The 115,343-nt window shown below is 62.1% G+C and carries 79 protein-coding genes, 1 tRNA gene and 1 pseudogene (2 of these 81 running past the window's edge); 46 read left to right on the top strand and 35 right to left on the bottom strand.

The window, feature by feature from the left end; translation table 11 throughout:
* Positions 1-15,728: the 5' portion of a retention module-containing protein gene (locus Q1W70_RS09445; RefSeq protein WP_302098794.1), read on the bottom strand. It extends 10,195 nt beyond the left edge of the window; 15,728 of the gene's 25,923 nt are visible here — the first part of the coding sequence; it begins with the start codon at positions 15,726-15,728; its stop codon lies beyond the left edge, outside the window.
* A 354-nt stretch (positions 15,729-16,082) separates the two neighbouring features.
* On the opposite strand from Q1W70_RS09445, the gene Q1W70_RS09440 reads away from it, so the two are divergent.
* Genes Q1W70_RS09440 through Q1W70_RS09430 form a run of 3 tightly spaced genes read left to right on the top strand, consistent with a single transcriptional unit; the run spans position 16,083 to position 20,989 of the window.
* Positions 16,083-17,435, top strand: a complete 1,353-nt coding sequence (locus tag Q1W70_RS09440; protein ID WP_166592251.1) for a TolC family outer membrane protein — start codon at positions 16,083-16,085, stop codon at positions 17,433-17,435.
* A 40-nt stretch (positions 17,436-17,475) separates the two neighbouring features.
* Entirely contained in the window at positions 17,476-19,632 is a 2,157-nt protein-coding gene (locus Q1W70_RS09435) for a type I secretion system permease/ATPase (RefSeq protein WP_166592250.1), read from the top strand.
* Positions 19,622-20,989: an HlyD family type I secretion periplasmic adaptor subunit gene (locus Q1W70_RS09430; RefSeq protein ID WP_166592249.1), complete on the top strand. Its 1,368-nt coding sequence runs from the start codon at positions 19,622-19,624 to the stop codon at positions 20,987-20,989. Before Q1W70_RS09435 ends, Q1W70_RS09430 begins: the two co-directional genes overlap by 11 nt.
* Here the strand turns inward: Q1W70_RS09430 and Q1W70_RS09425 are convergent.
* Both Q1W70_RS09425 and Q1W70_RS09420 read right to left on the bottom strand, forming a co-directional pair.
* On the bottom strand, positions 20,955-21,977 hold the full coding sequence (locus tag Q1W70_RS09425; protein ID WP_302098793.1) for an RHS repeat-associated core domain-containing protein: 1,023 nt from the start codon (positions 21,975-21,977) through the stop codon (positions 20,955-20,957). The two genes, Q1W70_RS09430 and Q1W70_RS09425, sit on opposite strands and share 35 nt — an antisense overlap.
* 298 nt (positions 21,978-22,275) lie before the next feature.
* Positions 22,276-23,172, bottom strand: a complete 897-nt coding sequence (locus Q1W70_RS09420) for an RHS repeat-associated core domain-containing protein (protein ID WP_302098792.1) — start codon at positions 23,170-23,172, stop codon at positions 22,276-22,278.
* Between the two features lie 175 nt (positions 23,173-23,347).
* Here Q1W70_RS09420 and Q1W70_RS09415 point away from each other — a divergent pair, with 175 nt between their 5' ends.
* The 5 genes from Q1W70_RS09415 (at position 23,348) to Q1W70_RS09395 (ending at position 29,195) form a co-directional block, all read left to right on the top strand.
* Positions 23,348-23,998 (top strand): TonB family protein, encoded by a 651-nt coding sequence (locus tag Q1W70_RS09415; RefSeq protein WP_166592247.1) that lies wholly within the window; start codon positions 23,348-23,350, stop codon positions 23,996-23,998.
* 55 nt (positions 23,999-24,053) lie between these two features.
* Entirely contained in the window at positions 24,054-24,983 is a 930-nt protein-coding gene (locus Q1W70_RS09410) for a LysR family transcriptional regulator (RefSeq protein ID WP_166592246.1), read from the top strand.
* A 105-nt stretch (positions 24,984-25,088) separates the two neighbouring features.
* Entirely contained in the window at positions 25,089-26,627 is a 1,539-nt protein-coding gene (locus tag Q1W70_RS09405) for an MFS transporter (RefSeq protein ID WP_166592245.1), read from the top strand.
* A 25-nt stretch (positions 26,628-26,652) separates the two neighbouring features.
* Positions 26,653-27,723 carry an HlyD family secretion protein gene (locus tag Q1W70_RS09400; RefSeq protein ID WP_166592244.1) on the top strand — a complete coding sequence of 357 codons (1,071 nt, stop codon included), beginning with the start codon at positions 26,653-26,655 and terminating at the stop codon, positions 27,721-27,723.
* Positions 27,720-29,195 (top strand): efflux transporter outer membrane subunit, encoded by a 1,476-nt coding sequence (locus Q1W70_RS09395; protein WP_166592243.1) that lies wholly within the window; start codon positions 27,720-27,722, stop codon positions 29,193-29,195. The genes Q1W70_RS09400 and Q1W70_RS09395 overlap by 4 nt, the downstream gene beginning before the upstream one ends.
* 17 nt (positions 29,196-29,212) lie before the next feature.
* On the opposite strand, the gene Q1W70_RS09390 is transcribed toward Q1W70_RS09395, so the two are convergent.
* On the bottom strand, positions 29,213-29,971 hold the full coding sequence (locus Q1W70_RS09390; protein ID WP_159993048.1) for a slipin family protein: 759 nt from the start codon (positions 29,969-29,971) through the stop codon (positions 29,213-29,215).
* 2 nt (positions 29,972-29,973) lie between these two features.
* Positions 29,974-30,510 (bottom strand): NfeD family protein, encoded by a 537-nt coding sequence (locus Q1W70_RS09385; RefSeq protein WP_232534573.1) that lies wholly within the window; start codon positions 30,508-30,510, stop codon positions 29,974-29,976.
* A 216-nt stretch (positions 30,511-30,726) separates the two neighbouring features.
* On the opposite strand from Q1W70_RS09385, the gene Q1W70_RS09380 reads away from it, so the two are divergent.
* The 10 genes from Q1W70_RS09380 to Q1W70_RS09335 all read left to right on the top strand — a co-directional run bounded on the left by Q1W70_RS09380 (position 30,727) and on the right by Q1W70_RS09335 (position 39,559).
* Positions 30,727-31,188 (top strand): aminoacyl-tRNA deacylase, encoded by a 462-nt coding sequence (locus Q1W70_RS09380; protein ID WP_166592242.1) that lies wholly within the window; start codon positions 30,727-30,729, stop codon positions 31,186-31,188.
* A 23-nt stretch (positions 31,189-31,211) separates the two neighbouring features.
* Complete coding sequence (locus Q1W70_RS09375; protein ID WP_166592241.1) at positions 31,212-31,457, top strand: DUF2789 domain-containing protein; 246 nt, start codon at positions 31,212-31,214, stop codon at positions 31,455-31,457.
* A gap of 300 nt (positions 31,458-31,757) precedes the next feature.
* Entirely contained in the window at positions 31,758-32,186 is a 429-nt protein-coding gene (locus Q1W70_RS09370) for a MarR family winged helix-turn-helix transcriptional regulator (protein WP_166592253.1), read from the top strand.
* The gene (locus Q1W70_RS09365) at positions 32,183-34,264 is read left to right on the top strand and encodes an FUSC family protein (RefSeq protein WP_182343009.1); all 2,082 of its coding nucleotides are present in this window, start codon (positions 32,183-32,185) and stop codon (positions 34,262-34,264) included. Before Q1W70_RS09370 ends, Q1W70_RS09365 begins: the two co-directional genes overlap by 4 nt.
* Entirely contained in the window at positions 34,261-34,470 is a 210-nt protein-coding gene (locus tag Q1W70_RS09360) for a DUF1656 domain-containing protein (RefSeq protein ID WP_093426042.1), read from the top strand. Before Q1W70_RS09365 ends, Q1W70_RS09360 begins: the two co-directional genes overlap by 4 nt.
* Positions 34,467-35,357 (top strand): efflux RND transporter periplasmic adaptor subunit, encoded by an 891-nt coding sequence (locus tag Q1W70_RS09355; RefSeq protein WP_166592238.1) that lies wholly within the window; start codon positions 34,467-34,469, stop codon positions 35,355-35,357. Before Q1W70_RS09360 ends, Q1W70_RS09355 begins: the two co-directional genes overlap by 4 nt.
* Positions 35,354-36,802, top strand: coding sequence for an efflux transporter outer membrane subunit (locus Q1W70_RS09350; protein ID WP_166592237.1), 1,449 nt, complete (start codon positions 35,354-35,356; stop codon positions 36,800-36,802). Before Q1W70_RS09355 ends, Q1W70_RS09350 begins: the two co-directional genes overlap by 4 nt.
* A gap of 83 nt (positions 36,803-36,885) precedes the next feature.
* Entirely contained in the window at positions 36,886-37,521 is a 636-nt protein-coding gene (locus tag Q1W70_RS09345; RefSeq protein ID WP_166592236.1) for an NADH:ubiquinone oxidoreductase subunit N, read from the top strand.
* 197 nt (positions 37,522-37,718) lie between these two features.
* Positions 37,719-39,230: a YdgA family protein gene (locus tag Q1W70_RS09340; protein WP_166592235.1), complete on the top strand. Its 1,512-nt coding sequence runs from the start codon at positions 37,719-37,721 to the stop codon at positions 39,228-39,230.
* Between the two features lie 152 nt (positions 39,231-39,382).
* Entirely contained in the window at positions 39,383-39,559 is a 177-nt protein-coding gene (locus Q1W70_RS09335; RefSeq protein WP_182343013.1) for a hypothetical protein, read from the top strand.
* 3 nt (positions 39,560-39,562) lie between these two features.
* Here Q1W70_RS09335 and Q1W70_RS09330 read toward each other — a convergent pair whose 3' ends face one another.
* Positions 39,563-40,135, bottom strand: coding sequence for a transglycosylase SLT domain-containing protein (locus tag Q1W70_RS09330; RefSeq protein WP_166592233.1), 573 nt, complete (start codon positions 40,133-40,135; stop codon positions 39,563-39,565).
* Between the two features lie 222 nt (positions 40,136-40,357).
* Here Q1W70_RS09330 and Q1W70_RS09325 point away from each other — a divergent pair, with 222 nt between their 5' ends.
* Positions 40,358-41,362: a DUF4434 domain-containing protein gene (locus Q1W70_RS09325; RefSeq protein ID WP_182343015.1), complete on the top strand. Its 1,005-nt coding sequence runs from the start codon at positions 40,358-40,360 to the stop codon at positions 41,360-41,362.
* A gap of 18 nt (positions 41,363-41,380) precedes the next feature.
* Here the strand turns inward: Q1W70_RS09325 and Q1W70_RS09320 are convergent, their stop codons facing one another.
* From Q1W70_RS09320 to wecB, 11 genes and pseudogenes are all read right to left on the bottom strand, one after another.
* Positions 41,381-42,508, bottom strand: coding sequence for an acyl-CoA dehydrogenase family protein (locus tag Q1W70_RS09320; RefSeq protein ID WP_302098791.1), 1,128 nt, complete (start codon positions 42,506-42,508; stop codon positions 41,381-41,383).
* Positions 42,509-42,516: 8 nt separating this feature from the next.
* Complete coding sequence (locus tag Q1W70_RS09315) at positions 42,517-43,182, bottom strand: alginate O-acetyltransferase AlgF (RefSeq protein WP_182343020.1); 666 nt, start codon at positions 43,180-43,182, stop codon at positions 42,517-42,519.
* Entirely contained in the window at positions 43,179-44,651 is a 1,473-nt protein-coding gene (locus Q1W70_RS09310; protein ID WP_166592229.1) for an AMP-binding protein, read from the bottom strand. The genes Q1W70_RS09315 and Q1W70_RS09310 overlap by 4 nt, the downstream gene beginning before the upstream one ends.
* 35 nt (positions 44,652-44,686) lie before the next feature.
* Entirely contained in the window at positions 44,687-44,932 is a 246-nt protein-coding gene (locus Q1W70_RS09305; protein ID WP_166592228.1) for an acyl carrier protein, read from the bottom strand.
* A 25-nt stretch (positions 44,933-44,957) separates the two neighbouring features.
* Positions 44,958-46,538, bottom strand: a complete 1,581-nt coding sequence (locus Q1W70_RS09300) for an MBOAT family O-acyltransferase (protein ID WP_166592227.1) — start codon at positions 46,536-46,538, stop codon at positions 44,958-44,960.
* Positions 46,528-47,643: an alginate O-acetyltransferase AlgX-related protein gene (locus Q1W70_RS09295; protein ID WP_166592226.1), complete on the bottom strand. Its 1,116-nt coding sequence runs from the start codon at positions 47,641-47,643 to the stop codon at positions 46,528-46,530. The genes Q1W70_RS09300 and Q1W70_RS09295 overlap by 11 nt, the downstream gene beginning before the upstream one ends.
* Before the next feature lie 3 nt (positions 47,644-47,646).
* Positions 47,647-48,642: an alginate O-acetyltransferase AlgX-related protein gene (locus Q1W70_RS09290; protein ID WP_265537037.1), complete on the bottom strand. Its 996-nt coding sequence runs from the start codon at positions 48,640-48,642 to the stop codon at positions 47,647-47,649.
* 26 nt (positions 48,643-48,668) lie between these two features.
* The gene (locus tag Q1W70_RS09285) at positions 48,669-51,488 is read right to left on the bottom strand and encodes an NfrA family protein (RefSeq protein WP_302098790.1); all 2,820 of its coding nucleotides are present in this window, start codon (positions 51,486-51,488) and stop codon (positions 48,669-48,671) included.
* A 53-nt stretch (positions 51,489-51,541) separates the two neighbouring features.
* Positions 51,542-53,185: pseudogene (locus Q1W70_RS09280) on the bottom strand (glycosyl transferase family protein); the annotation flags it as partial.
* Positions 53,186-53,203: 18 nt separating this feature from the next.
* The gene (locus Q1W70_RS09275) at positions 53,204-55,411 is read right to left on the bottom strand and encodes a hypothetical protein (protein ID WP_166592222.1); all 2,208 of its coding nucleotides are present in this window, start codon (positions 55,409-55,411) and stop codon (positions 53,204-53,206) included.
* 353 nt (positions 55,412-55,764) lie between these two features.
* Positions 55,765-56,928, bottom strand: coding sequence for a non-hydrolyzing UDP-N-acetylglucosamine 2-epimerase (gene wecB, locus Q1W70_RS09270; RefSeq protein ID WP_302098789.1), 1,164 nt, complete (start codon positions 56,926-56,928; stop codon positions 55,765-55,767).
* A 931-nt stretch (positions 56,929-57,859) separates the two neighbouring features.
* On the opposite strand from wecB, the gene Q1W70_RS09265 reads away from it, so the two are divergent.
* The 5 genes from Q1W70_RS09265 to Q1W70_RS09245 all read left to right on the top strand — a co-directional run bounded on the left by Q1W70_RS09265 (position 57,860) and on the right by Q1W70_RS09245 (position 71,489).
* A complete protein-coding gene (locus Q1W70_RS09265; RefSeq protein WP_302098788.1) occupies positions 57,860-65,449 on the top strand; it encodes a BapA/Bap/LapF family large adhesin in 7,590 nt (2,529 codons plus the stop codon).
* A gap of 245 nt (positions 65,450-65,694) precedes the next feature.
* A complete protein-coding gene (locus tag Q1W70_RS09260; protein ID WP_166590321.1) occupies positions 65,695-67,113 on the top strand; it encodes a TolC family outer membrane protein in 1,419 nt (472 codons plus the stop codon).
* The gene (locus Q1W70_RS09255; RefSeq protein WP_166590236.1) at positions 67,110-69,293 is read left to right on the top strand and encodes a type I secretion system permease/ATPase; all 2,184 of its coding nucleotides are present in this window, start codon (positions 67,110-67,112) and stop codon (positions 69,291-69,293) included. Before Q1W70_RS09260 ends, Q1W70_RS09255 begins: the two co-directional genes overlap by 4 nt.
* Positions 69,294-69,336: 43 nt before the next feature.
* Positions 69,337-70,587, top strand: a complete 1,251-nt coding sequence (locus Q1W70_RS09250) for an HlyD family type I secretion periplasmic adaptor subunit (protein ID WP_371927833.1) — start codon at positions 69,337-69,339, stop codon at positions 70,585-70,587.
* 11 nt (positions 70,588-70,598) lie between these two features.
* Positions 70,599-71,489, top strand: coding sequence for an alpha/beta hydrolase family protein (locus Q1W70_RS09245; RefSeq protein WP_166590323.1), 891 nt, complete (start codon positions 70,599-70,601; stop codon positions 71,487-71,489).
* Between the two features lie 43 nt (positions 71,490-71,532).
* Here the strand turns inward: Q1W70_RS09245 and Q1W70_RS09240 are convergent, their stop codons facing one another.
* The gene (locus Q1W70_RS09240) at positions 71,533-74,703 is read right to left on the bottom strand and encodes a UDP-N-acetylmuramoyl-tripeptide--D-alanyl-D-alanine ligase (protein ID WP_302098787.1); all 3,171 of its coding nucleotides are present in this window, start codon (positions 74,701-74,703) and stop codon (positions 71,533-71,535) included.
* Between the two features lie 170 nt (positions 74,704-74,873).
* Positions 74,874-75,074 carry a hypothetical protein gene (locus Q1W70_RS09235; RefSeq protein WP_166590238.1) on the bottom strand — a complete coding sequence of 67 codons (201 nt, stop codon included), beginning with the start codon at positions 75,072-75,074 and terminating at the stop codon, positions 74,874-74,876.
* A gap of 756 nt (positions 75,075-75,830) precedes the next feature.
* Here Q1W70_RS09235 and Q1W70_RS09230 point away from each other — a divergent pair.
* Positions 75,831-76,685 (top strand): MinD/ParA family ATP-binding protein, encoded by an 855-nt coding sequence (locus Q1W70_RS09230; RefSeq protein ID WP_166590239.1) that lies wholly within the window; start codon positions 75,831-75,833, stop codon positions 76,683-76,685.
* Positions 76,686-76,729: 44 nt separating this feature from the next.
* Here the strand turns inward: Q1W70_RS09230 and Q1W70_RS09225 are convergent.
* A tRNA-Arg gene (locus tag Q1W70_RS09225) sits at positions 76,730-76,806 on the bottom strand.
* A 350-nt stretch (positions 76,807-77,156) separates the two neighbouring features.
* On the opposite strand from Q1W70_RS09225, the gene gabD reads away from it, so the two are divergent.
* The 3 genes from gabD (at position 77,157) to Q1W70_RS09210 (ending at position 81,411) form a co-directional block, all read left to right on the top strand.
* Positions 77,157-78,599: an NADP-dependent succinate-semialdehyde dehydrogenase gene (gabD, locus tag Q1W70_RS09220; RefSeq protein WP_095170691.1), complete on the top strand. Its 1,443-nt coding sequence runs from the start codon at positions 77,157-77,159 to the stop codon at positions 78,597-78,599.
* Positions 78,600-78,781: 182 nt separating this feature from the next.
* On the top strand, positions 78,782-80,059 hold the full coding sequence (gene gabT / locus Q1W70_RS09215) for a 4-aminobutyrate--2-oxoglutarate transaminase (RefSeq protein WP_166590250.1): 1,278 nt from the start codon (positions 78,782-78,784) through the stop codon (positions 80,057-80,059).
* Between the two features lie 137 nt (positions 80,060-80,196).
* A complete protein-coding gene (locus Q1W70_RS09210) occupies positions 80,197-81,411 on the top strand; it encodes a response regulator (protein WP_166590251.1) in 1,215 nt (404 codons plus the stop codon).
* A gap of 59 nt (positions 81,412-81,470) precedes the next feature.
* On the opposite strand, the gene desA is transcribed toward Q1W70_RS09210, so the two are convergent.
* A complete protein-coding gene (gene desA, locus Q1W70_RS09205) occupies positions 81,471-82,649 on the bottom strand; it encodes a delta-9 fatty acid desaturase DesA (RefSeq protein WP_166590252.1) in 1,179 nt (392 codons plus the stop codon).
* 146 nt (positions 82,650-82,795) lie between these two features.
* Between desA and dibA the strand changes: the two genes are divergently transcribed.
* The 6 genes from dibA to Q1W70_RS09175 all read left to right on the top strand — a co-directional run bounded on the left by dibA (position 82,796) and on the right by Q1W70_RS09175 (position 89,002).
* Positions 82,796-84,715: a phosphodiesterase DibA gene (gene dibA / locus Q1W70_RS09200; protein WP_166590253.1), complete on the top strand. Its 1,920-nt coding sequence runs from the start codon at positions 82,796-82,798 to the stop codon at positions 84,713-84,715.
* A gap of 247 nt (positions 84,716-84,962) precedes the next feature.
* A complete protein-coding gene (oscA, locus tag Q1W70_RS09195) occupies positions 84,963-85,145 on the top strand; it encodes a sulfur starvation response protein OscA (protein ID WP_182343040.1) in 183 nt (60 codons plus the stop codon).
* A gap of 75 nt (positions 85,146-85,220) precedes the next feature.
* Complete coding sequence (locus tag Q1W70_RS09190) at positions 85,221-86,234, top strand: sulfate ABC transporter substrate-binding protein (protein WP_182343042.1); 1,014 nt, start codon at positions 85,221-85,223, stop codon at positions 86,232-86,234.
* Positions 86,235-86,304: 70 nt separating this feature from the next.
* Positions 86,305-87,123: a sulfate ABC transporter permease subunit CysT gene (gene cysT, locus Q1W70_RS09185; protein ID WP_166590256.1), complete on the top strand. Its 819-nt coding sequence runs from the start codon at positions 86,305-86,307 to the stop codon at positions 87,121-87,123.
* Positions 87,124-87,136: 13 nt separating this feature from the next.
* Complete coding sequence (cysW, locus tag Q1W70_RS09180; protein ID WP_159993088.1) at positions 87,137-88,009, top strand: sulfate ABC transporter permease subunit CysW; 873 nt, start codon at positions 87,137-87,139, stop codon at positions 88,007-88,009.
* A 3-nt stretch (positions 88,010-88,012) separates the two neighbouring features.
* Positions 88,013-89,002: a sulfate/molybdate ABC transporter ATP-binding protein gene (locus Q1W70_RS09175; protein ID WP_182343044.1), complete on the top strand. Its 990-nt coding sequence runs from the start codon at positions 88,013-88,015 to the stop codon at positions 89,000-89,002.
* A gap of 48 nt (positions 89,003-89,050) precedes the next feature.
* On the opposite strand, the gene Q1W70_RS09170 is transcribed toward Q1W70_RS09175, so the two are convergent.
* Positions 89,051-89,572 (bottom strand): Mpo1 family 2-hydroxy fatty acid dioxygenase, encoded by a 522-nt coding sequence (locus tag Q1W70_RS09170; RefSeq protein WP_302098786.1) that lies wholly within the window; start codon positions 89,570-89,572, stop codon positions 89,051-89,053.
* 86 nt (positions 89,573-89,658) lie between these two features.
* Here Q1W70_RS09170 and Q1W70_RS09165 point away from each other — a divergent pair, with 86 nt between their 5' ends.
* The 4 genes from Q1W70_RS09165 to Q1W70_RS09150 all read left to right on the top strand — a co-directional run bounded on the left by Q1W70_RS09165 (position 89,659) and on the right by Q1W70_RS09150 (position 92,400).
* Positions 89,659-90,345: a Crp/Fnr family transcriptional regulator gene (locus Q1W70_RS09165; RefSeq protein WP_166590259.1), complete on the top strand. Its 687-nt coding sequence runs from the start codon at positions 89,659-89,661 to the stop codon at positions 90,343-90,345.
* A gap of 88 nt (positions 90,346-90,433) precedes the next feature.
* Positions 90,434-90,799, top strand: coding sequence for a response regulator (locus Q1W70_RS09160; protein WP_166590260.1), 366 nt, complete (start codon positions 90,434-90,436; stop codon positions 90,797-90,799).
* Between the two features lie 127 nt (positions 90,800-90,926).
* Complete coding sequence (locus tag Q1W70_RS09155) at positions 90,927-91,175, top strand: helix-turn-helix domain-containing protein (protein ID WP_166590261.1); 249 nt, start codon at positions 90,927-90,929, stop codon at positions 91,173-91,175.
* Positions 91,168-92,400: a type II toxin-antitoxin system HipA family toxin gene (locus Q1W70_RS09150; protein WP_166590262.1), complete on the top strand. Its 1,233-nt coding sequence runs from the start codon at positions 91,168-91,170 to the stop codon at positions 92,398-92,400. The genes Q1W70_RS09155 and Q1W70_RS09150 overlap by 8 nt, the downstream gene beginning before the upstream one ends.
* On the opposite strand, the gene Q1W70_RS09145 is transcribed toward Q1W70_RS09150, so the two are convergent.
* Positions 92,401-93,405 carry an AraC family transcriptional regulator gene (locus Q1W70_RS09145; protein ID WP_182343050.1) on the bottom strand — a complete coding sequence of 335 codons (1,005 nt, stop codon included), beginning with the start codon at positions 93,403-93,405 and terminating at the stop codon, positions 92,401-92,403. It lies immediately after the preceding gene.
* 100 nt (positions 93,406-93,505) lie between these two features.
* Between Q1W70_RS09145 and Q1W70_RS09140 the strand changes: the two genes are divergently transcribed.
* The 7 genes from Q1W70_RS09140 to Q1W70_RS09110 all read left to right on the top strand — a co-directional run bounded on the left by Q1W70_RS09140 (position 93,506) and on the right by Q1W70_RS09110 (position 102,855).
* Positions 93,506-94,579, top strand: coding sequence for a fatty acid desaturase (locus Q1W70_RS09140; RefSeq protein WP_185818212.1), 1,074 nt, complete (start codon positions 93,506-93,508; stop codon positions 94,577-94,579).
* 174 nt (positions 94,580-94,753) lie between these two features.
* The gene (locus Q1W70_RS09135) at positions 94,754-95,335 is read left to right on the top strand and encodes an alpha/beta hydrolase (protein ID WP_182343054.1); all 582 of its coding nucleotides are present in this window, start codon (positions 94,754-94,756) and stop codon (positions 95,333-95,335) included.
* Positions 95,336-95,391: 56 nt separating this feature from the next.
* Positions 95,392-96,315 carry a sigma 54-interacting transcriptional regulator gene (locus tag Q1W70_RS09130; protein WP_182343056.1) on the top strand — a complete coding sequence of 308 codons (924 nt, stop codon included), beginning with the start codon at positions 95,392-95,394 and terminating at the stop codon, positions 96,313-96,315.
* 195 nt (positions 96,316-96,510) lie between these two features.
* Positions 96,511-97,293, top strand: coding sequence for a MetQ/NlpA family ABC transporter substrate-binding protein (locus Q1W70_RS09125; RefSeq protein ID WP_166590267.1), 783 nt, complete (start codon positions 96,511-96,513; stop codon positions 97,291-97,293).
* Positions 97,294-97,631: 338 nt separating this feature from the next.
* Entirely contained in the window at positions 97,632-98,738 is a 1,107-nt protein-coding gene (locus tag Q1W70_RS09120; protein WP_182343057.1) for an efflux RND transporter periplasmic adaptor subunit, read from the top strand.
* Positions 98,735-99,805, top strand: a complete 1,071-nt coding sequence (locus Q1W70_RS09115) for an efflux RND transporter periplasmic adaptor subunit (RefSeq protein WP_166590269.1) — start codon at positions 98,735-98,737, stop codon at positions 99,803-99,805. The genes Q1W70_RS09120 and Q1W70_RS09115 overlap by 4 nt, the downstream gene beginning before the upstream one ends.
* Positions 99,802-102,855 (top strand): efflux RND transporter permease subunit, encoded by a 3,054-nt coding sequence (locus Q1W70_RS09110; RefSeq protein ID WP_302098785.1) that lies wholly within the window; start codon positions 99,802-99,804, stop codon positions 102,853-102,855. Before Q1W70_RS09115 ends, Q1W70_RS09110 begins: the two co-directional genes overlap by 4 nt.
* A gap of 58 nt (positions 102,856-102,913) precedes the next feature.
* Here the strand turns inward: Q1W70_RS09110 and Q1W70_RS09105 are convergent, their stop codons facing one another.
* The 12 genes from Q1W70_RS09105 to Q1W70_RS09050 form a co-directional block, all read right to left on the bottom strand.
* Entirely contained in the window at positions 102,914-103,543 is a 630-nt protein-coding gene (locus Q1W70_RS09105) for a class I SAM-dependent methyltransferase (protein WP_166590271.1), read from the bottom strand.
* 55 nt (positions 103,544-103,598) lie between these two features.
* Positions 103,599-104,243 (bottom strand): methionine ABC transporter permease, encoded by a 645-nt coding sequence (locus Q1W70_RS09100; RefSeq protein ID WP_182343061.1) that lies wholly within the window; start codon positions 104,241-104,243, stop codon positions 103,599-103,601.
* The gene (locus Q1W70_RS09095) at positions 104,233-105,354 is read right to left on the bottom strand and encodes a methionine ABC transporter ATP-binding protein (protein WP_185818214.1); all 1,122 of its coding nucleotides are present in this window, start codon (positions 105,352-105,354) and stop codon (positions 104,233-104,235) included. The genes Q1W70_RS09100 and Q1W70_RS09095 overlap by 11 nt, the downstream gene beginning before the upstream one ends.
* Before the next feature lie 2 nt (positions 105,355-105,356).
* Positions 105,357-106,166, bottom strand: a complete 810-nt coding sequence (locus tag Q1W70_RS09090; RefSeq protein ID WP_185818215.1) for a MetQ/NlpA family ABC transporter substrate-binding protein — start codon at positions 106,164-106,166, stop codon at positions 105,357-105,359.
* 55 nt (positions 106,167-106,221) lie between these two features.
* Entirely contained in the window at positions 106,222-107,589 is a 1,368-nt protein-coding gene (locus Q1W70_RS09085) for an LLM class flavin-dependent oxidoreductase (protein ID WP_302098784.1), read from the bottom strand.
* Positions 107,589-108,782, bottom strand: coding sequence for an SfnB family sulfur acquisition oxidoreductase (locus tag Q1W70_RS09080; RefSeq protein ID WP_302098783.1), 1,194 nt, complete (start codon positions 108,780-108,782; stop codon positions 107,589-107,591). Before Q1W70_RS09080 ends, Q1W70_RS09085 begins: the two co-directional genes overlap by 1 nt.
* Positions 108,783-108,806: 24 nt before the next feature.
* Positions 108,807-110,048: an SfnB family sulfur acquisition oxidoreductase gene (locus Q1W70_RS09075; protein ID WP_166590277.1), complete on the bottom strand. Its 1,242-nt coding sequence runs from the start codon at positions 110,046-110,048 to the stop codon at positions 108,807-108,809.
* Positions 110,049-110,223: 175 nt separating this feature from the next.
* Positions 110,224-111,000 carry a hypothetical protein gene (locus tag Q1W70_RS09070; protein WP_302098782.1) on the bottom strand — a complete coding sequence of 259 codons (777 nt, stop codon included), beginning with the start codon at positions 110,998-111,000 and terminating at the stop codon, positions 110,224-110,226.
* 473 nt (positions 111,001-111,473) lie between these two features.
* Positions 111,474-112,220, bottom strand: a complete 747-nt coding sequence (gene tcyN, locus Q1W70_RS09065) for an L-cystine ABC transporter ATP-binding protein TcyN (protein WP_182343073.1) — start codon at positions 112,218-112,220, stop codon at positions 111,474-111,476.
* Positions 112,221-112,224: 4 nt separating this feature from the next.
* Entirely contained in the window at positions 112,225-112,890 is a 666-nt protein-coding gene (tcyL, locus tag Q1W70_RS09060) for a cystine ABC transporter permease (RefSeq protein ID WP_166590279.1), read from the bottom strand.
* The gene (gene tcyJ, locus Q1W70_RS09055) at positions 112,890-113,690 is read right to left on the bottom strand and encodes a cystine ABC transporter substrate-binding protein (protein ID WP_166590280.1); all 801 of its coding nucleotides are present in this window, start codon (positions 113,688-113,690) and stop codon (positions 112,890-112,892) included. Before tcyJ ends, tcyL begins: the two co-directional genes overlap by 1 nt.
* Positions 113,691-113,944: 254 nt before the next feature.
* Positions 113,945-114,940 carry a D-cysteine desulfhydrase gene (locus tag Q1W70_RS09050; RefSeq protein WP_166590281.1) on the bottom strand — a complete coding sequence of 332 codons (996 nt, stop codon included), beginning with the start codon at positions 114,938-114,940 and terminating at the stop codon, positions 113,945-113,947.
* A gap of 192 nt (positions 114,941-115,132) precedes the next feature.
* Here Q1W70_RS09050 and epsC point away from each other — a divergent pair, with 192 nt between their 5' ends.
* Positions 115,133-115,343 carry the 5' portion of a serine O-acetyltransferase EpsC gene (epsC, locus tag Q1W70_RS09045; protein WP_166590282.1) on the top strand. Its footprint extends 716 nt past the window's final position, so only the first 211 of its 927 coding nucleotides appear in the window; the start codon lies at positions 115,133-115,135; the stop codon falls past the right edge of the window.

The following is a 115,343-nucleotide window of genomic DNA, read 5'->3' as shown; positions in this document are numbered from 1 at the left end:
TCGTCGCCTTGGGCTTTCAGCTCGTACGGTGTGCTGGTGGTGCCAGCCTTGATCACCACGGTGTCGCCGTTGCTCAAGGTCACGGTCAGGTCTTGTTTGAGAACCTGATCGACCTTGACGGTGAACTTCGGCGCAGCGTTTTCCAGTACGTCGCCTTCGCTTTTGATGGTGACGGTGATCTTGTCGCCGTCAGTACCCGGTTCATCGGTGACGGTGGTAGTCAGCGAAGTATCGCCCAGGGTCAACTTCTCGAAGTTGTTCGAGGAGACCGACTCCAGCTTGTTGACGATCGCGTCCTGACCGCCGGTGAAGATGTCGTCCTTGGCGGTGACTTCGGCAGTACCACTGGTGCCGTTAGCCGGGATCTTGATCTCGGTGCCGTCGGTGAGTTTGAAGGTCAACTCGCCATGACTCGCCATTGGCATGCCGGCGGCGTTGGTCAGGGTCACGGTGTAGGTGACAGTGCCGCCTTCGGCGACCGTGGTTTTATCCACAGTCAGGGTGGCTTTCACCTCAGTGAGGGTGTCGCCGATGGTGACTTGGGCTTTGTCACCCAGCACCAGGTTCTCGAAGGACTTGCCGTCAACGGCAGCCTTGTCGATACCCACTTCGATGATCTGGCCATCTTTGTAGACGTCGTCGCCCTGGGCTTTCAGCTCATACGGCGTGCTGGTGGTGCCAGCCTTGATCACCACGGTGTCGCCGTTGCTCAGGGTCACGGTCAGGTCTTGCTTGAGAACCTGATCGACCTTGACGGTGAACTTCGGTGCCGCGTTCTCCAGTACGTCGCCTTCGCTTTTGATGGTGACGGTGATCTTGTCGCCGTCAGTACCCGGTTCATCGGTGACGGTGGTAGTCAGCGAAGTGTCGCCCAGGGTCAACTTCTCGAAGTTGTTCGAGGAGACCGACTCCAGCTTGTTGACGATCGCATCCTGACCGCCGGTGAAGATGTCGTCCTTGGCGGTGACCACAGCAGTGCCGCTGGTGCCGTTAGCCGGGATCTTGATCTCGGTGCCGTCGGTGAGTTTGAAGGTCAACTCGCCGTGGCTCGCCATCGGCATGCCAGCAGCGTTGGTCAGGGTCACGGTGTAGGTGACCGTGCCGCCTTCGGTGACGGTGGTTTTATCCACAGTCAAGGTAGCTTTCACCTCAGTGAGGGTGTCGCCAATGGTCACTTGAGCTTTGTCACCCAGCACCAGGTTCTCGAAGGACTTGCCGTCAACGGCAGCCTTGTCGATACCCACTTCGATGATCTGGCCATCTTTGTAGACGTCGTCGCCCTGGGCTTTCAGCTCATACGGCGTGCTGGTGGTGCCAGCCTTGATCACCACGGTGTCGCCGTTGCTCAGGGTCACGGTCAGGTCTTGCTTGAGAACCTGATCGACCTTGACGGTGAACTTCGGTGCCGCGTTCTCCAGTACGTCGCCTTCGCTTTTGATGGTGACGGTGATCTTGTCGCCGTCAGTACCCGGTTCATCGGTGACGGTGGTAGTCAGCGAAGTGTCGCCCAGGGTCAACTTCTCGAAGTTGTTCGAGGAGACCGACTCCAGCTTGTTGACGATCGCATCCTGACCGCCGGTGAAGATGTCGTCCTTGGCGGTGACCACAGCAGTGCCGCTGGTGCCGTTAGCCGGGATCTTGATCTCGGTGCCGTCGGTGAGTTTGAAGGTCAACTCGCCGTGGCTCGCCATCGGCATGCCAGCAGCGTTGGTCAGGGTCACGGTGTAGGTGACCGTGCCGCCTTCGGTGACGGTGGTTTTATCCACAGTCAAGGTAGCTTTCACCTCAGTGAGGGTGTCGCCAATGGTCACTTGAGCTTTGTCGCCCAGCACCAGGTTCTCGAACGACTTGCCGTCAACGGCAGCCTTGTCGATACCCACTTCGATGATCTGGCCGTCTTTGTAGACGTCGTCGCCTTGGGCTTTCAGCTCGTAAGGCGTGCTGGTGGTGCCAGCCTTGATCACCACGGTGTCGCCGTTGCTCAGGGTCACGGTCAGATCCTGCTTGAGGACCTGGTCAACCTTGACGGTGAACTTCGGTGCCGCGTTCTCCAGTACGTCGCCTTCGCTTTTGATGGTGACAGTGATCTTGTCGCCGTCAGTACCCGGTTCATCGGTGACGGTGGTAGTCAGCGAAGTGTCGCCCAGGGTCAACTTCTCGAAGTTGTTCGAGGAGACCGACTCCAGCTTGTTGACGATCGCATCCTGACCGCCGGTGAAGATGTCGTCCTTGGCGGTGACCACAGCAGTGCCGCTGGTGCCGTTAGCCGGGATCTTGATCTCGGTGCCGTCGGTGAGTTTGAAGGTCAACTCGCCGTGGCTCGCCATCGGCATGCCAGCAGCGTTGGTCAGGGTCACGGTGTAAGTGACCGTGCCGCCTTCGGCGACGGTGGTTTTATCCACAGTCAGGGTGGCTTTCACCTCAGTGAGGGTGTCGCCGATGGTGACTTGGGCTTTATCGCCCAGCACCAGGTTCTCGAAGGACTTGCCGTCGACGGTGGCGTTGTCGACACCCACTTCGATGATCTGACCGTCTTTGTAGACGTCATCGCCTTGGGCTTTCAGCTCGTACGGTGTGCTGGTGGTGCCAGCCTTGATCACCACGGTGTCACCGTTGCTCAAGGTCACGGTCAGGTCTTGCTTGAGGACCTGATCCACTTTCACCGTGAACTTCGGTGCCGCGTTCTCCAGCACGTCGCCTTCGCTTTTGATGGTGACGGTGATCTTGTCGCCTTCGTTGGCTGGGTCTTTCGGATCGCCCGAGCCTGGTTCGTCGGTGACCTTGGTGGTCAGCGACGTGTCGCCCAGGGTCAGTTTCTCGAAGTTGTTAGCCGAAACCGATTCCAGCTTGTTGACGATCGCGTCCTGACCGCCAGTGAAGATGTCGTCCTTGGCGGTGACTTCGGCAGTGCCACTGGTGCCGTTGGCCGGGATTTTCACCACGGTGCCATCGGTCAGCGTGAACTCCAGAGGACCATGGCTCGCCATCGGCATGCCAGCAGCGTTGGTCAGGGTCACGGTGTAAGTGACCGTGCCGCCTTCGGCGACGGTGGTTTTATCCACAGTCAGGGTGGCTTTCACCTCAGTGAGGGTGTCGCCGATGGTGACTTGGGCTTTATCGCCCAGCACCAGGTTCTCGAAGGACTTGCCGTCGACGGTGGCGTTGTCGACACCCACTTCGATGATCTGACCGTCTTTGTAGACGTCATCGCCTTGGGCTTTCAGCTCGTACGGTGTGCTGGTGGTGCCAGCCTTGATCACCACGGTGTCACCGTTGCTCAAGGTCACGGTCAGGTCTTGCTTGAGGACCTGATCCACTTTCACCGTGAACTTCGGTGCCGCGTTCTCCAGCACGTCGCCTTCGCTTTTGATGGTGACGGTGATCTTGTCGCCTTCGTTGGCTGGGTCTTTCGGATCGCCCGAGCCTGGTTCGTCGGTGACCTTGGTGGTCAGCGACGTGTCGCCCAGGGTCAGTTTCTCGAAGTTGTTAGCCGAAACCGATTCGAGTTTGTTGACGATCGCATCCTGACCGCCAGTGAAGATGTCGTCTTTGGCGGTGACCACAGCAGTACCACTGGTGCCGTTAGCCGGGATCTTGATCTCGGTGCCGTCGGTGAGTTTGAAGGTCAACTCGCCATGACTCGCCATTGGCATGCCGGCGGCGTTGGTCAGGGTCACGGTGTAGGTGACAGTGCCGCCTTCGGCGACCGTGGTTTTATCCACAGTCAGGGTGGCTTTCACCTCAGTGAGGGTGTCGCCGATGGTCACTTGAGCTTTATCGCCCAGCACCAGGTTCTCGAACGACTTGCCGTCGACGGTGGCGTTGTCGACACCCACTTCGATGATCTGACCGTCTTTGTAGACGTCATCGCCTTGGGCTTTCAGCTCGTACGGTGTGCTGGTGGTGCCAGCCTTGATCACCACGGTGTCACCGTTGCTCAAGGTCACGGTCAGGTCTTGCTTGAGGACCTGATCCACTTTCACCGTGAACTTCGGTGCAGCGTTTTCCAGCACGTCGCCTTCGCTTTTGATGGTGACGGTGATCTTGTCGCCTTCGTTGGCAGGGTCTTTTGGATCGCCCGAGCCTGGTTCGTCGGTGACCTTGGTGGTCAGCGAAGTTTCGCCCAGGGTCAGTTTCTCGAAGTTGTTCGAGGAAACGGATTCCAGCTTGTTGACGATCGCGTCCTGACCGCCAGTGAAGATGTCGTCCTTGGCGGTGACTTCGGCAGTACCACTGGTGCCATTGGCCGGGATTTTCACCACGGTGCCATCGGTCAGCGTGAACTCCAGAGGACCATGGCTCGCCATCGGCATACCGGCGGCGTTGGTCAGGGTCACGGTGTAAGTGACAGTGCCGCCTTCGGCGACCGTGGTTTTATCCACAGTCAGGGTGGCTTTCACCTCAGTGAGGGTGTCGCCGATGGTGACTTGGGCTTTATCGCCCAGCACCAGGTTCTCGAAGGACTTGCCGTCAACGGTGGCGTTGTCGACACCCACTTCGATGATTTGACCGTCTTTGTAGACGTCGTCGCCCTGAGCTTTCAGCTCGTACGGCACGCTGGTGGTGCCAGCCTTGATCACCACGGTGTCGCCGTTGCTCAGGGTGACGGTCAGATCCTGCTTGAGGACCTGGTCAACCTTGACGGTGAACTTCGGTGCAGCGTTTTCCAGCACGTCGCCTTCGCTTTTGATGGTGACGGTGATCTTGTCGCCTTCGTTGGCAGGGTCTTTTGGATCGCCCGAGCCTGGTTCGTCGGTGACCTTGGTAGTCAGCGAAGTGTCGCCTAGGGTCAACTTCTCGAAGTTGTTCGAGGAGACCGACTCCAGCTTGTTGACGATCGCGTCCTGACCGCCAGTGAAGATGTCGTCTTTGGCGGTGACCACAGCAGTGCCGCTGGTGCCGTTAGCCGGGATCTTGATCTCGGTGCCGTCGGTGAGTTTGAAGGTCAACTCGCCATGGCTCGCCATCGGCATGCCGGCGGCGTTGGTCAGGGTCACGGTGTAAGTGACCGTGCCGCCTTCGGCGACCGTGGTTTTATCCACCGTCAGGGTAGCTTTCACCTCGGTGAGGGTGTCGCCGATGGTGACTTGGGCTTTATCGCCCAGCACCAGGTTCTCGAAGGACTTGCCGTCGACGGTGGCGTTGTCGACACCCACTTCGATGATTTGACCGTCTTTGTAGACGTCATCACCCTGAGCTTTCAGCTCGTACGGAACGCTGTTGGTGCCGGCCTTGATGACGACGGTGTCGCCGTTGCTCAGGGTAACGGTCAGGTCTTGTTTGAGGACCTGGTCAACCTTGACGGTGAACTTCGGTGCAGCGTTTTCCAGCACGTCGCCTTCGCTTTTGATGGTGACGGTGATCTTGTCGCCTTCGTTGGCTGGGTCTTTCGGATCGCCCGAGCCTGGTTCGTCGGTGACCTTGGTGGTCAGCGAAGTGTCGCCCAGGGTCAGTTTCTCGAAGTTGTTAGTCGAAACCGACTCGAGTTTGTTGACGATCGCGTCCTGACCGCCAGTGAAGATGTCGTCCTTGGCGGTGACTTCGGCAGTGCCACTGGTGCCGTTGGCCGGGATTTTCACCACGGTGCCATCGGTCAGCGTGAACTCCAGAGGACCATGGCTCGCCATCGGCATGCCGGCAGCGTTGGTCAAGGTCACGGTGTAGGTGACAGTGCCGCCCTCGGCGACCGTGGTTTTATCCACAGTCAGGGTAGCTTTCACCTCGGTGAGGGTGTCGCCGATGGTGACCTGGGCTTTATCGCCCAGCACCAGGTTCTCGAACGATTTGCCGTCAACGGTGGCGTTGTCGACACCCACTTCGATGATCTGACCGTCTTTGTAGACGTCATCGCCTTGGGCTTTCAGCTCGTAAGGCGTGCTGGTGGTGCCCGCCTTGATCACCACGGTGTCACCGTTGCTCAAGGTGACGGTCAGGTCTTGCTTAAGAACCTGATCGACTTTGACGGTGAACTTCGGTGCCGCGTTTTCCAGCACGTCGCCTTCGCTTTTGATGGTGACGGTGATCTTGTCGCCTTCGTTGGCAGGGTCTTTTGGATCGCCCGAGCCTGGTTCGTCGGTGACCTTGGTGGTCAGCGAAGTTTCGCCCAGGGTCAGTTTCTCGAAGTTGTTCGAGGAAACGGATTCCAGCTTGTTGACGATCGCGTCCTGACCGCCAGTGAAGATGTCGTCTTTGGCGGTGACTTCGGCAGTGCCACTGGTGCCGTTGGCCGGGATTTTCACCACGGTGCCATCGGTCAGCGTGAATTCCAGAGGACCATGGCTCGCCATCGGCATGCCGGCAGCGTTGGTCAAGGTCACGGTGTAGGTGACAGTGCCGCCCTCGGCGACCGTGGTTTTATCCACAGTCAGGGTGGCTTTCACCTCGGTGAGGGTGTCGCCGATGGTGACCTGGGCTTTATCGCCCAGCACCAGGTTCTCGAAGGACTTGCCGTCAACGGCAGCCTTGTCGATACCCACTTCGATGATCTGGCCATCTTTGTAGACGTCGTCGCCCTGGGCTTTCAGCTCATACGGCGTGCTGGTGGTGCCAGCCTTGATCACCACGGTGTCGCCGTTGCTCAGGGTCACGGTCAGGTCTTGCTTGAGAACCTGATCGACCTTGACGGTGAACTTCGGTGCCGCGTTCTCCAGTACGTCGCCTTCGCTTTTGATGGTGACGGTGATCTTGTCGCCGTCAGTACCTGGCTCGTCGGTGACGGTGGTGGTGAACTGGTCTTTACCGAGGGTCAACTTCTCGAAGTTGTTGGTCGAAACCGACTCGAGTTTGTTGACGATCGCATCCTGACCGCCGGTGAAGATGTCGTCCTTGGCGGTGACCACAGCAGAACCGGTGGTGCCATTGGCCGGGATCTTGATCTCGGTGCCGTCGGTGAGTTTGAAGGTCAACTCGCCGTGGCTGGCCATTGGCATGCCGGCGGCGTTGGTCAGGGTCACGGTGTAAGTGACCGTGCCGCCCTCGGTGACGGTGGTTTTATCCACAGACAGGGTGGCAACCACTTCAGAAGTGGTATCGCCGATGGTGACTTGAGCTTTATCGCCCAGCACCAGGTTCTCGAACGACTTGCCGTCGACGGCAGCCTTGTCGATACCCACTTCGATGATCTGGCCATCTTTGTAGACGTCATCGCCTTGGGCTTTCAGCTCGTAAGGCGTGCTGGTGGTGCCAGCCTTGATCACCACGGTGTCGCCGTTGCTCAGGGTGACGGTCAGGTCTTGCTTGAGGGCTTGATCCACTTTCACCGTGAACTTCGGTGCTGCGTTCTCCAGCACGTCGCCTTCGCTTTTGATGGTGACGGTGATCTTGTCGCCTTCGTTGGCAGGATCTTTTGGATCGCCCGAGCCTGGTTCGTCGGTGACCTTGGTGGTCAGCGACGTGTCGCCCAGGGTCAGTTTCTCGAAGTTGTTAGCCGAAACCGATTCGAGTTTGTTGACGATCGCATCCTGACCGCCAGTGAAGATGTCGTCTTTGGCGGTGACCACAGCAGTACCACTGGTGCCGTTAGCCGGGATCTTGATCTCGGTGCCGTCGGTGAGTTTGAAGGTCAACTCGCCGTGGCTGGCCATTGGCATGCCGGCGGCGTTGGTCAGGGTCACGGTGTAAGTGACCGTGCCGCCTTCGGCGACCGTGGTTTTATCCACAGTCAGGGTGGCTTTCACCTCAGTGAGGGTGTCGCCGATGGTGACTTGGGCTTTGTCGCCCAGCACCAGGTTCTCGAACGACTTGCCGTCAACGGCAGCCTTGTCGATACCCACTTCGATGATTTGACCGTCTTTGTAGACGTCGTCGCCCTGGGCTTTCAGCTCATACGGTGTGCTGGTGGTGCCAGCCTTGATCACCACGGTATCGCCGTTGCTGAGGGTGACGGTCAGGTCTTGCTTGAGGACCTGATCCACTTTCACCGTGAACTTCGGTGCAGCGTTTTCCAGCACGTCGCCTTCGCTTTTGATGGTGACAGTGATCTTGTCGCCGTCAGTACCTGGCTCGTCGGTGACGGTGGTGGTGAACTGGTCTTTACCGAGGGTCAACTTCTCGAAGTTGTTGGTCGAAACCGACTCGAGTTTGTTGACGATCGCATCCTGACCGCCGGTGAAGATGTCGTCTTTGGCGGTGACCACAGCAGTACCACTGGTGCCGTTAGCCGGGATCTTGATCTCGGTGCCGTCGGTGAGTTTGAAGGTCAACTCGCCGTGGCTCGCCATTGGCATGCCAGCAGCGTTGGTCAGGGTCACGGTGTAAGTGACCGTGCCGCCTTCGGCGACCGTGGTTTTATCCACAGTCAGGGTGGCTTTCACCTCAGTGAGGGTGTCGCCGATGGTGACTTGGGCTTTGTCGCCCAGCACCAGGTTCTCGAAGGACTTGCCGTCGACGGTGGCGTTGTCGACACCGACTTCGATGATCTGACCGTCTTTGTAGACGTCGTCGCCTTGGGCTTTCAGCTCGTAAGGCGTGCTGGTGGTGCCAGCCTTGATCACCACGGTGTCGCCGTTGCTCAGGGTGACGGTCAGGTCTTGCTTGAGGGCTTGATCCACTTTCACCGTGAACTTCGGTGCAGCGTTTTCCAGTACGTCGCCTTCGCTTTTGATGGTGACGGTGATCTTGTCGCCTTCGTTGGCTGGGTCTTTTGGATCGCCCGAGCCTGGTTCATCGGTGACCTTGGTGGTCAGCGAGGTTTCGCCCAGAGTCAGTTTCTCGAAGTTGTTCGAGGAGACGGACTCCAGCTTGTTGACGATCGCATCCTGACCGCCAGTGAAGATGTCGTCCTTGGCGGTGACCACAGCAGAACCGGTGGTGCCATTGGCCGGGATCTTGATCTCGGTGCCGTCGGTGAGTTTGAAGGTCAACTCGCCATGACTCGCCATCGGCATGCCGGCAGCGTTGGTCAGGGTCACGGTGTAGGTGACAGTGCCGCCTTCGGTGACCGTGGTTTTATCCACAGTCAGGGTGGCTTTCACCTCGGTGAGGGTGTCGCCGATGGTGACCTGGGCTTTATCGCCCAGCACCAGGTTCTCGAAGGACTTGCCGTCAACGGCAGCCTTGTCGATACCCACTTCGATGATTTGACCGTCTTTGTAGACGTCATCACCCTGAGCTTTCAGCTCATACGGCGTGCTGGTGGTGCCAGCCTTGATCACCACGGTGTCGCCGTTGCTCAGGGTCACGGTCAGGTCTTGCTTGAGAACCTGATCGACCTTGACGGTGAACTTCGGTGCCGCGTTCTCCAGTACGTCGCCTTCGCTTTTGATGGTGACGGTGATCTTGTCGCCGTCAGTACCCGGTTCATCGGTGACGGTGGTAGTCAGCGAAGTGTCGCCCAGGGTCAACTTCTCGAAGTTGTTCGAGGAGACCGACTCCAGCTTGTTGACGATCGCATCCTGACCGCCGGTGAAGATGTCGTCCTTGGCGGTGACCACAGCAGTGCCGCTGGTGCCGTTAGCCGGGATCTTGATCTCGGTGCCGTCGGTGAGTTTGAAGGTCAACTCGCCGTGGCTCGCCATCGGCATGCCAGCAGCGTTGGTCAGGGTCACGGTGTAAGTGACCGTGCCGCCCTCGGTGACGGTGGTTTTATCCACAGACAGGGTGGCAACCACTTCAGAAGTGGTATCGCCGATGGTGACTTGAGCTTTATCGCCCAGCACCAGGTTCTCGAACGACTTGCCGTCGACGGCAGCCTTGTCGATACCCACTTCGATGATCTGGCCATCTTTGTAGACGTCATCGCCTTGGGCTTTCAGCTCGTAAGGCGTGCTGGTGGTGCCAGCCTTGATCACCACGGTGTCGCCGTTGCTCAGGGTGACGGTCAGGTCCTGTTTGAGGACCTGGTCAACCTTTACGGTGAACTTCGGCGCAGCGTTTTCCAGCACGTCGCCATTGCTTTCGATGGTGACGGTGATCTTGTCGCCTTCGCCCGACGGTTGGTCGGTGACGGTGGTGGTGAACTGGTCTTTGCCCAGGGTCAGCTTCTCGAACTGATCGCCACCGGAGACGCTTTCCAGTTTGTTGACCAGCGCCGGCTGACCGCCAGTGAAGATGTCATTGCTGGTGACCACGGTTGCCGTGCCGGTGGTGCTGTTGGCCGGAACGGTGATGGTGGTGCCATCGGAAAGCTTGAAGGTCAGCTCGCCGTGGTTGGCCATCGGCATGCCAGCAGCGTTGGTCAGGGTCACGGTGTAAGTGACCGTGCCGCCTTCGGCGACCGTGGTTTTATCCACAGTCAGGGTAGCTTTCACCTCGGTGAGGGTGTCGCCGATGGTGACTTGAGCTTTATCGCCCAGCACCAGGTTCTCGAAGGACTTGCCGTCAACGGTGGCGTTGTCGACACCCACTTCGATGATTTGACCGTCTTTGTAGACGTCATCGCCTTGGGCTTTCAGCTCGTAAGGCGTGCTGGTGGTGCCAGCCTTGATCACCACGGTGTCGCCGTTGCTCAGGGTGACGGTCAGGTCCTGTTTGAGGACCTGGTCAACCTTTACGGTGAACTTCGGCGCAGCGTTTTCCAGCACGTCGCCATAGCTTTCGATGGTGACGGTGATCTTGTCGCCTTCGCCCGACGGTTGGTCGGTGACGGTGGTGGTGAACTGGTCTTTGCCCAGGGTCAGCTTCTCGAACTGATCGCCACCGGAGACGCTTTCCAGTTTGTTGACCAGCGCCGGCTGACCGCCAGTGAAGATGTCATTGCTGGTGACCACGGTTGCCGTGCCAGTGGTGCTGTTGGCCGGAACGGTGATGGTGGTGCCATCGGAAAGCTTGAAGGTCAGCTCGCCGTGGTTGGCCATCGGCAAGCCAGCGGCGTTGGTCAGGGTCACGGTGTAAGTGACGGTACCGCCTTCGGTGACGGTGGTTTTATCCACAGACAGGGTGGCAACCACTTCAGAAGTGGTATCGCCGATGGTGACTTGAGCTTTATCGCCCAGCACCAGGTTCTCGAACGACTTGCCGTCGACGGTGGCGTTGTCGACACCGACTTCGATGATTTGACCGTCTTTGTAGACGTCATCACCCTGAGCTTTCAGCTCGTACGGAACGCTGGTGGTGCCAGCCTTGATCACCGCGGTGTCGCCGTTGCTCAGGGTGACGGTCAGATCCTGCTTGAGAACCTGGTCAACCTTGACGGTGAACTTCGGCGCAGCGTTTTCCAGCACGTCGCCATTGCTTTCGATGGTGACGGTGATCTTGTCGCCTTCGCCCGACGGTTGGTCGGTGACGGTGGTGGTGAACTGGTCTTTGCCCAGGGTCAGCTTCTCGAACTGATCGCCACCGGAGACGCTTTCCAGTTTGTTGACCAGCGCCGGCTGACCGCCAGTGAAGATGTCGTTGCTGGTGACCACGGTTGCCGTGCCAGTGGTGCTGTTGGCCGGAACGGTGATGGTGGTGCCATCGGAAAGCTTGAAGGTCAGCTCGCCGTGGTTGGCCATCGGCAAGCCAGCGGCGTTGGTCAGGGTCACGGTGTAAGTGACGGTACCGCCTTCGGTGACGGTGGTTTTATCCACAGTCAGGGTGGCTTTCACCTCGGTGAGGGTGTCGCCGATGGTGACTTGGGCTTTGTCGCCCAGCACCAGGTTCTCGAACGACTTGCCGTCAACGGTGGCGTTGTCGACACCCACTTCGATGATCTGGCCGTCTTTGTAGACGTCGTCGCCTTGGGCTTTCAGCTCGTACGGAACGCTGTTGGTGCCGGCCTTGATGACGACGGTGTCGCCGTTGCTCAGGGTGACGGTCAGGTCTTGTTTGAGGACCTGGTCAACCTTGACGGTGAACTTCGGCGCAGCGTTTTCCAGCACGTCGCCATTGCTTTCGATGGTGACGGTGATCTTGTCGCCTTCGCCCGACGGTTGGTCGGTGACGGTGGTGGTGAACTGGTCTTTGCCCAGGGTCAGCTTCTCGAACTGATCGCCACCGGAGACGCTTTCCAGTTTGTTGACCAGCGCCGGCTGACCGCCAGTGAAGATGTCATTGCTGGTGACCACGGTTGCCGTGCCGGTGGTGCTGTTGGCCGGAACGGTGATGGTGGTGCCATCGGAAAGCTTGAAGGTCAGCTCGCCGTGGTTGGCCATCGGCATGCCAGCAGCGTTGGTCAGGGTCACGGTGTAAGTGACGGTACCGCCTTCGGTGACGGTGGTTTTATCCACAGACAGGGTGGCAACCACTTCAGAAGTGGTGTCGCCGATGGTCACTTGGGCTTTGTCGCCCAGTACCAGGTTCTCGAACGACTTGCCGTCAACGGTGGCGTTGTCGACACCGACTTCGATGATTTGACCGTCTTTGTAGACGTCATCGCCTTGGGCTTTCAGCTCGTAAGGCGTGCTGGTGGTGCCAGCCTTGATCACCACGGTGTCGCCGTTGCTCAGGGTGACGGTCAGGTCCTGTTTGAGGACCTGGTCAACCTTGACGGTGAACTTCGGCGCAGCGTTTTCCAGCACGTCGCCATTGCTTTCGATGGTGACGGTGATCTTGTCGCCTTCGCCCGACGGTTGGTCGGTGACGGTGGTGGTGAACTGGTCTTTGCCCAGGGTCAGCTTCTCGAACTGATCGCCACCGGAGACGCTTTCCAGTTTGTTGACCAGCGCCGGCTGACCGCCAGTGAAGATGTCATTGCTGGTGACCACGGTTGCCGTGCCGGTGGTGCTGTTGGCCGGAACGGTGATGGTGGTGCCATCGGAAAGCTTGAAGGTCAGCTCGCCGTGGTTGGCCATCGGCATGCCAGCAGCGTTGGTCAGGGTCACGGTGTAAGTGACGGTACCGCCTTCGGTGACGGTGGTTTTATCCACAGACAGGGTGGCAACCACTTCAGAAGTGGTGTCGCCGATGGTCACTTGGGCTTTGTCGCCCAGTACCAGGTTCTCGAACGACTTGCCGTCGACGGTGGCGTTGTCGACACCCACTTCGATGATTTGACCGTCTTTGTAGACGTCGTCGCCCTGAGCTTTCAGCTCGTACGGAACGCTGTTGGTGCCGGCCTTGATGACGACGGTGTCGCCGTTGCTCAGGGTGACGGTCAGGTCTTGTTTGAGGACCTGATCCACCTTGACGGTGAACTTCGGTGCCGCGTTCTCCAGCACGTTGCCATTGCTTTCGATCGTGACGGTTACGGTGTCGATGCTATCGGAGATGGTGGTAACGGCCGGAGTAGGGCTAGGCACCAGGTTCTCGAAGTTACCGCCAGTGGTGCCGGTAATGGTGGTGCTAACGGTGCTGCCGTTGACATACACATCGTTGGCCGGGGTCTCGACCAGCACAGTACCGGTAGTTTTACCCGCTTCGATGACAATGACCGAGCCGTTGCTCAAGGTCACAGTCATCGGCGTGCCCGCCGGATTGGTCAAGGTCGCGGTGTAGGTGATCTGGCCGCCTTCGGTGATACCGCCGGTAGCGGTGAGGGTCAGGCCAGTGGCGTCAGGCGAATCGCTGATAGTAGTGACAGCAGGCGTGGTGTCTGGCACCAGGTTCTCAAAGTTGCCGCCAGTGGTACCCGTGATCGTCGTGCTAACAGTGCTGCCATTGACATACACATCGTTAGCCGGGGTATCGACCAGCACAGTGCCGGTAGTTTTGCCCGCTTCGATGACAATGACCGAGCCATTGCTCAAGGTCACAGTCATCGGCGTGCCCGCCGGATTGGTCAGGGTCGCGGTGTAAGTGATCTGGCCGCCTTCGGTGATGCCGCCGGTAGCGGTGAGGGTCAGGCCAGTGGCGTCAGGCGAATCACTGATAGTAGTGACAGCAGGCGTGGTGTCTGGCACCAGGTTTTCGAAGTTACCGCCAGTGGTGCCGGTAATGGTGGTGCTAACGGTGCTGCCGTTGACGTACACGTCGTTGGCCGGCGTATCGACCAGCACGGTACCGCTGGTTTTACCCGCTTCGATGACGATGACCGAGCCGTTGCTCAAGGTCACGGTCATCGGCGTACCCGCCGGATTGGTCAGGGTCGCGGTGTAAGTGATCTGGCCGCCTTCGGTAATGCCGCCAGTGGCGGTGAGGGTCAGGCCAGTGGCGTCAGGCGAATCGCTGATAGTAGTGACAGCAGGCGTGGTGTCTGGCACCAGGTTCTCAAAGTTGCCGCCAGTGGTACCCGTGATCGTCGTGCTAACAGTGCTGCCATTGACATACACATCGTTAGCCGGGGTATCGACCAGCACAGTGCCGGTAGTTTTGCCCGCTTCGATGACAATGACCGAGCCATTGCTCAAGGTCACAGTCATCGGCGTGCCCGCCGGATTGGTCAGGGTCGCGGTGTAAGTGATCTGCCCGCCTTCGGTGATGCCGCCAGTGGCGGTGAGGGTCAGGCCAGTGGCGTCAGTCGAATCGCTGATGGTGGTGACAGCAGGCGTGGTGTCTGGCACCAGGTTCTCAAAGTTGCCGCCAGTGGTACCCGTGATCGCCGTGCTCACGGTGCTGCCATTGACATACACATCGTTAGCCGGGGTATCGACCAGCACAGTACCGCTGGTTTTACCCGCTTCGATGACAATGACCGAGCCATTGCTCAAGGTCACGGTCATCGGCGTGCCCGCCGGATTGGTCAGGGTCGCGGTGTAAGTGATCTGGCCGCCTTCGGTAATGCCGCCGGTAGCGGTCAAGGTCAGACCGGTAGTGTCAGGCGAATCGGTAATGGTGGTGACCGCCGGAGTAGGGCTAGGCACCAGGTTTTCGAAGTTGCCACCGGTAGCACCGGTAATGGTGGTAGTGACAGTACTGCCATTGTTGTAAACGTCATTGACCGGAGTATCGATTACCACGGTGCCGGTGGATTTACCGGCTTCGATAGTGATGACCGAGCCGTTGCTCAAGGTTACGGTCACCGGCGTCTGCGCCGGGTTGGTCAAGGTGGCGGTGTAGGTGATCTGGCCGCCTTCGCTGATCGTCGGTTGCGCGGTCAGTGTGACCGTGGTGGTGTCGATGGTGTCGGTGATCTGGGTGACGGCAGGCGTCGGGTCGACGGTCAATACCAGGCCGCCACCACCGGTGGTGCCAGTGACGGTGACGGTAATTTGCGACGGGTCGGTGTAGACGCTGTCGTTCGGGGCCAGGGGAACGTTGACGCTGCCAGTGACCTGGCCGGCAGGGATGACAATGATCGCGCCATTGGACAGGGTAATGGTCAGGTCGCTCAGCGGCGCCTGGGTCACGTTCGCGGTGTAGACCAGTACGCCGCCCGCTTCGGTGATGGTCGGCGTGGCGCTCAGGGTCAGGCTCGAGCCGCGCAGCAGGTTGTCGTTATTGCGGTTGTCCTGGCCGCCGGTGGTGTCTTCCACGGCGGTGACGGCTGAATCGATGCCCGCCGTCGGGAAACCAATGGTCGGGTCAACCCGGCCAGCAGTCGCGTCCAGCATCACAAAGCTGTGACCACCTCCGGCGGCGCCCCCGGTACCTGCGGCGCTTTGGCCGGCGGCAGTGGCTTCCAGTTCGGTGGTCGGGTCGGCGCCCGCGACAATGGCTTGCTGCAGTTCTTCTACCGACGGTGCGGCCTGCGCGGTGGCTTGTGCCAGATCGGTACTGGAGTCCGGAGCGCTGCCGCTCCATTGGCTGTCGCGGCCCAGGTCCAGCAGGCGGCCGTCAGCCAGTTCCAGGGTCACGGCGCCTGCCGGGCCTGTATCCAGCTGGTCGCCTACGAACAGTCGATCACCTTCAACCAAAATGCGTCGGATGCCCTCTGGGGACACCGCGAAAACTTGACCGACAATGCTTTTGACGATGGCAACAACACTGCTCATTAAGGACTCTCCGGTGTTCCGTTCGGTAGGCTTCCATAGACCTGAAAGGGCGTTTTGCCGATTCAGCCTGGACGTACATTAAAAAATAGACGTACAAATGACGCGTTTTTTAGTCAATAATTTGGCTATAACTTTTCGCGATTAACTTAATGCCAAACTATTGACCTTCTTAAGGGCATCCTAAACAATTGCCCCGGTAATGTCACATTGATATTTACGCGGCGACCTGTCCTGCAGCGTGTGATCCAGTTCCTGTTTCGAGCTATCTGACATACGGCCATTTCGGTTGCCATTTTCCGCCGCAGCAGCTTCTTTTGCTGTGATTTGAGACATGAAGTCCTGGGAAATTCTTTTATGCTTTCGCACATGTTCAAGGCTCTACCGTTCGCCCTCGCCGCCAGTTTTGTAAACGCCCAAACCCTGCCTCAAGCCATGCAACAGGCACTGGATGTCCATCCGGAAATCCAGGCCGGCGTGAACAACCGCCTGGCTGCGGATTATCAACTCAGAGCTGCAGAAGGTGGATACCTGCCCAAGGTCGATCTGCTCGGTGGTTATGGTCGCGAAGGCACTGACAGCCCGACCACCCGCGCGGGTACTGGCAGGAACGATTGGGAAACCTTGAGCCGTGGCGAGTCGAGCCTGCGCCTGCAACAAATGGTTTTTGACGGTTTTGCGACGTCCAGCGAAGTAGGGCGTCAACAAGCCACCGTCAATTCCCGTGCCTATTCCTTGCTGGGGACCTCCGAGCGCACCGCGCTGACCGTGGCCCAGGTTTACCTCGATGTGTTGACCCGTCGCGAGTTCGTGCAACTGGCCGAAGACAACCTGCGCAATCACGAACGCATCTTCGATCAGATCAAACTGCGCACCGAGCGCGGTGTTGGCCGTACCGCCGACCGTGACCAGGCAGAGGCGCGCCTGGCCCAGGCCCGCAACAACCTGATCACCGAGCAGACCAACCTGGCCGATGCCCAGACCAATTACCTGAGCGCCGTGGGCCAGTTGCCGGACCAACTGGAGCGTCCTGCGCCGTTCCTGGCAATGCTGCCAGCCGACCTTAATGAAGCGCGCCAGCAGATGCTGGACAACAGCCCTATCCTGCGTTCCGCAGAGTCGGACATCGTTGCCGCCGAGAAGCAGTACGACACCGCCAAGTCGGCGTTCTACCCGCGTTTTGATGCCGAGCTGGGTCGTAGCGCCGACAACGACCTGGACGGCCAGAACGGTCACAGCAATGAATGGCAGGCAATGTTGCGCATGCGCTTCAATCTGTATGCCGGCGGCAGCAACAAGGCTGACCTGGAATCCAAGGCCTACCAGTCCAACCAGGCCCTGGATATCCGCAACAATGCCCTGCGGGTGCTGAACGAGGAGCTGGGCCTGGCCTGGAACGCCTTGAACAACGCCAATGCCCAGGTGCCGATTGCCCAGAAGTATGTCGACTACAGCACCAGCGTGCGCAGTGCCTACCAGCAGCAGTTCAGTCTTGGCGAGCGGACCCTGCTCGACTTGCTCGACAGTGAAAACGAATTGTTCAGCGCTTCCCGCCGCCTGGCGGAAATCAAGAACATTCAGTTATTTACTCAGTATCGAATCAAGGCGACCATGGGCGAGTTGCTCAAGAGCCAGGGAGTGGTCGCACCAATGGCCTCCGTCGTGCAGAACGACGTGAAGCCAAAAGTCCAGCTACCTGGCATGAATTGAGCTTTATTTAATGTTCAATTGATAGCCAAGAGTACCGAGCGTGGAATCAGAAGCCAGTCGAGTTCATCTCAGTCATGATCCACGCGCGATGCACGATGATCCGTTGCTCGACGGATTATTGGCGCTATGCGCCTTGCACCAGAAACCCGCCAGCGCGGCAATGCTGACGACCGGGTTGCCATTGCCCAAGCAGCGCCTGAGTGTCGAGTTGCTGCCGCGTGCAGCGGCGCGTGCCGGCCTGCAAGGGCGGGTGCTGCAACGCAAGCTGGACAAGATCCCCGCGATTGCCATGCCGGCGCTGTTGCTGCTCAAGGATGACCGCAGTGCGGTCCTCCTGGGCTGGCAGGGCGACGACCAGGCGCGCTTGCTGCTTAGCGAAAGCGACGGTGGCGAAATCTTGGTCAGCCGCGAAATGCTCGCGGACGATTACACCGGGCAGGCGTTCTTCGCCCAGCCCCAGCATAAATTCGATGTGAACCACGGCACGCTGATCCCGCGTGCACGCTCCTGGTTCCGCGACACCCTCAAGCGTTCGCGCTGGCTGTACGCCGACGCCATCGCCGCCAGTTTCCTGATCAACATCATCGCCATGGCCGCGCCGCTGTTTGTGATGAACGTCTACGACCGTGTCGTGCCCAACCAGGCCGAAGCCACCCTGTGGGTGCTGGTCATCGGTATCACCGGCGCCTACCTGTTCGACCTGATCCTCAAGAGCCTGCGCAGCCTGTGCCTGGACCTGGCCGGCAAGAAAACCGACCTGATCATCTCGGCCACCCTGTTCGAGCGGATCGTCGGCATGTCGATGAAATACCGACCGGCCCGGGTCGGCAGCTTTGCGCAGAACATCCATGAGTTCCAGAGCCTGCGCGACTTCCTCGCCTCGCTGACACTCACCAGCCTGATCGACCTGCCGTTCACCCTGCTGATTTTCCTGGTCATCGCCTTGCTGGGCGGACACCTGGTGTGGATTCCGATGCTGGCCTTCCCGATCGCCCTGTTGATCGGCTATGTCTTGCAGAAGCCGCTGCAGGCGACCATGGAACGCACCATGGCCCTGGGCGCAGAGCGCCAGTCGAGCCTGATCGAAACCCTCGCCGGCCTGGACGCAGTCAAGGTCAACAACGCCGAGAGCGAACGCCAGTATCAGTGGGAGCAGACCATCGGCACCCTCAGCCGCCTGGAACTGCGGGTAAAAATGCTCTCCGGGTTGTCGATCAACATCACCTTGCTGATCCAGCAACTGGCCGGGGTGATCATGATCGCCTTCGGCGTGTACCAGATCATCGCCGGCAACCTGAGCATGGGCGGCCTGATCGCTTGCTACATGCTCAGTGGCCGCGCACTTAGCCCGCTGGCCTCGCTGTCCGGCCTGCTGACCCGCTATCAACAGGCGAAGGTCACCATGGGTTCGGTCGACCACATGATGGAGCTGCCCCAAGAGCGCAATTTCGATGAGCGCCCGCTGAGCCGCCGCGTGGTGCAAGGCGCTATCGAATGCCGTCAGTTGAACTTCACCTACCCGGGGCAGCAGAACCCGGCGTTGAAGAACATCAACCTGGTGATCAAGCCGGGCGAGAAGATCGGCATCATCGGCCGCAGCGGCTCGGGCAAAAGCTCCCTGGCCAAGCTGCTGGTCGGCCTGTACCAGCCAGATGACGGCGCCTTGCTGGTCGATGGCGTGGACATCCGCCAGATCGACGTCAGCGAGCTGCGCCACAACATCGGCTACGTGCCGCAGGACATCCAGCTGTTGGCCGGGACCCTGCGCGACAACCTGGTCTCCGGTGCTCGCTACGTGGAGGACGAGATGGTGCTGCAGGCGGCCGAACTGGCGGGCGTGCATGAATTTGCCCGTCTGCACCCGCAAGGTTACGAGCTGCAAGTGGGCGAGCGTGGGCAAAACCTTTCCGGTGGCCAGCGGCAGAACGTGGCCATGGCCCGTGCGCTGCTGCTCAATCCGCCGATCATGCTGCTCGACGAACCAACCAGCGCCATGGACAACACCGGTGAAGAACGCTTGAAACAACGCCTGCAAGCCGTGATCGAGAACAAGACCGTGTTGCTGGTCACGCACCGCGCCTCACTGCTGTCGCTGGTCGATCGGTTGCTGGTCATCGATCGTGGGCAAATTCTCGCCGACGGTCCAAAAGCCGTGGTCATGGAAGCGTTGAAGAAGGGGCAGATCAGTGTTGCTTAAGTCCGGTATGCGCGACTCGATCCGTCGTTATTTCAAAGGCTCCGACTCACTCGATGGGCAACCCCTGCCCGAGGTCAAGAAGGCGCTGATCGAAGACGCCCCGCGCGTGGTGCGATTGACCATCTGGGGCATCATCGGCTTCTTCGTGTTCATGCTGGTATGGGCCAATTTTGCGGTGATCGACGAGGTCACCCGTGGCGACGGCAAGGCGATTCCCTCGTCCAAGTTGCAGAAGATCCAGAACCTCGAAGGCGGGATCGTGGCCGAGTTGTTCGTTCGCGAAGGGCAGATCGTCGAAGCCGGCGCGCCGCTGATTCGCCTGGACGACACGCGATTTGTGTCCAACGTCGGCGAAACCGAAGCGGATCGGCTGTCGATGCTGCTGCGTGTGGAACGCTTGAGCGCCGAGGTCGATGACCGGCCGCTGGCCTTCCCGGAAGACGTGATGAAAGCCGTGCCGGTGCAAGCTGCCAGCGAAGAGTCCTTGTACATCAGCCGCCGCCAGCAACTGAACGATGAAATCGGCGGCTTGAAGGAGCAACTGATCCAGCGTCAGCAAGAGCTGCGCGAGTTCACCTCCAAACAAGCGCAGTACCGCCAGGCCCTGGGCTTGCAGCGCCAGGAAATCAACATGTCCGAGCCGCTGGTGGCCCAGGGCGCGGTGTCTCCGGTGGAAGTGTTGCGACTCAAGCGGGCGGAAGTCGAAACCCGTGGCCAACTGGATGCCACCACCCTGGCGATCCCCCGTGCCGAGTCGGCGATCAAGGAAGTACAACGCAAGATCGACGAAACCCGCGGTAAATTCCGCAGTGAGGCGCTGACCCAGCTCAACGAAGCGCGCACCGACCTGAACAAGGCCCAGGCAACCGGCAAGGCCCTGGAAGACCGTGTCAGCCGCACCCTGGTGACCTCGCCGGTGCGGGGCATCGTCAAGCAATTGCTGGTCAACACCATCGGTGGCGTGATCCAGCCCGGCAGCGACATGGTGGAAATCGTCCCGCTGGACGACACCCTGCTGGTCGAGGCGAAGATTCGCCCGCAAGACATTGCGTTCCTGCACCCCGGCCAGGAAGCCATCGTCAAGTTCACCGCCTATGACTACACCATCTACGGTGGCCTCAAGGCCAAGCTGGAACAGATCGGTGCCGACACCATCACCGACGAAGACAAGAAAACCACCTACTACATGATCACCCTGCGCACCGACCGCAGCCATCTGGGCACCGATGAAAAGCCCTTGCTGATCATCCCCGGCATGGTGGCCTCGGTGGACATCATCACCGGCAAGAAATCCATCCTCAGCTACCTGCTCAAGCCAATCATCAAGGCCCGGGCCGAGGCGTTGCACGAGCGTTGATGGGAGGTTGTCCTATACGCAGACCGGCGCCTACAGACAATGTTGCCTGTAGGCGCCGGGTTGTGTGCGAAGGGTGTGTGCCACCGTCGTGGCTTGCGCGACTGTCCTCATCGGTACTTTCTTTAACTCCGGCGCACCCGCGATGAAGAGCTGGAGCTACGTGAAGAGCCAGAATCACCCCTTTGCTCGAATGAACAGTGAGTGTCCATGTTTCTTCAGGGCCCAGATCCATGCCGTGAGGCGGCTTGGTTGTGCGGGTTGCTCCGATCGCAGGGGTGAAGCCGTTTGGTGTTGATCGACCCCTTGTACCAGACGCAAGATGTCGGTCATTGCCCCACTGTGCTGTCGAGTGCCTATCCCCGCCAGAATCTTTTCCTATCCATCGGACCTTGGGTTTCTGGGCGAAAACAGGGACGCCGGCGCTTAGTATTCCAGTCAGTTCTGCGCTCCTCTCGGGTCTCATCCCGATCGTAATGTTCAATGCGGCATCACTGACATTCGGTAAATTCAAGGCATTGAATGATTTACCCGTTCTTTGAAGGAAAGGAACGTGATCAATTGGGCGGGTCCAGGGCATTACCACGCCAGCATCGTCCAGCAGTCCAGCGAACAATCTCAACCAAGAATGCCCGGTCGGATCCGACCGATTCACCGGATCCCCCACGCAGTACATATAGGCATTCAACCCACCCCGACCAAACGGGCTCCAACTGTCCGGACTGTGGAAACGCATCAGTCGCGGGTTGTAGGCGCGGTAGCCGTGACCCAGCAAGTACCAGCCGATCTTCGGTTCGCGCAGTTGACCATTGAAACCCAGGCGCGTGACGATCTTCCGTTGCGCTGACTGCTCACCGTAGATGGAATAAGCGAGGGCGTTAGTCTTGCCATCTGCGATTTCAGCGATGATCGACTGGCTGTTGTCGGATGCCAGCAACACAGTGCGTTGCCAAGTCGGCTCTCGCTGAGCAAAAGGGGAGCATGGGGTCATGAGCGGACCTCTGCTGTGGGTGGGGCCGAGGTGAATGCGGGTTCTTACTGTTACGCGCCGGACCTTGCATGAGATCTGTCAGAGCTGCTAGGGGAGGGCGAAATGCTTCACCTCGGGCAGGGGGCATCAAGTGAGTTGGAGCCTTTGAAGTAACGACGGATCGAGTCAGGGGGAGGGCGTACGGTTGAGGCGGGCCCTCCGCAAGGCCTCCCGGTTTGCTAGATGCCGTGGGTGATGCAGCACATCTTCTCGCGGCATTGCATTCAATCGCTGACGGGATTCCTCCAGGTTTCTGACTTCAGACTGAGGCGAGTGACAGCCTGCCACTGCTAATACTTGATGCGGGGTTAGTACTGGATGCTCGGGTCCAGTCAGAACCTATGCTGGAAAGAGAGCTTTCACTATTTTTGAAGTAGTCTCGTCGCGGATGTGCTTCTCCTCCTTGTAAATGATTCTGCTCTCTTCTTGGATTGTAGCCAGACGGGCCAGCGTACTGTTGTACTGATGAGTGCATATTCGATGAGCTGGGGTTTTGCGCCGGTCGGGTCATAGCAGTTGTCGAGCCAACAAAGTGTTTATCGGTACCCCACCGTGCTGAAGTGTTTATTTCTCCTCCTGGATACAAACCTTCCGACCTATGCACGGGTGCGCCCACCGCAACAGCGGTGCCGATAGTGGCAAGTGCCTTGCCTTCACCCGCTCTTTCCGGCCGCAGTCCACCCAGACTCCGTTCCGCCATGCCTTGTGTGAGTGTGGGGGTATGCGGCCCCGTTCGCTCTGGGCCGCCGAAGAAGAAGTTGAAAGTATTGATCGCAGCCTTCCTCCATGAAAAATGCCCTGTGGGATCCACTCGATTCACCGGATCCCCCACGCAGTACATATAGGCATTCAACCCACCCCGACCAAACGGGCTCCAACTGTCCGGACTGTGGAAACGCATCAGTGTTGGGTTATACGGGCGATAGCCGTTACCCAGGATGTACACGTCGATGCGCCTTTCGCGCAATTGGCCGTTGAAGCCCAATGCCGTGGCGACGGGCTCTTGTGCGGACTGCTCGCCGTACGTGGTGTAGGCGATGCGCGTGTGCTTGCCATCTGCGATTTCAGCGATGATCGACTGGTTGCGGTCTGTTGCCAGCAACACAGTGCGTTGTCGAGTGGTATGACGCGGATGATCAGCGCTGGAAGAAGTCATGAGCGGGCCTCTGCAAGGATAAGGTCGAAGTCGGTATTGGTCAGATGTTCTACACGGCTGCTGTGAAGTTTGGAACTAGCAGAACTGCCAGTATGAAATGAGAATGATTGTTCTTTGTCGATGCGATGCGCGACAATCTTCGCCCCCTGTTTCGGCGCCTTTAAAAGGACTTTCCATGCGTCTACTCCTGCTCGGTGCAGCCCTGCTGTGCTCGTTCAACGCGGTGGCGGCATACCCTCCATCCAAAGACACGGCCTATATGCCCAAACCCGCGTATCCGGCGGAACTGGTCGATGTGGTGGGGGATGCGCGCATCAGTCTGAACATTCATAACGATGGCTCCGTCACCGACGTAAAAGTCCTCAGCGCCACCCATGAAGCGTTTGGCGTGGCGGCGCAAGCGGCGGCCGAGCACTGGCGGTTCGAGCCCTGGAAGGTCACGGCGGACGCGCCGGCAGTGGTCGACGCGCAGAACACCATGATCTTCTCGCCCGCGGCTGCCAAGAATCCGTTCCTCGACGCCCAGAGCGTCGTGCACAACATGCTGTTCCAGCCGTGCAGCGCGCTGAACGAGGAGTTGGCGCTGTTCCGCAAGCGCTATCCCAAGCAGCCGTTGAGCAGCGCCCCGACGTTCGCCAAGACCAGTGCCGCGCTGCTGTTGCCGGTGTTCGCCAGCCAGCCCGATTCGCAAAAGGGCATGACGCTCAATCACCAGTTGATCGATGCATTGCCGGATATCGCCCGGCGCTGCCAAGAGCAGCCGGCAAGGATGTACAGCAGTGTGCTGCCCAAAGATCTGCAAAAGGCCTTCGGCATACCCGGGTAGTAAAGGCTGCTAGCATTGCGTCTGACTCAATTCTGATCAGCCATGAGTGCTCAGCATGCAGCTACCGGACATGAACCTGTTGGTCGCCCTCGATGCCCTGCTCGACGAAGGCAGCGTGGTGGGCGCCGCGCGGCGGATGAACCTGAGCCCGGCGGCCATGAGCCGGACCCTGACCCGGGTCCGCGAAGCGCTCGGCGACCCGATCCTGGTGCGTGCCGGACGTGGTCTGGTGCCGACCCCCAAGGCCCTGGAGTTGCGGGCCCAGGTGCGGGACCTGGTCGAGCAGGCAGCGCTGCTGTTCCGCTCGGCCGATGAGGTGGACCTTGGCACCTTGCGCCGGCGGTTCAGCGTGCGCGCCAACGACTTTTTCGTCGGGGTCTATGGCGGTCGCCTGATCGATACCCTGAACCGCCAGGCACCCCACTGCGAGTTGCGGTTTGTGCCGGAGGGCGACGGCGACGATGAGGCACTGCGCGAGGGGCGGATCGACCTGATGATCAGCAATACCCGCCCGCGCACCCCGGAAGTGAAGGTGCAGAACCTGTTCACCACGCACTTTGTCGGGCTGGTGCGTGAAGGTCATCCGCTGCTGGAGGGTGAGATCACTGCCGAGCGCTACGCCAGTTTTTCCCACATCAGCATGTCCCGGCGAGGGATTGCCCGCGGGCCGATCGATACCGCGCTCAACGCCCTGGGGTTGGAGCGACGGGTGGCGTTGATTGCGCCGAGCTTCCACGCGGCAATGTTTGTGCTGCCCGATTCCGACCTGATTCTGCCGGTGCCCAAGGAAGCCTTGCTCAGCATCTCGCGCCTGGGCTTGCGCCTGCGCTCGTTTACCCTGCCGATCGCGCTGCCGACCCTGATGCTGACTCAGGCCTGGCACCCGCGCTACGACAAGGACCCGGCCCATCGCTGGTTGCGCGAGACGGTGAGGGCCAGTTGTGCCGATACCTGGCGGGCGTCCCAGCCCCCGTCGGAAACCTGATTGTTGCGTCTGACGCACTTATAAGCTGTCGATAAGTCAGTTTTCGTCAGCTGTCGGTGTTTCTAAACTGCTCCGGTGTTTCTGTTATCCGGAGCTGTTCCTGCCATGACTTCCCTCGCTGTCCCTGCCCCGCTCGAGGCGGCCAGCACCCCCAAGGTCGCGGCGCCGCCGACGTTCGGGCCACGCATCATCATCGGCCTGGTCGGCGTGTTGCTGGCCGTGCTGGTCTCGGGCCTGAATGAAATGGTGACCAAGGTCGCCCTGGCCGATATCCGGGGCGCCATGGCGATCGGTTACGACGAGGGCACCTGGCTCGTCGCCTGTTACGCCGCGACCTCCGTGGCGGCGATGGCATTCGCCCCCTGGTGCTCGGTGACTTTCTCGCTGCGCCGCTTCACCTTGTGTGCCATTGGCCTGTTCACCCTGTTGGGGTTGCTGACCCCCTTCGCGCCCACTTATGAAAGCCTGCTGGTGCTGCGCACCGTGCAAGGCCTGGCCGGTGGTGCCCTGCCGCCGATGTTGATGACCGTCGCCCTGCGGTTCCTGCCGGCCAACGTCAAACTCTACGGCCTGGCCGGTTACGCCCTGACGGCCACCTTCGGCCCTGGCCTGGGCACGCCGCTGGCGGGCCTGTGGACCGAGTATGTGAGCTGGCACTGGACCTTCTGGCAGATCATCGTGCCGAGCCTGCTGGCAATGGCGGCGGTGGCCTACGGTCTGCCACAGGACCCGCTGCGCCTGGAGCGCTTCAAGCAGTTCAACTGGCGTGGCCTGCTGTTGGGTTTTCCGGCGATCTGCATGCTGGTGATCGGCATCCTGCAGGGCAATCGCCTGGACTGGTTCGAGTCGAGCCTGATCTGTTGGCTGCTGGGCGGCGGCCTGCTGTTGTTGGTGCTGTTCCTGTGCAACGAATGGTCGCAGCCGGTGCCGTTTTTCAAGTTGCAGATGCTCGGTATCCGCAACCTTAGCTTCGCCTTGATGACCCTGGCCGGGGTGCTGGTGGTGTTGCTGGCGGTGATCATCATTCCTTCCAGCTACCTGGCGCAGGTGCAGGGTTATCGGCCGATCCAGACCGCGCCGATCATGCTGCTGATGGCCGCCCCGCAGCTCATCGCGCTGCCCTTGGTCGCTGCCCTGTGCAACCTGCGCTGGGTCGATTGCCGCTGGGTGCTGGGGATCGGCCTGAGCATGCTGGCGCTGTCGTGCATCGGCGGCTCGCACCTGACCTCGGTATGGATTCGCGACGACTTCTACGTGCTGCAACTGCTGCAGATTTTCGGCCAGCCGATGTCGGTGCTGCCGTTGCTGATGCTCGCAACCGGCAGCATCAGTCCGCTGGAAGGGCCGTACGCCTCGGCCTGGTTCAACACGGTCAAGGGCCTCTCGGCGGTGCTCGCCACCGGCTTGCTGGAAACCCTGACCACGGTGCGCCTGCATTTCCACTCGACGATGCTGGTCGACAGCCTCGGCAACTCGCCGCTGGTCAGTGGCGATAGCGCAGACCTTGCGCGACGTCTGCACCAGCAGGCCGTGGTGCTGACTTCCTCGGACTTGTACCTGTGCATGGCCGGGATCGCGCTGGCGCTGATCCTGCTGATTTTCTGGCTGCCGACGCGGATGTATCCGCCGCGCGCGCCGACTTGAATGCTGACTGAAACAGAAGGTTTTTATGACGATCTCTAGCAAGCAAAAACTCACCGGTGCCACCGCTGCCGTGTTGGCGGTGGGCGTACTGGTCTACCTGCTGGCCCCCGAAGTATTCGGCAAGAAGCCGCAGCAGAGCACCAACGACGCGTTTGTCAGTGCCGACTTCACCCTGGTGGCGCCGCGCGTGGCCGGATTCATCAAGGAGGTGCTGGTCGAGGACAACCAGCGGGTCCAGGCCGGGCAATTGCTCGCGTTGATCGATGACCGCGACTTTCGCGCCGCCGCGCAAGCCGCCGATGCCGATACGCTGGTGGCCAGGGCGCAACTGCAAAACGCCCGGGCGACCCTCGAACGCCAGGCGTCGGTGATCGCCCAGGCCCAGGCCACGGTGGTGGCCGCCAAGGCGGAGCAGGCCTTCGCCGAGCATGAACTGAACCGCTACAACCACCTGGCGGGTGTCGGCGCCGGCACGGTGCAGAACGCCCAGCAGGCGCGCACTCGGATCGACCAGGCCGGCGCCCGTTTGGCCAATGCCACGGCGGTGCTGGCGGCGGAACGCAAGCAGGTGGAGATCCTCACGGCCCAGCGCGACGCCGCCGAAGGCGGGCTCAAGCGGGCGCAGGCGGCCCTGGAAGTGGCCAGCTTCCAGCTCTCCTATACGCGCATCGTCGCCCCCGTGGACGGCATGGTCGGCGAGCGTGCGGTGCGGGTTGGTGCCTACGTCACCCCGGGCAGCAAGATCCTCGCCGTGGTGCCGCTGGCGCAGGCCTATGTGCTGGGCAACTTCCAGGAAACCCAACTGACCGATGTGCAACCGGGGCAGGACGTGGTGGTGCGCGTCGACAGCCTGGGCGGCGAAGTCCTGACCGGCCGGGTCCAGAGCATTGCCCCGGCCACCGGGGTGACCTTTGCCGCCGTCAAGCCGGACAACGCCACCGGCAACTTCACCAAGGTGGTGCAGCGCATTCCGGTGAAAATCATCCTCGACCCGGGCCAGCCCCTGGCCCAGCGGTTGCGTGTCGGCATGTCGGTGGAAGCCAGCATTGACACCACCCACTCACAGAGCAGCGTGCGCGAGGTGACGCAGCGATGAGCCGTGGCACTCCCCACAGACACCTGTTGCTCGCCCTGGGCCTGCTGGCATTGAGCGCTTGTACCCTGGGCCCGGACTTTGTCCGGCCGAAGGCCCCCCAGGTCGAGCAGTGGTCGAAAGCGCAAAAGGCGGCGGCCAGCGAGGCCGTCAGCACGCAAATGGATGAGCGCTGGTGGGAGGTGTTTGCGGACCCGCAACTGTCCGCCCTCAGCCGCCGCGCGTTGACCGACAACCTCGACCTGCAACTGGCCAGCAGTCGCCTGCAACAAAGCCTGGCGGTACGGCAGGTGGTCACGGCCGAGCAGTACCCCAGCACCGCTGCCACGGGCAGTTATGCCCGTAAACGCAACAGCGGCGAAGGACTGAGCGATCCGTCCGGGCGCAACGGTAATTCAGCGTTCAGTTTGTGGGAGGCGGGGTTCTCCGCCTCCTGGGAGCTGGACTTCTGGGGCCGCGTGCGGCGGCAGACCGAAGCCGCCGACGCCACCCTGGAAGTGGCGCAAAACGATCGCCGTGGCGTGCTGCTCTCGGTGCTGGCGCAAACCGCCCAGGACTACATCCAGTTGCGTGGCGTGCAGAGCACCCGCGCGGTCACCGAGCAAAACCTTGAGGTGGCCCGGCATAGCTTGAAGTTGTCGCAACTGCGCCTGGCCGACGGCGTGGCCACCGACCTGGACGTCGCCGAAGCGGCCGCCCAGGTGGCCGCCATCGAGGCGCGCCTGCCGGCGTTGCGGCAGCGCCAGGCGCAACTGATCAACGCCTTGAGCCTGTTGCTGGGCGAGCGGCCGCAGGCGCTGCAGGCCGAGTTGGCGCAGGACGGCCCGGTGCCGCAGACGCCGCGTCAGGTGGCGATCGGCTTGCCGTCGCAACTGGCCGAGCGGCGCCCCGACATCCGCCAGGCCGAGGCCCGCCTGCACGCCGCCACGGCCAGCATCGGCGTGGCCAAGGGCGATTTTTACCCACGCATCACCCTGTCCGGCAACTTCGGCTCCCAGGCCATGCAATTGAGTGATTTTGGCTCCTGGGGCTCACGCCAGTTTGGCATCGGGCCGCAGTTCAGCGTGCCGCTGTTCGATGGCGGTCGCCTGCGCGGCATGCTTGAGTTGCGCGAGGCACAACAACAGGAAGCGGCGCTGGCCTACCAGCAAACCGTGCTGCGTGCCTGGCATGAAATCGACGATCAGCTGACCCGCTACAACGCCAGCCAACTGCGCCGCGACAGCCTCGCCGAAGCGGTACGGCAGAACCAGATCGCCCTGCGCACCGCCCAACAGCAGTACGTCGAAGGGGTGGTGGACTTCGTCAACGTCCTGACCGTGCAAGGCGAGTTGCTGGCGACCCAGGAACAACTGGTGGACAGCGCCACCAGCGTGTCACTGGCCATGGTCGGCCTGTACAAGGCGCTGGGGGGTGGTTGGCAGTCGGTGTATCCGCTGGCGCAGGTCGAGGCTGCCGCACAGGGGCGTGGTTGAGTGCACGCGGGTTGCCCTCAGCCTCTTGAAGACAAATCCGCCATGCCCTTGAGCAACTCGATCGGCAGCGGGAAAACAATGGTCGAACTCTTGTCCCCGGCAATCGAACTCAGGGTCTGCATGTAGCGCAACTGCATGGCACCCGGCTGGCGGCCGAGCATTTCGGCGGCCTGCATGAGTTTTTCCGAGGCCTGCAGTTCGCCTTCGGCGTGGATCACCTTGGCCCGGCGCTCCCGCTCGGCTTCGGCCTGCTTGGCGATGGCGCGGATCATCGATTCGTTGAGGTCGACGTGCTTGATCTCGACATTGGCCACCTTGATGCCCCAGGCATCGGTTTGCGCGTCCAGTACCTGCTGGATGTCGACGTTCAAGCGCTCGCGCTCGGCCAGCAACTCGTCCAGCTCATGCTTGCCCAGCACCGCGCGCAAGGTGGTCTGGGCCAGTTGGCTGGTGGCCATGAGGAAGTCTTCGACCTGGATGATGGCTTTCTGTGGGTCGAGCACACGAAAGTACAGGACCGCGTTGACCTTCACCGAGACGTTGTCCCGGGTGATCACATCTTGCGCGGGCACATCGAGCACCACGGTGCGCAGGTCCACGCGGACCATCTGCTGCACCACCGGAATCAGCAGGATCAGCCCCGGCCCCTTGACCTGCCAGAAGCGTCCCAGCTGGAACACTACCCCGCGTTCGTATTCACGCAGGATGCGAAAAGTCGACCCCGCCAATGCAATCAGTAGCACCAGCAGCGCGGCAAAACCCAGTTGCAGGCCCATGGTCATTCTCCCTGCGGCGCGGCGTCAGTCGCGGCCACTTCCAGCATCAGCCCCTTGCGCGCCACCACCTGTACCCGCTGCCCCGGTTGCAGCGGCGTCGTGCTGCGCACCTGCCAGCGCTCGCCCTGCAGATGGACCCAGCCGTGGTAGACGCTGCCGGGCTGCAGGGCAAGCACCTGGGTGATGCTGCCAAACAGTTCGGTATCGCCGCTGATCGTGTGCCGCGGACGGGTTTTCAGGGCGTGGATCAGCAAGGTAAGCAATAGCAGGGCGCTGACCAGTGCCAGGCCGACGAGCAGTGGCGTCGGCACATCGTTGTTGCCCAGCATCACCGCGCCGATGACGAACATCAGGATGCCGCCCAGGCCGATCACACCGTAATTGGGCAGCAGGGCTTCGGCCACCAGAAAGGCGATGCCGAACATCATCAGCCAGACCGCGAACGGGTTGGTCGCCAGCAGCATGACCGTGTCCGCCGCGAACACTGAAGCGCTCACACCCGACAACAGCACAACCGCACACGCGCCACCGATGTTCACTTGACCCTCCGGGAGAGTCGTCCGCTCGTGAGCCACACTCAGGCCCTGTCTACAGTCTAGTTGAGCTTGGGGTTGAACGAAATTTGATCAGTGCAGGTCGACTGTTCCAGTGGGCAGATTTTCCTTCGCCACCTGGTAGCCGACCTAGACTTTGAGGTGACAGCAGAAGGTTTAACCATGGTCCGCCAGCCTGGGCTGCGGACACCGAGGTGCATCATGCGTATGGCAAGAACCGTACAGCGCAGCCTGGAAGAGGCGCGCTGTGAATTTGACGTGGTGGCTCACCCGCATTCGGCCAGCAGCCTGGAAACCGCCCGGGTCTCGGGGATTCCGGCCGAGCGCGTGGCCAAGTCAGTGATCCTCGACGACCACCATGGGCACTATCTGATGGCGGTATTGCCGGCCAGCCGCCACCTGGACCTGAGCAAAGTGCGTGGCAGCGGCGAATGGCAGGTGACCCGCGAAAGTACCCTGGCTCACCTGTTCAACGATTGTGAGCGCGGCGCCGTGCCGGCCCTGGGCGAATCCTACGGCCTGGACATGGTCATCGACCCTTTGTTGACTCGCCAGAAAGAGATCTACGTTGAAGCCGGCAACCACAACAACCTGCTGCACATGAGCATGGAGCAGTACCTGAAAATGGTGCCCCATGCGCAAATCTGCGAACTGAGCCATTAACCCCTTTCACCAGGAGAGTCCCCATGGAAGCACCGACCCACAGCCTGCCCAACCTGTTCAAGCAACTTGGCCTGGCGCATGACGCCGAGAGCATCGACAAATTCATCGCCACCCATTCCCCGCTCAAGCCCGAACTGCACCTGGCCGACGCGTTTTTCTGGAGCAAAAGCCAGGCGCAGTTCCTGCGCGAAGAAATTCGCGAGGACGCCGACTGGGCAGAAGTGGTTGACCAGTTGAATGTGCTGTTGCGCAAAGGCCGCGGGGTATAGCCCTGTAGCAGCTGCCGAGCCCGCGAAGCCGTCGCAGAAGTCGACTAAGGTGTAGCTACAAACAAAGCGAGGTTTGAGGGCTCGCGAGGACGTTGTCCTCGGACGCCGCCTCGCGGGCTCGGCAGCTGCTACAGGCGAACGCAAAGGTGAGGGTGAGGGGGGCGCCGGACGAGTGAATTCGCTGCCGATCAGCAAATTGTTTCAAAACTTGACTGGATTTCCCTTCCGGTGCGATATTGATAGTTAGCAAACTAACAGTGTGCGAATGCTCCCGTGCCCCAGACCCTCGACGCCCTTCAAATGAACATCAGCAGTGCCATGGTGGTGGCCGCGCGGCATTGGCGAAAAATCTGCCAGACCACGCTGGTCAATTTTGGTATCTCCGAAGCCTGTGCAGTCCCGTTGCTGATGATCGGGCGCCTGGGTGAGGGCGTGCGCCAGGTGACCGTGGCCCAGGCCGCGGGGATGGAGAGTCCTTCGCTGGTGCGCCTGCTCGATCAGTTGTGCCATGCCGGGTATGTCTGCCGGACCGAAGATGCCTATGACCGGCGCGCCAAATGCCTGAGCCTGACCGATGCCGGTCGCGAACTGGTGCAGGCAGTGGAGGTGGAGTTGGTGCGCCTGCGCCGCGAGGTGCTCCAGGGGATCGATCCGGCGGACCTGGAAGCGGCGCTGCGGGTGATTCGCGCGTTCGAGACCGCCGAGCAGGCCGCGGTGAGCCCATCTTGAGCGGATTTTTTTCTGGCATGCCGCCAGCTCGCGACTGGTTCTACGGGGTGCGGACGTTCTCGGCGTCGATGATTGCGCTGTACATCGCCATGCTCATGCAGATGCCTCGGCCGTACTGGGCGATGGCCACGGTCTACATCGTTTCCAGCCCGTTTGTCGGGCCTACCAGTTCCAAGGCCCTGTACCGTGCCATCGGTACCTTTACCGGCGCGGCGGCGGCCTTGCTGTTCGTGCCGATGTTTGTGCAGAGCCCCTATGTGCTGGTGGTGGTCATTGCGTTGTGGACCGGCACCCTGTTGTTCCTCTCCATGCACCTGCGTACCGCCAACAGCTACGCGCTGATGCTCGCCGGTTACACCTTGCCGCTGATCGCCCTGCCGGTGGTGGATAACCCGCTGGCGGTGTGGGATGTGGCAGAGGCACGTACCGAGGAAATCTTTCTCGGCATTGTCTGCGCGGCGGTGGTGGGCAGTCTGTTCTGGCCCCGGCGCCTGGCCCCGGTGTTCGATGACGCGGTGAGCAAGTGGTTCGGTAGCGCCGTGACCTACAGCCAGCGCTTCCTCAGTCGTGAGGTCGAGCCTGGGGAAATCAGCGCGCTGCAGGCTTCGATGGTGGCCACCTTCAATTCCCTGGAGCTGATGATCGGCCAACTGCCCCACGAAGGGGCCCGGCCGCAAACCGTGCGCAACATCAAGGAATTGCGCGGGCGAATGATCCACCTGCTGCCGGTGATCGATGCCCTGGACGATGCGCTGTACGCCTTGCAGCGACGTACCCCGGAGTGGGTCGAGCGGTTTACCCCGATCCTCACCGCATCCCTGCAATGGCTCCAATACAGCGATGCCTCGGTCGAGCGCTGGGAGGCCTTGCGCGCGCAACTGCAGGCCCTGCAACCCAACGCCGAAGCCCTGGATGATCGCAAGCAACTGCTGTTTTCCAATGCGCTGTACCGCCTGGGCGAGTGGATCGACCTGTGGCAGGACCTGCGCAGCCTGCAATACGCGATTCACACCGACAACCAGGACAACTGGCGGGCGGTGTACCGGCATTGGCGTCTCGGTCGCCTGACGCCCTTCCTCGACCGGGGGCTGATGCTGTACTCGGCGACCTCCACCGTGCTGGCGATCATCGTGGCCTCGGTGCTGTGGATTGCGCTGGGCTGGTCCGACGGCGGCAGCGCGGTGATCCTCGCGGCGGTGGCGTGCAGCTTCTTTGCGGCGATGGACGACCCGGCGCCACAGATCTACCGGTTCTTTTTCTGGACCGCATTGTCAGTGGTGTTCGCCAGCCTCTACCTGTTCCTGATCCTGCCCAACCTGCATGACTTCCCGATGCTGGTGCTGGCGTTCGCCGTGCCCTACATCGTCGTCGGTACCCTGACGGTGCAGCCGGCGTTTTACCTGGGCATGCTGCTGACCATCGTCAACACCTCGTCGTTCATCAGCCTGCAAGGCGCCTACGACGCGGACTTCCTGAGCTTCGTCAACTCCAACCTGGCCGGCCCCATCGGCTTGTTGTTTGCCTTTGTCTGGACCCTGGTGGCGCGGCCATTCGGTTCGGAGCTGGCGGCCAAGCGCCTGACCCGCTTCAGTTGGCACGACATCGTCGGCATGACGGAGCCGGCCAACCTGGCCGAAAGCCGCAAGCTGGGGGTGCAAATGCTCGACCGCCTGATGCAGCACCTGCCACGCCTGGCCATCACCGGCCAGGACACCGGCATCGCCCTGCGCGAAGTGCGGGTGGGGCTCAACCTGCTGGACATCCTGGCCTACGCGCCACGGGTGCTGGGAGTGCCCAATGTGCTGTTGCGCCAGGTGGTGGCCGAGGTCGGCGAGTACTTCAAGGCGTGCCTGAAGGCCGGCGAACGCTTGCCGGCGCCCGCCTCGTTGCAGATGACCATGGACCGCGCCCGGCGCGCGCTCAATGGCCAGGGCCTGCAAGGCGACGATGACACCCGCCTGAACCTGTTGCATGCCCTCAGTGGCTTGCGCCTGGCGCTGCTGCCGGGCGTGGAATTCCTCGGCGCGGGCGAGCAGGAAGAACCGCTACCCCATGGCATTGATGGAGCGCCTCTATGATCGGTGACCTGGACGTCAGCGGGGTATTCCTGCCCACCCTGCTGGTGCTGATGGGCATTACCTATGTGTTGTACCTGCTGGTGCACGGGGTGCTGACGCGCCTGCACTTTTATCGCCTGGTCTGGCACCGGGCGTTGTTCAACGTGGGTCTGTACGCCTTGCTGCTCGGCGCCGTGGATTCACTCAGTCGATACCTGATGACATGAAAAAACCTTTTTTGACCCTCGGCCGTGTGGTGTTGACCCTGCTGATCGTGACGCTGGCCGCGTTCGTGGTGTGGCGCATGGTGGCGTACTACATGTTTGCCCCATGGACCCGTGACGGCCACATTCGCGCCGACATCGTGCAGATCGCCCCGGACGTTTCCGGGCTGATCCAGCAGGTCGACGTGCGCGACAACCAGCCGGTCAAGCGCGGCCAGGTGTTGTTCGCCATTGATCCGGACCGCTTCAAGCTGGCGCTGCGCCAGGCCAAGGCGGCTGTTGCCGACCGTCAGGAAACCCTGGCCCAGGCCCAGCGCGAAGCCAAGCGCAACCGCGGCCTGGGCAACCTGGTGCCGGCTGAGCAGCTGGAAGAAAGCCAGTCGCGCGTGGCCCGTGCCGAGGTGGCGCTGATGGAGGCCCAGGTTGCGGTGGACAGTGCCCAGCTCAATCTCGACCGCTCGGTGATCCGCAGCCCCGTCGACGGTTACGTCAACGACCGCGCGCCACGGGTGCAGGAGTTCGTCACGGCCGGGCGCCCGGTGTTGTCGGTGGTCGACGGCAACTCGTTCCACATCGACGGTTATTTTGAAGAGACCAAGTTGGGTGGCATTCATGTTGGCCAGCGCGTCGACATCCGGGTGATCGGTGACAACGCGCGCCTGCGTGGGCACGTCGAAAGCATCGTCGCCGGGATCGAGGACCGCGACCGCAGCAGCGGCGCCAACCTGCTGCCCAACGTCAACCCTGCGTTCAGCTGGGTGCGGCTGGCCCAGCGGATTCCCGTGCGCATTGCCTTTGACGAGGTGCCAGAGGACTTCCGCATGATCGCCGGGCGTACCGCCACCGTGTCGATCATCGCCGACCAGCCCGCCCAGGAGCCGGCCCAATGAAGGCGGCTGGCGGATTGGTCACGGTGGGCCTGGGCCTGCTGCTGTCGGCCTGCCAGGTGGTTGGCCCGGATTACCAGGTGCCCAAGGACGCGGCGGTGCAGCGTGCGGACTTGCAGGGCGAGCTGCCGATAGACGCTCACAACGTGGTGTCGGCGCCCGTACCGGCGGATTGGTGGCGCCTGTACCGGGACCCGCGCCTGGATCAGTTGGTGCAACAGGCCATGGCCTCCAACACCGACTTGCGGGTGGCGGCGGCCAACCTGTCCCGTGCCCGTACGCAAGTCGAGCAGGCCGAATCGGCCGGTGGCTGGAGTGGCGGGGTCAAGCTTGGCGCCCAACGCTTGCAGGAATCCGGGGAAGCTTTCTTGTTGCCGGAAAAAGTCCCGGTGGCCAACGTCGGTGACGTGGCCCTGACCACGTCCTATCAGTTCGATCTGTTCGGCACCTTGCAGCGCGGTATCGAAGCGGCCAAGGCCAATGCCGATGCCACCCAGGCGGCGGCCGATACGGCGCGCATCACCGTGGTCGCCGATGTGGTGCGTGCCTACACCCAGGTGTGCGCGGCCAACGAAGAGCGCGAGATCGCCGAGCATTCCCTCGAGCTGCAAAGCCAGAGCACCCAGTTGATCCAGCGCCTGCGCGATGCCGGGCGCGGCGACGAAACCCAGGTCACCCGCTCGTTGACCCAGTTCAAGTCCTTGCGCGCGGAAATGCCGCGCTATGAAGCGGCGCGCCAGGCCGGATTGTTCCGCCTGTCGATGCTGCTGGCCAAGCCGGTGGACCAGTTGCCGGCCGGCACTGCCAGTTGCCATGAACTGCCCAGGATCGCCCAACTGCTGCCGGTGGGCGACGGTGCCACCCTGCTCAAGCGGCGGCCGGACGTGCGCCAGGCCGAGCGCCGGCTAGCGGCGGCGACCGCGGAGATTGGCGTGGCCACCGGTCAGTTGTACCCGGACATCAGCATCGGGGCGACCGTCGGCACCGTCGGCATCCTCGATCACCTGGGCGAGTCCCAGACCAATCGCTGGGGCTTCGGCCCGTTGCTGACCTGGAGCGTGCCGACCAACGGTGCCCGGGCACGGGTGCATGAGGCCGAAGCGGTGAGCCAGGGGGCACTGGCGCACTTCGACGGCGTGGTGCTCAATGCCATTCGCGAAACCCAGACCGGCCTCACGCAGTACGCTGCGCTGTTGCAGCGCCGCGATGCCCTGGCCGACGCCGAGCAGTCGGCGCAAGTGGCGGCCGACCAGACACACCGCTTCTTCCAGGCCGGTCGGGCATCGTTCCTCGCCGACCTGCAAGCCACCCGCACCTACACCGACGTACGGGCGCAAGTGGCCCTGGCCAACACCCAGGTTGCCATGAGCCAGATCGATCTGTTCCTGGCCCTGGGCGGCGGCTGGGAAAGCGGACGAACGCAAGCGGCAAAACCGACGAAACCCTGAGGCCGTTGCTATGCTTTGACATGTCGGATCCACGCGGGCGGGTCCGGTGATCAAGGCTCGCACAGGTCATGGGGATTCCAATAATGAAAAACCCTTATGCTCCCGGCTTCTGGTGCGCGATCGTCGCACTGGTACTGCTGTCTGCAACCTACTTTTATGGCGTCATGCTGACTCACCAGCTCGACAAGGCGCTGCTCTTTCTCGACAGTGCCAGCGCGATGATCGGCGTGCTGTCGATCGCGGTGGTCGCCTGGGCCTCGCTGCAAGGCCAGCGGATCAAGAAAAAACAACTCGAACAAGGCAAGACCCTGGTGCAGATCTGGGACACCAAGGTGGCGCTGCGCCGGGTCGAAACGGTGTTCGACCGGTATTTCTGGGGCAGCTACTGGCAGCCGGGCCGCACGTTCCAGGAAGTCATGGGCGAGCTGACCGGCACCCCGCTGGAAAAAAGCCTCGAAGCGCTCAAGGTGCAATGCCGGGCCCTCGACCAGCAGGTGACCGGAGAAGGCTGGCATTGGCTGAACAACGCCCGGGAACTGGCTGACGTCGCCACTGCCATGGCCCGTGAGCGTTACCAACTGGACGTCTGCGACCCACGTTTCGATTCACCCGACGGCACGGTGATCAATCGCGACTTCGAGGTGCTGGTGTACACCTGGACCGCGCGCCTGAAAAGTTTCGATCATCAGCTCGACGAGATGGAAATGGAATACTCCTGAGGTGCAAACCGCTCCTCAACGGGGCGGGCGTGGCCGCGCCTTGTCGTGGTCACTGGACACTCTTTAACCCTTATTCATTGGGTTGCCATCGACCGGTAATGCTAATCTGCTGCGCAATTTGAACGAAGTCGCGCCACGGCCTGTCATGGGTTCAGGGAAGACGACCCTTTCAACCACGGACAATGATCAGGTAATTCATGAATAAATCAGCAGGTGTGCTTCTTGGAATCGTAGTGGCCATGGGTGCAATCAGTGCCGGTGGCGCGTGGTACACCGGCACCAAGCTGGAAGGGGTATTGCAGACGTCCATCGCCGACGCCAACCAGCAGTTGCAAGCCGCCATGGTTGGCTCCAACGGCACCGCGACCCTGGAACTGGTGTCGCTGGATCGCCAGCTGTTCAGCAGCACCGCCCATTACCGCCTCAAGGGCCAGGGCGAGATGTTTGGCGAACACGCCGATGGCGTAGAACTGCTGTTCACCGACCGTATCGAACACGGCCCGCTGCCATTCTCCCGGCTGGTATCGCTGAAATGGCTGCCGGTCATGGCCACCAGTCATTACTCCCTGGAAAAAACCCCGCTGACCGCCAAATGGTTCGCCGCCACCAAGGACGTGTCGCCGCTCAAGGGTGTGATCAACCTTGGCTACGACCGTGCCGCCAGCGGCACCCTTGAGTTGGCGCCCGTCGACACGGTGCTCGACGACCAGTCGACGCTGAAGTTTTCCGGTCTCAACCTTGAGGTCTCGGCCAGCGCCGAAGCCCAGAAGGTCAAGGCCAACGGCTACATGGACAGCCTGACGCTGACCAGCGTCGCCGAGGACCAGTCGCCGGTCAAAGTCGAGATCAACGGCCTGACCCTGGCCAGCAACCTGACCAAAAGCAGCTACGGCTATTACCTGGGCGATAACACCGTCGAGGTCAGCAGCAGCAAAACCACCTTTGGTGACAAGCAGGCGGTGCTGCACCTGAAGAAACTGGAAATGAAGACCGCCACCAGCGAATCCGGGAGCAACGCGGCGGGCCGTGCCGACTACAAGATTGCCGAGATCACCCTCAACGACAAGGCGCTCGGCTCGGCCAAAATGGCCTGGAGCATGAAGAACCTCGACATCCCGTCGACGCTGTCGCTGGTGCAGATCTATCAAACCAAACTGCAGCCGTACGAAGAGGCTGCCGCCGCCGCTGCCGAGGCCGGGCAACCCGTGCCGGAGCTGAAACTGAGCGAAGCCGAGGAAACCCAGGTCAAGGCCGACCTGGAAAAACTGCTGGCCGCCCAGCCACAAATCGCCCTGGAAAATCTCTCGTTCACCACCGCCAACGGTGAAAGCAAGGTCAGCCTGGTGCTCGACCTTACCAAGCCGAAGTCGATGGACCAGCCGAGCGACCAAGTGGTGCGCGAGCTGATTGCCCTGCTGGACTTCAACCTGCAGGTCTCCAAGCCGATGATCACGGACCTGGTCAGTGTGCAGGCCCTGGTCGACGGCCAGACAGACGCCAAGGCCATTGCCGAAGAAGCCCTGGCCACCAGCGATATGTTCAGCAGCATGGCGGTTGGCACCCAACTGGCGACGCTGGAAGGCGACAACATCGTGTCCAAGCTGCACTACGCCAATAACCAGGTGGAGTTCAACGGCCAGAAAATGACCGTCGAACAGTTTGTCGCCTTCGTCATGAGCAAGCTGGGCGCCACGGGCGAACTTCAGTAAATCAGCGTCACCGCCAACGCAAAACACCCGGCCTGCACTGACCCAGGGCCGGGTTGCCTGCCGCTGCTACGGCACTGGGGCGCACAGGGATTGGCGTCGACCAGTGAAAGCGCGCACTATCGAGGCAAATCCTGGCGAGTTGGAGGCCAGCTGTGACACAACGTATCGACCGCATTGCCCAATTGCTCAATTGCCCGGTCAAGGGCGAAGAAATGCGCCGGGCAATTACTGAAGCCCGCAAGGACTCTCTGCTGGATGACGATGAAGAGGATGACGACGAGTCATCCTGCGAGTCGGACGCTGGCGATGATCCCGATCCCCAGGCTTGAGCCCTACCACCAGCCGCGATTGTTCTCCAGTTCGGACCGACATTGCTTGAGTTGCCAGCCGTAGTTTTTCGCCTGCTGCTCGACCTTGCGCGCCACCTGCATCAGCCAGGGTTTTTGCAGGTAGCTCTGGCGGCTGAACCCGCCGCGCCCCTCATGGTAGGCCAGGTACTGGCTGTAGGTGTCCCACTTGGAAATCCCCAACTGGCGCTGAGTGCCGGCGGCGTACCAGCCAACAAACATCACCGCGTCGTCAAAATTGTCCCGCGAGCCGCCATTGCCGGTGGCGCTCTTGTACTCGCCCCACACCGGATCCTGCGCCTGGGCATAGCCATAGGCCGAGCTGACCCGACCCCAGGGAATCACCCACAGGAAATAGTCGCGAGGGGGCAGGGCGTCCTCCACGAAGCTGCTTTCCTGCTTGATGATCGCCATCGCCACATGAGGCGGCAGGCCCCAGGCTTGCTCCATCTTCAGCGTGTCTTCATACCAGTCGGGGTACTGGCGGTAGATGCTGCAAATGTTGCCCTGGTCCCGCGGCGGCGTGGTCGAACAGCCGGCCAGCAAGGTCAGGGCCATGAGTACTGCGAAAAACCGTCCGTGCAAAAATCACTCAATTGGCGCTTAGCCAATCCTTCTTGGTTGAAAGGTGTCTGATTCACCATCATGTTCTGGTTCAGGCGCGATGATTGCCTGGCCCCTTGGCAAGTCTGGCGATGGCCAATCATAACCGCCTGATAGACGCTATGATGACTCCCCCTGCATACAAGTGCATTTACAGCCCCAGTCAATGAGACCTCAATGTCCAATCCATTGAACCCGCCATGCCAGGGTCGGCGGCAGCTTTTGCGGCTGGCGGCGTGTGCTCCGGTGTTGGCCTTGCTCGGTCCGCTGGCAGGCTGCTCACGCAAGCCGCAGATGGACGCCACTTTCCTGCAGATCTGGAAAAGCCACGCCGAACTCAGTCGCGATCAGTGGGCCACGCGCATGGCGGCCATGGCTGAGCTGGGCTGCGCTGAGCTGGTGCTGCAATGGGTCGGGCTGCTGGGCGGGGACGAGCCGGACTGGATGCTGCCGGACCCGGTGATGCAGAACCTGCTGGACACCGCCGGCGAGCACGGAATGAAAGTGCGCATCGGCCTGCCTTACGACAATGGCTGGTGGAAGGCGTTGTCGGCGACCGACCAGTCGACCCAGGCGGCATTCTTCAGCGGGTCGTTGCAGGGGGCGAGTCGCTACATGCGCGAGGCGCCGTGGTCCGCCCATGAACAGTTTGCCGGCTGGTACATCCCCTACGAGATCGAGCAGTACCACTGGACCGAACCCGCCCGCCAGGAGCGGCTGGGCAAATGGCTGACGGCCTTGTCGGGGGTGTCGCAGAACGCCGGCCATGGCGTCCCGGCCATTTCCACCTACTACAGCACCCTGCAGACCGACGGCAGCCTGGTGCAACTGTGGCAATCGCTGCTGTCGCGCACCCAACTGCGGCCCATGGTGCAGGATGGCGTGGGCGTGGCGGGCTGGAACAACCTCAAGGCGATCGAGCCGCTGTTGCAGTACCTGCGCCAGCGTGGGGTGAAGTTCGAGGTGATTGTCGAATTGTTCGAGCAACTGCCGTCAGCGCGTAACGACGGCACGGACTTCAAGGCCGTCTCTGCGGACTACCCTCGGGTCCAGCGCCAGCTGGAGTGGGCCCAGACCACGGGCGCGGAACGCATCATCGCGTTTGCCGTCGACCCCTGGGCGACCGGCACCGACCCTCAGGCGCAACGCTTGCGCCAGCAGTGGCTCAAGGCGCGCTCCTGAGGTGGGCGCTATCCGGATTCAGAGTGAGCGCCCGATAATCTCGCGCATGATTTCGCTGGTGCCACCGAAGATCCGCAGAGCCCGTGCATCGGCCCAGGCGCGGCCAATGCCGTACTCGGCGCTGTAGCCATAGCCGCCATACAACTGCAGCAACTCATCGAGAATCTGCCCCTGCATTTCAGTGGCATTGAGCTTGGCCATGGCTGCGATCACCGGGTCCAGGTTGCCCTCCATCAGCTTCAGCGCGCAGTCGTCGAGAAATACCCGCAGCATGGTCAGGCGTGCCTTGGCATCGGCCAGGACAAAGCGGTTGTTCTGGTAGTCGATGACGCGCTTGCCGAACACCTTGCGACCCCGGGTGTATTCCTTGGTCTGTTCCAGCATGCCCTCGGTCGACGCTGCGGCCCGCAGGGCGATGGCCAGGCGCTCACGGGACAGTTCGTGGCTCATGTATTCGAAGCCGGCATTCAGCTCGCCGAGCAGGCAATCCACCGGCACCCGCACTTCATCGAAGAACAGCTCGCAGGTGTCCTGGGCGTGCTGGCCGATCTTGCGCATGGCCGGGCCCTTGCTGAAACCGGGCAGGCCTTCTTCGACACAGAACAGCGACAGGCCGCGGGCGCCCAGTTCGGGGTCGGTGCAGGCCAGGACGATCACCAGGCCGGCGTTGACCCCGTTGGTGATGAAGGTCTTCTGCCCGCTGAGCACAAAGTCCTCGCCATCGCGTACCGCGCGGGTGCGGATCGCCTTGACGTCGCTGCCGGCGCCGGGCTCGGTCATGGCAATCGCGCCGATGACCTCGCCGCTGGCCATCGCCGGTAGCCAGCGGTCTTTCTGTGCCTGGGTGCCGAGATTCCAGAGATAAGGCGAGACCATGTCCGAGTGAATCGAGAAGCCGATACCCAGGCAATTGGCCCGCGCCAGTTCCTCGATGACCACCACGGCGTGGCCGAAGTCACCGTCGGCGCCATAGGGGGCCGGCAGCGCTGAATTGAGCAGGCCTTGCTCGCCAGCATCACGCCACAGTTCCCGCGGGGTCACCCCGGCGGTTTCCCATTGGTCGTAGCGCGGCAGGATGCGCTCGGCGATGAAGCGTTGCACCTGGTCGCGGAACTGCAGGTGGTCTTCGCGGAATATCGTGCGCATGGGGAGGCCTATTTCGCGTAGAGGTCGGTGCTGCTCAGTTGCCCGCGCAGCACGGGGGCCGTGGCGCTGCCGGTGAGGAACAGGCTGTAGTGATCGCCGGGCTTGAGTTGTGGCAACGCCAGTTTCTCGGCCGTGGCCTTGCCGCAGCCGGCGCTCAGTGATGCGCTCACCGGGTTGATGGCTCGCGCGGTGGTGCTGTGGGCGGCGACATCGGCAAACAGTACCGGGCCGCCGTCAGCCACGGCCAGGCTGCCTTTGGGGCAATCGCTCGCCAGGTTGTAGAAGCGCAGTTCGGCTTTGAGGGCGTCATCGCTGCCGGCGCTGTCGTCCAGCACCTGCAACTTGCCGTCTTGCGGCACCAGGGTGTTGAAGCTGTCCGGCGCCACTTGCAGTTGGCCGGCGGGTTTGCCGTCGAGGGTCACGCTGAAGGTTTCGTTGCCCTTGACGATGGCATAGCTGCTGGCCAATTGGCTTGGGCCGATCGCTTGCACGGTACCGTTGCTGATTTGCACCTTGAGGCTGTCGGCGCTCGGGTTGACCACCCGGACAAAGGCCGAGCCCGCGGGAGGACGGGGGGCGTACAGCTGGGCCAGGACGCCTTCGGCCATGGCCGGACCTGCCAGGCAAGTGCCCAGCAGCAGGGTGGCGCGAAGGGTAAGGGCACGCGGGTTCATGGTTGCTCCTTGGTGGGTTTCATGCGCGTTTCCCGGTATTGGGATTCCAGGCGCTTGCGGTCGACCTTGTCGGACACGTTGGTGGGGAACAGTCCGCAGGCCACCAGCTCCGAGGGCACCATGTAGTGCGGCAGGCGTTCGCCGAGGGCTTGTTTCCAGTTGTGCAACTGCTCCGGCAAGGGGCCGATCACTCCCGGCGCCAGGGTCTCGGGGGAGGAGACGAAGCCGATCATGCGCACCAGGCTGCCATCGGGACGGCGCAGGGCAATGGTGGCGGCCGCGTGGACGCCAGGCAGGCTGGCCAGCGCGGCATCGATTTCACCCAGCTCGATGCGGTAGCCGTTGAGCTTGATCTGGTCGTCGCGCCGGCCATGGAAGTACACCAGGCCCTGCTCGTCGATTTCGCCAATGTCGCCGGTGCGATAGGCGCGCTTGCCGTTGTGCAGGAACAGGCTCTTGGCGGTCAGGTCGGGTCGTCCGAGGTAGCCACGCATGACGTGGTCGCCGGCGATGCAGATCTCCCCATCGTCGAGGAACACCTCGGCATAAGGCTTGGCACGGCCGATCGACAGCGGATTGCGTGCGCCGTCCAGGGGGCGCTTGATTTCCACCCAGGTGGTCGAGCAGGTCGCTTCGGTCGGGCCATAGGAGTTGATGATGCGCGCGTCGGGAAAGCGCGCCCAGAGCTGCTCGGCCATGGCCGGCGACAGCGACTCGGCGCCGAACACGAAGACCCCCAGCTGTGGCAGGTGGGCCTGGTTGAAATCGTCATTGAGGAACTGCTGGCGGACGAAGGCCGGCGTCGAGGCCCAGACCTGCACCCCGGTATCGGCCAGGTAACGCACGAAGGCGTCGGGCGCGGCAATGGTCTCCCGTGGGCAGAGGACGCAGGCGCCACCCAGGGCCAGGGCGCCACACAGGTCGAACAGCGAGAAGTCGAAGCTGAACAGCATCTGGTTCATGAACGCCGGACGCGGACCCAGTGCCAGGCAGTCGCGGATCCAGCTGGCGAACAGTGCGACGCTGTCGCGACCGATCTGTACGCCCTTGGGTTCGCCCGTACTGCCCGAGGTGAACATGATGTAGGCGATGCCCGGCTCCGCCAGCGGCGCGCAGACGGCGGCGCCGTCTTCGAAACGATTGAGGGTGGCGTTGTAGCACCGGGCGGCGGCGACCCGTTCGGTGATCAGCTTCAGGCGCTCAGGTGGGTTGATGCTGTCGACGGGCACGTAGGTGATGCCCAGGCGCAGGCAGCCGAGCATGGCCACCACAAACTCGATCTCCTTGTGTCCGCTGATCACCAGCGCGTGGCCCGGCAGCACGCCAGCCGCCAGTGCGCGCGCCTGCCAGGCATCGGTGGCTGCCAGCAACCCGGCCCAACTGATCTGGCGCTGGGCGTCGCTCAGCGCGGGCGCCGTGGTGGCCTGATCCTGTTCGGCGAAATCACATCGATCAAAGTCAAAATACATACAGCCCCCTGAGTATTGAGGGACGGCGCGGGCCGTCAGGCTTTCTGGTTGTCCTCGACAAAGGCGGCCAGCGCGTTGACCGACTCCAGGTGTTCTTCGATTTCGGTCGGTGGAACCTTGCAACCGAAGGCGGCCTGCACGGCCAGCACGATATCCACGGCCGTCAGCGAGTCGACCATGCCGGACTCGATCAGCAGATCGTCCGGCTCAACAGTGGTCTGGATAACGTTGGCGACGATCTCGCCGAGTTTGGCTACGAGTGCTGCATTGGGTGTGCTCACGAGGTCATGCTCCGCTAGTCATTGATCAGAATTGGAAGTACAGGAAGCGCGCTTCCTTGTGCAGGTTCATCAGGCACAGGAACAGCAACGCGGCCAGGATTACCAGCCATTTGAACGTTGGAGCCCAGCGCAGGAATGCCGGTCCGGTCGGCTGCGCCTTGGCCAGTGCCGGCGAGAACGTGCCCATGATCTGGTGCGAGTTGGGCAGGAACCAGACCACGCACAGCAGGGCGATGATATGGAAGATATCAAGGTGGCGGCCCATGAACATCCGCCAGGCGTCGCCCCAGGCAATCTGCGCCGGATACACCACGTTCGGCAGGCTGTCGAACCCGCGCAGACCCAGCATGCCCTCTACCAGCCGCAGCGCATCCTGGGTGTCGGCTGCGCGGAAGAACGCCTGGGCGATGATCACCACGGCGAAGGTCAACAGGACGTAGCCGGCTTCCTTGAGGCGGTTGTTCTTGCGCTCGGCAACCGGTGTGCGGCCCACCACGAAGATGCGCCAGGCGTGGTTGATCGACAGGTAGGCAGCGTGCATCAAGCCGAAGATCAGGTACTGCAACCCGGCGCCGTGCCAGATGCCGGCCAGGCCCATGGTGAAGGCGGTCGGCAGGACGATCGTGGCCGCAAACCCGCCCAGGCTCGACACGCCCTGGGTGCCCACCGGCAAGTTGCGTTGGGTGCGGTAGCGCGACACCGCCATGGCCACCGGATAGTAGAGGTAGGCCGTCAGGTAGCGGGTCAGGGTCATGTGCCAGCGCGCCCAGAATTCGATGATGCTGCTGGCCTTGTACGGCGAGTTGAAGTTCAGCGGGAAACGGATGCCGAACATCTTCGCCAGCCCCAGGGCCATGTCCGAGTAGCCGGAAAAGTCGAAGTACAGCTGCAGCGCATAGGCCAGGCCCGTGCCCCAGGCGGCCCAGAACTGCAGCTCGCCGGGTTGGGCGAAGCCGGCATCGGCATAGGGCGCGATCGGGTCGGCCAACAGCACTTTCTTGGCCAGGCCGATGACGAACAGCATGCCGCCGACACTGAGGTTCTCGGCGTTGAAGCGGTAGGTTTCGCGCTTGGCGAACTGCGGCATCATTTCCTTGTGATGCAGGATCGGCCCGGCGATCAGGTGCGGGAAGAAGGTGACGAACAGCACGTAGCTGAGCAGGCTGCGTTCCTTGACGATGCCGGCGCGGCAATCGAGGAGGAAGCCGATCTGGGTGAAGGTGAAGAACGAGATGCCCAGCGGCAGGATGATGTCGTCCAGGCGACCGCTGCCAAACCCCCAGTCATGGGCGAAGTTCATCAGGGTGACGAAGTACTTGTAGTGGATCAGCAGGGCGATGTCCGCCGCCACCCCGATTGTGGCCACCGCCAGTTGCAGGCGCGGGCGGTGGGCGGTGCTGAGAATGACCTGGCTGATCGCATAGTTGAAGGCGATCGAGCCGATCAGCAGCATCACAAATTGCGGGTTCCACCAGCCGTAGAACACCAGCGAGGTGATGCACAACCACACCGCGGCCATGCGCGGGCTGATGGCGCTGAACAGGTAGTGGGCCGCCAGGGTGACCGGTAGAAACAGAAAGAGGAAAAGATAGGAGTTAAAGAGCATGGTCGTCCTGTTGCTTCGGCAATGTGGCCAGCACGGCGCGTTCGTCGGCCGTCAGCGGCAGGGATAGGGCCATCTCGGAAAACTCCCAAATGACCAGCTTGAGGCTGGAAGGCCATTTGTCGCGTTTTTTCAGGGCGGCGAGCAACGCACCGGAGAACTGGCCGCCGTCCATGCTCTGGTTCCACACCTGGCGCCCCAGGGTCATCCCCAGGCGTTCGGCAAACTCGCTGCGCCGACCGTTGGAGCTACCGGCCAGCAGCACTTCCACAGGCGGCGTGTCATCCAGCAGGCCGCCACTGCGCAGCGGCTCGATACTCACCGGCTGCGCCATGTCGAGAGCGGGGCGCCAGGCCGGGCTGGCCTTTTCCAGGCCGGCCAGGCTGATCAGGTCGCCCATGCGCGGCACGGCGGTGCCGGGGGGCGAGACGTTGAACGCCTGGCTGCCCTTGCTGCCCAGCAACGCCACGGCCTGGGCCCCGACCACTTCGGCGGCCGCTTGAGCGCCGACTGCCGTCATGTGGACATCCGTGTGGAAAAAGCGCGGCTCGTTGCCTTGGGCCAGTGCGGGATACAGGTCGCTGTGGGGCACGCCGGCCTGTGCCAGGCGGGTTTGCCAACCCTGCAGGCGAGCCTGCAGTTGGGCGCTTTGTTGCAGGCCGCACAGGCCTTCGGTCTGCACCCGCGACTTGTCCGGCACCGTCACCACCAGCACTTGCAGGCCGTGCGCGCGCAGGTCGCCGACCCAGTGCTGCATCAGGCGCACCCGGGCTTCATAGGCGTCGTGTACCCCGGGTTGTGCGCGCAGGCCATCGCGATAGAACAACCAGTTCGGACAGCCCTGGACCACCTGCGCACCCAGGTCACCGAAGAAGCGATAACGTACCGCCGAGCTGAGGGTGTCGGCCTCGTCCTGCAGCGGCAGTTTCATCACGTGCCCCAGCACCTGCCCGGCCGAACCGTCGACCCAGGCCGAGGGCTTGAGTTGCCCTGGTTCGAGCTTGGCGTGCAGCAGCATCCAGATGCCGACCGCCTGCCCGACCACTAACAGGCCGATGATCGCGGCAGCGCTCATGCGGTGCGAGACCGGCTTTTGCTCGTTTGCCATCGATCAGCGTCCCAGTGCGCCATGCAGGCGTTGGCGCCAGGCGCTGTCGCTCATGATCGAGGCGTTGTCCCACATGCCCGACGCTTGCGGGCCGTAGGCATAACTGGGCTCGAACATTTGCCACACCAGCACCTGGGGTGGGTTTTTCTTGAAATCGGCTGATTCCAGGTATTCCAGGAGCATGGTCCAGTGGCCGATGTTGCCCGGCTTCCAGTTCACCGACACCGGGCGGTCGAGGGCATTGGACAGTTTCTGCGGGAAGCCGAAGTACGGCTGCACCATGCTGTGCCCGGTGACATGCACCGGTGCCGGTGTGGCATCCAGCAGGCCGCCGGTGGTGTCCTGGCGGCGCACGACAAAGGTTTCGCGGCCGGTGGCCTTGCGTTGCTCTTCGGTCAGGAAGCGCTCGGCGAGGTCGCCATAGCGGCGTTCCTTGAACTCACTGCCCAGGGCCATGCCGGTGCCGGGATTGCCCTTGAGGTTCGGCACGTCGCGCTTGATCTGCTCGGCGGTGGCCACGGCGGTGGCGTCGGCGGCCGGCTGGGTCCAGTGCTGGTCGGTGCGGTAGAACACGTCCTTGCCCGAGTTTTTCAGTTGGCTCAGTACGGCGGCGTCGTCGAACGTCGAGATACCCGCCTGCTTGAGCTTGCCGAGAATCGTCTGGTAGCGCTGTTTGACTGGCGGGCTCAGGGCTTTGTCGGCCGGCAGCTTGTCCTGATAGAACAGGGTCTTGTCCGGCAGCAGCAGTACCTGCAATTGCACGCCTCGGGCGGCCAGGGCCTGGCGTGCATCGTTGATCAGCGCGGTGTTGGCGTCGATGGCCTTGGTATCGACCACCGTCAGGCTGCCCCAGCCGGGAAACAACCAGCCGTCGCTGCCGCGAATCACCAGCGTGGAGTCTTCGGCGTGCGCGCCGGCCATCGACAGAGCCAGCGTCATGCCGAGCAGGGGGGCGCCCAGGCGTTTGAGTGGGTGGGTGACCAGGCGTGCAAGTGACATGGCAAAGGTCCTTATGACGAGTGGGCTCAATAGGAAAAAATCAGGTTCATGAACAGCCCTTTGGCCCGTTCCGTAGCACCGCCGCCAATCGGGTAGCGGTACTGCATGGACCAACTCAGGGAGGAGCGTGGAGCGTTGTAGTGGTCTTCGCGGAACCAGTAGCGAACCGCGACGCCGGGGCCGACCCCCATGGACCAGGAGGTGGCGTCATTGGTCAGTGACCAGTCCTGGCTGACGTTGCTCAGGTCGATCTGATCGTTCTTGCCGAAATCCAGGCCGGTGGCCTGGTCCTTCTGCCAGATCCAGTCCACGGCCCCGACGATGTGCGGGAACACCACCACGTTGGGCCCCAGTTGGTCGAATCGCAGGCTGCGGCCGACCCGCACTTCGCTGCTGGCGAACACTTGCTGGCGCTTGAGTTGGCCATCGGTCTTGGCCAGTTGCCGGGTACGGCTGCCCTGGCTGTCCACGTCATAGGCGGTGAAGGTCGCGTCGTTGTCTTCCCAGGCGTAACCCAGCTGTGCGTAGCCATCCATGGTGAACCAGTTGGATTCATTGGTGCGCAGCTCGGTGCCTTTGTAGAACCCGTAGGTGATGTACGAGAGCCAGCCGCCCGCATCGCTGTCGAGTTGATAGCGGGTGAGCATGCCGTTGATTGCCGGACTGTTGGTGGCCGCGTTGGCTTCGTTCTGCTGCTGGATCGCATTCTGGATCGCGCATTGATCGCCGCGCTTGGACGGGTAGACGGTGCCCTCGCGGGTCGCCGAACCGAGGAAAAACCGGCGCTCCAGGCCAAAGGTAAAGCCGGTGTCGGCCAGCATATAGCGCACCCCCAGCGATCCGATGGTGCTCGGGAAGCCGCTGGTGGTACTTGAGCCGTTGGTTCGGTCATTGCTGTCGCGGTTGTCGAGGGTCGTCCTGCCACTGCAGGGGTCGACGAACTGGCTGGACTCGAACTCGCTGCCCTCGTCATACAGGGTGTTGGTCAGCCGTCCGTAGACTTCGAGAATGCCGTTCTGGTCATTGAACTGGGTTGGCCGCCAGTACAGTTCGGAGGTGCTGAAAACCGAATCACCCGCGGTACTCAAGCCGGCACCGCTGCTGTTGGTGGTGGGCTGTGCCCCACGGTAGCCAAGCGACACGGTCGCGCCCCATTCACGGTCCATCCCGGCAATCGCGCCACGGGTGTTGTAGCGCTGCTGGTCATCCAGTTCGAGCTGGTTGGCGTCGGCCATGTCGATGGCTTTCTTGAGTTTTTTCACGGCCCCTGGGTTGTCGCCCATGGCCGACTGGGCATAGGCCTCGTTGAGGATCACCGTGGGCGGTGCCTTGCCGGTGGCCCGTGCGGCGCTGAAGTCCTGGAGCGCGAGGTCCGGCTGGCGATTGCGCTGGCGCACGTAGCCGCGCTGCATGAACAGGTCGGCGTCGTTTGGCGAGGCGGCGAGGGCGCGGGTCAGGCGCTGCTCGGCCTCGGCGGTCTGGGCCGCGTTGCCCGAGGCCAGGGATGTGGTCAGCAGGCGCTGGTAGTCGGGGTTGTCCGGTGCTTGTTCCACGGCCAGGCGCGATTGCTTGATCGCTTCCTGGTAGTCCTGCCGGCCATAGGCGGCATAGGCTTCGGTGGCAGGGCCGGCCGGACCGGTGACTTGATCGGAGGGCAACAATTCGCACTGGGTGCCATAGGGTGTGTCATGGCACGACTGGGCGGGCGCGGGGTAAAGCGTGGTGGTCAGCTTGGCCGCGGGTTTGTTGTCCTCGGCGAGGATTTCCCGGCGCTTGAGCACGGCTTCGTCGGCGGCGTCCAATGGCCCGAGCAGTTGTTCGGCGCGGGCCGTGTCACCGGAGGCCAGCGCCCCGTCGATCGCGATCAGGCGCACGTTGCGCCGTTGATCGTCGTCGAGCCAGTCCTGGGCGATGGCCTCGTCGAAGTCGCCACGCGCCGCGTCTTTCTTGCCCTGGAGCTGGCGCAGGTAGGCACGCATCACCAGCATCACGGTGTTTTCGTCGTTCTGTTCCAGGGCCTCGGTGGCCGCCTGCTCGGCGGCGGCGGGCTGTTTATCCTGGAGCAGTGCGGTGACCAGCAGCAGGCGCTGGCTGTCGAGGTCCGGCGCGAGGTTCACGGCCTCGCGGGCCAGCCTGGATGCTTCGGCGGGCTGGTTGGTGATCAGTGCCTGGTAGGCCAGTTGGGTTGGCCGGACCGCCATGCGCCGCTTCAACATGGCGCGGCGGGCCTCGATGTCACTTTTGTTCGGCGGGTTCAGGGCGATCACCTGGTCGGCCGCGCTCACTGCCTCGGGCCATTTTTCCTGGGCCTCCAGCGCGTCGAGCCAAAGCAGTGCCCACGCGCCCTGGCTGGGGTCGGCGCGGAAGGCTTGCTCGCCATCCCGGGCGGCGGCGGGCATGTCGCCGGCGTTGTAGGCGGCATACCCCTTGGTCGCCAGCGGGAAACCGCGCTGATAGGCCGCCGACGGTCCTCGGCCGGTGGCGGCGGCTGCCTGGGGTTGCAGGTTTTTCACGGTGGCGCGCAGCGCCGGGTCGTCTACGCCGCGTTTGATTGCCGCCTGTGCGGCCTGGCGGGCCTGCGTGATGCGTCCGAGTTTTTGCAGGGTATAGACCTGCAGCAGATTCAGGCGCACGACCTCGGGCCGCAGTTTCAGCGCGGCATTCACCTGCTCCAGCGCATCGCGGTAACGGCCGGCCTGGTAACTCTTGTACGCCAGGTCCGCCTGTTGCCAGGCCTCGCCCTCCAGGGGCGCTTCATAGGCGGCGGCCGACACCGGCAGCGGCAGGAGCGTCGAGCTGCAGAGCAACGCTGCGGTGAGCACAAGTAAGCGCGAAGTAGGGGTCATGGCGTCTCTGAGGAGCGTTGTTCAGTGGGGCTGGCAGCCGTTGGCTGACCCGTGTCGTTCTGGAAGGAGATCGCTTCGCTCAGGGTGGCCTGGTCGAGGTAGCCATGTTCGAGCAGGATCTGCCCCAAGGGCTTGTGCTCGGCGGCCTGGGCTTGCAGTGCCTTGTTCAGGGACTCCTGGTCGATCGCTCGCCAGGACATCAACAGATCCCCCAGGCGCAGGCGTTGCTGGACCAGTTGGTCGGCGGACGGGAAGTCGTGCATGGTCTTGTCCCAGACCAGTGGCTTGCCAAGGAACAGGTGGCCCAGGTACAGGCGCCAGGCGCGTGCGGCGGCCATGGCATTGATGAAGTTGCCGATGATCATCCGGGGCGCCGACAGCAGTGCGTGTTCCCAGCCATACAGGCGGCCGACAAAATACCCGCGCTGCAGCACCCGCAGGCTCAACAGGATGCCGTTGGCCCACATCAACTGCATCAGCCCGCTGTGGGGGCTGAACACCGAGGGGTAGTAGGTCGTCCACCAGTCCATCGAGGTCATCACCATGAACAGCAGATGCTGGGCGAGCAGGATGTAGGCAACAATCGCCACAAAGGAGGTGACCAGGCCTTTGCGGTCGCGAAACAACAGGTACTTGGTGGCCAGCGAGCCTTCCCAGCCGACCTGGCTCCAGCCCTGCAGGCCGATACCCAGGGTCCAGCGGGCCTTCTGCCGATAGGCGGTGCGGAAGGTGTCGGGGAAGTATTCGCGTACACCGAGGGGCATGTGTATCGCGACCATGTTCGCTTCGCCTTGGCCGAACCACTTGGCGCGTTTGGCGATGTAGTCGACCGGGAACTTGCCGAAGATCTGCTTCATGCCGCGCCGCGCCAGCCGCGCACCGATGTCGTAGTCCTCGGTGAGGGTGGCGGTGTTGAACGGCTGGTTGTTGGTTTCTGCCGAGAGCTGGAGCAGGGCCTTGCGCGAGAAACAGGTGCCGACGCCCGCTGAGGGGACCATTTTCGACATACTTTCCCGCACCACCAGGTCCTTGGTGTGCCACTCGGCGAATTCATCCATGTAGGTGCCGGCCACCAACTCATACCAGTCCCGTTCCAGGGACGTGACTGGCAGCTGGATGAAGTCGATTCGCGGCAGCAGGTAGTTGAAGTAGTGCAGCTCCAGGTGGTGCAGCACGTCTTCGCTGTCATGCAGGACGACCCCGGCAAACGGCTCGGGCTGGCGCAGGTCCTGGGCGAAGATCGCCTGGATGATCCAGTTGAGGCAGTCGGCCTTGCAGGTCGGGCCATCGTGGGGGACTTCGACGCGGATCAACTGTTTGTAGCGCCGGCGCATGCGTTCCACTTCTTCAATGGTGCGTGCGTCGTTGCAGTAGGTGCCGACGAAGATGTAGTAGTTCTTGTACTCCAGGGAGCCGACCATGTTCTCGAGCATCGGCGCGATCACGTCGTACTCGAGCCAGGCCGGGATCATGATCGCCAGCGGTTGCTCGCGCTTGGAGCGCAGTTGTTCGGCCGTCAGCGCCTTGTAGCGGCGCTTGACCATCAGCGAACGGTACGCCTGGCGTGCCCAGTACCAGCCATCGATGAACAGGTCATCGAGGCTGGAGAACATGATCAGCACGCCCACGATGACCGTCACGATCTCCAGGATGTGATAGTAGTCCGCAAGCAGATACGGCAGGTAGAGCGAGGACATGAGCTGTTCCCCAGGTCGTTACAAGCCTTTTTTCTTTTTGTGGCGACGCGCCAGAACACCCAGTACCAGCAAGCCGAGCAGGGCTGCAGCAAGCATCGGCAGGGCCCACGCCAGGTACTTGCGCCACTCATGGAACGGCGTTTCACCAAGGCCCATCGATGCGATCAGGCCAGGCTCGGAGGTATCGACCCAGGTCAGCGGACCCTCCACACCCAGCACCACGGCATTGCCCTGGTTGAATACGAACGGCACCCCGGGTGTCAACACTGGGTCGCCGAGGGCATACCAGATCACCCCATGCTGGCTGTTCGAATCGACCACCGAGGCTGCGCTCAGCGGTTGTGGGCCCGTCAGGTCGAGCAGGCGCTTGTCGTCACCACCGGCACGCAGGCGCTGCAGGTCTTTGACATCGATCAGCGGCTTGGCCCCTTCCAGCGGCACATCCAGTGACAGGAACGGCTTGCTTGGCTTGAACGGCTGGCTGCTGTCGGCCAGGGTCAGTTCGGCATTGACCGGTGATATCGACGCGGCGCTGGCCAGGCGAATGATCTGGCGCAGGTTGGCCGCCGGGGTATCGAGGACGGTCTTGGGCACGATCACCTGTGCGTTGCCTGCCAGCAATGGCAGCAGGCCGACGAAGGTGCCGTCCGGCTCGGCATCGGAGGAGCGCAGGTAGCTGCTCGGCAACACATTGACCGGATACCCCTGGGGGATTTCGGCGCAGTTGGGCGAGACCGGTTGGCGCTGGAAACGTACCTGCAGGTTGTTGGTCACCCCCAGGGCATAGCCTGGGACGCGGGCGGTCAGGCGCTCGGGCTTGCCGTCGGCCCTCAGTTGCTTGGCGCTGAGCAGGACCCCGTTCCACAGCACCGAAGCCACCGGCAGGGTGATCGACGCACCGGGTGCGGCGGCCACATCCAGGATCAGCTCGCCTGGCATCCGGCCCTGGACGGCCACCGCGCTCAGTGGGAATACGGCATTCCACTCGCCACGGGTCACCACATCAAACGCGGTGGTCGAGCCACCGAGCGTGCCGACCCGCAATTCGCGGTCGCTGCCTTCCCCGGTTTCACCGGCCTGGTGAATGGTTGCCTCGGAGGAAACAAGCACGTTGCGCCAATGTGAGTCGAACACGCCGGCGGCCTTGGCCCCGGCGTCGGCGGCCACGCTGATCACGGCCTGATGGCCGAGGCTGGCCAGTTGAATCTGCTGGCTGCCGGGGACTTTCTGGGCGGCGCTGGCATGCCGGCCACGCCACTCTCCCAGGGCCTTGACCGCGTCGTCATCGTTCTGCAATTGATCGCGCAGGGCATCCAGTGCGGCGTTGATCTGGCCGACCAGCGCGGCGTCGGCGATGGCCAGGTCAGCCCGGGTCGCAGGGGCGTCGAGCACCAGCAAGGCACCCACCTCGGCGGCGCTGGCCAGGGTGTGGCGGTCTTTGCCGGTCAGCGCGGAGAACGGCGCGACGCTGCTCAAGGCTGCAGGCATGTTCAGTTGATCGACGGCAACCACGTCACCCACGGCTGGGAAGGCCTTGACCTGAGCCCGTTTGGCATTGCGTTCCAGGGCCACGCCCAGGCGCCAGGCGCTGTCGAAGCTCGCGTGCTCCAGCTTGCCGGCGGCGATCAGGATCACCGGTTTGCCTGGCAGCGTGCTCCAGGCATCGGCCAGGGTGTTCAGGCCGCGCATCGAATAGCGATACGTCAGCGCGGTGTCGGGCGACAGGGTCAGCACATTGCTGCTCTGGCGAGTGGGTTCGCACAAGTGTTGGCCGCTGGGCGAACTCCAGTCGATGGTGAAATCGACAAACCCGGACGCATGGCGCCGGGCTTCGACTGGCAGTATCCGGGCCAGGTCTCCGGCACGCTCGGTCACGCTCTGGGCATACAGCGGGCGCCCGTCGACGGACAGGCGCAGAGCGGCGGGTGCCGCTTCGCCCTTGATGAAATTGCCCTGGATGTTGATCGAAGCCGCATCCAGTGCAACGCCTTTGGGCACGGGCAGGAAGAACGACTGGTGGTTGTCGCTTTCCTGCAGCACCACCGGGTTGGTGATGCCCATGTCGGCCAGCGAAACGCTGCGTTGCACCCAGTCGTCCTGGGCCAGTGTGCGCAACGCATCGCTGCCTGGCGACGCCATGGCGAACAGCGGCGCGGCCAAAGGCGCGACGAGTACGACCTGCTTGAGGAGGGTGAGGCACTGCTGGCGATTCGAGAGAGTATTCATGCGTGGTTATCGGCCGCATCTGAAAAGTGAAAGTTCACGACTGCCCTGCACATTCACGGCCTCGGGGAGGTGCGTGAGTGCTGGTCAGGCGAAGTACACGAACTCAGTGACGGTGCTCAGCTTGGACACAAGCTGGATACAGACCTGACAAACGGGCCGGCATGAGCTCGAACAATGACTGACAGTGGAGGAGGGGCAAATAGCCATCAGCTTTCCCTGTGGCAACTTTGGATCCATCCCCGCATTGGCACCCACACTTTGGAGTGCCTCAGCGTCATGTGTCAATATTTTGGTGTAATTTTTATCTTTTTGCGCGCCTTGGCTTTGGCGCGCCGTAATTTTGACTATTCAGTTTAGCCGATGGACGGGCGGATTGCCGGGATGGGTGGATCAAACTCGGTAAATTGGCGGCCAGTGAGGGCCGAAATGATCCGCGTCGTGGCGTGTCCATCCCCGTATGGATTGACGCTGTGGGCCACCCGCTGATAGTGCTCGGCGTCGTCGAGGAAGGTTTGCACGGCGTTGACGATGCGCTCCTTGCGGGTCCCAACCAGCGTCACCGTTCCAGCACTTACCGCTTCCGGGCGCTCAGTGGTGTCGCGCATGACCAGCACCGGTTTACCCAGGTGCGGGGCCTCCTCCTGAACACCGCCGGAATCGGTGAGGATCAGGTAGGCGCGCCGCATGAACCAGACGAAATCCAGGTAATCGAGCGGCTCGATGAGGTGGATGTTGGGCAGGCCAGAAAGGGTCGCCATCACGACGTCGCGCACCTGTGGATTCAAGTGCACCGGGTAGACGATCTGCACATCTTCACGCTTGGCCAGCTCCGCCAGGGCCGAGCAGATCTGGATGAAACCATCGCCGAAATTCTCGCGGCGGTGACCGGTCACCAACACCAGGCGTTGTGCCGGGTCGACCCAGGCATAACGCGCGGCCAGGTTGGCCTCCATGTCCGGGTTGTGGTCGAGCTTGCGCAGCGTCAGCTCCAGGGCATCGATCACCGTGTTGCCGGTGACGTAGATACGGCCCTCGAGGTTTTCCTTGAGCAGGTTGTTGCGCGAGGTCACGGTGGGCGCGAACAGCCATTTGCCCATGACGTCGACCACGCGGCGGTTCATTTCCTCGGGAAACGGCTGGGTCAGGTCGCCGGTGCGCAAGCCTGCCTCGACATGCCCGATCGGGATGCGCCGGTGGAACGCGGCCAGGCTGCAAGCGGTTGCCGTGGAGGTATCGCCGTGCACCAGCACACAGTCGGGCTTGACCTCTTCGAGCAGGGTATCGACCCGCGTCATCAAGCGCGCAAACAGGCCATTGAGGGTTTGCCCCGGGAGCATCACGTCCAGGTCGTGGTGGACCTTGATGTCGAACAACTGCAGTACTTGGTCGAGCATGTGCCGGTGTTGGCCGGTGGTGCAGACAATGCTCTCGATGCCTTTGGTACCGGCCAGGCCATGGACCAAAGGGGCCATTTTGATGCCTTCGGGGCGGGTGCCGAACAACGACAGAACTCTCATGGTTTCTCTATCTCCATACAGGGAATGGCCCCCGACATGTCGCCCCTTGGGGCACTCCATGGCCAGGGTCGAAGCAAACGACGCCTGTTGCTGCGCTTGACGGCTACTTCCATTGAGCTGCGCAGCCCTTCTAGTGTTGGTGGTCGCCGAACGGTTTTTGTTCCGTGTGCCGCTTGAAAGGTTTTTTTGGCGGGCGCGGTGAGTCGGCTCGAGGTCTGATCGGCCAGCACGGTCGAGTGTATGTCCGGTGTTGTCCGGGAATCTCTCGGCAAATATATTTCCAAATGTAACAAGCCTAAATGCTTAATGCTTTGTACATGCTTTTGCTCTTCAAAGGTGTTGAAAACCGCCTTCAGTATTCTTTTATGATAATGAAATTATCATCCGATACGTTCTGTTTTCAATTCATCTAACATCCGCGCCCAATCTTCTTTGCCGTTGTTTTAATGTGGGTATTGACGGCGTTAACTTTTTTCTTTGACGCCAACTTTTTGCTGGTTAGTATCCTTGTAAGCGAACCGTTTTCAGTGTGTTGGGAAGTTCTATCACGACGGTTTTTGCTTACTTCTTGCAGCTTTTCACAGGCGTGCTCGATACGTTTGACGAAAGGATGTGAACCCCGATGACGGGCATACGACAGGGAGCGTCTACGGTGATCAAAGCCCTCCGCAAGCGCTGGTTCCTCCGCTTGACGTCCTTGCAGCATGGCGCTGCAACTCCTCTGTGCAAGTCCAACTTCCCACGTGTGGGCCAGGTTAAACACCTTGCACCCAGTGAGCGCTCCGGCGTGGGTTGACTACTACTTCTGGATTAAAACTTTTACATAACTTTCGCTTATTCGAATGCTCAGCCTCTGTTTAAGAAGCTGTGCACGCGTTCGAGTCGATTTTGTTATGGGATTCGACTAGCTGAAATAAAAAACAGGTGTGCGATGAAGAATATTGTAATTGTCGATAAGGCGACGGGGGCGGCGACCGAACAAGCGTTCGGTAATGTCGCCCTGAACGGAACCAGTATTGTAAAAGTGCCCATTAGCCCGAGCAGCGTCCAGTCGATGCAGCAATCGGGCAAGAATCTGGTCATCACCCTGAAGTCCGGTGGCACGGTCACGGTCCAGAACTTCTTTGTGGTCGGCAGCGATGGCGAACCCAACCAACTGGTACTGGAAGACAACGACGGGACCCTGTTCCTGGGGAGTTACTCCTCGCCGTATTCCGGTTTTACCTTTGGCGAAATCGGCACCCTGGAAGACCTGATGGCCGCCACGGCGGCGGGCAGCACCACACCAGACTGGCTGGCGTGGGGGCTGAGCCTGCTGGGAGTCGGCGGTGCTGCAGCAATATTCTTTGGTGGACATGGGGGCAGCGGTGGCGGCGGCAGTGACGTCGACTCGACGCCTCCAGACGCCCCTACCGACCTGGCTTTTGATCCCACGGGTACGCTACTCAGTGGTCGTGGGGAGCCGGGTTCGACGGTGACGGTCAAGGACGCCAATGGTCGCGTCATCGGCACGGGCACCGTAGGCGCTGATGGCAACTTCCAGGTCAACCTGGACACCCCGCAAACCAACGGCGAAACAGTCGAGGTCAGCCTCACTGACGCGTCGGGCAATGTCTCCGCTCCCGGCACCATCACCGCTGGCGACACCACGGCTCCCGCCGCACCGAGCGATCTGGCCGTCAGTGCCGATGGCAGCACCATCAGCGGCAAGGGTGAGCCCAACACCACGGTCACCATCAAGGATGCCAATGGCAATGTGATTGGTACCGGCACGGTCGGCGCCGATGGCACCTTCGTCGTCACCTTGAACCCAGCACAAACCAACGGCGAAACCCTGACGGCCACCTTGACCGACGCGGCGGGCAACGTCTCGGCACCGGCCAGCGTCGACGCCAGCGATACCACCGCGCCGGCGGCCGCGACCGATCTTGCCGTCAGCACCGACGGCAGCACTGTCAGCGGCAAAGGCGAACCCAACACCACCGTCACCATCAAGGATGCCGACGGTAACGTGATCGGTACCGGTACAGTCGGCGCCGATGGCACCTTCGTGGTCACGCTCGACACCCCGAAAACCCACGGTGAAACCCTCACCGCGACGCTGACCGATGCCGCCGGCAATGTGTCCGCGCCAGCGGACGTCAATGCCCCCGGCATCGTCGTCGAAGAGCGGGACATCACCCCGCCCGATGCTCCGACTGACCTGGCGGTCAGTGCCGATGGCACCACCGTCACCGGTAAAGGTGAACCTAGAACCACCGTCACCCTCAAGGATGCTGACGGCAACATCATTGGTACCGGCACGGTCGGCGCCGATGGCACCTTCGAAGTTGTGCTGACCACGCCGCAAACCAACGGCGAAACCCTGACCGCAACACTCACCGACAGCGCCGGCAACGTCTCTGCCCCGGCGACTGTCGACGCGCACGACTCCACCGCTCCTGCGCCCCCCACCGACCTGGTCGTCAGTGCCGATGGCACCACCGTCACCGGTAAAGGCGAGCCAGAAACCACGGTCACCCTCAAGGATGCCGACGGCAACGTCATTGGCACCGGCACGGTTGGCACCGATGGCACCTTCGAAGTCGTGCTGACCACCCCTCAAGTCAACGGCGAAACCATCACGGTAACGCTGACCGATGCTGCAGAAAACGTCTCAGGCCCGTCCCAGGTAACTGCTCCGGATATCGATGATACGGACGCTGATGCTGATGCTGATGCTGACGCCGACGCCGACGCCGACGCCGACGCCGATGCCGACGCCGACGCCGACGCCGACGCCGACGCCGACGCCGATGCCGATGCCGATGCGGATGCCGACGCCGACGCTGATGCTGACGCGGATGCGGATGCCGATGCTGACGCCGACGCTGATGCGGATGCGGATGCGGATGCGGATGCGGATGCTGACGCCGATGCCGATGCCGATGCCGATGCCGATGCCGATGCTGATGCCGATGCCGACGCTGATGCCGATGCGGATGCGGATGCGGATGCCGACGCGGACGCCGACGCCGACGCCGATGCCGATGCCGATGCCGACGCCGATGCGGATGCCGATGCTGATGCTGATGCTGATGCTGATGCTGATGCTGATGCTGATGCTGATGCGGATGCCGATGCCGATGCCGATGCGGATGCCGATGCCGATGCCGACGCTGATGCGGATGCCGATGCCGATGCCGATGCCGATGCCGACGCCGATGCGGATGCGGATGCGGATGCCGACGCTGATGCCGATGCCGATGCCGATGCCGATGCTGACGCCGATGCTGACGCCGACACCGATGCCGATGCCGACGCTGATGCCGACGCTGATGCCGATGCCGATGCCGATGCTGACGCTGACGCTGACGCTGATGCTGATGCTGATGCTGATGCCGATGCCGATGCCGATGCCGATGCCGATGCCGACGCCGACGCCGACGCTGATGCCGATGCCGATGCCGACGCCGACGCTGATGCCGATGCCGACGCTGATGCCGATGCCGACGCCGATGCCGATGCCGATGCCGACGCCGATGCCGATGCCGATGCTGATGCGGACGCTGATGCCGACGCCGACGCCGATGCGGATGCGGACGCCGATGCCGATGCTGACGCCGACGCCGACGCCGACGCCGACGCCGATGCCGACGCTGATGCTGACGCCGACGCCGACGCCGACGCCGATGCCGATGCTGACGCCGATGCGGACGCCGACGCCGATGCCGACGCGGATGCCGATGCTGACGCCGATGCCGATGCCGATGCCGACGCTGATGCTGACGCGGATGCTGATGCTGATGCTGATGCCGACGCCGACGCCGACGCCGACGCCGATGCGGACGCCGATGCCGATGCCGACGCCGACGCCGACGCGGATGCCGATGCTGACGCGGATGCGGATGCGGATGCGGATGCCGACGCCGATGCTGATGCTGATGCTGATGCTGATGCTGATGCTGATGCTGATGCTGATGCTGATGCTGATGCGGATGCGGATGCGGATGCGGACGCGGATGCCGATGCGGATGCGGATGCCGACGCGGATGCTGACGCCGATGCCGATGCCGATGCCGATGCGGACGCTGATGCCGATGCCGATGCCGATGCCGATGCTGACGCCGACGCCGATGCGGATGCGGATGCCGATGCTGACGCCGATGCCGATGCCGATGCGGATGCGGATGCCGATGCGGATGCTGACGCCGACGCCGACGCCGATGCCGATGCCGATGCTGACGCCGATGCCGATGCGGACGCCGACGCCGATGCCGACGCGGATGCCGATGCTGACGCCGATGCCGATGCCGATGCCGATGCCGACGCCGATGCGGATGCGGACGCGGATGCCGATGCCGACGCCGACGCCGATGCGGATGCTGACGCCGACGCCGACGCCGACGCTGATGCGGATGCGGATGCGGATGCTGATGCGGACGCTGATGCTGATGCTGATGCTGACGCCGACGCCGACGCCGACGCCGATGCTGACGCCGATGCCGATGCCGATGCCGATGCCGATGCCGATGCCGATGCTGATGCTGATGCGGACGCTGATGCTGATGCTGACGCCGACGCCGATGCGGATGCGGATGCTGATGCCGACGCCGATGCCGACGCGGACGCCGACGCCGACGCCGACGCTGATGCCGATGCCGACGCCGACGCCGATGCCGATGCCGATGCCGACGCCGACGCTGATGCGGATGCCGACGCCGATGCTGACGCCGATGCCGATGCCGACGCTGATGCGGACGCGGATGCCGACGCCGACGCCGACGCCGATGCCGATGCCGATGCCGATGCCGACGCCGACGCCGACGCGGATGCGGATGCGGATGCGGATGCGGATGCTGATGCCGATGCCGATGCTGACGCCGATGCCGATGCCGATGCCGATGCGGACGCTGATGCTGATGCTGATGCCGACGCCGACGCCGACGCCGACGCCGATGCGGATGCGGACGCCGATGCCGATGCCGATGCTGACGCCGACGCCGATGCCGATGCCGATGCTGATGCTGATGCTGATGCCGATGCCGATGCCGATGCCGATGCTGATGGGGATGCGGATGCGGATGCGGATGCGGATGCGGATGCGGATGCGGATGCGGATGCGGATGCGGATGCGGATGCCGATGCCGATGCTGATGCCGACGCTGATGCCGATGCCGACGCCGATGCCGATGCCGATGCTGACGCCGATGCTGACGCCGATGCCGATGCCGATGCCGATGCTGATGCTGATGCTGATGCCGACGCTGATGCTGACGCCGATGCGGACGCCGATGCGGACGCCGACGCCGATGCCGATGCCGATGCTGATGCCGATGCGGATGCGGATGCTGATGCCGATGCCGATGCCGATGCCGATGCCGATGCCGATGCCGATGCTGATGCGGACGCTGATGCTGATGCTGATGCTGATGCTGATGCCGACGCCGACGCCGACGCCGACGCCGATGCGGATGCGGACGCCGACGCTGATGCTGATGCCGATGCCGATGCCGATGCGGATGCGGATGCGGATGCCGATGCGGATGCGGATGCGGACGCCGATGCCGACGCTGATGCTGATGCTGATGCTGATGCTGATGCTGACGCGGATGCTGACGCCGACGCCGACGCCGATGCCGATGCCGATGCTGATGCTGATGCGGACGCTGATGCTGATGCTGATGCTGATGCCGACGCCGACGCCGACGCCGATGCGGATGCGGACGCCGATGCCGACGCTGATGCTGATGCCGACGCCGACGCCGACGCCGATGCCGATGCCGATGCGGATGCGGATGCGGATGCGGATGCCGATGCGGATGCGGACGCCGATGCCGACGCTGATGCTGATGCTGATGCTGATGCTGATGCTGATGCTGACGCGGATGCCGACGCGGATGCGGATGCGGATGCCGACGCTGATGCTGATGCTGATGCTGATGCTGATGCTGATGCTGATGCTGATGCTGATGCTGATGCTGATGCTGATGCTGATGCTGATGCTGATGCTGATGCTGATGCGGATGCGGATGCGGATGCGGATGCTGACGCCGATGCGGATGCTGATGCTGATGCTGATGCTGATGCCGATGCCGATGCCGATGCCGATGCCGATGCCGATGCGGACGCCGATGCCGACGCCGACGCCGACGCCGACGCCGACGCGGATGCTGATGCCGATGCGGACGCCGATGCGGATGCGGATGCCGACGCCGACGCCGACGCGGATGCCGACGCCGATGCCGACGCCGACGCCGACGCGGATGCCGATGCCGACGCGGATGCGGATGCCGATGCCGACGCCGACGCTGATGCCGATGCCGATGCCGATGCCGATGCCGATGCGGACGCGGACGCCGATGCGGACGCCGATGCCGATGCCGATGCCGACGCTGACGCGGATGCCGACGCTGATGCGGATGCTGACGCTGACGCTGACGCCGATGCTGACGCCGATGCTGACGCTGACGCCGATGCCGATGCCGATGCCGATGCGGACGCCGACCTAACCGCCTACGACGATCTGACCACGGCAAATCTGACCCTTAAACCCGTTACCACCGAGACCCAACTTCAGGATATGCAGGTCTCAAGGCTCCTGGATGTGCTGGGTATCGCGATTGGCTCGCCTCCGGCGGTGCGCAGTTTCACGGTGGCTGAGAACTCCGAAGGCACGTTGAGCCTGACGTTCAGCCAGGGTGACTTGCTCTCCCTGATCGGCGGTGGGGTTACCGCCAAGCTTGAAGTCAGTGATGGTGCTGGCGGCTGGACCACGGTGGCGCAAGGTAGCAACGGTTCCGGTCTGCTCGATCTGCTTGGGTTGATGGGGACCACTACCACGGCGAAGGTCGAAGGCCTGGCGGCGGGTGAGTACCGCGTCACGCTGACCCTGGACCCTAACCTGGTCGCAGTACTCTCCAGCGCGACAGCAGTTGTCAACGTCACGCAGGAGAGCCTGACTGAGTTTGTCGTAGAAGGGGCTGACATCACCGGCAATGTGATTACCGATGAGGGCGTGTCAGGTCTGCCGGACGCTCCTGGTACCGCCGCGGATGCGACGGTCGAGGAAGTCAACGGGATCACTGTCGATCCTGTGCTCGGCACCGAAATAATCGGCCTGTACGGTGTGCTGACGATCTTTGCCAATGGCGATTACAGCTACACGCCAAATGGCGATGCGGCGAACATCGGCAAGGTCGATACCTTCGCCTATCAACTGACGACAGCGGCGGGCGGGACGGCTTCGGCCAACCTGTACGTGCGCATCGACAGCGCCGACTCGGGGGTTACCTGGAGTGCGGTGGATCCGTCGGTACCGGGTACGGTGGCGCTGGTTGCCACCGACGACATCGGCACTGCCCAGATAGATGTCGATATCCGGGTGGTTGTTGATGACCTGGAGGCAATCCAGTACTTCGGGCCAGGGTTGCTCGGCACGGTTACCCCGCATGTCGGGGAGACCGTCACGGTCGCCAGTGGCACGACGGCAGAGCTTGTGGTCAATAGCTCTGGATCGACTGCAGTCACAACCATTGTCCTGCAGACGTTCGATGGGACTGATTGGGTGAACGTGCCGGGGCAAAGCACCACCGCGGCCTCTCATACCTTCACGCTGGGTGAAGGTCAGTACCGACTGTCGTCATCGACGGCCAAGGCGCTGGTGGGTACCGAAGTGACCGTTACGCAGACGCTGAGCACCACCTATCCGACGGAGTTCGTCACGGGTGCTGCGACCGCCGCAACGGGCAATGTCCTGCTGATCAGCGATCACTCCGTGGCAGACAGTATTCCGTCGACGTTGACGGTACTGAGTGTGTTGATCAACGGGGTCTACGTCATCCCGGGGCAAACCGGAGCAGTGGTGCAGGGGCAATACGGCACGCTGACGTTGCACGCAGACGGTGACTACAGCTACACGCCGACCCCGGGTCTGGCGCTGGCGGATGTCGGCCAAGTGGACAGCTTCAGCTACAAACTCACCACCCCAGGTGGCCAGGAGGACACCGCCACGCTGTACATACGCCTTGACTCGCCGGATCTCGATCTGGTCTGGGACGATGCCAACCCGGGCGATCCTGCCACCGAAGCCCCAGGCTTCGCCGCAGCTTCGTTCGAGCAGGAACCGTCTTCGGCCACGATCACCGAAGGTGCCGACGGTGCTGACCATATCGCGATCCATGACACCGAGTTTGCAGCGGTGGATGGCGGGGACGGCTTCGACACCCTGGTCTGGGACGGTGGCGATGCGGCGATTAACTTGAGCTTGCTGGTCGGTAAAGTCAGCGATATCGAGAGCATCGACCTGAACGACTTCAGTGCGGTCGACCTGACCGTGAGCCTGGAAGACCTGGTGGCTGTGACATCACCCGAGACGGATAGATTGTTTATCCAGGGCGACGAGCAGGACAGTGTCCACCTGACGGGCAACTGGTCGGTGGGGAGTACGCAACTGGAGAACGGGCAGGAGTACGTGGTGTACACCAGCCAGGAAGATGAGACCCATCAACTCTGGGTGCAAAGCGGGGTCAACGTGGTTTAACCACGTTGCTGGCGGGGAGCGTCGGGCCGCAGCGCCCGGCGTTCTCCTTTGATCCTCCATCCATTAATCGTAACGATCCAGGCGGCGCAGTCTTGCGCCGCCCTGGCGTTACACCACGAATTCGAGTGAGCCGTGCAGGTCGCTGAAATTGAGTCGGCAGCAGGGCAAATATGCGTCTATCTTTTTCATCACAAGCTGATGTGGAGCATTACTTGAGACCTAAGGATCGGTTCGAGTTCCTGTTTGTGGCGTTGTTGGCCGTCGCCGTACAGCCATTGACGATAGAGCGGGCCGTAGCGCTGACACGCGACTACGAACCCGAAAGTATTAACACCATCAGCCCCAACGATGTGGGCAAGAATTTACCGGGTGATTCGTTCGGTGCCAGCCAGCCGGCGGCCCCCAGTCGCGCAGTCCCCGACAACCTCGACATGCCGCGCGCCATTCAACTGGCTGTCGCCTGGCATCCCGCGATCGCCGAGTCGATCGGCCAGCTGTACCAGCAACACGACAATGTCACCGTGGCCCGTGCCGGTTATTACCCGCAGATTCGTGGCGGGTTCAACTCCGGGTACGACAGCGGCCTGACCGGTAACGGCCAAAGCCAGGCCTTCACCCTGTCGGCTAAGCAGATGCTGTATGACTTCGGCAAAGTGGACAGTGCGGTGGACAGTGCCGTGGCCCGGGTCAATGGCAAGCAGGCTTCGGTGTTGCTGGCCATCGACCAGGTGGCGCGCGATACCGCCTTTGCGGTGATCGAACTGCAACGCTATCAGGCGTTGCTCAACATCTCCCGCGCGCAGGTCAAGGGCTTGACGGCCATTGCCGACCTGGCGCAAAAGCGCAGCGACATGGGCGCCAGCACCCGTTCCGACCTGATCCAGGCGCGCTCGCGGGTCGAGGCTGCCGTTGCCACGCAGTTGCAATACACCGCGCTGTACAACCGCTGGCGCAGCAGCCTGGGCAGTCTGCTCGGCGCGCGCACGCCGGTCAGTGTCGCCCCCGAGGTGCCGAGCACGCTGCGCCAGTCCTGCCAAGGCATCAATGCCGATGAAGTGTTGACGCCTTCGTTGTTGATCGCCCAGGCGCAGCAGGTCGACGCCCAGGCGCAGATCGCCCAGGCCCGGGCCGAAGCGATGCCAACGGTGTCGCTGGATCCGTCGGCCACCCAGTACCTGGACAGCAATGACGAGGATGGCAGCGTGGGCGGGCGCGACCGCACGCGCTACGGGATCTTCCTCAACGTCGAGATGCCGCTGTACCAGGGCGGCGCGATCAATGCCCGCAAATCGGCAGCGGCCCAGGCGTTACGGGCGGCCGAGGCGGCCAACGACGCCGCGCGCCTGGCGGTACGTCAGGGCTTGCTCGAGGCGAGGGACCAGACCTCCAGCCTCGAACAGCGCCTGACCACCCTGGATTTTCGTGAACGCAGCATTTCTGAAACCCGCGATTTGTATCGCCAGCAATACCTTGAGTTGGGCACGCGGCCACTGCTCGATCTGTTGAACGCCGAGCAGGAAATCCACCAGGCTGCCATGGACCGGGCCAACACCGCCGCGGATCTGCACCGTCTGGAAATCGACTGCCTGTACAACAGCAGCGCCTTGCGCACGGCGTTCAATCTGGACAGTGGCACCATCCAAGGTGTGGAGATTCGACCATGAACGACGCCGTGAACCTGGATCCCCAGGGCGCCACCGAACCCCAGACCCTGGAGGCGGCCAGTGCACTCGATTACGAAGGCTGGCTGGAAGCGATCCTCACCGTCGCCCGACACCATCGCCTGGATTGCTCGGCGCAGAATGTGCGCATTGCCGCCCAGTGGAGCAAGGGCACCGGGGTCGACGAGGTACTGCGGCAAATGGCCCGCCAGGCCGGGCTGAGCCTGAAAGTCGTCGATTTCAGCCCCGCGCTGTTGGTGCAGCGGCGCCTGCCCCTGGTGCTGCAGTTCGACGATGGGCAAATCGGTGTGCTGCAGACCCTCAGCGACGATGATGAGCTGGGCATTGTCTACAGCGGCGACCAAGGCCTGCAAAGCCGCATCAGCCGTGCCGAGCTGCTGCTGTCGGCGCGCAAGGCGCTGATTCTGCGCCCCGTGCAGGCGGCGCGGGACTCGCGGGTCGACGACTACATCAAGCCCTACGAGAAAAGCTGGTTCAGGAACATCGTCCTGCGCGACCTGCGCCCTTACGGCCATGTCATGTTGGCGTCGCTGGCGGCCAACATCCTCGGCCTGGCCGGGGTGCTGTTTTCCATGCAGGTGTACGACCGGGTGATTCCGGCCGAGTCGATGCCGACCCTGTACGTGTTGTTCGGCGGGGTGATGCTGGCGCTGTTTTTCGATTTTGTCCTGCGGGTGATGCGCGTGCGGATCACCGATCTGCTCGGCAAGCGCGCCGACATGCGGGTCTCGGACCTGGTCTTCGGCCATGCCATTCGTCTGCGCAACAGCGCCCGGCCGAAATCCACCGGCTCGTTCATTTCCCAGTTGCGCGAACTGGAACAGCTGCGTGAGCTGATCACCTCAAGCACCGCCAGTGCCTTGGCCGACCTGCCGTTTTTCCTGATGTTCGTGGTGATCTACTGGTTTATCGCCGGGCCACTGGTGGCCGTGCCGCTGGGCGCGGTGCTGTTCCTGATCATCCCGGGGCTGTTGTCGCAACGAAAACTGGCCAGGCTGGCCAACCAGTCGATGCGCGAAAGTTCGCTGCGTAGCGCCATGCTGGTGGAGACCGTGCAGGGCCTGGACGACATCAAGATGCTGCAGGCCGAACAGCGTTTCCAGCAGCAATGGAACCACTACAACGCGACCGCCGCCGAGGCCAGTCTGCGTTCGCGCACGCTGACCAGCGGGTTGGTGACCTGGACCCAGAGCGTGCAGGGCGGCGTCTTTGCGGTGGTGGTGGTGTTCGGTGCGCCAATGGTGATGGCGGGCGACATGACCACCGGCAGCCTGGTGGCCGCGTCGATCCTGGCTTCACGCATGATGGCGCCGATGTCGCAGATCACGCTGGTGCTGACCCGCTGGCAACAGGCCAAAGTGGCCTTGCAGGGCTTGCACCGGATCATGCAGATGCCGGTCGACCAGGCCGAAGGCAGCAAGCGTGTGCACTTGCCGCTGGTGCGCGGCGACTATGAGTTCAAGCAGGCGCAGTTCAAGTACGCCGAAGATGCGCCGATGCCGGCCCTCACGGTCAAGGACTTGAAGATTGCCCCGGGTGAGCGCATCGCGGTGCTGGGGCGCAACGGCGCGGGCAAGTCGACGCTGCTGCAGGCCATGGCCGGGATGATCGACCTCAGTTCGGGTTCCCTGACCCTGGACGGTGTCGGCCTGAGCCATATCGATCCGGCCGATGTGCGCCGCGATGTTGGCCTGCTGACCCAGAACTCCCGGCTGTTCCACGGCACCCTGCGGGAAAACCTGATGCTGGGGGCGGCACACGCCAGCGACCAGGACCTGCTCGAAGCGCTGGCGCTGACTGGTGCGCTGGAGTTCATCAGTAAGTTCGCACTGGGCATGGACCACATGATTCTGGAGGGTGGCCTCGGTCTGTCCGGTGGCCAGCGCCAGGCGCTGCTGCTGTCGCGGTTGATCATTCGCCAGCCGCAGATTGTGCTGCTGGACGAGCCGACTGCGGCCCTCGACGACGCCAGCGAACGCAAGCTGATCCAGAGCCTGGGCCAGTGGGGCGCGCAGCGCACGCTGATCATCGCCACGCACCGCATGAGTGTGTTGAGCCTGGTGGATCGGATCATCGTCGTCGACAACGGCGCGGTGGTCATCGATGACACCAAGGACAACGCCATTGCCCGTCTTTCCAAACCTCGGAACCCGGCGCAGTGAGCCGGCTGTTCCCAGCCACTGACTGCGCAAAAGGATAGCTCAGATGGAAAACAACAATCGTTCCCCAGGGTCGAACCCGGACCCGACACGGGTGCCACTGGCAGGCTCCAGCCATACCCAGGGTGACCACTCGAACGCCGACGACAGCCTGGATGACGTCACGGTCGTGCGCTCGACGCGGGTCGTCTGGTGTGTGGCGCTGATGCTGCTGGCGTTCGGGGTGTGGGCCTACCTGTTTGAAATCGATGAAGTGTCGACCGGCACCGGCAAGGTGATCCCGACCTCCCGTGAGCAGGTCATTCAGTCGCTGGAGGGCGGCATCGTCGCCGAGCTCAATGTGGCTGAGGGGGATATCGTCAAGCAGGGGGAAATCCTCGCCAAGCTGGACCCGACCAAGACCGAGTCCAACTTCGGCGAGAGCGCCGCCAAGTACCGCGCCTCCCTGGCCAGCGTGGCGCGGTTGCAGGCGGAAGTGAACGGCACCGCGCTGGCCTTTCCGCCCGAGCTCAAGGCCTACCCGGCGCTGATGAGCGCCGAAACCGACTTGTACCAGACCCGGCGCAAGGGGCTGGAAGAGTCGCAGGCGGGGGTGCGGGCCTCCCTGGGGCTGGTGCGCAGTGAGCTGGAGATCACCGAGAACCTGGCCCGGGTCGGCGCCGCGAGTAACGTCGAGGTCCTGCGCCTGAAGCGCCAGAAGTCCGAGTTGGAGCTGAAGCTCACCCAGTCGCGCTCCGAATACATGGTGCGGGCCGGCGAAGAGCTGGCCAAGGCCAACTCCGATGTGCAGACCCTGTCCTCGGTGCTCAAGGGCCGTTCCGACTCGGTCACGCGCCTGACGTTGCGCTCGCCGGTGCGGGGGATCGTCAAGGACATCGAGGTCACCACCATCGGCGGGATCATTCCACCCAATGGCCGCTTGATGCAGATCGTGCCGATGGACGACCAGCTGTTGATCGAGGCGCGCATTTCCCCGCGGGACATCGCCTTTATCCATCCCGACCAGGACGCCAAGGTCAAGATCACGGCCTATGACTACTCCATCTACGGCAGCATGGATGGCAAGGTGGTGACCATTTCCCCGGACACCATTCAGGATGAAGTCAAACCCGAGGTCTTCTACTACCGCGTGTTCATTCGCACCAATGACAATGAGCTGCACAACAAGGCCGGCAAGGCGTTTTCCATTGTGCCGGGGATGATCGCGGCGGCGGATATCAAGACCGGCCAGAAGACCGTGCTCGATTACCTGATCAAGCCGATGAACCGGGCGCGCGAAGCCTTGCGCGAGCGCTAGGCATGCGCTCGGTGAGCGTCGCCAGGTGGCTGGCGTGCGCGGCTCTGGCGGTCAGTGCGCCCTTGTGGGCCCGGGGCTCGGAGGACCTGCCACTGCCGTGGAATACCCCGGCAGACCCGGCTGCCTGCACCGATCAGGACTCGGCCCTGTGGGTCGAGTACGCCAACGGCCAGGCCTGCATCCGCTACTTCAGTGCCGTGCCGCTTGCGCACGCGCCAGTGGTGATCGTGATGTTTCATGGTGACCGCAATATCGAAATGCACCGCGCGCCTGCAGCCATCGCCGGCAATACCCTGCGCGCCAAGGATCGGCAGGCGGCGGCCCTGAGTCGGCGGGCCGGGGTGCCGGTGGTGATCGTTGCGCGCCCGGGGACCTACGGTTCCAGCGGCAACCACGGCCAGCGGCGTCAGCCCGCCGAGTTCCAGGCGCTGGACGCGGCGCTCGACCAGTTGCGCCAGCGCTACGGCATCGGCCGCTTTGTGCTGCTCGGGCACAGCGGCGGGGCGACGGTGGTGGCGGCCCTGCTCACGCTGGGGCGCAACGATGTGCAGTGCGCGGTCATGACCTCGGGGGCCTTTGCCTTGCTCGAACGGGCCCAGATGATTCGTCGCAGCAAAGGCCTGCCGTCCCGCGAGGGGCGCGACACCAATGGCCTGCTGCACCCGTATGATCCGCTGGAGCATGTCGCCGGTATTGCCCAGGTGGCCGATCGGCGGTTGTTTGTGGTGGGCAATCGCGACGACCAGGTCGCCCCCTTTGTGTTGCAGGCGCAGTTCTACCAGGCGCTGCGTGATGCCGGGTTGCAGGCGCAACTGATCGAAGCGCCGGCGATCGCACCGGCGTTTCATCAGTTGCGCAACGATATCGGGCTGAAGACGGCGGCGCAGTGCGCGCAACCTTGAAGGGACGACTCGCTGGGGTCAGCGAGTCGTAGTCCGGATGGCGTCAGAGCGCCGCGACGGCGGGCTCGCTAGCCATCAGTGAGTCGACCACCTGGGACAATCCGGTGCCCCCCGAACTTTTCACCAGTACCCAATCACCGGGGCGGAACCAGCGTGCGGCGTGTTGGGGCAGTTGCTGCTGCAGGGCCTTGACGTCTTCGAACCACTCGATGGGCAACTGATCGCGCAGTTGCACATACAAGCCGTGCATCAGCGGTCCGCAGAGCAGGGTCTGGCGTGGGGCCGCGGCCAGCAGGGATTCGGCCAGTTCCAGGTGATAACGTTGGGTGTCGGGGCCCAGTTCGAGCATATCCCCCAGTACGGCGACGCGCTGATCGGCCCGGCCGGGCAGTTCGGCGAGCATTTTCAGCGACGCCCCCATCGAGCCCGGGTTGGCGTTGTAGGCGTCGTTGATCAGTTGGTAGTCACCGTCGCCGCAAGGGATGGTCAGTGTATTGCCGCGGCCATCCACTGCGGCGAATGTCTCCAGCGCGGCCAGGGCTTGGGCCGTGGGCAAGCCGGCACACACCAGCGAAGCCAGCACCGACAGGGCGTTGAGCACCATGTGGTGGCCGCGGGCGCGCAACTTGAAGTGCACGGGCGTGCCGCGCAGGCTGGCATTGACCTGCAGGTACGAAGGGGTCGTGCAGCAGTCCAGCAGCCGCAGATCGGCGTGCTCGTGCTCGCCGTAGCTGAGCACCGTCAATTGCGCGCGCCGGGCGGCATTGGCGAACACCTGGAAGTACGGCATGTCATGGTTCAGCACCGCATGCCCGCCGGGTGCCATGGAGCGGAAGATCGCGCTTTTCTTGCGCGCGAGGTTCTCCAGGGTGCCGTGGTACTCCAGGTGTGCCGGGGCCAGGCTGGTGACGACCGCGACGTGGGGGCGCACCAGCTCGGAGTTGATGGGCATCCGGCCGACGGCCATTTCCAGGACCCAGAAGCGTGCCGGATCGGTCATGCAGGCCAGGTTCCAGGCTATCCCGTGGGGCAGGTTGGCGTTGCCCTCGGTCTGCGCCACGCTGCCCAGTTGCGCCAGGGCATGGGTGAGCATGGCGCAAACCGTGGTCTTGCCGGCGCTGCCGGTGACTCCGAACACCTGGCCGCCAAAGGCTTGCCGGGCGTAACGGCCCATTTGCAGCATGGCATCTGCGGTGTCCGGCACTTGCAGCACCGGCAGGCCACTGCCCAGGTAAGGCGTGGGGTCGACGCAGACCAGGGCCGAGGGGCGTAGCTGCGGATCGGCCTTGGCCCACAGGCGTGCAAGCCGGGCCTCGTTGGCGCCAACCTTGCTTGGGTGGCGGCTCAACATGCGTTGCGCCTTGAAGTAGGCCATGGACGGCGCCAGCCCGCTGGCTGTCCAATCCGCCTCGGGCGCGACCGCCCAGGTGCCGCCGGTAGCCTGCAGCACTTTGGCCGCATCCCACTGCCAGCCGGCGCCATCCTGCTGCACGTCTGGCTGAGCGGCGCGGACCTGCGGTGCGCCGTCGAGCAGGTAGCGGTGATAGGCAATCAGTCCCGAGAGATAGTGTTCGACATCGTCGATGCGCACGCGAAAGGCGTGATGGCGGATGAAAAACGAGCCGACGATGCGCGCCGGATGCCCAAAGAACATGGCCATTTCCGGCCAGAAGTAGCCGTTGAGCAAGTGTCCGGCGCGGTGGTGCAAGGCACGATAGAACGCCTGCAGGTCGACCTCGTTGAGCAGGTGGCGCAGCGCCGGCATTTGCTCGATGCGCTGCAGCATCTGCTGAGCGGCCATCATCAACTCCAGCAGGGTGGGGAAGGTGGTGATGCGCTGCTGCACAAATCCCAGGTAGTCGATGAAGTTGTTCAGGCCGAAACGGAAATATTTTTCTTCGGGCCGATAGCGGCTTAGCTCATTGACGCAGTAGCTCAGCCAGTGGTCGTGCTCGCGCCAGTGTTCCTTGGCGATGAAATAGTCGAAGGCTTTCTCGACCACGTGCAGCCAGCGTTCTTCGCCACTCAAGCCATAGAGACGCATCAGGCCGAAGGCGGCTTCGCCGTCGTAGTAAATAATCCGGAACGGCGCTTTGACGCACAGATCGTGGGCGTGCAGGACGTGGTTGAAGCCGCCGGTCTGCGGATCCTGCATCCAGGCGATGCCGTTGGCCAGCGCCGCCAGCAGCGGCAGATAGTCGCGATTGCCAGTGACTTCGCTGTATTTCACCAAGGCCAACAGGCAGACCGCGTTACCGCCCAGTTTGATTTCGTCGCCGACGTCCACCAGGAATGCGGCAGCGCTGCCGTCGGGCAAGGTGTAGGGCCTGATCAGCGTAAGGGTGAGGTGGTCGAGGGCGCGTTTTATCGATGCCAGGAGGGCGTCGTCCCTGGTCAGCGCCCAGGCTTCGACCATCGAATAGGTCGTGCTGGCGTGGCGCAGGGCGTTGTAGTTCTCGATGGTGCGGTTAAAACAGGGGAACTGGCCGTAGACAAATTCCCCGCTGGCCTTGACCTGGCGGGCGAGAAAGTCCGAGGCGCTGACGACTTTGTCGCGTATCTCGCCCGCGTCCAGCGCCGAGGTCTTGCGTCGCCCGACATCCGGCCCGCTGCTGGTGAGGGCGTGGGCGACGCCGTCTTCGGCACAAAAAACGCCCTGGGTCTGGAACAGGTACACCGGGGTCTGGGGGTCGGATTGGGCCTGCTGGACGGCCTCCAGTGCTGCTGAATCGGCAAAGCGTTTCTTCACGTACACCGAAAAATTGCCCAGGTTGAAACGGGCCAGCGGCACGGTGGAGCCGCCATACAGGATCGCGTTGGCGTTGATTTCCTGTTCGGTCAGGGCGGTCTTCAGTTGCGGATCGAAGGCGATGCCGTAGCGAAAGTAATTGCGTTTGTGGCGCTGCAGGCGCTCCTGCAATTGGGCCCACGACAGCGTCGTCACCTGGGTCGCGCGCTCGACCCTGAGCCAGAGCCGCTCGGGCGGTTGAGCCTGCTGGGGCGCGGCCGATAGTGGCGGGAAGTTCAGCAGTGCGTGATTCCACGCCGCCTCGAAGGTGTCGGCGCTGCTGTGGAACACCCGCGCCCGTTGTGTGCCGTTGCTGAGGGAGAAAAACAAGGTGCACGGTGCCGGCGTGTCCGTGCTGGCAATGGGCTCTGCTGTCTGATCTTTAAAAAAGTTGTAACAGGCGATTAATTGCTGTTTCAAAGACATAAGAAAATCCATTGTCAACGTCAGATGAACACAGAATTCCGGGGATGAGCGTTGTTGTGTCCGGTCACCGAACACTACGCAATTCATCCAGTTTTCCCGCGCCCGGCAGGGGCGGTGTAATAAGGGAGTGCTGGCGTGAACTGCGTCACACTTACACTGGTACTTTCGTTCTAATTGAGCGGGAAAGTGTCGTCGCGGGTTATTTCTTCCGGTGAAAAGCTGATCGGTTGATCGAACTCGCTCAGGTGGTTCTTGATTAATTTTCTGAGAATCTGCGACACGGTTAGATCGACAGTCTCAGAGAGGTCCTCTAATTTCTTTTTAGTCGGAAGATCGATCAATATAGTTAGGCGCGCGGTTTTCTTGTGCATATGCGATCCTTCTCTTCCGCCGCTGTTACTTCTGCAGCGAACGGTTCTCCAATATCCCGATAAAATATAAGGCTTTAGAGGGTGGCTCCAAAGCTCACTAGGGACTCTAATTCAACTGATGAACTTTTTCTACTTTAGCGGCAAAAAAATATCACGGTCTCTCATGCTCGCCTTTCTGGCTCTGGAGAAGGCTTCCTAGGCGGACGTTATAATACAGCGCACATCTTATTAACATTGTATTAGTCGGATAGTTAGGTGTTCGGGTGGTCATCCTTTCGGATGAAATCAGCATAGGCTAATGCTTTAGTGATAATTATAATTTGGCCTAAGTAATCAACTTTTCATGTGCCGGTAGCCTGTAGGATTGGTGGCACGGCGGAGCATTGTTTGTTTTCTACTTGGCGTGGGTCTGATCCGCTGTTTTTTGTCGGTGGTTGACTGGGCTTTGTGGACTAACAGGCGGCGAGTGGGCCTGTAACGCTGTACTTAGGTCTAACTCATTGGCAAAGTAAGCGAGTGATCTACCCAGTCAGGTTGTGTCGCCTCATGGCATTAACTTCACTGTGAAAGTTTCGCCGTTTTTTCGTTGGTTTCTCGCGGCGTACTTCGGCAGTTCATTAGATGGTCGCCAACATACAGAGACTAAGCATTCATAACCTTCGGCGTAGGGCCGCGTTGGCCAGGTTGTTGGCCTGCGCGTGTCAGGCACTGTTTTTTGACGGGCGGGTGCATGCGGCGTGTGCAAGAGAAAAATAGATGAATAGTGTGCATCGTGTGCGCGTTATTGCCGTGAGTGGCGGCAAGGGTGGCGTCGGCAAGACCACGGTGGCGGTCAATCTGTCCCTGGCCTTGGCGAGGGCTGGTCGGCGGGTGGTATTGCTGGATGCCGACCTCGGCCTGGCCAGCATTGATGCCTTGCTGGGGCTGACCCCCAAGTACCGCCTGGCGGATGTCATTGCCGGGCGTTGCGAACTGGCGGATGCGTTGGTGCGTGGACCTGGAGGCATTCGTGTCGCCGCGGCAAGTTCCGGTTCGCCGGACATGGCCCACCTGCAACCGGCGCAATTTCATGCGCTGATCCATGCCTTCAGCAGTATTGGTGATGAGCTGGATGTTCTGGTCATCGATACGGCGGCTGGTATCGGTGAGACGGTGATGAGTTTTCTGCGTGCCGCCCAGGAAGTGATCGTGGTGGCGTGTGATGAGCCGGCAGCGTTTCGTGGTACCTGCAACCTGATCCAATTGCTTCATCAGCAATACGGCATTCACCGCTTTCGGGTACTGGCCAACAAGGCAGCGAGTGCGCGGGAGGGGCGCAAGCTGTTTGCCGAGCTGGAGAAGGTCACCGATCGGCTTCTCGACGTGCACTTACATTACTTGGGCGCGGTGCCGAACGACGAGTCAGTGCCCAGGGCCTTACGCAAGCGGCAGGTGGTGGTCGAGGCGTATCCGCGTTCCAGGTTCGCCAACGCCTTTCGCGACATGGCGCAAAAAATCGACGCCTGGCCACTGCCGGCTCACCCTGGCGGGCACGTGGAGTTCTTCATTGAGCAACTGGTGCAAAATTCCAGACATGGGGCGCCGAGCCCTGGCGACGAAGTGGATGCGTGAAACGACGAAAGGCCCGGGTTTTCACCCGGGCCTTTCGTTTTATATGGTGCACCAGGCGGGATTCGAACCCACGACCCCTGCCTTCGGAGGGCAGTACTCTATCCAGCTGAGCTACTGGTGCAATGCGGGCGCCATAATACTCATAAGCACAGCGTGCGTCCATGCTGCTGAATAGCCTGGTGTTTTCAGCCGGTTAAGAGGGTGTTCGCGACGTTGATCAGAAAACCTCAGGTTAAACGGGGTTTTCGTTCTTTTTTTCGAACAACCTATTGTCCTTTACCCCCTTTGATCCTAGGATTCGTTTGAGATTTCAAACGCTCTTGTCTGGGTGCTGAACCGCACGAGCTTCAATCAGTGCGTTATTTATGTGCTTCAGCCCGGTGAATGATTTCCCTGACGGCAGCCTCCAAGGCGCCTTTCTACAATCATAATTCGCTCCGCGCGCGCGCGGTGCTGTTAAGGAAAGCCGACATGCAGCTTAAAGACACCCTGTTGTTCCGCCAGCAAGCCTTCATTGATGGCGCTTGGGTTGATGCGGACAATGGTCAGACGATCAACGTCAACAACCCGGCAACGGGCGAAATTCTGGGCACCGTGCCGAAAATGGGTGCTGCCGAAACTCGTCGTGCGATCGAAGCTGCAGACAAAGCGCTGCCGGCCTGGCGTGCACTGACCGCCAAGGACCGCGCGAACAAGCTGCGTCGCTGGTTTGAACTGATTATCGAAAACCAGGACGACCTGGCCCGCCTGATGACCCTCGAGCAGGGCAAGCCGTTGGCCGAAGCCAAGGGCGAAATCGTCTACGCCGCCTCTTTCATCGAATGGTTCGCCGAAGAAGCCAAGCGCATCTACGGTGACGTGATTCCAGGCCACCAGCCCGACAAGCGCTTGATCGTGATCAAGCAGCCCATCGGCGTGACCGCTGCCATTACCCCGTGGAACTTCCCGGCCGCGATGATCACCCGTAAAGCCGGCCCGGCATTGGCTGCCGGTTGCACCATGGTGCTCAAGCCGGCTTCGCAAACCCCGTTCTCGGCATTCGCCCTGGCCGAACTGGCCCAGCGTGCCGGCATTCCGGCCGGTGTGTTCAGCGTGGTGTCCGGCAGCGCCGGCGACATCGGCAGCGAACTGACCAGCAACCCGATCGTGCGCAAGCTGTCCTTCACCGGCTCGACCGAAATCGGTCGCCAGCTGATGGCTGAGTGCGCCAAGGACATCAAGAAAGTGTCCCTGGAGCTGGGCGGCAACGCACCGTTCATCGTGTTCGATGACGCGGACCTGGATAAGGCCGTTGAAGGCGCGATCATTTCCAAATACCGCAACAACGGCCAGACCTGCGTCTGCGCCAACCGCCTGTACATTCAGGATTCGGTCTACGACGCGTTCGCCGAGAAGCTGAAAGTGGCCGTGGCCAAGCTCAAGATCGGCAACGGTCTGGAAGAAGGCACCACCACTGGCCCGCTGATCGATGGCAAGGCCGTGGCCAAGGTCCAGGAGCACATTGCTGACGCGATCGCCAAAGGCGCCACTGTCCTGGCCGGTGGCAAGGTCATGGAAGGCAACTTCTTCGAGCCGACCATCCTGACCAACGTGCCGAAGAACGCTGCCGTGGCCAAGGAAGAAACCTTCGGTCCATTGGCGCCACTGTTCCGCTTCAAAGACGAAGCCGAAGTGATCGCCATGTCCAACGACACCGAGTTCGGCCTGGCCTCGTACTTCTATGCTCGCGACCTGGGTCGTGTATTCCGTGTGGCTGAAGCCCTGGAGTACGGTATGGTCGGCGTCAACACCGGGCTGATCTCCAACGAAGTCGCGCCATTCGGCGGCATCAAGGCCTCGGGCCTGGGCCGTGAAGGCTCCAAGTACGGCATCGAAGACTACCTGGAAATCAAATACCTCTGCCTGGGCATCTAAGCCCGGCAAGGCATTGCTTCAAACGCAAAGGGCACGAGAGCGCTGTCCCTTTGCGTGCTTCACACGCAATTTTCTCTGTGGCCGGGAAAGCTGCGGCAGTCGATCATCGCATGCTGCCCAGTTGCCTCCCCGCCGCATTTTCCTTGAACCACGCCGCCCGATGAGCGGTGAATGAGGACACCATGAGCAAGACTAACGCATCCCTGATGAAACGCCGCGAAGCCGCTGTACCGCGCGGTGTTGGCCAGATTCACCCGATCTTCGCCGACCACGCGAAGAACGCCACCGTGACCGACGTTGAAGGTCGCGAGTTCATCGACTTCGCCGGTGGTATCGCCGTGCTGAACACCGGTCACGTGCACCCGAAAATCATCGCGGCAGTGACCGAGCAACTGAACAAGCTGACTCACACCTGCTTCCAGGTACTGGCCTACGAACCGTACGTTGAAGTGTGTGAAAAAGTGAACGCCAAGGTTCCAGGCGATTTCGCCAAGAAAACCCTGCTGGTCACCACCGGTTCCGAAGCGGTGGAAAACGCCGTGAAAATCGCCCGTGCCGCCACTGGCCGTGCTGGCGTGATCGCCTTCACCGGCGCGTACCACGGTCGCACCATGATGACCCTGGGCCTGACCGGCAAGGTCGTGCCTTACTCGGCCGGCATGGGCCTGATGCCAGGCGGTGTGTTCCGCGCCTTGTACCCGAACGAACTGCACGGTGTGAGCATCGACGACTCGATCGCCAGCATCGAGCGCATCTTCAAGAACGACGCCGAGCCGCGTGACATCGCTGCCATCATCATCGAGCCGGTGCAGGGCGAAGGCGGTTTCTACGTCGCGCCTAAAGCGTTCATGGCCCGCCTGCGCGAGCTGTGCGACAAGCACGGCATCCTGCTGATCGCTGACGAAGTACAAACTGGCGCTGGCCGTACCGGCACCTTCTTCGCCATGGAACAGATGGGCGTTGCTGCCGACCTGACCACCTTCGCCAAATCCATTGCTGGCGGCTTCCCGCTGGCCGGTGTGTGCGGCAAGGCTGAATACATGGATGCCATCGCGCCAGGTGGCCTGGGCGGCACCTACGCCGGTAGCCCGATCGCTTGCGCCGCGGCCCTGGCCGTGATGGAAGTGTTCGAAGAAGAGCACCTGCTGGACCGCTGCAAGGCAGTGGGCGAGCGTCTGGTGACTGGCCTGAAGGCTATCCAGGCCAAGTACCCGGTGATCGGTGAAGTGCGTGCCTTGGGCGCGATGATCGCGGTCGAGCTGTTCGACGACGGCGACGTCCACAAGCCTAACGCCGCTGCCGTTGCTGCTGTCGTGGCCAAGGCGCGCGAGAAGGGGCTGATCCTGCTGTCCTGCGGCACCTACGGCAACGTGCTGCGCGTGCTGGTTCCGCTGACTGCGCCGGACGAGCAACTGGACAAAGGCCTGGCGATCATTGAAGAATGCTTCTCTGAGCTCTGATCACCGAGTGTGAATTGGTCCACAAAAAAACCCGCCTAGGCGGGTTTTTTTTGTCGTTGCCAACACATCGCTGGCTTTTGGCCTGTATCGAATCAGCTGCATTGTCTATGGTGCAAGGATTGTCCCGGAGTGTCCTGATGAGCACTGTTGATTTACCTGCCGTGCCGCGCGTGCTGATTGCCGAAGCCGATCCCTGGTCGCGGGACCTGCTCAAGCAGGTGTTGTTGAACGTGCGCTGCGACGCACGGCTGGACCTGTGTGCCGATGGTCAGGAGGCCCTGCAGCTGCTGGCCGAGCAGTCCTACGACCTGGTGATTGCCGATGGTGAGCTGCCCGGTGTCGATGGCCTGGGCTTGCTGCGCAGTGTGCGCCAGCGCCGCCGTCATCCGCCGTTGCCGTTTATCCTGATGAGTCACCGCAATGACAGTGCCAGCGTGCGAGAGGCGGTCCAGCTGGCGCCCACGGCGTACCTGACCAAGCCATTGAACATGCAGGGCCTGACGCTGCGCCTGCAGGGCCTGTTGCTGAGCGCCGGGCAGACGGTTTCCTGCGAGGTGCCGACGCTGGCCCCAGGCATGACCCTGGCGACCTTTCTTGAGCGGCGACGCGAGCTGGCAGACGGCGCCCCTCTGCTGACCGATGTGCAGCTGGCGGTCAAGCGCAGCCTGAACCCCAATGGCCTCGACTTGAGGCTGCTGGAAGAGGAAGTGCGCACGGACCCGCAAATCACCGCCGTGCTGATCGCTGCGGCCAACAGCGCGGCACAGCACCTGGGGGAGGGGGTGCAGACCCTGTCCCAGGCCCTGCATCGACTTGGCACCGGGCAAAGCATGAACCTGGTGCTGGGCCTGGCTCTCAAGCGCAGTGCGAAGTTGAGCGACCCGTGCCTGGCCGACTACGCCGAGCGCTACTGGGAGCTGTCGTTGCACACCGCTGAATACGGCCGCACGCTCGCACGGTTACTCGACCTGGATCAGGAGCGTTGCTACTGCGCCGGCATGCTCCATTGCCTGGGCGACCTGGCGTTGCTGCGCTGTTTGCAGGAGTGGAAGCAGGCCGGCGGCGAGTTGGATGACGAGCAGGAGGTGGGTGAAGCGCTGGTGACGTTTGCAGCGGCCTACGGTTCGGCACTGCGCACCCGCTGGCGGCTGCCGCTGGAGTTGCGAGAGCTGATTGCCGCGGTGTATCGGCTCGGTGGTGGGGTTTATTCCAGGGAAGCCCTGGTGATGAACATGGCCGCCCAGTTGGCGCGCCTGACGGAGCATGAGGGCGTTGAGGAGCTGGCGAAGAGCCGAACGGCACGTTTGCTCAAGATCGGTTTGCCGGAGCTGATGCGCCTGCGCAAGACCTGATCGGGCGCAGACCCTGTGGGAGCGGGCAAGCCCACTCCCACGGATCCAGGTTTGGGGCGTCAGGCCGGGCGCAGGGAGTAGGTCTTGAGCTGGTGGGCGAAGTCGCGCAGCGATTGAATCCCGCTGGCCTCGGCTTCGTGGACCCAGTCCTTGATGGCGGCCAGCATGTCGTGGCCGTTGGAGCTGGTCTTGACCCAGATCTGCTGCAGGGCCAGGCGTTTTTCGTAGATGACTTTCAGTGCCTGGCTGTGTTCGAGCATGGTCTGGATGCGCACGTGGTGTTTTTCATCCAGCAGGCTGGTCTCCCGCGAGAGCAGGCGCTTGGCGCGATGGAATTGGTGGCGTACCGAATGGTCGACCTTTTCCAGCTCTTGCTTGACCAGCGGGCCGATCACCAGCTTGCGGTACTGGGCCATGATCTGGAAACGATTGTTGAGAATCGCCATGGCGGTGTCCATGTCCAGGTTGCCCTTGCCTTCGACGCGGTGGGCAATGGGTGCAACGCGCTGCACCTTGGCCAGGCGCAGGAAGCTGAACAGCTGGATCCAGGCCCAACCGAGGTCGAACTCCCACTTCTTCACCGACAGCTTGGCCGAGTTGGGGTAGGTGTGGTGGTTGTTGTGCAGCTCTTCGCCGCCCACCAGGATGCCCCATGGCACCAGGTTGGTCGCCGCGTCGCGGCATTCGAAGTTGCGGTAGCCGATCGCATGACCCAGGCCGTTGATCACGCCGGCGGCCCAGAACGGGATCCACATCATCTGGATCGCCCAGATGGTGATGCCGATGGTGCCGAACAGCAGCAGGTCGATCACCCCCATGAGCGCCACGCCCAGCAACGGGTAGCGGCTATACAGGTTGCGTTCGATCCAGTCTTCGGGGCAGTTCTTGCCGTAGATGCGCAGCGTCTCGGGGTTCTCGGCTTCGGCGCGGTACAGCTCGGCGCCTTTGCGCAGGACCGTGGACAGGCCCTTGACCACCGGGCTGTGGGGGTCATCGACGGTTTCGCACTTGGCGTGGTGCTTGCGGTGGATAGCGGTCCACTCGCGGGTGTTCTGCGCCGTGGTCAGCCACAGCCAGAAGCGGAAGAAGTGTTTCAGGCCGGCATTGAGCTCAAGCGAGCGATGGGCCGAGTAGCGATGCAGATAAACCGTGACACCCACGATGGTGATGTGGGTCATTAACAGGGTGACTGCCACCAGTTGCCAGGGCGACAAGCCGAGTAAACCTTCGTACCACATAGGCTATATGGCCCTCGATAAAGAAAAAAACAGCTCGCGCATTATCACTCAGGACACAGATAAAACCAGTCACCCTTTCAGATAAGAGTGGCGGGATGTTTCTTTATTCTATAATCCGGAACTTTTTTAGGGACATGGACAGCCGGATGTTTGCCTCTTACCGCGATGCATTGCGTGCAGCGCTGCTTTATCTGGTGATTTCCTGCGTGTGGCTGGGGATTACTGGTTGTTTATTGAACAACTTATTCGATGATTCTCCTGAGCTTGTCCGCTGGCAACTGATCAACGGTTACGTCTGGGTTGTGCTCAGCGCCGGCTTGATCGTTCTCGTGCGGGGAGGCTGGCCGGGTTTTCTCGGACGGGGGGCCGGGTTGAGCCGGCACGCTGAGGATCGTGCGCAATTGCGCCAGGCGCAGGCGGTGTTTGATTGCACCCATGAGGGGGTGCTGGTGACCGATCGCCAGCGCAAGATTGTCCACGTCAATCGCGCCTTCATGGAAATCACCGGTTACCAGCCTGAAGAGGTGTTGGGGCATACGCCCAGCCTGTTCAAGTCGGGTCATCATCCGCCCGATTTTTATAAGAAGATGTTTCAGGATCTGGGTCGAGGCGGTCAGTGGAGCGGTGAGATCTGGAACCGGCGCAAAAGCGGCGAGATTTTCCCCCAGTGGCAAACCATCCGGGTGATCCGTGACGACTGCGGCCAGCTCAGCCATTACGTGGCGGTGTTTTCCGATATCAGTGCGATCAAGGATTCCGAGCATGAGCTCAAGCACCTGGCGCACCACGACCCGCTGACCGACCTGCCCAATCGCCTGCTGTTCGGCGACCGTGTCGAGCAGGCGCTGGCGTCGGCGCAAATCCACAAGCGCGGCTGTGCGTTGCTGATGATCGACCTCGATCATTTCAAGATGATCAACGACAGCCTGGGGCACAACGTCGGCGATCGATTGCTCAAGGCGGTGGCGTCGCGCTTGCGCGAGATGTTCGGCCCAGGCGTGACCCTGGCGCGCCTGGGGGGAGACGAATTTGCCGTGCTGGTGGAGAGCTGTGGGCAACTGGTCCAGGCCGCGGCCCTGGCGCAACGGATCATCGACGGCCTCAAAGAGCCCTTTGTGATCGACGCCGATCAGTTGTTCATCAATGCCAGTGTTGGCATCAGCCTGTTCCCCAGCGACGCGCTGAGCGCCGAGCAATTGCTGCGCAACGCCGATTCGGCCTTGTTCAAGGCCAAGAGTGCCGGGCGTAACGACTACGCCCTGTACACCGAAGAGCTGACGGCCCATGCCCAGCATCGGGTCGAGACCGCCTTCGAGCTGCGCCGGGCGCTGGAGCAGCAGGAGCTGCGGGTCTACTACCAACCGGTCCACGATCTGCGCAGCCGCCGCCTGATCGGCGTCGAAGCGCTGGTGCGCTGGCAGCACCCGCAGCGCGGCCTGGTGCCGCCGGGCGAGTTCATCCCGATTGCCGAGCGCACCGGGCTGATCGACGAAATCGACGCCTGGGTGATGCGCCAGGCCTGTCAGCAGATGTGCGCCTGGCAGGACGCCGGCGTGGCGCTGTCATTCATTGCGGTGAACGTGTCGACGCGTTTGTTCGCCCGACGCGAACTGTACCAGCGCGTCTCCCAGGTGCTGCACGACACCGGGCTGGACCCGGCCTGCCTGGAGCTGGAAGTGACGGAAAGTGCGGTGATGGGTGACCCGGAAGTGGCCCTGGAACAGATGCACCGGCTGCGCGAGCTGGGGGTGCGCCTGGCCATCGACGACTTCGGTACCGGCTACTCGTCCCTGCTGCGGCTCAAGCGCCTGCCGGTGCAGAAACTCAAGATCGACCAGGGTTTTGTCGCCGGACTGCCTTGGGATGACGACGACGCCGCCATCGTGCGGGTGATCATCGCCCTGGCGCAAAGCATGGGCATGCAGGTGCACGCCGAGGGCATCGAACACGTCGAACAGGCGGCGTTTTTGCTCGACCAGGGCTGTGACCTGGGCCAGGGCTACTGGTATGGGCGACCCATGCCGGCAGCCGAGTTGGATTGGGCGCGGGCACCGCTGATCCATTAAGACGCAGGTGCCTGAGTCCGGGGCTGTGCTGCAGCCCCGGATCAGCACGCGTGTGCGCCGTCAGCTCGAAACACGGCCCACAAAACCGCCAGGTCCGCGCAAGTCCTTGCTCGGGCTAAAAATATCTTTCAGTTATATAAACATTCTTAAATAGTATTTTTAAGAATATCCACGGCTATCTACTATTGCTCCCAAGCCACCAGCAGTGCCGCCACTGCGCGGCACTTCTCATTTCAGGAGCAGCACCATGAGCGCATCCCTACGTAGCGTTGACGGCCATGACGAAGCCACCATCTTGCGCGAGATCCAGAGCGCCCTGCGTGATCTGCGCTTTGGTGCGGTAGAGATCACCGTGCACAACGCCCAGGTGGTTCAGATCGAGCGCAAGGAAAAATTCCGCCTGCAGAACCCGGGCAACAAGCCGAGCTGAGGCGCGGCGTCGCGGGCAACCCGTTTCCAGAAATCCATAAGAACAGCCAACACTAAAAATTTCAGGAGCTCCACCATGTCGTCGATTCGCCGTTACGCTTTGGCCGCTCTGGCCAGTGCCATTTTTGCCGGTTCCGCGGTTGCCAAGGATTACGAGTTGCTGAACGTTTCGTACGACCCGACGCGTGAGCTGTATCAGGAATACAACGCAGAATTCATCAACTTCTGGAAGCAGGAGCATGCCGGCGACAATGTGAAGATCCAGCAGTCCCATGGCGGCTCCGGCAAGCAGGCGCGGGCGGTGATCGATGGTCTGCGGGCCGACGTAGTGACCCTGGCGCTGGCCGGTGACATCGACGAAATCGCCAAGCTGGGCAAGACCCTGCCTGCTGACTGGCAGAAGCGCCTGCCTGAGGCCAGCACCCCCTACACCTCGACCATCGTGTTCCTGGTGCGCAAGGGCAACCCCAAAGGCATCAAGGACTGGGGCGACCTGACCAAGAACGGTGTTGAAGTCATCACCCCGAATCCAAAAACCTCCGGCGGCGCCCGCTGGAACTTCCTGGCGGCCTGGGCGTACGGTCTCAAAGCCAATGGTGGCGACGAAGCCAAGGCCAAGGAATACGTACAGACCCTGTTCAAGCACGTTCCAGTGCTCGATACCGGTGCTCGCGGCTCGACCATCACCTTCGTCAACAATGGTCAGGGTGACGTGTTGCTGGCCTGGGAAAACGAAGCCTTCCTGGCGCTCAAGGAAGAGGGGGGTGCAGACAAGTTCGAAATCGTCGTGCCTTCGCTGTCGATCCTCGCCGAGCCGCCGGTCGCAGTCATCGACAAGAACGCCGAGAAAAAGGGTAACGCGCAGATCGCCGAAGCCTACCTCAAGCACCTGTACAGCCCGGCAGGCCAGGAAATTGCGGCGAAGAACTTCTATCGTCCACGTGACAAGGACGTGGCTGCCAAGTACGCCAAGCAGTTCCCGACCCTGGACCTGGTCACCATCGACAAGGACTTCGGTGGCTGGAAAACCGCCCAGCCGAAATTCTTCAATGACGGCGGTGTGTTCGACCAGATTTACCAGGCACAGTAATCTTAAATTGCTATCAACGAGCCTCGGATTTACCTTCGGGGCTTTGTTGTGTTCTTGACCAAGGACTTTTATGTCGCGTCGTATCTCCCCCGTCATACCCGGCTTCGGGCTGACGCTGGGCTACACCTTGGTGTACCTCAGCCTGATTGTGCTCATACCCCTGGCGGCGATGTTCGTCCACGCCGCTCAACTCACCTGGGAGCAGTTCTGGACCATCATCACCGCGCCACGGGTGCTGGCGGCCTTGCAGCTGAGCTTTGGCACGGCGCTCTGTGCCGCGATCATCAACGGCATCATCGGCACGCTGCTGGCCTGGGTGCTGGTGCGCTATACCTTTCCGGGACGCAAAATCATCGACGCGATGATCGACTTGCCCTTCGCCTTGCCCACTGCCGTGGCCGGTATTGCGCTCACGGCGCTGTACGCACCCAACGGCCTGGTGGGTCAGTTTGCAGCGGACCTGGGGTTCAAGATCGCCTACACCCCCCTGGGCATCACCCTTGCCCTGACGTTTGTGACCCTTCCATTCGTGGTACGTACGGTACAGCCGGTGCTGGCCGATATCCCGCGTGAAATCGAAGAAGCGGCGGCATGCCTGGGGGCCAAGCCCTTGCAAGTGTTCCGCTACATCCTGCTGCCGGCCTTGTTGCCGGCCTGGTTGACCGGTTTTGCCCTGGCGTTTGCCCGAGGTGTCGGGGAATACGGCTCGGTGATTTTTATTGCCGGCAACATGCCGATGAAAACCGAAATCCTGCCGCTGCTGATCATGGTCAAGCTCGACCAGTACGATTACACCGGTGCCACCTCCATTGGCGTGTTGATGCTGGTGGTTTCCTTTGTCCTGTTGCTGCTGATCAACCTGTTGCAGCGGCGCATCGAAACCCCATAAGGAGGCGCGAACCATGTCCCAATCGTCTATTAGCGCCGCTTCCTCGGCCAACGCTGCCCGTCGTGGCAGTGCCAGCTCGCGACGGATCCTGATCGTCCTCGGCTGGCTGATCTTTGCCCTGTTCCTGTTGTTGCCCCTGTTCATCGTGGTCTCCCAGGGCCTGAAGCTTGGCCTGGGCGCGTTCTTCGCTGCGATCTTCGAGCCCGACGCCTTGTCGGCGTTGAAACTCACGGTGATCGCGGTGCTGATCTCGGTGCCGCTGAACCTGGTGTTCGGCGTCAGTGCCGCCTGGTGCGTCAGCAAGTACTCGTTCCGTGGCAAGAGCATGCTGGTGACCCTGATCGACCTGCCGTTCTCGGTGTCGCCAGTGATCGCCGGCCTGGTCTATGTGCTGATGTTCGGCGCCCAGGGCCTGTTCGGGCCGTGGCTGCAGGACCATGACATCCAGATCGTCTTCGCCTTGCCGGGCATCGTGCTGGCGACGATTTTCGTCACCGTGCCCTTTGTCGCGCGTGAGCTGATCCCGCTGATGCAGGAGCAGGGCACGCAGGAAGAGGAAGCCGCGCGCTTGCTGGGCGCCAACGGCTGGCAGATGTTCTGGCATGTCACCGTGCCGAACATCAAATGGGGCCTGATCTACGGCGTGGTGCTGTGTACCGCGCGGGCGATGGGCGAGTTCGGTGCGGTGTCGGTGGTTTCCGGGCACATTCGCGGGGTGACCAACACCTTGCCGTTGCACGTCGAGATCCTCTACAACGAGTACAACCACGTCGCCGCGTTTGCCGTCGCAAGCCTGTTGCTGATCCTGGCGCTCTTCATCCTGCTGCTCAAGCAGTGGAGCGAAAACCGTATTAACCGCCTGCGCGCCAGCGCCGCGGAGGAATAATTCATGTCGATCGAAGTGCGTAACGTCAGCAAGAATTTCAACGCGTTCAAGGCGCTGGACAACATCAGCCTGGACATCCAGAGCGGCGAGCTGGTGGCTTTGCTCGGCCCGTCCGGCTGCGGCAAGACCACCCTGCTGCGGATCATCGCCGGGCTGGAAACCCCGGACCAAGGCAGCATCGTGTTCCACGGCGAAGACGTCTCCGGCCATGACGTGCGCGATCGCAACGTCGGTTTTGTGTTCCAGCACTACGCGCTGTTCCGCCACATGACGGTGTTCGACAACGTCGCGTTCGGCCTGCGGATGAAACCGAAAAACCAGCGCCCGAGCGAAAGCCAGATCGCCGCCAAGGTCCATGAACTGCTGAACATGGTGCAACTGGATTGGCTGTCGGATCGTTATCCGGAGCAGTTGTCCGGTGGGCAACGCCAGCGGATCGCCCTGGCTCGCGCCCTGGCGGTAGAACCCAAGGTGCTGCTGCTCGACGAGCCGTTCGGGGCCCTCGACGCCAAGGTCCGCAAGGAACTGCGCCGCTGGCTGGCCCGCTTGCACGAAGACATCAACCTGACCTCGGTGTTCGTGACCCACGATCAGGAAGAGGCGATGGAAGTCGCCGATCGCATCGTGGTGATGAACAAGGGCGTGATCGAGCAGATCGGCTCACCGGGTGAGGTTTACGAAAATCCGGCCAGCGATTTTGTCTACCACTTCCTCGGCGACTCGAACCGCCTGCACCTGGGCGAAGACAATCACGTGTTGTTCCGTCCCCACGAAGTGTCGCTGTCGCGCCATGAACTGGAAGACCATCACGCCGCCGAAGTGCGCGACATTCGCCCCTTGGGCGCCACCACGCGGGTAACCTTGAAGGTCGATGGCCAGAGCGAGTTGATCGAGGCCGAAGTGGTCAAGGACCACGACAGCCTGACCGGCTTGGCCAAGGGCGAGACCCTGTTCTTCAAACCCAAGGTCTGGCAAAAAGTCGCCAACCTGTAACAGCTACGCAGGCGGGTTCATTTCGATCCGCTTTGGCACCGTGCCACTTCAGGCACGGCCGTGGGCCCGGGTGCGCACCGGGCCTGCCCGCTGCTCGATCTGCTCCTTGAGGTCATGGCGCAGGCCCAGCAGGAAGGCCAGTTCGGCCACCACGAACAGCGGCCCGACGATCAACCCGCTGACATCATCGACAAACGCCGGTTTGCGTCCTTCGTAGTAATGCCCGACAAACTGGATCACCCACCCCAGCACAAACAAGCCGATGCCGCTGCCCAGCCACACCCCGGTGCTCTGCGCCGCGACGACCTGGCCCAGCCATACGGACAGGCCGAGCAGCACCGTCATCAGCACGCCCAGGCGCACTTCCAGGCGTAGGTAGAACCACGCCGAGGCCAGGGCCACGAGCACTGCCGGCGACAGCCAGAGCCCGGCCACCGACCAGGACGGCCGCGACAGCAGCACCGCGACGGCCACCACAATCAACGGAATCCCGATAAAGTGGCTGGCGATATTGCGCGGGTCACGGTGGTAAGCGGCGTATTGACTGAGGTGGTCAACCAGGCTTTTCATTGTTATTTCCTCCTGTAGGGATGTTGATCATGCCCTGAGGCCCGTCGTTGCTCTGTCAGCCAGACGACAATCACTGTGGAGACTTCATGCAAATAGCGGCCTGGCGTGCCTGCCTGATGCAGGGGCAGTGGTTCAGCCACCTGCCATCCTGTCTTCAGGATAGCTTGCTGTCTTTGGCGCGCGTGCGGCACCTGTCCGCGGGGCAGCGTCTGTTCGGCCGTGGCGATCCGCCCTGTGGCCTGTACGCCGTACTCGAAGGCGCGGTGCGGGTGGGGGCGGTGAGCGAGCAGGGCAAGGAGGCGTTGTTGAGCCTGATCGAAGCGCCGCACTGGTTCGGCGAAATCTGCCTGTTCGATGGCCAGCCACGCACCCATGATGCCTACGCGGTGGGTCCCTGCATCCTGTTGCAGTTGCCACAGGCCGCGTTGTTGGCCTATCTCGATCAGCAACCGCAGCACTGGCGGCAACTGGCGCTGTTGATGAGCCACAAACTGCGCCTGACCTTCATCAACCTTGAACAATTGACCCTGCTGGCGGCCCCGGCCCGGGTGGCGCACCGGCTGCTGATGATCGCCGATGGCTATGGCGAGATCGAGCCGGCGCGGCGGGTCCTGCAATTGCCGCAGGAGCAACTGGCCTTGCTGCTGTCGCTGTCGCGCCAGACCACCAACCAGATCCTGCGGGACCTGGAAAGCCAGGGCATTCTCAGCCTCGGTTACGGTGAAATCGAAATCCTCGATGCCTCGCGGTTGCGCGCGCTGGTGCAGCCGTGACGTGCCCGGTTGATCCGAAATAAGCGTTAGTGATGGGCTTTGGCCGCCAAGGCGCCTAGCCTGTAGCGACGAATAACCGAGGTGTGCCATGCGATTGTTGTTAGTGGAAGATGAACCGGAAATCGCCAAGGCGCTGGCCCAGGGCCTGAGCGAAGCCAGCTACACGGTGGATGTGGCCGACAACGGCATGGCCGGCCGGCGTTTCATCGAGACCGTTGAATACGACCTGATCATTCTCGACGTCATGCTGCCGGGCCTGAACGGCTGGCAACTGTTGCAACAGATCCGCCAACTCGGCGCGACACCGGTGTTGTTCCTGACCACCAAAGACGGCATCGAAGACCGTTTGCGTGGCCTGGAACTGCATGAAGATGACTACCTGCTCAAGCCGTTTACCCACAGCGCCCTGGTGGCGCGGGTACGCAAGTTGCTGCGCCGCGATCGCGGGCGTTAAGCCACCGGTCAGCGGCAGGCGCATTCTATTCAGGGATTAGGCTAAGCTCTGTCTCATTAATGCATTGAATACGATGCATACGTATAGTTCTAGCAAAAATGCACTGTATAGGATGCAGGTTAGGCCCATGGAAAACCTTGGCGAACTGATCAGATCGCTGCGCAAAGAACGCAAACTGACGCAGCAGGCACTGGCGAGTCAGTACGGGATGAGCCGTGCCACTATCTCAGGCATCGAGAACAACTCCTTGTCGGAAATCGGTATCCGCAAGGTCGAAGCCATCCTTAACGGCTTTGGCTACGAGCTCACGGCGGTACCTAGACAATCCCGGCGTGCGACATTGGACAGCCTGAAAAAGGTCAACTTCCATGAGTAACGCGCTGGATAAGCAACGCTTGCATGTCAGTGTGTCCGGTTCTCCGGTAGGGACCCTCGGTCGCGGTCAGTTGCGCGATGATTCAGTGTTCAGTTATGCCGACGACGCGCAGGAAACCCACGCCGTCTCGTTGACCATGCCCGTTCGCCTGGAGAGCTATGCCTGGGCGCGCGGATTGCCGCCGGTGTTTGAAATGAACCTGCCGGAAGGCGCGCTGCGTGAGGAACTGGTGCGTCGATTCAGCAAGGCGATTCGCGGCTTTGATGACTTCGCGCTGTTGGCGATCACTGGCCCTTACCAGTTGGGACGCTTGGGACTTTCCGAGATGGGCAGTGCCACTCCCCCACTCCCAGACACTCGCCTTGCAGACCTGCTGGTGCATGATGGCGCCCAAGGCCTGTTTGAAGACCTGTTGCACACTTATGGCCAGTATTCGGGGGTTTCCGGGGTGCAGCCCAAAGTGCTGTTGCGCGACAGTGCTGCCCCTATAGACCGGCTGACCCATCGAGGGGCCACCCATCTGGTCAAGACCTTTCGCCCGGAGGAATACCCGGAGCTGGCGGCGAATGAGTACTTCTGCATGCGCGCAGCGCTGCATTCGGGGCTTGATGTGCCTGGATTCGAACTGAGTGAGCGCGGGAAATTCCTGGTCGTCGAGCGTTTTGATCTGAATGACCAAGGCTACCTGGGCTTTGAAGATTTCTGTGTACTCAACGCCTGGCCTTCCAGGGCCAAATACGATGGCTCGTATGAAGGGGCTGCCAAGCAGATCAAGGCGTTCGTTTCTCCGCACTTGTTGGGCCAGGCCCTGGAGTCGTTCTTCAAGATTGTCGCGTTGTCGGCGGGCCTGAAAAATGGCGATGCACACCTGAAGAACTTTGGTGTGTTGTATCCCGACTGCAGTGCTGCGGCTCCCATCAGCTTCGCCCCGGCCTATGACATCGTCACCACCTCGGTCTATATCCAGACCGATAGCATGGCGTTGCTGTTGGGTGGCTCAAAAGCATGGCCCAAATACAAAATGCTGATGCGCTTTGGGCGCTCGGCCTGCAACCTGACCGAGGGCCGTTGCCATGAACTGTTGCAGCAAGTGGTTCATGGCATGGAGTTGGCGATGGTCGAGATGAGGGATTACATCCGCACCCATCGGGGTTTTGCCGAGATAGGCAAGGCCATGCTCGAGCAATGGCAGGCTGGCACTGAGCGCAGCCTGGTGAAAGGCTGATCAGCGCAACCCATCGCGAAACTGCCCCGGTGTCATCCCGGTCCAGCGCTTGAACGCGCGGCTGAAGCTGCTGGTGTCGGCGAATCCCAACAGATAACTGATTTCGCTCAGCGAGCACTGCGGGTCACGCAGGTGCAGCAGGGCCAGGTTCTCGCGGCTTTCATTGAGCAGGGTGTCGAAGCGACAGCCTTCGTCCGCCAGGTGCCGTTGCAGGCTGCGCAGGCTCAGGTGCAGGGCCTGGGCGATGCGTTCGGCGCTGGGTTCGCCTTCGGGCAGTTGCTCCTCGATGGCATCTCGCACCTTACGCTCCCAGGTCAGCGGCTTGAGTTGCGCCAGGGTGCGCTTGAGCACGGTCTCGTTGTGCTCGGCCAGTTCCGGGTTGGCATCGTCCAGGTGACTGTCGAAATCCTCCAGGGAAAACTCCAGGCGATCCTCTTCGGCGGCGAAGTACACCGGTGCGCGGAACACCTTGTGCCAGGGATGGGGATCGGCCGGCTCCGCACGTCGCAGGTACACCGCCAGTGGCGCGTATTCGCGGCCCAGGCGGTTGCGGCAGGTGCGCACATAGATCGCGGCGAAGGCATCGAGGGCTTCGGGTGCCGGTGCCGGGCTGCCGGTGGGGACTTTGAGGGTGAAGCAGTAGCGATCCTCTGCCCGGCTCAAGTGCAGTTCGAGGGCATCACTGACGACCTGGTGATAACGCACGATGCGCTCGAACACTTCGCGCAGGCTGCCACTGGCCACCAGCGCATAGCCCAGTGCGTGAAAGGTGGTCGGGCTGACGAACCGCGAGACCCGCAAGCCGATCGCCGGGTCGCCACTGGCCTGGACAGCCAGTTCCCACAGGCGCGTGGTGGCCGAGAGCGGATACCGGGCGTTGGGGTCGTCCATCAGTTGCGGGTCGAGCCCGGCTTGCCGGCACAGCACATCGCTGTCGAAGCCCAGGGCATCGAGTTGTTTGCGCAGGGCGCGGGTCCAGCTGGCGAGTGAGGTGGGTTCAATCATGATGATTGGCGCTTCCGGTCAACGGGTTGGCGTTCACAGCTAGCGCCCAACGCGACCGCACAGGGCAGGATGCGAACATCAATAACCAGAGGATGGAAGCATGCACGGTACTTCTGCAAGTCCCGAACGCCTGAATGCACAACAACGATCGGCGCATATTCGTGAAGTGGTGCTCGCCAAGGGCGTCGAACTGCGCCAGCGTTACCCGATCCTGCTGCACCAGGATGCGCTGGGTGCCGGGATCCTGGCCTTTGCCTTGGCCGGGATGGTCGGTTCGGCGGCGCTGTACATCAGCGGGCACATGGCCTGGTGGGTGTGCCTGCTGCTCAACGCGTTTTTTGCCTCGCTGACCCATGAGCTGGAGCACGACCTGATCCACAGCATGTACTTTCGCAAGCAGCGCCTGCCCCACAACCTGATGATGGGGCTGGTCTGGCTGGCGCGTCCGAGCACCATCAACCCGTGGATCCGCCGCCACCTGCACCTCAATCACCACAAGGTCTCCGGCACCGAAACCGACATGGAAGAGCGCGCCATCACCAACGGTGAGCCGTGGGGCATCGCCCGGTTGCTGATGGTCGGCGATAACCTGATGTCGGCCTTTATCCGCATGCTGCGGGCCAAGACCTGGGCGCACAAGCTGAGCATTGTCCAGCGCAGCCTCAAGGTCTATGCACCGTTGGCACTGCTGCATTGGGGCGCCTGGTATGTGTTCCTCGGGTTTCACGGGATCAACGCCATCGCCTGGCTGATGGGCGCTTCGGTGGCGTGGTCAGCGAACACCCTGGCGGTGATGCAGATGATCGATATCGCCGCCGTGGTGATCATCGGCCCCAACGTGCTGCGCACCTTCTGCCTGCACTTCGTCAGCTCGAACATGCACTACTACGGCGATATCGAGGCCGGTAACGTGATCCAGCAGACCCAGGTGCTCAACCCGTGGTGGATGTGGCCGTTGCAGGCGTTCTGCTTCAACTTCGGCAGCAGCCACGGCATTCACCATTTTGTGGTCAAGGAACCGTTCTACATCCGCCAGATGACCGTGCCGGTGGCCCACAAGGTGATGCGCGAGATGGGGGTGCGGTTCAATGATTTCGGGACCTTCGGCCGCGCCAACCGGTTTACCCGCAAGGAACAGGTGGCGGGGGAAGAGGTGCGTTCCGTGCGGGCTTGAGTGGTCGTTGGGCGCTCTCCATCGCGGCGTGTCGGGCCACTTCACGCCAGCGAGCCAGGCGTTGCGCTATTTAATATTCCATTACGGTCTTAATAAATAGCTTCTTATTCCTTAGCGAATATAAGTCTCATCCCTATACTCGATCAGGAACAGACACGCACAGGAGAGCTCCCCATGCGCAACGAATCAATCCGCTACCTGATTGTGCCGGGCTGGCAGGGATCGCCAGACGATCATTGGCAGACCCACTGGCAGAACAGTCTGCCGAACAGCGCACGGGTCGAGCAGGACGATTGGCTCACCCCTCGGCGTGAAGACTGGGTGGCGGCGCTGGCCGAAGCCATTGCTGCCGACAGCACGCCGGTGATCCTCATCGCCCACAGCCTGGGTTGCATCACCGTGGCCCATTGGGCGGCCACCGCACCCTTGCAGACGCTGCGCCAGGTGCGCGGGGCCCTGCTGGTGGCGCCTGCCGATGTCGAGCGCCCGGCGTGCGTGCCGGCGTTGCGCAATTTCGCACCGATTCCCACGGACCTGCTGCCATTTCCCAGCCAGGTCGTCAGCTCCGACAACGACGCTGCCGTGAGTGCGCCGCGCGCGCTGGAGCTGGCGCGTAACTGGGGCGCCGAGGCAGGCATCCTGGCAGGTGCCGGACACATCAACGTGAAGTCCGGCCACCATCGTTGGGAGCAGGGGTTCGCTTACCTGTATCGCCTGCAGAACCGCATGGAACACCACGCCCTGCGTCGCGCCTGATCGTCCCTTTCAATTCAACGCCCCCGTCCGCCGGCGGTCTTGGGCGGGAGCCTGCCATGAGTTTGCATGAAACCTTCGGTCAGCCATTGCTGACCTTTCCCGACGCAGAAAAAAGTCCGTTGAGCATTCGTGCCAAGGCGCTGGTGTTCGTCGACCCACGTTCGCGCACCTTGCGCCAGGAGCTTGAGCAACTGGCACCGCGTGCGATATCGGTGTTGATTCACGGGGAAACCGGCAGTGGCAAAGAGTTGCTGGCACGCCACATTCACCGGGCCAGTGACCGCGGTGGTTTGTTCGTCTCGGTCAATTGCGGCGCCATCAGTCCGACCTATGCCGATGCCGAGTTGTTCGGTTATGCCGGTGGCAGTTTCAGTGGCTCGGCCAGCAGCCGCGCCGGCTGGTTTGGGTCGGCCAATGGCGGGACCCTGTACCTGGATGAAATCGGTGACTTGCCGTTGCCGATCCAGATCAAGTTGCTGGCGGCCCTGGAGAATCACGAAGTCACCCGGGTCGGTGCCCAGCAGCCAAGCCCGGTCGATGTGCGCCTGGTGGCTGCCACCAGCATCGACCTGGCGCAGGCGGTGGCCGCCGGCAAATTCCATGAGCGGCTCTACCACTACCTCAGCGAAGGCCAGTTGCAATTGCCGGCGCTGCGCGAGCGGGTGGGCGACATTCAATCGCTGGCCGAGTATTTCCTCGGCATCTACAGCCAGCGCCTGGGGCTGCCGGTGCCCTTTATCAGCGACGCGGCGCAGCAGGTGCTGGAGCAACACAGTTGGCCGGGCAACACCCGTGAGCTGGAGAACGTCATTCACTTTGCGTTGCTGGTCAGCAGCGGTGACGAGATTGCGCCGCAGCATTTGAACCTGCCAGCCACCGAGCCGCCGTTGCAGTTGATTGAGCGCTGGGTGGAGCAGTGGGTACACAGTGGTAACCGCGAACCGTTGGAACGATTGAAGCAATTGTTGGCGCAAGTGTGATCGAGGGGTGTCAGCCGGATGCAGGTGTTTTGCTGGCTGGCTCGCATTTGTTATTCACTTAAGGAATATGTACTTCGATAAAAAGTATTTTTACGGCATAAAAAATCCCGGTATTGTCCGCTTCACGCCAGCAATAGCGTTTTACTGGCACCTCACTTTTAAGCCGTTGTCGACAACGACAAATAAGGACACTGCATGAAAAAGGTTCTGTTGTTTACCGCACTCGCGGCTGCCCTGACGGCTGGCCTGGCCCAGGCCGGCGAGAAACTGGTGGTTGCGGCCACTCCGGTACCGCACGCTGAGATTCTCGAATTGATCAAGCCAACCCTCGCCAAAGAAGGCGTGGACCTGGAAATCAAAGTCTTCACCGATTACGTACAACCGAACGTTCAGGTCGATCAGAAGCGTCTGGACGCCAACTACTTCCAGACCCTGCCGTACCTCAACAGCTTCAACGAAGGCAAAGGCACTAACCTGGTGACCGTGATCGGCGTACACGTCGAACCTTTCGGCGGCTACTCGAAGAAAGTCAAAACCCTGGCTGAGCTCAAGGACGGCGCAACCATCGCCATCCCGAACGAAGGCAGCAACAGCGGTCGTGCGCTGATCCTGCTGCAGAAAGCCGGCCTGATCGAATTGAAAGACCCGAAAAACGCCCTGGCCACGCCAAAAGACATCGCCAAGAACCCGCACAACTTCAAGTTCAAGGAACTGGAATCGGCCATGCTCCCGCGTGTGCTGGATCAGGTCGACCTGGACATGATCAACACCAACTACGCGCTGGAAGCGGGCCTCAACCCGGCTAAAGACGCCCTGGTGATCGAAGGCGCGGATTCGCCTTACGTGAACTTCCTGGTGGCCCGTCCAGACAACAAGGACAGCGTCGCGATCCAGAAACTGGCCAAGGCCCTGACCAGCCCTGAGGTGAAGGCATTCATCGCCAAGAAGTACAGCGGCGCGGTCCTGCCGGCGTTCTGATCACGCGATAAACCCCTTCTAGGTTTGAACGCCGACGGCTTATGCAGCGTCGGCGTTTTTTTTTGCCTTTATCGCGCAAGCCGGCCAGCCGGTGCAGGACGTGTGCGGGTGTGACGGATCAGACACGAAACTATCCACACAATGTGTCAGGATATCGGCCACTTAGCGCCCAAGTGGCCTGCCCCCGACGCCATTCGATGGATTGAATCCCGCCGATTTCCAGCTGTCCATGGAAGCGACGCCATTTGATGTGTGCCGTTGGATGCGTCGTAGCCACCCTGATCTAAGCTCAGCAGTCGTTCACCGCACATTCGTCCGCAACACGCAAAGGAGCCTGCATGGCTGGTCCTGGATTGAGATTTATCGTTGGCCTGAGTGTGTTTGGGCTGCTGACCGCCTGCGGCGACAAGCCAGCGGTCGAGAAGGAGCGCCCCAGGGTGTTCGTGCAAGAGGTCAAGCTGGCAGATCACGCCCCTTCCGTGACCCTGACCGGGGACGTGCAGGCGCGGGTCCAGACCGAGCTGTCATTTCGGGTGGCGGGCAAGATCATCCAGCGCATGGTGGATGTCGGTGATCGGGTGACCGCCAAGCAGGTGCTCGCCCGGCTCGACCCCAAGGACCTGCAGACCAGCGTCGATTCGGCCCAGGCCCAGGTGGTCGCCGAGCAGGCGCGGGTCAAGCAGGCCGCTGCGGCCTTTGTGCGTCAGCAAAAACTCCTGCCCAAGGCCTACACCAGCCAAAGCGAATATGACACGGCCCAGGCCGCGCTGCGCAGCAGCCAGAGTGCATTGGCCGCGGCGCAGGCGCAGTTGGCCAACGCCCGTGAACAACTGAGCTACACCGCTCTGATTGCCGACGCACCGGGGATCATCACCGCACGCCAGGCCGAAGTTGGCCAGGTGGTGCAGGCCACGGTGCCGATTTTCAGCCTGGCCCGCGATGGCGAGCGGGATGCGGTGTTCAACATTTACGAGTCCCTGTTGAGCGAACCACCGCAGGACAGAACGGTGGAAGTCAGCCTGCTCGACAACCCGAAGATCAAGACCACCGGCACGGTGCGCGAAATCACCCCGGCGGTGTCGGCGCAAACCGGTACGGTGCAGGTCAAGGTCACCCTCAGTGAGTTGCCCGAAGGCATGCGCCTGGGCTCGGTGGTCAGTGCCACGGCCAATGTGCCAGGCAAGGCGGCGGTCGAACTGCCGTGGTCGGCATTGACCAAGAACCTCAGCGATCCGGCTGTTTGGCTGGTCGACGGCCAGGGCAAGGCCCAACTCAAGACCGTCACGGTCGGTCGCTACCTGTCCGGAAAGGTGATCATCAGCGACGGTCTGAAAGATGGCGAGAAAGTCGTCACCGCCGGCGGCCAGTTGTTGCACCCCGATGTGTTGGTGGAAATCGCTACCCCTTGCGCAAGCTCACCGCAATTGCCAGGAGCCCAGCCATGAAGCGCCTGGTGATGTTGCTGGCGGCCGGCGTGGTGCTGGCTGCCTGTTCCAAGAAAGAGCCGCCGCCGGAACCGGTGCGCCCGGTGCTGTCGATCGAAGTGCGCGCCTATGACCAGGAAAACCTCGGGCGTTTCGCCGGGAGTATCCAGGCGCGTTTTGAAAGCAATACCGGGTTCCGGGTACCAGGGCGCATCGCCAGCCGCAACGTCGATGTCGGCAGCGAAGTGGAGAAGGGCACCTTGCTCGCGACCCTCGACCCCACCGACCAACAGAACCAGTTGCGCGCCAGCCAGGGCGACCTGGCGAAGATCGAGGCGCAACTGATCAACGCCCAGGCCAATGCGCGGCGCCAGCAGGAACTGTTCAACCGTGGCGTGGGCGCGCAAGCCCAACTGGACGCGGCCCAGACCGACCTGAAAACCACCCAGGCTTCACTGGACCAGGCCCGGGCCGCCGTCAGGCAGTCCCAGGACCAATTGGCCTACACCGAGTTGCGCACCGACCATCCCGCGGTTGTCACGGCCTGGAACGCCGAGGCCGGACAAGTCGTGACCGCCGGCCAGCAGGTGGTGACACTGGCCCGGCCCGACATCAAGGAAGCGGTGATCGACTTGCCCGCGGACCTTGCCGAGCAGTTGCCGGCCGACGTGGTGTTTGTGGTCGAGGCGCAACTCGATCCGTCGACCCAAACCACGGCGATCATTCGCGAAATCGAACCCCAGGCCCAAAGCGCGACCCGCACTCGTCGCGCACGCCTGACCCTGGCCGAGACGCCAGCGGGCTTTCGCCTGGGTACGGCCATCAGTGTCACCCTCAGCTCGGCCATCAAGCCGCGCATCGAGCTGCCACTTGCCGCTGTGCAGGATGTCGACGGCAAATCGCGGATCTGGGTAATCGACCCACAGAACCAGACCGTTTCCCCACGGGATATCACCCTGCTCGGCCGTGGTGCCGACAGCGTGATCCTGGGGGGCGGGGTGAAGAATGGCGAGCGTGTGGTCAGTGCCGGTGTGAACAGCCTCAAACCGGGGCAAAAAGTCAGAATCGATGAGGACAGCCCGCGATGAAAGGGAGTTTCAACTTATCCGAATGGGCCCTCAAGCATCAGTCATTTGTCTGGTACCTGATGTTCGTCGCCTTGTTGATGGGGGTGTTTTCCTACCTCAACCTGGGCCGCGAGGAAGATCCCTCGTTCACCATCAAGACCATGGTCATCCAGACCCGCTGGCCGGGTGCGACCCAGGAGGAAACCCTCAAGCAGGTGACCGACCGCATCGAGAAAAAACTCGAAGAACTCGACTCGCTCGACTACGTGAAAAGCTACACCCGTCCGGGTGAATCCACGGTCTACGTGTACCTGCACGACACCACCAGCGCCAAGGACATCCCGGAAATCTGGTACCAGGTGCGCAAGAAGATCGGCGATATCCAAGGCAGCTTCCCGCAGGGCATCCAGGGTCCGTCGTTCAACGACGAATTCGGTGATGTGTTCGGCTCGGTGTTCGCCTTCACCGCCGATGGCCTGTCGATGCGCCAGTTGCGCGACTACGTCGAGCAGGCCCGTGCCGAGATTCGTGATGTGCCGGGGCTGGGCAAGATCGAGATGGTCGGCCAGCAGGACGAAGTCATCTACCTGAGTTTCTCCACCCGCAAACTGGCGGCGCTAGGCATCGACCAGCAGCAGGTGGTGCAGAGTCTGCAGACCCAGAACGCAGTGACCCCGGCCGGGGTGATCGAGGCAGGACCGGAGCGGATTTCGGTGCGGACCTCGGGGCAGTTTGCCTCGGAGAAAGACCTGGCGACGGTCAACCTGCGCCTCAATGATCGTTTCTACCGCCTGGCCGACATCGCGGAAATTACCCGTGGCTATGTCGACCCGGCCGCGCCGATGTTCCGTTTCAACGGCCAGCCCGCCATTGGCCTGGCCGTGGCGATGCAGAAGGGTGGCAACATCCAGGAATTCGGCAAGGCGCTGCACCAGCGCATGGAAGAACTCACCGCCGACCTGCCGGTGGGCATCGGCGTGCACAAGGTCTCCGATCAGGCCGAAGTGGTGGAGGAGGCCGTTGGCGGCTTTACCAGTGCGCTGTTCGAGGCCGTGATCATTGTCCTGGTGGTCAGCTTCATCAGCCTGGGGCTGCGTGCGGGGCTGGTGGTGGCCTGCTCGATTCCGCTGGTGCTGGCGATGGTCTTTGTGTTCATGGAGTACAGCGGCATCACCATGCAACGGATTTCCCTGGGCGCGCTGATCATCGCCCTGGGCCTGCTGGTGGATGACGCGATGATCACGGTGGAGATGATGGTCACGCGCCTGGAAATGGGCGAGACCAAGGAGCAGGCGGCCACATTCGCCTACACCTCGACCGCGTTCCCGATGCTCACCGGGACCCTGGTGACTGTCGCCGGTTTTGTGCCGATCGGCCTGAACGGCAGCTCGGCGGGGGAATACACCTTCACCCTGTTCGCGGTGATCGCCGTGGCAATGCTGGTCTCGTGGGTGGTCGCGGTGCTGTTTGCCCCGGTGATTGGCGTGCATATCCTCAGCAGCAAGGTGAAGCCGCATTCCGCGGAGCCCGGGCGCGTTGGCCGGGCCTTCAACGGTGGCCTGCTGTGGTGCATGCGCAATCGTTGGTGGGCCATCGGCATCACGGTGTTGTGCTTCGTGCTGGCGGTGTTCTCCATGCGGTTTGTGCAGAACCAGTTCTTCCCGTCATCGGATCGCCCGGAGATCCTGGTCGACCTCAACCTGCCACAGAACGCCTCGCTGGATGAAACCCGCAAGGTGGTCGACCGTCTCGAAGCCACCCTCAAGGGCGACCCGGACATCGTGCGCTGGAGCACCTATATCGGCCAGGGCGCGATTCGTTTCTACCTGCCCCTGGACCAGCAACTGCAGAACCCGTACTACGCCCAGTTGGTGATCGTCAGCAAGGACTTCGAAACGCGCACGGCCCTCAGCCAGCGCCTGCGTGAACGTCTGCGCCAGGACTTCGTGGGCGTCGGCAGCTATGTGCAGGCGCTGGAGATGGGCCCGCCCGTGGGCAGGCCGATCCAGTACCGGGTCAGCGGCAAGGACATCGATCAGGTGCGCAAACACGCGATCGACCTGGCCAGCGAGTTGGACAAGAACCCGCATATCGGCGAGATCATTTTCGACTGGAACGAGCCGGGCAAGGTCCTGCGCATCGACATTGCCCAGGACAAGGCGCGTCAACTCGGGCTGTCGTCCGCCGACGTGGCGAAGCTGATGAACAGCATTGTCAGTGGTTCGACGGTGACCCAGGTCGACGATGACATCTACCTGATCAACGTTGTCGGTCGCGCCGTGGATGCCGAGCGGGGCTCGCCGAACACCCTGCAGAACCTGCAGATCGTCACCCCGAGCGGGACCTCGATCCCGCTGCTGGCCTTTGCCACCGTGCGCTACGAACTCGAGCAACCCTTGGTGTGGCGTCGCGATCGCAAGCCGACCATCACCATCAAGGCGGCGGTGCGCGACGAGATCCAGCCCACGGACCTGGTCAAGCTGCTGAAGCCGGACATCGAGAAATTCGCCGCGACGTTGCCGGTGGGCTACAAGGTTGCCACGGGCGGTACGGTGGAGGAGAGCAGCAAGGCCCAGGGGCCGATTGCCAAGGTCGTGCCACTGATGCTGTTCCTGATGGCGACGTTCCTGATGATCCAGTTGCACAGTGTGCAGAAGCTGTTCCTGGTGGCCAGCGTCGCGCCGCTGGGCCTGATTGGCGTGGTGCTGGCGCTGATCCCGACGGGCACGCCCATGGGCTTCGTGGCGATCCTGGGGATCCTGGCGCTGATCGGGATCATCATTCGCAACTCGGTGATCCTGGTGACCCAGATCGAGTCCTTCGAGCGCGACGGCTACTCCCCCTGGGATGCCGTGGTGCAAGCCACCGAGCACCGCCGTCGACCGATCCTGCTGACGGCGGCCGCCGCGAGCCTGGGCATGATCCCGATTGCCCGGGAAGTGTTCTGGGGACCGATGGCCTACGCCATGATCGGCGGGATCATCGTTGCCACCTTGCTCACGCTGCTGTTCCTGCCAGCGCTGTACGTGGCCTGGTACAAGATCCAGGAGCCGGCTAAAGAGGCGGCATGATCGGCGGACCGCACAATCCGTGTGGGAGCGGGCTTGCCCGCGATGGCGTTCTAACGGTTTACACCGATTTACGCCAGACACTCGCCAACCAAGGCTGCTGCTCGCGCGGCAGCCCGGCGGGTCGGTAGTAGTGCTCCAGCTCGACAAAGCCCGCCTCGGTGAGCAATTGTTGCCACGCTTGAAGGTCGTGATACGCCCCGTATCGCGGGCCATTCCAGCCCTCTTGGTTGTCGCCACGGGGATTGGAACTGAACAGCACACCCCCCGGTTTCAAGGTCCCGTGCAGTTGTTGCAGCACCCGCGGCAGTTCCTGGCGCGGCACATGAAACAGCACGGCATTGGCGAAAATTCCATCAAACCGTTCGGCCGGTAGATCGAGCTTGAGGAAGTCCTGCTGCCAGACCTCACAGCCGCTGTCCTCGCGGGCCATCCGGGCAAACTGCTCAGAGCCGTCGAGGCCGACCGCGGTGTGTCCCAGGCGGGTGAACGTCTGCAAATCCCGTCCCGGGCCGCAGCCGAAGTCGAGAATCTGCAGCGGCGCCTCCCCCTGGATGTGCCGCAGCAAGGCCGCGATGTTCTGGCTGACATCGTGATCGCGGGTGCCTTCGCGAAAGCCTTCGGCCACCGAGTTGTAGTGATCCAGGGTGGTCGAGGTGATCTGTTGGAGGTCGTCGGGGGTGTGTTTCATGATCGGCTGCGCAGGCAAGGGGAGTGAGCCGAATATACCCTTTGCGGCCGAGGGTTCAACGCTTGTTCAAGCCTCGCGCCAACCGATCCCCGCCCAACTGAATCGCCGCCACCAGAATCACCAGCAGCACGATCACCGTGAGCATGATCTGGCTGTCAAAGCGCTGGTAGCCGTAACGGTAGGCGATATCCCCAAGGCCACCGGCACCAATGGCCCCGGCCATGGCCGAGGAATTGATCATGGTCACCAGGGTGATGGTGAACCCGCCGACAATCCCCGGTAGCGCTTCAGGCAGCAACACGTGCCAGATGATGTGCCAGCGGCGGCAGCCCATGGCCTGGGCCGCTTCGATCAGGCCGTGATCGACCTCGCGCAGGCTGACCTCGGCAATCCGCGCGAAAAACGGTGTGGCGGCAATGGTCAGCGGTACGACGGCGGCCCACACGCCGTAGGTGGTGCCGACGATCAGCCGGGTAAAGGGAATCAGCGCAACCATCAGGATCAGGAACGGGATCGACCTGAACAGGTTCACAAAGGCCCCCAGCGCGCGGTTCAGCGCCGGGGCTTCGAAGATCCCGCCCTTGGCGCTGGTGACCAGGATCACCGCCAACGGAATACCTGCCAGCAAGGCGATCAGCGACGACACGCCGACCATCAGGAAGGTATCGATAAAACCTTGCAGCAAACGTTCAAACCACATAACCCAGCACCTCGACCTGTTGCGCCCATGCCGCGGCGCGTTGTTGCAATTGTTCGGTACCCAGAGGCGAGCCCGACACGGCCAGCAGTAATTGCCCCAAGGCATGCCCCTGGATTCGCTCGACGCCGCCTTGCAGCAAACGCACCCGGCCACCCAGGGCGCTGAACAGTGCGGCCAGGTCCGGTTCGTCCTGGCGGCTGCCGGTGAACTGCAAGCGCAATACCACGGCGTCCTGCGCTGAGGCGGGTTGGGGTTGCAGGCGGCCTTGCAGGTCCTCCGGCAGGCTGTGTTGCAGCGGCGCCAGCAGGGTTTTGCTGACCTCGTGCTGCGGGTTGCCGAATACTTGCCAGACCGGGCCCTGCTCGACGATCTTGCCGTGTTCGAGGACCACCACCCGGTCACAGATATCGCGGATCACCGCCATCTCGTGGGTGATCAGAATGATGGTCAGGCCCAGGCGCCGGTTGATCTCGCGCAGCAGGCCGAGGATCGATTGGGTGGTTTCCGGGTCCAGCGCCGAAGTGGCTTCGTCGCACAGCAGGATCGCCGGGTCGTGCACCAGGGCGCGGGCAATGCCGACGCGCTGTTTTTGCCCGCCCGAGAGCTGTGCCGGGTAGGCCTTGTGCTTATCCTGCAGGCCCACCAGTTCGAGCAGTTCGCGGACCTTTTGCTCGCGCGCCGGTTTCGCCACGCCGGCGACCTTGAGTGGCAACTCGACGTTTTGCCACACGGTCTTGGCCGACATCAGGTTGAAGTGCTGGAAGATCATGCCGATGCGCCGGCGCAGGTGTACCAGGCGTTCTTCGTCGAACTCGCCGATGTCCACCTGATCGATCAGCACCCGGCCCGAGGTCGGTTGTTCGAGGCGATTGATGGTGCGGATCAGCGACGACTTGCCGGCGCCGCTACGGCCGATGATGCCGAACACCTCACCGCGCTGGATCGCCAGGTCGATGCCGTGCAGCGCGGCGACCGGACCTTGCTGGCCGTTGTAGGTCTTGCCCAGGCCAATGAAGCGGACGTGGGCGTGATTGAGGTCGGGGTGCAGTTCAGTCCGGACCGCGTTGTGGGGCTCTGGAATTTCCAGTCGCAGTGGGCTCGCGGCGCTCATGCTCAGCTTTCCCAACCGGCTTGGTAGAGCTTGCCGTGGGCTTTATCCAGGGCGGCGCGAACGGCAGGCGAATGCTGGTAGATGTCGACGAACTTGATCAAGCGCGGGTCGGTCTTGCTGGTGGGCTGGATGACGAACTGGATCACGTATTCCTTGTGGTCGAGACCGTCGAACAGCAGCGCGGAACCGGCGTCGAAGGTCTTGGCCAGGCGAATGTAGGCCGGGTAGCCCTGCACCAGGTCGGCGTCGTCATAGGCGCGCACCAGTTGCACGGCCTCGACCTGAAGGATTTTGATCTTCTTCGGGTTGGCGACGATGTCGTCTTCGGTGGCCTTGTAGCCGACCCCTTCCTTGAGGGTGATCAAGCCGGCCTTGGCCAGCAGTTGCAGGCCGCGACCGCTGTTGATCGGGTCGTTGGCGATGGCCACGCTGGCGCCTTCGGGCAGCTCGGCGAAACTTTTGTATTTTTTCGAATACAGGCCGACGTTGTTGATGATCCCCGGGGCGAACGGCACCAGGTCGAAGCCGGCGGCGGCCTTGGCGTTTTCCAGGAAGGGGATGTGCTGGAAGTAGTTCACGTCGATGTCGCCCGAGGCCAGGCTGACGTTGGGTGCGATCCAGTCGCTGAACTCCACCAGCTCGACTTTCAGGCCTTGCTTGCCGGCCTCCTCGACCGCGGCTTCCAGGGGAATGGCGAAGGCGGCGGTGGTGCCGACCTTCAGCGGCGCGTCAGCGGCGAAGGTCACGGAGCTGAAGAGGCCGAGGGCCAGGGCCAGTACTTTGACTGGGTGGGTGAACAAGGTGTTTTTCATGATGGGTTTCCAGTCATAGAGGTGGGGTGTTTGGGTGTGCCTGCTCGCGAAGCGGTCAGCGGCGAAACGTCGAGCCGGTGTGCTGTTCGGGCAATTGCGCGGCGCCCTGGAACAGCTTTTCGCGCAAGGTGCCGTGGTCATAGGCAGTCTTGTACGAGCCGCGGCGCTGCAACTCGGGAATCACCAACTCGATGAAATCCACATAGCTTTCCGGGGTGACAATGCGGGTCAGGTTGAAGCCGTCCAGGCCGGTTTCGGCGATCCAGGATTCCAGCTCGTCCGCCACCTGTTCGGGCGAGCCGACCAAGGTGATGTAGCGCCCGCCCAACGCGTGCTGATCGAGCAGTTTGCGCCGGGTCCAGTCATTGTTTTTCAGGTGCTGGGTGGCGGACTGGATGGCGTTGCTTTTCACGTACTGGATAGGTTCGTCCAGTGCGTACTCGGAAAAATCGATACCGGTGGAGGCGGAAAAATGCGCCACGCCGGCTTCAGCGCTGGCGTAGCTCAGGTACTCGGCGTGCTTGGCCCAGGCAGCCTCCTCGCTGGCCCCGACAATCACGTTCAAGCCCATGAACACTTTGATGTCGTCCGGGTTGCGCCCGGCGCTGACGGCGCTGGCGCGCACCTTGTCGACCTGGGCCTTGGTCGAGGTTTTGTTCTGGCCACTGATGAACACGCACTCGGCGTGTTGCCCCGCGAATTGCAGGCCACGGCTCGAACTGCCGGCCTGGAACAGCACCGGGGTGCGTTGCGGCGAGGGTTCGCACAGGTGATAACCCTCGACCTGATAGAACTCGCCGTGGTGCTCGACCTTGTGCACCTTGCCCGGCTGCGCGTAGATGCGCTGCTTGGGGTCGTTGAGCACCGCGTCCGCCTCCCAACTGCCCTCCCAGAGTTTGTACAGCACCTGCAGGTACTCGTCGGCCTGGTCGTAGCGTCGGTCATGTTCGACCTGCTCGCTCAGGCCCATGGCCTTGGCGGCGCTGTCGAGGTAGCCGGTGACGATGTTCCAGCCCACCCGACCACGGCTCAGGTGGTCGAGGGTCGACATGCGCCGGGCGAACAGGTACGGCGGTTCATAGGTGAGGTTGGCGGTGAGACCGAAGCCCAGGTGGCGGGTCACCGCGGCCATGGCCGAAACCAGCAGCAGTGGGTCGTTGACCGGCAGCTGGATTGACTCCTTGAGCGGTACGTCCACCGAGCCCTGGTACACGTCATAGACGCCGACGATGTCGGCGATGAACAGCCCGTCGAACAGCCCGCGTTCCAGTAACTGCGCCAGCTCAGTCCAGTACTCGACGCTCTTGTACTGGGTCGAGTTGTCCCGTGGGTGGGTCCACAGGCCGTGATTGATGTGCCCGATGCAGTTCATGTTGAAGGCATTGAGGAGGATTTTTTTCTTCGCGTGCACGGGGCTGCTCATCAGATGGTCCCTCGCAGTGGCGGGTTTTCATCGTTGAGGTAGTAGTTGCCCACGGCGTGGTATTTCCAGCGCACCGGGTCATGCAAGGTATGCACGCGGGCGTTGCGCCAGTGTCGGTCCAGGCCATGCTCGGCCAGCGTCGCCTGGCTGCCGGCCAGTTCAAACAGAGTGCTGCCGGCCGCCAGGGAGATTTCGGTGCTGATGGCGCGGGCCTCGGCCACGGCAATCGAGGCGGCTGCCACGGTGTCTGCGTTGGTGGTGTGCTGAGCCTGGTCAAGGAGTTCCCCGGCACGCTCCAGCAGGGCTTCGGTGGCGTGCAGGCGGATGCTCAGGTGGCCGAAGCTTTTGAGCGTCAGCGGGTCCTGGGTGGCCTTGTCGTTGCCGGAGTCGATCCACGGGCGGGTCTTGGTCCGCACGAAGTGCAGCGCATCCTCGTAGGCAGCGCGGGCGATGCCGGTGTCGATGGCGGCGTGGAGAATCTGCGCCAGCGGGCCGACTGGGGTCGGCCGCTCGAAGGCACTTTGAAACGGCACCAGGTCGTCGGCGGATACATAGACGTCCTCGAACACCACCGAGCCGCTGCCCGTGGTGCGCTGGCCGAAGCCGCTCCAGTCGTCGATCACCGTCAGGCCCTGGCTGTCCCGGGGCACGAAGACCAGTTGCTGGACGCCGTTGTCATCGACCACCGAGGTGGGAATCCGCTGGGCGTAGAGGGCGCCGGTGGCGTAGAACTTGCGGCCATTGATGCGGTAGCCCTGGCCCTCCGGGGTCAGGCGCGTGAGCCGGTCGTGGGCGGTCTTGGTCCCCAGCTCCGCCAGGGCGTTGCCAAATCGCTGGCCGGCGAGCACTTCGGCGTACAGGCGTTTTTTCTGCGCCTGGCTGCCGTTTACCCGCAGGACTTCAAGGGCATAAAAATGGTTCTGCGGGATCTGCCCCAGGGAGCCGTCAGCCTGGGCGATCAGGGCGATGACCTTGGCCAGGGTGACGTTGGACACCCCGGCGCCGCCATATTCGCGGGGGACGCTGATGCCCCACAGGCCCGAGCGCGAAAACACTTCCAGTTCCGGATAAGGCAGGCGGCGCTCGCGGTCGCGCAGGGCGCTGTCGCGGCGTAAGTCTTCGGCCAGGTCGCTGGCGACAATAAGGGCTTGTTCATCGCTGGTAATGACCGCGACGGAATGAGAAATCGTCATGTAAATCTCCAGAGGTCTGGTCGGTCAGATCCAGGAATGCCGGTTCGGCAGGGTGCCGTTGAGGCGGTAGTCGCCCACGGCGTGGTACTTCCAGCGCACCGGGTCGTGCAGGGTGTGCACGCGCGCGTTGCGCCAGTGACGATCGAGGTTGAATTCAGCGAGGGTGGCGCGGCTGCCGGCCAGCTCGAAGAGTTTTTCGCTGGCGAGCAGCGAGATCTCGGTGGTCAGCACCTTGGCCTCGGCGACGGCAATCGAGGCGCGGGCGGCGGAGGCGGCGGTGACGGGGGCCGCGCTGACCTGATCCAGCACTTTGCCGGCCTTGCGCAGCAGTGCTTCGGCGGCGTGCAGTTCGATCTTCAATTTGCCGATGTCGGCAATCACGTACAGATCATCACTGGCGCGGTCGACCTTGGCATCGATCCACGGCCGGGCGCGGGTGCGTACGAATTCAATGGCGTCGTCGAGGGCGCCGCGGGCGATGCCGGCGTCGATGGCGGCCTGGATCAGTTGGGACACGGCACCCTGGATATTCGGGTGTTCGTTGAGCCGCCAGTTTTCCACCACCAGGTCGGCGTCGACCTGCACGTTGTTCAGCAAGACGGTGCCGCTGGCGGTGGTGCGCTGGCCAAACCCCGACCAGTCGTCCACGACCCGCAGTCCCGGCGTACCGCGACGAACAAACGCCATCACCTGCTTGCCGTCGTCGTTCAGGGCCTTGACCGCGATCCAGTGTGCGAAGAGGGCGCCGGTGGAGTAGAACTTCTGACCATTGAGCACCCAGCCATCGCCCTGGGCGGTGATGCGGGCCTTGAGTTCCAGGGTGTTCTTGCTGCCCCGTTCCGGGCCGGCATTGCCGATGCGCGAGCCGTTGAGCACGCTCTGGAACAGCTGCTGTTTCTGTGACTCGCTGGCCACGTGTTGCAGCAGGTTGAGGATGCCGAACTGGTTCTGCGGGATCTGCCCCAGGGCCGGGTCTGCCGCGGAAATGATCGCGAAGACTTCAGCCAGGGTGACGTGGGAAATCTGAGGGCCACCAAAGGCCTTGCCCAGGGTGATGCTGCCCAGACCGCTGCGGGTGAACTGCTCGATTTCCGTCCAGGGCAATTTGCGTTGCTGATCGCGGCGCGCGGCCTGCTGGCGGGCGACAGCCGCGAGTTCGCGGGCGGCGTCAAGGGCTTGTGCGTCAGTGCCCAGGACCTGTGCGGGCAGCAGCGGCGGGGCGATGTCCAGATCGCTCTGGATGTTTGCTTCGGCCAGATTGGACATCACTGCCACTCCTTGGCTGCACGCAATGCCCTGGCGATCTGCACTGGGGTGATTGTGTTCCGGACCATACCTACCTCACATCTCATGGATAAGCCGCGTTGTGCGGCGAAATCAGAATCAAGAATGTCCGGTGGTCCGGTGCATATACCCTAATCGCGTATAAAAAATTAATAAACTAACTTTTAGGAATATACATAGAAGGTCTGTGGCCTGTTGCCTCGTGGCCGGCGGGCAGCTTGGCGCCGGAGGGGCAGCAGCCGATTCGCAGCAGGCGCACGGGCGCCCAGCGTGAGTTGTTGCCCACCCGATCGAGGATGCAGTAGGTCACCTCCAGGCGACTGTCCTCGCCGGCCTCGAGAATCACGGCCGGCGGCACCCACAGGTTGATCGGTTTACCGACCTCGCCCGGCTTGATCTTGGGCAGGTCCAGGCGCACATCGCCCCAGCGCAGGGTAATTGCATCGGCAGTGGCCATGTTCAGGTAAGGCTCGATGGTCAACGGCACGCCGCGTTTCATCTGGTTCGGGTTGACCCCATGCTTGCGGATCATCTCTGGAATGCCCAAGGGCGCTAGCCCCTGGTTTTCATCGGCGCACTGGCTGTGGGGTTGCCCACCGGGGTAGTCGAGCTTGACCTGGACTCGCTTGGTCGCTGAGCGCGCCGGGTCCTGTCCGATTTGCATGACCCGATAGTGGATACCGGACCTGCCGTTGCAGATGAAACTCTCGGGCACCCGCAGGTGGATAGGGGCGCCGATGTCATCGGCCCCCAGCACCTTGGAGGCGACGTAGCAGTTGTCCCAGAACAGCTCGATCAGGTCGCCTTCGTCCATGCTGGCGTAGGGGTCAATCTCGATCAGCAGATGAGCCGCCGAGACGCCGTTGATGGCGGATCCCGACGATCGCGCCAGGTGCGGTGCTGTCAGTTCTACTTTGTTCGACAGGCAGGTCATGAGTGTTCTCCTTGAAATACCGCAGCGAAGTCCGTTTCGAAGTTGCGTTAGTTCACATTGATTCAGGGTGTCGAGTTCAAGTGATAGCCGATTGGTTAATACCGGTGTGCAGTTAATTGGCGTCTAGATAAGAGCGCGCCTGATGGGGTGTCAATAGATGAAAGTTGGGAAGGTGGTGATCCTTGGTCAATCAGAAATGTCCTACCTTAGAGGCGTTTCCAGCGCACAGGTGATTGGGGTTTTTCTCGGCTGATCAACGCTCGCGAGCTATAAAACAGGCTGTTTTCCGGGCAGCGAGACGCAGAGCCTGGGCCAAGGTACGCCACAGGAGGACAGGGGAGGAGGTATCTATTTATTCCGTGTGCGCGTAGGGGTAAATACCAGCGGGGAGGGCGATTGTTATTTGGATAAGTGTCACTTCCTTCCGTGGAAAGTGACTGTTAAAAAAGAGAAGTTGCGTGTTGCGCGCAACTTCAGGCGTTAAGGAACTTGCTGAGAAACTGCCGTGTGCGCTCTTCCTTGGGGTTGGCAAACAAGGCCTTGGCTTCGCCTTGTTCGACGATCACGCCCTTGTCAAAAAACACCACGCGGTTGGCCACATCGCGAGCAAAGCCCATTTCGTGGGTGACGATGACCATGGTGCGTTTTTCTTCCGCCAAACCACGAATGGTCGCCAGCACTTCGCCCACCAGTTCCGGGTCCAGCGCTGAGGTGGGTTCGTCGAAGAGGATGACTTCCGGCTCCATGGCCAGCGCCCTGGCGATCGCCACGCGCTGTTGCTGGCCGCCTGAGAGACGCCGCGGGTAGGCATCTTCCTTGCCGGCCAGGCCGACCTTGGCCAAGAGTTTGCGGCCCAGCGCCAGGGCCTCCTCCCTGGGAATCTTCTTGACCACCAGCGGCCCTTCGGTGACGTTTTCCAGCGCCGTGCGGTGAGGGAACAGGTTGAAGTTCTGGAACACGAAGCCCACGTGCTGGCGCAACTGGCGCACCAGGCCCTGCTGCTGGCTCAACGGGCGGCTGCCATCGATCTCGATGTCGCCGACCTTGATCCGGCCGCTGCTCGGCTCTTCGAGAAAGTTCAGGCAGCGCAGGAAGGTGGTCTTGCCTGAGCCGCTGGGGCCGATGATGGCGACCACCTCGCCTTCCTTGACCTCCAGGTCGATGCCATTGAGCACCACTTGACCCTTGAACTGCTTTGTCAGTTTTTCCACGACAATCATGGGGTCAGGACTCCTGGTCGTGCCGATTGACCCGCTCTTCCAACTTGTTCTGCAAGTGCGACAGCACCGTGGCCAGAACCCAGTAGATCAGCGCGGCGGCAAGATACATGGTGAAAATTTCGAAGGTGCGGGCGGTAATCAACTGCGCCTGGCGGAACAGCTCTGGCACCTGGATGGTCGCAGCCAGCGCGGTGTCCTTGACCAGCGAGATGAAGCTGTTGCCCAGGGGCGGCAGCGCGGTGCGCGCAGCTTGCGGCAGGATGGCTCGGCGCAGGGTCTGCGCGCGGGTCATGCCGATACTGGCCGCGGCTTCCCATTGGCCCCGTTCGATCGAGCTGATGGCGGCACGCAGGATTTCGCAGGCATAGGCGGCCATGTTCAGCGAGAAGCCGATCAAGGCCGCTGGCAGCGGATCAAGTTCGACGCCCAATTGCGGCAAGCCGTAATAGATCACGAACAGTTGCACCAGCAACGGCGTGCCGCGAAAGAACGACACGTAGATGCGGGCGATCCAGCTCACCAGCGTGAAGCGCGACAGGCGCATCAAGGCCAGGCCGAAGCCCAGCAGCAGGCCAAAGAACATCCCGCCCAGGCTGAGGATGACCGTGTAATACGCGCCCTTGAGCAGAAAGGGCGCGGAGTCCAGCGCGAGTTGGAAAGCCTCTCCCATTACTGAGTGACGTCAGCGTTGAAGTATTTTTCCGAAAGCTTCTTCAGCGTACCGTCGGCACGCAGCTTGTCGATCGCCTTGTTCACTGCGGCCAGCAGCTCAGGCTCGCCTTTGCGCAGAGCGATGCCGGCTTCCTGGCGAGAGAACGCTTCACCGGCAGCGGTGGTGTCCTTGGCTTTCTTGGCGTATTCCAGCGCGGCAAGGCGGTCGATCAGGATGGCGTCGATGCGGCCGACACGCAGATCCTGGAACTTGGTCGGATCGTCTTCGTAGGTGCGCACGTCAGCGGTCGGCACGTTGGCTCTAACCCACTGTTCGTAGTTGGTGCCCAGGCCCACGCCGACTTTCTTGCCGCCCAGATCGGCAGCGGAGTTGATGTTCAGTTCCGCAGCTTTCTTGGTCAGTACCAGGGCCTGAATCCCGGAAACGGTGTAGGGCTCGGAGAAGTCGTACTTCTTCTTGCGCTCTTCAGAGATGGTCACCTGGTTGATCACCGCATCCAGGCGCTTGGACTCCAGGGCGGCGAGGATGCCGTCCCACTTGGTCGGTTGCAGTTTGACCTTGACCCCCAGCTCCTTGGCCAGGGCTTCGGAAAATTCGACTTCAAAGCCGGCCAGCTTGCCGTCGGCATCGACAAAACTGAACGGTGGGTAGGTGCCTTCCAGGCCGACGTTGATCACGCCCGCGTCCTTGATCTTTTGCAGTTGCTCACCGGCCACCGCTTGCCCCAGCAGACCGGCACCGAGTACCAGGCCCAGCGAGCCCACCAGCAGATTTCGACGAAATGCGGAAAAATTCATGACAAGCCCCTGTGTTTTTTATGAAGACGTTTTTTATGAAGCAGGCAAAATCGGGAATTCCACATCCTGCCCTATAAGCAGCGTATGCGTCTCGCGCCAATTGCGCCTGCGGCGAGACTATAGGGCGGGATTTTTAGACTTGAAAATAATATAAAGTAACTTTGTTATTCCTTTTAAAGCTATGTGATTGGCTCGCGCAGGGCTGTCGGGCACGATCGCGAGCAAGCTCGCTCCTACATGATGGGGGGCTGGTTTCAGGCGAACGATGCGGTGTAGGCAAACAATGCCGGAGCGCCGCCGGTGTGCAGGAACAGGATAGGACCCTCATCGAAACGCTGGCGGCCGATTCCGTCGAGCAGACCGGCCATGGCCTTGCCGGTGTAGACCGGGTCGAGCAACAGGCCTTCCTGGCTGGCCAGCAGCTTGACCGCAGCCAGGGTGCCGGCACTCGGCTCTCCATAACGGGGGGCGAAGTACTCGTCCCACAGGTGCACCTTGAAACTCGCCGGCAACTGGATCCCCAGCAGTTCGGCGGTGCGTTCGGTCAAGCCCTGGACCTTGGGGCGCTGGTCTTCATCGGTGCGCGAGACGGTGACCCCGATCACCGGCAGCTCCGGCAGCACTTCACTCAAGGCCAATGCCAGGCCGCTGTGGGTGCCGGCACTGCCGGAGGCCAGGACCACGGCCGCAAAGTGCAGGCCGGTGTCCTTGATCTGTTCAGCCAGCTCCAGCCCCGCCCGCACATACCCCAGCGCACCCAAGGCATTGGAGCCGCCAATCGGCACCAGGTACGGCTGCTTGCCGTTGCTGCGCAGGCGCTCGGCCAAGGCTTGCAACTGTTGGTCGGCGTTGTCGAGGTTGTCCACCAACTCGACCTTGGCATCGAACAGGTCCAGCAGCAGGCGGTTGCCGTTGCCCAGGTAGTTGCTGTCATCCGTGCCGATCGGGTTTTCCAGCAGGGCGACGCAGCCCAGGCCGAGCTTTGCAGCAATCGCCGCCGTCTGGCGCACATGGTTGGACTGGATGGCCCCGGCGGTGATCAGGGTGTCGGCGCCTTGGGCCAGTGCGTCGGCGGCCAGGTATTCGAGTTTGCGCAGCTTGTTGCCACCCATGGCCAGCGGCGTCAGGTCGTCACGCTTGACGTAGACCTCGCGCCCCAGCCAGGTCGACAGCCGCTCGAGCTTTTCCAGGGGGGTGGCGTTGACGAGAAGATCCAGTCGGTGAAAGCGAGCGAGCTGTTGTTTGATCATGGGGCCGCACGGGTAGTAAGAGGTGTCTGGACTATAGGCAGGCCGTTTTACCCGGGCAACCGCCAATCGCTTATTCCTAAAAGTGCTGAGGCCCGCACAATTCGTTCTTAATTACCGTTTGTGACCATACCGTAAAGTGACTGCCATTCAGGCGGCCTGGCATGGGGCCGCTGCGTGCGAGGAGTTTTGACCGTGAGTGAGCGTTCCAGCCATTGGCAATTACAGACCATCGTCAGCCAACTGCGCGTAGCCCGCGACCAGTGGCGTGCGCAAAATGGTCGCAGCAGCGGTGAGCAGGGTGGTCGTGAGCTGCCATCGCGCGCCGCGATGGCGGAGATCCTCGAAGCCCTCTGTGGCGCCTTGTTCCCGATGCGCCTGGGGCCGGTGGACTTGCGCGAGGAGA

The organism is Pseudomonas kielensis (genome assembly GCF_030505375.1).
Taxonomy (GTDB): domain Bacteria; phylum Pseudomonadota; class Gammaproteobacteria; order Pseudomonadales; family Pseudomonadaceae; genus Aquipseudomonas; species Aquipseudomonas kielensis.
This window is presented reverse-complemented; position numbering and strand designations above follow the sequence as displayed.

What these genes read in the sequence shown, in the direction of transcription:
- Q1W70_RS09440 (WP_166592251.1), top strand. Translation starts at nt 16,083, where the DNA reads ATGCTTTCGCACATGTTCAAGGCTCTACCGTTCGCCCTCGCCGCCAGT.
- Q1W70_RS09425 (WP_302098793.1), bottom strand. Translation starts at nt 21,977, where the DNA reads ATGACCCCATGCTCCCCTTTTGCTCAGCGAGAGCCGACTTGGCAACGC.
- Q1W70_RS09420 (WP_302098792.1), bottom strand. Translation starts at nt 23,172, where the DNA reads ATGACTTCTTCCAGCGCTGATCATCCGCGTCATACCACTCGACAACGC.
- Q1W70_RS09415 (WP_166592247.1), top strand. Translation starts at nt 23,348, where the DNA reads ATGCGTCTACTCCTGCTCGGTGCAGCCCTGCTGTGCTCGTTCAACGCG.
- Q1W70_RS09410 (WP_166592246.1), top strand. Translation starts at nt 24,054, where the DNA reads ATGCAGCTACCGGACATGAACCTGTTGGTCGCCCTCGATGCCCTGCTC.
- Q1W70_RS09405 (WP_166592245.1), top strand. Translation starts at nt 25,089, where the DNA reads ATGACTTCCCTCGCTGTCCCTGCCCCGCTCGAGGCGGCCAGCACCCCC.
- Q1W70_RS09400 (WP_166592244.1), top strand. Translation starts at nt 26,653, where the DNA reads ATGACGATCTCTAGCAAGCAAAAACTCACCGGTGCCACCGCTGCCGTG.
- Q1W70_RS09395 (WP_166592243.1), top strand. Translation starts at nt 27,720, where the DNA reads ATGAGCCGTGGCACTCCCCACAGACACCTGTTGCTCGCCCTGGGCCTG.
- Q1W70_RS09390 (WP_159993048.1), bottom strand. Translation starts at nt 29,971, where the DNA reads ATGGGCCTGCAACTGGGTTTTGCCGCGCTGCTGGTGCTACTGATTGCA.
- Q1W70_RS09380 (WP_166592242.1), top strand. Translation starts at nt 30,727, where the DNA reads ATGCGTATGGCAAGAACCGTACAGCGCAGCCTGGAAGAGGCGCGCTGT.
- Q1W70_RS09375 (WP_166592241.1), top strand. Translation starts at nt 31,212, where the DNA reads ATGGAAGCACCGACCCACAGCCTGCCCAACCTGTTCAAGCAACTTGGC.
- Q1W70_RS09370 (WP_166592253.1), top strand. Translation starts at nt 31,758, where the DNA reads ATGAACATCAGCAGTGCCATGGTGGTGGCCGCGCGGCATTGGCGAAAA.
- Q1W70_RS09360 (WP_093426042.1), top strand. Translation starts at nt 34,261, where the DNA reads ATGATCGGTGACCTGGACGTCAGCGGGGTATTCCTGCCCACCCTGCTG.
- Q1W70_RS09355 (WP_166592238.1), top strand. Translation starts at nt 34,467, where the DNA reads ATGAAAAAACCTTTTTTGACCCTCGGCCGTGTGGTGTTGACCCTGCTG.
- Q1W70_RS09350 (WP_166592237.1), top strand. Translation starts at nt 35,354, where the DNA reads ATGAAGGCGGCTGGCGGATTGGTCACGGTGGGCCTGGGCCTGCTGCTG.
- Q1W70_RS09345 (WP_166592236.1), top strand. Translation starts at nt 36,886, where the DNA reads ATGAAAAACCCTTATGCTCCCGGCTTCTGGTGCGCGATCGTCGCACTG.
- Q1W70_RS09340 (WP_166592235.1), top strand. Translation starts at nt 37,719, where the DNA reads ATGAATAAATCAGCAGGTGTGCTTCTTGGAATCGTAGTGGCCATGGGT.
- Q1W70_RS09330 (WP_166592233.1), bottom strand. Translation starts at nt 40,135, where the DNA reads ATGGCCCTGACCTTGCTGGCCGGCTGTTCGACCACGCCGCCGCGGGAC.
- Q1W70_RS09325 (WP_182343015.1), top strand. Translation starts at nt 40,358, where the DNA reads ATGTCCAATCCATTGAACCCGCCATGCCAGGGTCGGCGGCAGCTTTTG.
- Q1W70_RS09320 (WP_302098791.1), bottom strand. Translation starts at nt 42,508, where the DNA reads ATGCGCACGATATTCCGCGAAGACCACCTGCAGTTCCGCGACCAGGTG.
- Q1W70_RS09315 (WP_182343020.1), bottom strand. Translation starts at nt 43,182, where the DNA reads ATGAACCCGCGTGCCCTTACCCTTCGCGCCACCCTGCTGCTGGGCACT.
- Q1W70_RS09310 (WP_166592229.1), bottom strand. Translation starts at nt 44,651, where the DNA reads ATGTATTTTGACTTTGATCGATGTGATTTCGCCGAACAGGATCAGGCC.
- Q1W70_RS09300 (WP_166592227.1), bottom strand. Translation starts at nt 46,538, where the DNA reads ATGCTCTTTAACTCCTATCTTTTCCTCTTTCTGTTTCTACCGGTCACC.
- Q1W70_RS09295 (WP_166592226.1), bottom strand. Translation starts at nt 47,643, where the DNA reads ATGGCAAACGAGCAAAAGCCGGTCTCGCACCGCATGAGCGCTGCCGCG.
- Q1W70_RS09290 (WP_265537037.1), bottom strand. Translation starts at nt 48,642, where the DNA reads ATGTCACTTGCACGCCTGGTCACCCACCCACTCAAACGCCTGGGCGCC.
- Q1W70_RS09285 (WP_302098790.1), bottom strand. Translation starts at nt 51,488, where the DNA reads ATGACCCCTACTTCGCGCTTACTTGTGCTCACCGCAGCGTTGCTCTGC.
- Q1W70_RS09275 (WP_166592222.1), bottom strand. Translation starts at nt 55,411, where the DNA reads ATGAATACTCTCTCGAATCGCCAGCAGTGCCTCACCCTCCTCAAGCAG.
- wecB (WP_302098789.1), bottom strand. Translation starts at nt 56,928, where the DNA reads ATGAGAGTTCTGTCGTTGTTCGGCACCCGCCCCGAAGGCATCAAAATG.
- Q1W70_RS09265 (WP_302098788.1), top strand. Translation starts at nt 57,860, where the DNA reads ATGAAGAATATTGTAATTGTCGATAAGGCGACGGGGGCGGCGACCGAA.
- Q1W70_RS09255 (WP_166590236.1), top strand. Translation starts at nt 67,110, where the DNA reads ATGAACGACGCCGTGAACCTGGATCCCCAGGGCGCCACCGAACCCCAG.
- Q1W70_RS09250 (WP_371927833.1), top strand. Translation starts at nt 69,337, where the DNA reads ATGGAAAACAACAATCGTTCCCCAGGGTCGAACCCGGACCCGACACGG.
- Q1W70_RS09240 (WP_302098787.1), bottom strand. Translation starts at nt 74,703, where the DNA reads ATGTCTTTGAAACAGCAATTAATCGCCTGTTACAACTTTTTTAAAGAT.
- Q1W70_RS09235 (WP_166590238.1), bottom strand. Translation starts at nt 75,074, where the DNA reads ATGCACAAGAAAACCGCGCGCCTAACTATATTGATCGATCTTCCGACT.
- Q1W70_RS09230 (WP_166590239.1), top strand. Translation starts at nt 75,831, where the DNA reads ATGAATAGTGTGCATCGTGTGCGCGTTATTGCCGTGAGTGGCGGCAAG.
- gabD (WP_095170691.1), top strand. Translation starts at nt 77,157, where the DNA reads ATGCAGCTTAAAGACACCCTGTTGTTCCGCCAGCAAGCCTTCATTGAT.
- gabT (WP_166590250.1), top strand. Translation starts at nt 78,782, where the DNA reads ATGAGCAAGACTAACGCATCCCTGATGAAACGCCGCGAAGCCGCTGTA.
- Q1W70_RS09210 (WP_166590251.1), top strand. Translation starts at nt 80,197, where the DNA reads ATGAGCACTGTTGATTTACCTGCCGTGCCGCGCGTGCTGATTGCCGAA.
- desA (WP_166590252.1), bottom strand. Translation starts at nt 82,649, where the DNA reads ATGTGGTACGAAGGTTTACTCGGCTTGTCGCCCTGGCAACTGGTGGCA.
- dibA (WP_166590253.1), top strand. Translation starts at nt 82,796, where the DNA reads ATGTTTGCCTCTTACCGCGATGCATTGCGTGCAGCGCTGCTTTATCTG.
- oscA (WP_182343040.1), top strand. Translation starts at nt 84,963, where the DNA reads ATGAGCGCATCCCTACGTAGCGTTGACGGCCATGACGAAGCCACCATC.
- Q1W70_RS09190 (WP_182343042.1), top strand. Translation starts at nt 85,221, where the DNA reads ATGTCGTCGATTCGCCGTTACGCTTTGGCCGCTCTGGCCAGTGCCATT.
- cysT (WP_166590256.1), top strand. Translation starts at nt 86,305, where the DNA reads ATGTCGCGTCGTATCTCCCCCGTCATACCCGGCTTCGGGCTGACGCTG.
- cysW (WP_159993088.1), top strand. Translation starts at nt 87,137, where the DNA reads ATGTCCCAATCGTCTATTAGCGCCGCTTCCTCGGCCAACGCTGCCCGT.
- Q1W70_RS09175 (WP_182343044.1), top strand. Translation starts at nt 88,013, where the DNA reads ATGTCGATCGAAGTGCGTAACGTCAGCAAGAATTTCAACGCGTTCAAG.
- Q1W70_RS09170 (WP_302098786.1), bottom strand. Translation starts at nt 89,572, where the DNA reads ATGAAAAGCCTGGTTGACCACCTCAGTCAATACGCCGCTTACCACCGT.
- Q1W70_RS09165 (WP_166590259.1), top strand. Translation starts at nt 89,659, where the DNA reads ATGCAAATAGCGGCCTGGCGTGCCTGCCTGATGCAGGGGCAGTGGTTC.
- Q1W70_RS09160 (WP_166590260.1), top strand. Translation starts at nt 90,434, where the DNA reads ATGCGATTGTTGTTAGTGGAAGATGAACCGGAAATCGCCAAGGCGCTG.
- Q1W70_RS09155 (WP_166590261.1), top strand. Translation starts at nt 90,927, where the DNA reads ATGGAAAACCTTGGCGAACTGATCAGATCGCTGCGCAAAGAACGCAAA.
- Q1W70_RS09150 (WP_166590262.1), top strand. Translation starts at nt 91,168, where the DNA reads ATGAGTAACGCGCTGGATAAGCAACGCTTGCATGTCAGTGTGTCCGGT.
- Q1W70_RS09145 (WP_182343050.1), bottom strand. Translation starts at nt 93,405, where the DNA reads ATGATTGAACCCACCTCACTCGCCAGCTGGACCCGCGCCCTGCGCAAA.
- Q1W70_RS09140 (WP_185818212.1), top strand. Translation starts at nt 93,506, where the DNA reads ATGCACGGTACTTCTGCAAGTCCCGAACGCCTGAATGCACAACAACGA.
- Q1W70_RS09135 (WP_182343054.1), top strand. Translation starts at nt 94,754, where the DNA reads ATGCGCAACGAATCAATCCGCTACCTGATTGTGCCGGGCTGGCAGGGA.
- Q1W70_RS09130 (WP_182343056.1), top strand. Translation starts at nt 95,392, where the DNA reads ATGAGTTTGCATGAAACCTTCGGTCAGCCATTGCTGACCTTTCCCGAC.
- Q1W70_RS09125 (WP_166590267.1), top strand. Translation starts at nt 96,511, where the DNA reads ATGAAAAAGGTTCTGTTGTTTACCGCACTCGCGGCTGCCCTGACGGCT.
- Q1W70_RS09120 (WP_182343057.1), top strand. Translation starts at nt 97,632, where the DNA reads ATGGCTGGTCCTGGATTGAGATTTATCGTTGGCCTGAGTGTGTTTGGG.
- Q1W70_RS09115 (WP_166590269.1), top strand. Translation starts at nt 98,735, where the DNA reads ATGAAGCGCCTGGTGATGTTGCTGGCGGCCGGCGTGGTGCTGGCTGCC.
- Q1W70_RS09110 (WP_302098785.1), top strand. Translation starts at nt 99,802, where the DNA reads ATGAAAGGGAGTTTCAACTTATCCGAATGGGCCCTCAAGCATCAGTCA.
- Q1W70_RS09105 (WP_166590271.1), bottom strand. Translation starts at nt 103,543, where the DNA reads ATGAAACACACCCCCGACGACCTCCAACAGATCACCTCGACCACCCTG.
- Q1W70_RS09100 (WP_182343061.1), bottom strand. Translation starts at nt 104,243, where the DNA reads ATGTGGTTTGAACGTTTGCTGCAAGGTTTTATCGATACCTTCCTGATG.
- Q1W70_RS09095 (WP_185818214.1), bottom strand. Translation starts at nt 105,354, where the DNA reads ATGAGCGCCGCGAGCCCACTGCGACTGGAAATTCCAGAGCCCCACAAC.
- Q1W70_RS09090 (WP_185818215.1), bottom strand. Translation starts at nt 106,166, where the DNA reads ATGAAAAACACCTTGTTCACCCACCCAGTCAAAGTACTGGCCCTGGCC.
- Q1W70_RS09085 (WP_302098784.1), bottom strand. Translation starts at nt 107,589, where the DNA reads ATGAGCAGCCCCGTGCACGCGAAGAAAAAAATCCTCCTCAATGCCTTC.
- Q1W70_RS09080 (WP_302098783.1), bottom strand. Translation starts at nt 108,782, where the DNA reads ATGACGATTTCTCATTCCGTCGCGGTCATTACCAGCGATGAACAAGCC.
- Q1W70_RS09075 (WP_166590277.1), bottom strand. Translation starts at nt 110,048, where the DNA reads ATGTCCAATCTGGCCGAAGCAAACATCCAGAGCGATCTGGACATCGCC.
- Q1W70_RS09070 (WP_302098782.1), bottom strand. Translation starts at nt 111,000, where the DNA reads ATGACCTGCCTGTCGAACAAAGTAGAACTGACAGCACCGCACCTGGCG.
- tcyN (WP_182343073.1), bottom strand. Translation starts at nt 112,220, where the DNA reads ATGATTGTCGTGGAAAAACTGACAAAGCAGTTCAAGGGTCAAGTGGTG.
- tcyL (WP_166590279.1), bottom strand. Translation starts at nt 112,890, where the DNA reads ATGGGAGAGGCTTTCCAACTCGCGCTGGACTCCGCGCCCTTTCTGCTC.
- tcyJ (WP_166590280.1), bottom strand. Translation starts at nt 113,690, where the DNA reads ATGAATTTTTCCGCATTTCGTCGAAATCTGCTGGTGGGCTCGCTGGGC.
- Q1W70_RS09050 (WP_166590281.1), bottom strand. Translation starts at nt 114,940, where the DNA reads ATGATCAAACAACAGCTCGCTCGCTTTCACCGACTGGATCTTCTCGTC.